Origin of the sequence: Bradyrhizobium brasilense, assembly GCF_029714345.1 — a bacterium.
Lineage (GTDB): Bacteria > Pseudomonadota > Alphaproteobacteria > Rhizobiales > Xanthobacteraceae > Bradyrhizobium > Bradyrhizobium australafricanum.
In genome coordinates, this window is the sequence record NZ_CP121669.1 from 3,042,693 (window position 1) to 3,158,035 (window position 115,343).

Genomic DNA, 115,343 nt, shown 5'->3' on the forward strand with positions numbered 1-115,343 from the left:
GCGACAAGGGCGTTCCGTTCAGGGACAAGGTTGGTTCCACGCTAACCCTGCCAGAGCGGATCACATTCCTTTGGGGGGAACGTTGCAACGACGAACGGGTTCACTTCCGCTGCAATACTTCGTGTTTCGCGTTGATCCGGAGGGAACCGCCATGAACGCTGATACAAGCCGCGATCTTTCGCAGTTGAGCCCGTTGTTCCGGACGCCGGGCACGGGACTCACGCTCGACGTGCTCGGTGTGACGCATCGCTACAAGGCGATGGCGAGCGATACCGGTCAGCAATTCTCGATCTGGGAATCGATCGTGCCGCCGGGCCGCGGGGCGCCGGCGCACACGCACACCCGTGAGGACGAAGCATTCTTTGTGTTGAGTGGCGAGGTGCTCGTTGAGGTCGAAGGCACGGACGAGCCAGTGCGTCTTGGCACCGGCGCATTTTTCTTTGCCCCACGTCATCGGCGCCACGGCTACCGCAATGTGAGCAACGATGCGGCGCGCCTGCTCGTGTTCGCGATGCCGGGCGCCGGCCTCGATCGCATGTTCGCCGCCTTCGACGAATTGGGCAAGCGGAGCGGACATAAGCCAGCTATCGAGGCCATTGCTCCAATTGCCGAGCAGTATGGTGTCGCCATTCAACCGTCGTCCGGCTAGACGGGTGAAAGCTGCCGCGATTGCCGCCCGCGGATGCTACGTGCCTTAATCAATCCAGCAGCTTGGTGTCATCCGGCGCCTGCGGCGGCGTCTTGATCGCGATCGCCTTGATGGAGCGGCCGTTCGGCTTGGTGCCGCCATGCGGCGTGCCCTTCGGGATCACGATCAGGTCGCCCGGCTTCACCGTCACCTCCTTGTCGCCGAGCCAGACCGTGCCGGTGCCTTCGAGGACGAACTGCATCTCGTTGGTGTTGGGATGCATGTGCTTCGGCACATTGCCGTCCTGGATCGAGACGGTGGCGCCGTCGGCGGAGACGAACATCTTGGAACGGAAGCCGACCTTGTTGGCGTCGCCGAGCTTGTCGCCCTCCATCTCGCCGGTGTGGATGACCTGCGCCGTGATGTTTTCGGCGGCGAGCGCCGGCCGCAGCAAATGGGTGATGCCACAGCCCGCGGCAAAGGCGGTAGCGATCGACAGCGCGGTTGCAATACGATTCATGAAGACCTCCCTTGATGTTTCCCCTGAAGTATTCTTGGTGCTTCTAGCTTTGGCGCTTCTTCTGCGTTTTCTTGTATCCGCGATGCTATGCCGCCCCCGCAGGCTTGACCAGCTGTCGGAAAGTCGCCTTCTCAAGGCCTGCCGGCTCCTCTATCTTGCCGGCCAGTCGAACGGAGGACGTCATGAACAAACTGCTTGGCAAGCTTGCCGGAATGCTGCTGGCGCTGACCCTGTCCACGGGCCTTGCCGCGGCGCAAAGCAAGATCACCATCGCGGTCGGGGGCGGCGCCTGCCTGTGCTATCTGCCCACCGTGCTGGCCAAGCAACTTGGCGAATATGACAAGGCCGGGCTTGCGGTCGAACTGGTCGACCTCAAGGGCGGCTCGGACGCGCTCAAGGCCGTGCTCGGCGGCAGCGCCGACGTCGTCTCCGGTTATTTCGACCACTGCGTCAATCTCGCGGCCAAGAAGCAGGAGCTGCAGGCCTTCGTGGTCTATGACCGCTATCCCGGCCTCGTGCTGGTGGTGTCGCCGAAGCACACCGGCGAGATCAACTCGATCAAGGATCTCGCCGGCAAGAAGGTCGGCGTCAGCGCACCGGGCTCCTCGACCGATTTCTTCTTGAAGTATCTGCTCAAGAAGAACGGCCTCGATCCGGCCGGCGCCGCCGTGATCGGCGTCGGTCTCGGCGCCACCGCGGTGGCGGCGATGGAGCAGGGCCAGATCGACGCTGCCGTGATGCTCGATCCTGCCGTTACCGTGCTGCAGGGCAGCTACAAGGACCTTAAGATCCTCAGCGACACCCGCACCCAGCACGACACGCTTGCGGTCTTCGGTGGCGAATATCCCGGCGGCGCCCTGTATTCGACCGCGGCCTGGGTCAACGGCCACGAGAAGGAGGTGCAGGCGCTGACCAATGCGATCATGGCGACGCTGGCCTGGATCCATTCGCACAGCGCCGAAGACATCATGGCCAAGATGCCGGATGAGCTCGTCGGCAAGGACAGGGCGCAGTATCTCGCCGCGCTGAAGAACACGATTCCGATGTATTCGGAAACCGGCAAGATGGACCCCAAGGGCGCGGAAGCCGTGCTCGCGGTGTTCAGCGAAGGGTCACCCGATGTCGCGAAGGCCGGCATCGACGTCACCAAGACCTACACCAACAAGTTCGTCGATCAGGCCAAGAAGACCACCGGAAGCGGAAAGTAAACGCGTACGGACATGCAGTCTCCGCTCATTTGTCGTGTCACCGCGCTCGACCTTGCCTTGCAGCGGCGCCCTTGGCTGTTCGCGGACGAACGGCGCGCCGAGATCGACGCGCATTTCGCCGAGCAGCAGCGGCTGAACCCGAACCTGTGGAACGGCCGCGTCCTGCTCGGGCGCGATCCGGTCTTCGCCGGCGAGCGGCTTAGCGCGAGCTATTTCGAGACCGATTTCGCGAGCTTCCTCGCCTGGCGCGACTGGGGTTTTCCGGACAGCGAGGTATTCAACGGTTTCGGCATGGGCGCGCTGCTCGCCAGCGACGGTGCCTTCGTGTGCGGGGTGATGGGCGAGCAGACCGCGAATGCCGGACGCATCTATTTCCCGTCAGGGACGCCCGACCTCGACGATATCAGGGGCGACACGGTGGATATCGCCGGCAGCGTGATGCGCGAACTCGAGGAGGAGACGGGACTGTTGCCGTCGGATTGCCGCGGCGACGCCGACTGGCACTGCATCTACACCGGGCCTGCGCTTGCGATGATGCAGATCCTGCGCGTCGATATGCCTGGTGACGCGCTGCAAGCGCGGATCGAGGCCAATCTCGCGCGCCAGGCAAATCCCGAGCTTGCCGGCATCCATCTGGTGCGCAGCCGCGCCGATCTCACTCCCGCAATGCCGCGCTTCGTCACCGCATTCATCGAGACGCAGCTGCCGGCCTAGGCAAAGGAATGCGCAATGACCGAGCAAGGCACCGCTGCCGCTGCGTCGACACCGGCAATCGCCGACGGCCCTAAAACGATCAAGGTCATCATTTCGGGTGGATTCGCCGCGGTCTACCGCGACGTGCTGCCTGAATTCGAGCGAAGCACGGGCATCAGGGTGCAGACCGGATCGGGCGCGTCGGAGGGCACCGGTCCGAAGACGATCAGGCACCAGCTTGCGAACGGCACCAAAGCGGACGTGGTTATCCTTTCGCGTGAGGGACTTCGAAGTCTGATCGAAGATGGCCGAATTCGTGTGGGATCGGAAGCCGGACTGGCGACGGCACCTTTGGCCGCGGCGGTTCGGGCGGGCTCTTCCAGGCCAGACATCGGCGATGATGTCGCGCTCAGACAGGCTTTGATCGACGCCGGCGAGGTGGTGGCGCCGAGCAGCACGAGCGGACAGTACGTCCGCGACAAGGTCTTCCCCAGGTTGAACTTGCCGGACACGGTCAGGCTCACCCTCGAGACACGCGGAACCGAGGCGGCCGAAGCGCTGAGAGCAGGCAAGGCAAATCTCTCGATCGGCCCGACCAGCGAACTGGTTCAGGAGAACGGCATCGAAGTTGTCGGCCTGCTGCCGCCAGATCTCCAACTGGTCCAGACCTTCACGGCCGCGATCGTCAGCGACGCACAAGCGCCGGAAGCAGCCAAGCGCCTGATCGATTTTCTTGTCTCGGACAGCGATATTTTGCTCACGGCAATCAAACGGGCCGGCATGGAACGGCCCCGCGGATAAATTGCCGCCGCCAAGCGCACGCCCGAGCGCCGCGCGTCGGCACCGTTTCGCCGAAACTTTGCGCAAGCCTGCGCGGTGCGGACGCAGCCATCGCGCTTGACATCATCGGCCGCTCCCTCTGTGATAGGGGGCGGCACGACAACAAAAAATGCAGTGCACAATCTCTGGGGAGGGATTCATGCCGGTCAGGAGGGCTGCCCGCTGGCTTGCGGGTCTATCTGTCGCGCTTGCGGCGCTTGGTGTGGCCAATGCAGCGCATGCGCAGGACAAGAAGATCAAGATCGGCGTGATCTTCGATTTGACCGGCCCGCTGGCCGGCGGCGGCTCCGAGCTGCAATACACCGGCGTCAAGATCATGCTCGACCATTACGCCAAGACCGGCGTCGAGGGTTACAAGGTCGAGGCCGTCTATGCCGACGCGCAGAGCAAGCCCGACATCGCGATCAACGAGGCCGTCCGGCTGCTCGAGCAGGAAAAGGTCGACATGGTGATGGGCTTCTTCTCCTCGGCGCAATGCGTGCCGGTGTCGGCGCGGGTCGAGCAGATGAAGAAGTTCATGTGGATCACGACCTGCATTTCCTCCGGCGTGTTCGACGGCAAGAACTACAGATACGTGTTCCGTCCGCAGGCCGCCGGCAACCAGTACGGCATGATGACGACCGACTTCATCGCGCAATACTCCATGTCCAAGTTCGGCAAGGAGCCGAAGGACCTCCGCGTCGCAATCATCCATGAGGACGGCGCCTATGGCGTCGACGTCTCCAAGGGCAATGAGGCCGGCGCCAAGAAGGCCGGCTTCAACATCGTTCTCAAGGAGGGCTATTCGGCGACCGCGCCCGATCTGTCGGCGCTGGTGACCAAGCTGAAGCGCGCCAAGCCCGACGTGATCTTCCACACCGGCTACAATCCGGACATTACCCTGCTGTTCCGCCAGGCCCGCGAGCAGGGATTGAAGTTCGGCGCCATCGTCGGCCATGGCGCGGGCTACGGCGTCTACGAGAAGCTGAAGGAAGGGCTCGGCACCGACGCCAACTATCTCTTCAACACCGACCCGATCTCGATCTGGCTTGCCAACCAGAAGAACATGGACCCCAAGCTGCCGCCGGTCATCAAGATGGTCGGCGAGGAGTTTGACCGGCTGAAGCCCGGCGTGCCGATCCGTTCCGCACACGTCGGCATCGGCGCGGCCAATGCCTATGTCTTCCTCGACGACGTCTTGCCGCGCGCGATCAAGAAGTATGGCGGCGTCGATCCGGATGCGCTGCGCAAGGCCGCGCTCGACACCGACATACCCGAGGGCGGCACCATGCTCGGCTATGGCGTGAAGTTCTATGGCGAGGGAGAGCAGTATGCCGGGCAGAACGCGCGCTCGTTCCCGGTGGTGCTGCAATATATCGACGACAAATCCTATGTGGTGTGGCCGAAGAGCCAGATGCAGCGCGAGACCGAGCTGCCGCTGCCGGCCGGCACCACCTACAGCTACAAATAGCTCGCTCGCGAAGGGAACTGCCGTGCTCGCCGTCGAAGGCCTGGTCAAGCGGTTTGGCGGCTTTCGTGCCGTCAACAACGTGTCGTTCCGCGTCGAGCAGGGCGAGATCCTCGGCCTGATCGGCCCGAACGGCTCGGGCAAGAGCACGATCTTCAACATGCTCTCGGGCACCTTGCCGCCGACCTCCGGCTCGATCCTGTTTGACGGCCACGAGATCGCGGGGCTCGCCCCGCACCGGATCATCAACCGTGGCATCGGCCGAACCTTCCAGATCCCGCGACCGTTCCATCGCCTCAGCATCTTCGAGAACGTCGTGCTCGCCGGCTTCTACGGCCAGGGCCGCCACAGCCGCGGCAAGGCCGAGGAGGCGGCCGAGCGGGCGCTCGCGATGGTCGGGCTGCCGACCGATCGTCACGCCAGCGTCGAGGGCCTGGGCGCCGCCGGGTTGAAGAAGCTCGAGCTCGCCAAGGCGCTCGCCACCGGCCCGAAGCTGTTGCTCGCGGATGAGAGCCTTGGCGGCCTTGACGAGGCCGAGATGGACCAGGCCGCCGACATGCTGCGCCGGATCCGCGACGAACTCGGCATCACCATCATCTGGGTCGAGCACATCATGGGCGTATTGATGCGCGTGGTCGATCGCGTGATGGTGCTCGATCACGGCGAGAAGATCGCCGAGGGCCTGCCGGCCGATGTCGCCGGCGACGCAAGAGTGATCGAGGTCTATCTCGGCACCGATGCGGATGCGAGCCTCGCAGCGGCGGCCGCAGCCCAGGCGCGGCGCCGGATCGGGGCGTGAGCGCATGCTGGAATTGAGATCGATCGACGCGGGCTATGGCAGCTTCCAGGCGCTGTTCGACGTCAGTCTCGACGTCAAGGCGGGCGAAGCGGTCGGCGTGATCGGCCCGAACGGCGCCGGCAAGACCACCCTGATGCGGGTGATCTCAGGGTTGATCCGCCCGATCAGGGGCACGATCGCGATGGAAGGCGTGAACGTCATCGCGACGCCCCCGCATCGCATCGTCAGCCTCGGAATCGCGCATGTGCCGGAAAATCGCCGGCTGTTTCCCCGGCTCACCGTCGCCGACAACCTGAAGATGGGCGCCTACATGCCCGGTGCCCGCGCGCATTACGCCGAGCGGTTGGAGTTCGTGTTCGAGCTGTTTCCGCGCATGAAGGAGCGCCAGCACCAGATGGCCGGCACGATGTCGGGCGGCGAGCAGCAGATGTGCGCGATCGGCCGTGCGCTGATGTCGAACCCGAAACTGCTGCTGCTCGACGAGCCGTCGGCCGGCCTCGCGCCGGTCGTGGTGCAGCAGGTGTTCGAGCTGGTCAAGCGCATCCGCTCAAGCGGGCTGACGGTCCTGATCGTCGAGCAGAACGTGCAGCAGGTGCTGCGCGTGGTCGACCGCGCCTATCTGCTGGAAGCCGGCAGCATCCGCGCCGCCGGGTCAGCGGCGGAGCTCGCGGCCAGCGACACCATCAAGCAGGCGTATTTGGGGGTGTGAGGGGGTAATGATCGTGAATCGAGCAAGCGCACTCACATATTTCCCCGTCATCCCCGGACGAACGCGTTTGCGTTCGCTCGGGAGGTGCGCGCTCTTGCGCGCCTCGAAGGATGAATCGGCCACAGACGGGCCGTGCATCCCTCGAGGCGCGCTCCGCTCGCACCTCAGGATGACGGTTGCGCTAGTTCGAGTTCGGCCAGATGACGACGCCTCGGTCTAAGGCAGAGCCACCATGCAATCCTTCCTCGACGTCTTCGACATCTACCTGCTGGAGGCCGTCATCAACGGCATCCTGCTCGGCGGCGTGCTGGCGCTGCTTGCGCTCGGGCTCAATTTGATCTTCGGTGTCATCGACGTCACCTGGATCTGCTACGCCGAGCTCGTCATGATCGGCATGTACGGCATGTACTATCTCGTGCAGTATTACGGCCTGCCATACTGGGCTGCGGCGCCGCTGGTGATCCTGCTGGTGGCGCTGCTTGGCGCCGCACTGCATTTCTTCGTGATCGCGCCGCTGCTGACCGCGCCGCCGATCAACCAGCTGCTCGCCACCGGCGGCGTGCTGTTCATCCTGCAGAGCTTTGCCACCGTCGCCTTCGGCATCGACTTCCGCAATCTCGGCATCCGCCTGCCGGTGCTCGCGCTCGGCGAGATGAATTTCAGCTACGCGCGGTTGCTGTCGTTCGCTGCCGCGCTGCTCGGCATGATCGGCGTCTATCTGTTCCTGACCCGCACCTTCACCGGCACCGCGATCCGTGCCATCGCGCAGGACCGCCAGATCATGCCGCTGATGGGCGTCGACCCCAAGCGCATCTATCTCGTCACCTCGGCGATCGGCGGCGGGCTTGCCGGCCTCGCCGCCTGCCTCCTGGTGCTGCAGTATGACGTGCATCCGTTCGTCGGCCTGTCGTTCGGGCCGATCACCTTCCTGATCTGCGTGCTCGGCGGGCTCGGCAATTTCATCGGCGGCTTCATCGCGGCCTTCGTGTTCGCCGAGATCATCTCGCTCGGCGGCCTGTTCTCCGATCTCGAATGGGGTTACGTGCTGGCCTTTGCCTTCTTCATCGTCATGATGTTCATCCGGCCCGCGGGCCTCCTGGCGAGGCGCTCGTGAACAGGCAAGCCCCCGGCTGGATCATCGCGCTGATCGCGCTCGTCGCGGTGCCCTTCGTGCATCGCGATCCCTATCATCTGCACGTGCTGGTGCTGATCCTGATCTGGTCGTTCGCCTACACCTCGTGGTCGATCATGGGGCGCTTCGGCCTGGTCTCGCTCGGCCATGGCGGCTTCATGGGCATCGGCGCCTATGTCACCGCGCTGCTGTGGAACCATCTCGGCGTGTCGCCTTGGATCGGCATTCCCGTCAGCATGGCGACCGCCGGCGTGCTCGCGCTCGTCGTCGCCTATCCCTGCTTCCGCTTCCGCATCACCGGGCATTATTTCGTGCTGGTGACGCTGGCGCTGTCGGGCATCGTGCTGCAGGTCATCACCGCGACCCGCGACTATACCGGCGGCTCGCTCGGCTACACCCCGCAGCGCGCCCCGAGCGGCAAGGGGCTGCTCGCGCTGCAATTCGACGACAAGACCACCTGGTATCTGATCGCGCTCGCGGTCTGGCTCGCCGGCCTCGTGATCTGGCGCGCGATCGATCGCAGCATGATCCGCCATGCCATGGAGGCGATCTCGGAAGACGAGGATGCCGCCGCCGCCGCGGGCGTCAACGTCACCGCCGAGAAGCTCAAGATCACCCTGATCAGCGCGCTGATGACCGCGCTGTCGGGCGCGCTCTACTGCCAGTACCAGATGTTCATCTCGCCCGACACGGTGAGCGGCATCGCGGTCTCCCTGCAGATGGTGTTCGCGGCGATCGTGGGCGGCGTCTATGTCGCGCTGGGACCGACGGTCGGCGCCGTCATCACCATCGTGCTGGCCGAGGTGTTGCGCATCTCTTTCGGCACCAAGGCGGTCGGCTGGGACAATCTGGTCTATGGCGTACTGCTGGTGTTGTTCATCATCTTCCTGCCCAAGGGCATTCTTGGTAGCGTGATCGACCGGATCAAATCGCCACGCAAGCCGTCGAGAAGCCATGAGCAACAAACCGTCCCCATCGCTCGCCGATGAACTGAAGCCTTTCGTCGCGCCGTTCCGCTTCGACGGGTCGGGCGAATTTCACCTCAAATCGTATCCGACCGCCGAGAAGGGCGGCATCGACAAGGACGCCGGCGGCAAGATCATCGAGGCCAACCGCAAGCGGCTCAACGACTTCCAGGAGAAGCTCTACGCCCAGGACCGCTGGTCGCTGCTGCTGATCTTCCAGGGCATGGATGCCGCCGGCAAGGATTCCGCGATCAAGAGCGTGTTCGAGGGCGTCAATCCGCAGGGCTGCGAGGTTTCCTCCTTCAAGCAGCCTTCGACCAGGGAGCTCGACCACGACTTCATGTGGCGCGCGATGATCGCGCTGCCGGAGCGCGGCCGCATCGGCATCTTCAACCGCTCCTATTACGAGGAGTGCCTGGTGGTGCGGGTGCATCCGGAAGTGCTCGACAAGCAGAAGATCCCGAAGAAGCTGGTGACCAAGAACATCTGGCGCGAACGCTTCGAGGACATTGCGTCGATCGAGCGCTATCTGTCGCGCAACGGCACCGTGATCCTGAAATTCTTCCTCAACGTCTCCAAGGAGGAGCAGCGCCAGCGTTTCCTCGACCGGCTCGAGGAGCCGGCCAAGAACTGGAAGTTCTCGATGGCCGACGTCGCCGAGCGCAAGCTGTGGGCCAAATATCAGGCCGCCTATCAGGACATGATCCATCACACCGCAACCAAAGAGGCGCCCTGGCACATCGTGCCCGCCGACCACAAATGGTTCGCCCGCGTCGTGATCGGCTCGACCATCGTCAACGCCCTCGACGGGCTCGACCTGAAATTCCCCGAAGTCGACAAGGCCGACTTGAGCGAATTCAAGCGCGTCCGCGCGGCGCTGGAGGCGGAAGGCAAGGGCGGGGCGGGCGAGAAGACGTCTGCAAAGAAGTAGGCGCCGCGTCCCATGTTTGTCGCATGCGGATATTCCCAGCGCGTACCGGCCGCTCGCAAGGCAATCTTAATGAATTGACGCAACATGGGGCATGGCAACCACAGATTTAGCGATAGGCAGTCACAACCCGAACGATGACGCACTGAGGGGCGTGCTATGGGCGCCTGTCCTGCTGTTCCTGGCTGGTTGCTTTGCTGCCTTCCATTGGTCCGGATTCCGGCACGTCGATGTCAATTGGGCCGGCTATGGCGGGATGGCAGCGATCTTGCTCAGCGCCTACCTCGTGACAAAGGGACTGCGAATCCAATTCGTCCAATTGTTCATAAACTGCTGGTCGCAGAATCTGGTGGTTGCGATCGCCGCGACGATGTTGACCTATGCCGCCGCGACAGTCGGCCGTCCCTTGATCGACGACCAATTGCTGCGTGCTGATCAGCTGATCGGATATGATTGGAGAGCTTATGCGGGGTTCTTCGCGGGCTCGGACACGATGGTCCGCATCGTGAGCGAATTCTATAACTCGATTTTTTATCTGCCCAATGTTGTGATCCTGGCGCTGGCCATCAAGAAGGATGTCAAGACGCTTGAGAAATTCATCCTGGCGGCGATCATATCACTGCTGCTGACGATTGGGATTTTTGCCCTGGTTCCGGCCACCACGGCGTGGACCCATCTGCATCTCAGCGATACCGAGATATCCTCGTTCCGGAATTTGCCGCTGTCGTCCGACGGCTGGATCGATGAGCTGATCCGGATTCGCGAAGGAAGCCTCAGAAGCCTGCGCAATTTCCAGGGCAAGGGACTGATCGCGTTTCCTAGCTTCCATTGCGCGGCAGCCCTGATCCTGATCTGGGCAAGCTGGAACATCCGCTTGCTGCGCATCCCGATGACGCTCGTCAATCTGGGCATGATCCTGGCAACGCCGATCGTCGGCGGTCACTACGTCGCGGACCTGATCGGCGGTCTGGTGATCACGATCGTGTCCGTGATCCTCGCTGGTTGGCTTCACACCTGGATGCTGCGGCACGTGGTTGTGGTCCGGCGAGGAGCATGGGCGATGATACCCGCGGTGCAACGAGCTGCGCCCCGGGCGGAAGTCAGGTGAGGGCGATCGCGCCCAAGCCATGCGGCAACGATAGGTCAACCCAACTGACCATCTTTACCCATTGCGGCAGCTTGCCATAATCGTCTAGAACGACGGCGCACAGCGCGTGCCGGCAACCAACCGTCAATGGTTTTGCCCGAGAATTTTGGCGCTCAACAGGGTCTGGCAATGCTGATTCGCGGCCAAATTGATGGGATTTCGGGGGAGGTGGCCCAGGCTACCGCCACGATCCCTGCCGCAGCGCCCACCCTGCTTATTGGCGGCCTTCTTCTTACCTGCCCCTGAGGGCCGGCTGGGCGTTTGCGCCTGGGCACTCAGGGGTTTGTACGAGATCACCGAACCCTGATATCGCCCAGGTAATTGCTCAAGGAGCAACATCACGGGCGCCAAGCTTAAAGGAATTTCTGACATGGCCACCGCGAACAAGTCCGACAAGGACCGCGTCATCATTTTCGACACCACCTTGCGCGACGGCGAGCAGTGCCCCGGCGCCACCATGACCTTCGAGGAGAAGCTCGAGGTCGCCGAACTCCTGGACGACATGGGCGTCGACGTCATCGAGGCCGGCTTCCCGATCACCTCGGAAGGCGATTTCCAGGCGGTCAGCGAGATCGCCCGCCGCTCCAAGAACTCGGTCATCGCGGGCCTGTCCCGTGCCCATCCGGCCGACATCGACCGCTGCGCCGAAGCCGTGAAGTTCGCCCGCCGCGGCCGCGTCCACACCGTGATCGCGACCTCGCCGCTGCATATGCGGGTGAAGTTGAACAAGACCCCCGAGGAGGTCATCGAGACCTCGGTCGCGATGGTCGCCCGCGCCCGCAACCAGATCGACGACGTCGAATGGTCGGCCGAGGACGGCACCCGCAGCGAGATGGACTATCTGTGCCGGATCGTCGAAGCGGTGATCAAGGCCGGCGCCACCACGGTGAACATCCCCGATACCGTCGGCTACACGGTGCCGGAGGAATACACCCACTTCATGCGCACGCTGATCGAGCGCGTGCCGAACTCCGACAAGGCGATCTTCTCGGTACACTGCCACAACGACCTCGGCATGGCGGTCGCGAACTCGCTGGCCGGCGTCGTCGGCGGCGCGCGGCAGGTCGAGTGCACCGTCAACGGCATCGGCGAGCGCGCCGGCAATGCCGCGCTGGAAGAGATCGTGATGGCGATCAATGTGCGGAACGACAAGTTTCCGTACTGGAACAAGATCGACACCACGCAGCTCACCCGCGCCTCGAAGGTGGTGTCCGCGGCCACTTCGTTCCCGGTGCAGTACAACAAGGCGATCGTCGGCCGTAACGCGTTCGCGCATGAGAGCGGCATCCATCAGGACGGCGTGCTGAAGGACGCCTCGACCTACGAGATCATGCGGCCCGAGATGGTCGGGTTGAAGCAGTCCTCGCTGGTGCTCGGCAAGCATTCCGGCCGCCACGCCTTCATCCACAAGCTGGAGGAGATGGGCTACAAGCTCGGCGCCAACCAGCTGGAGGATGCCTTTACGCGGATGAAGGCATTGGCCGACCGCAAGAAGGACATCTACGACGAGGACATCGAGGCGCTGGTCGACCAGGAGATGGCGGCCGCGCACGACCGCATCAAGCTGACCTCGCTGACCGTGATCGCCGGCACCCATGGCCCGCAGCGCGCGACCATGAAGCTCGACGTCGATGGCCAGATCAAGATCGAGGAGGCCGAGGGCAACGGCCCGGTCGACGCCGTCTTCAACTGCATCAAGCGCCTGGTTCCGCACGAGGCCAAGCTGGAGCTCTATCAGGTGCACGCGGTGACCGAAGGCACCGACGCGCAGGCTGAGGTCTCGGTGCGTCTGGCACATGAAGGTCGCTCGATGACCGCCCGCGCCGCCGATCCGGACACGCTGGTCGCCTCCGCAAAGGCCTATCTCGGCGCGCTGAACAAGATCGTGATGAAGCGCCAACGCGACGTCCCGGCCAAGGCTGCGGGCTGACGAGCGCGGTCGACCGACAGGTTGAAACGCGGCGCCCCGGCGCCGCGTTTTTCGTTCGGGCGTGCAGATCTAGAGCGAGAGTCCTCCGTCATTGCGAGCGTAGCGAAGCAATCCATCTCTCCGATTCCTGATACATGGATTGCTTCGTCGCTTCGCGCCTCGCAATGACGGCGGTAGTTGGCCAGATTGGAATAAAATTAGATCATTCCGGTTACCGTTGGAATCATTTACCAATATTCCGCTCCATCCCGCACTGCTTTGGAATCTTCCGCGCCATCTCCAGCGCTACGCTGCGTTCTTTCCTGGGGAACGCCGTCCATGCCGATCTCCTCCATCGTGACAGACCTTCCGCGCGCCGCCACGCCGGCGGAGACCGCGCTGACGCGCCGGGTCGACCTGACAACGCTTCGCCTGTTCGTTGCGGTCTGCGACGAGCAGAACCTCACCCGCGCCGCGCAGCGCGAGGGGATCGCGGCGTCGGCGGTGTCGAAGCGGATGAACGATTTCGAGCTGGCGTTCGGCGTCACGCTGTTCAAGCGGCTCGCCAAGGGCATGGCGCTGACGCCGGCCGGCGAGGCGCTGCTGCACCACGCCCGGGTGACGCTGCTCAATGTCGAGAAGATCGCGGTCGAGCTGTCGGAATATTCGCAAGGCGTGCGCGGCCATGTCCGCATGCTCGCCAACCTCTCAGCGATCGTGCAATACCTGCCCGAGGATCTCTCCGGCTTCTTCGCCGCGCATGAATTGCTCCGCGTCGATCTGCAGGAGCGGCCGAGCGGGCAGGTGGTGCGCGGCATCGAGGAGGGCGCGGCCGAGATCGGCATCTGCTCGGCCGAGGCCGACAGCCGCGCGCTCGAGGCCTTCCATTATCGCTACGACAATCTGGTGGTGGTGATGCGCGCCGACCATCGGCTGGCCGGCCGCGAGACATTGCTGTTCACCGAGACGCTCGATTTCGACCATATCGGCTTGCACACCGCGAGCTCGATCTATCTGCGCTCGCAATATGCGGCGACGCAAGCCGGCAAGGCGATGCGGCTGCGCATCAATGTGCCCGGCTTCGATGCGGTCTGCCGCATGGTGCAGGCCAATATGGGGCTCGGGCTGATCCCCGACCGCGCCTTCGAGGTGGTCGGCGCCGGCATGGGCCTTCGCGCGATCCCGCTGCGCGACGATTGGGGACGGCGCGAGCTGAAGATCGTGGTCCGCGACACCGCGCATCTGTCGGCAACCAGCCGCCTGATGCTGGACTATCTGCGGGCGATCGAAACGGATCGGGTCGGCTGGGTTGGCGGACGGGCCAGCTAAGCGATCAACGCGAAGCGTTTGCGCGGCGATCATGCTCGAACCATGAGCCAAAGCGCGATGACGATCCGACCCAATCTCATCGCCCTTTAGGGTCTCCCGCAACGGCGGGCGACACACGAGCCGCGGGATTTCCGGAACGTGAACACGAAGTGCGGCAATCTGTCACACGAGTGTTGCGATCGGCCCCGTATGAGGAAACCCATTCCAATTTTCAAAGAATGGGGGGTCTTCGCATGTTCAAATCAATCGCCAAATCGCAAACAACTCCGGAAACATTTCGCGGCGCGATTGTCCGGCGCCTGATCGCGGGTACGGCGCTCTCACCGGTGCTTTTTGCGGTCCATCCGGCGTTGTCCCAGACCGCGGGCAATCCGCACGAATTGCTGGTCAGCACGGCGGTCTATGTGGGCAACCCATCGACCGTCACCGTAGGCCAGACGCTGCCGACCGGCGCGACGGCTGTGGCGGACGGCCGCTATCCGGGGGTCTTCAACAACGTGGCCGTCGATTCGAACTTCGGCGTGACTGCGCCGGTGGTGATCAAGAAATTTCATCTGGAAGGCCGTCGGCTGCGCGAAATCGGCGCGCTGACCGTCCCGGCGGACGTGGCGGTGACGAGCTTCAGCTCCAAGTCTGAACTGTCGCTGCATTTGTCGCCCGACGGCAAGGCCGTGACGTTCATGGGCTACGACGCGGCGGTGAACCAACTGGATGTTTCCAACTCCAACTCGCCGAACCACGTCGACCCCACCAATCCGGACACCAGCGTGCATGCGCGCGTGGTCGCGGAGCTGGATTTCGGCGGCTCGCTGCACCGGACCAAGGTCAACGTCTATAGCGGCGACAATGGCCGCGGCGCGATCCGCGCCAACAAGGTCAATGGCACCCAGGCCGACCAGTATTTCACGGTCGGCAACGCCGGCAACGGCAGCGGCACCCAGCCGGTGCTTGTCGTCAACGACACCGGCGTTCAACTTGCGACGCCCGGTGTCGATGGTTCCGATGCCGTGGTTGGCGTGCAGCAGGGCACGCCCGGCAGCAAGAATGGCTTCCAGTTCGGCTTCTCGGTTGCCCAGTTTGGCTTTGCCGCCGACAAGTCCGGCAAGGACGATAATTTCCGCGGCCTCGCGATCTCCGACAACACGCTTTACGTGACCAAAGGCAGCGGCAGCAACGGCATCAACACGGTTTATCAGGTCGGCCAGCCGGGCGTGTTGCCGACGAGGGATACGGCCGCGTCGACGGCGTTCAGCATTCTTCCGGGTTTCCCGAACAATCCCTCGGCGAACTCCGGCGCGAACGGCTTCTATCCCTTTGGCATCTGGTTCGCCAATGCGACGACGCTTTATGTCGCCCAGGAAGGTGACGGCAATCTCGCCGACGCGGCCACGTCACCGACCGCAGGCCTTCAGAAATGGGTCTATGCCAACGGCAGCTGGAGCCTTGCCTACACGCTGCAGAAGGGCCTGAACCTCGGCACGTCCTATCATGTCAACGGCTATCCGACCGATCCGGCAACCGGCGGCCTGCGCAACATCACCGGCCGCGTCAACCGCGACGGCACCGCGACGATTTTCGCGGTGACGTCGACCGTAGGCAACTCGGTCGAGCCTGGCGCCGATCCGAATCAAGTCGTCACCACCACGGACAGAGTCGCGGCGACAACGCTTCCGGCGAACGAAGCTTTTGACGTCGTTGTGCCGCCGGCGTTCGGCATGGTCTATCGCGGCGTGTCGTTCGCTCCCGTCAATTGCGATGGCGATCACGGCCGGATGAAGGACAACGGCCGCGGCCACGACGGCGGCAACAATGCGCAGGACGACGTCTGCGGCCCGACCCGGATCGCCGCGGGGCACTGATCGCCGCGACCCAGCGGAGCCTGTGCCGGCTGCTTCCGGTCAGGCTTCGGCTGGATCAGGCCAGGCACGATCGGCTGAACCCGATCGCGCCTTCCGTATTGCACCAGCCTCACGATCTCCCTGCAGAATCTTCATGCAGCAGGGGCCTTCCGATTGCCGCTTCGCGGGTTAGGTAGTGGGTACGATTCACTGCAGCGGAGTGCCGGCGCGCATGAATCGTGACGCCATTGGCCGTCCAGTGCATGCATCCGGGACGCTACACAGGGCAGGAGTGCGATGATGGCGGACACGATTTCCGGCATTCGAATCCCGGACAGCAAGATCGCGCGGGAAGCCGCCGAGCTGGTGCGGCAACATGAGACCGAGATGTTGTTCAATCACTCGGTCCGCGTGTTTGTGTTCGGCGCGCTCAAGGGTGCCAGGCAAGGTCTGAAGTTCGACGCTGAACTGCTTTATGTTGCCGCGCTGTTTCATGATCTTGGCCTCGTCGATCATTTTCATACCGAGACCAAACGGTTTGAGGTCGACGGCGCCGATGCGGCGCGCAAATTTCTCAGGAGTCACGGCATCGCCGAGCCCAAAGCGGACCTGGTGTGGGAAGCGATCGCCTTGCACACCACGCCCGGCATCCCGCAATACATGCGGCCGGAAATCGCGCTCACCAATGCGGGCGTATTGGTCGATGCCGTCGGCGTCGGATACGATGACTATACCGCCGAGCAGCGCGACGGTGTCCTTGCCGCGTTGCCCCGCGGCGATTTCAAGAACGAGTTCATCGAGGTTCAGACCTGCTCGGCCCTGAAGAAGCCGCAGACCACGTTCGGCACGGTCAATTTCGACTTCGTCGCGGAGCGCGATCCCACATTTCACAGGCCGAATGCCTGCACCCGGATCCGCAACACGCCGTGGCCGAGCTGATCCGGGCGGCGGACATTAGAGCGTTTTCGAGCGAAGTGGACGCCGGTTCGCGTGAAGAAAACGCGTCAAAACAAGAATCCAGAGCTTCGGTTCTGATTCAATCAGAACCGAAAATGCTCTATCCGCCGTCGAGCGCGGCGAGGCGATCGGCTTCCGCGATGTCCTCGACGGTGTTGGCATTGAAGAACCGATCGAGCGGCTCGATCGGCCACTCGACCGTTGCGAGCGGATAGCGCGCGGTCCAGCGGTCGATCTTGCGCACGTCCTCGACGACCAGCGCCTGACGCAATTCGTTCCGCAGGCGCACGCTCCAGAGGCCGATGACGGGATGCGTCTGCCCGCCGGATGAAGCGACCGCGAGCTCGGCATTCTGCGCTCGACGCGCTTCTTCGAGGCGCGTGACGAGATCGCGCGGCAGAAACGGACAGTCGCCCGCGGCGCTCAGCACCCATTGCGCATCCGGCCGGTTGGCGGCGGTCCAGTCGAGCGCGGCCAGGATGCCGGCGAGGGGACCGGGATAATCGGCGACATCGTCGGCGACGACCGGAAGGCCGAACGCGGCGAAGCGCGTGGGGTCGCCATTGGCGTTGATGATCAGCCCACTGCATTGCGGAGCGAGACGGTCGATCACCCGCTGCAGAATGGTGCGGCCCGCGATCTTGCGCATCGGCTTGTCGCCGCCGCCCATTCGCCGCGCGAGGCCGCCGGCGAGCAGTACGCCCGGGATGCCGGACCCCGGAATGTCAGTCATTGTCGGTCTCGCCCTTGCGCTTGTGACGCATCGATTCCTCTTCGACATAGTCGAGGTTCTGGTCGTAGACGATCCGCTCCTCACCGGACAGCGCGATGAAGCGCTTGCCGCGGGCGCGACCGACCAGCGTCAAACCGACCTGCCGCGCCAGATCGACGCCCCACGCCGTGAATCCGGAGCGGGAGACCAGGATCGGGATCCCCATCCGCACCGTCTTGATCACCATCTCCGAGGTCAGCCGGCCGGTGGTGTAGAGAATCTTGTCGGCCGGATCGACATTGTGCCGGTAGATCCAGCCCGCGATCTTGTCGACGGCATTATGCCGGCCGACATCCTCGGTGTAGCACACCGGCGTCGCCTCCTTGCACAGCACGCAGCCGTGAATGGCGCCGGCTTCCAGATAGAGCGAGGGCATCGTGTTGATGGTGTGCGTCATCCGGTAGAGCCATGAGGTTCGCAGTTCGGCCTTCGGCAGCGCGACCTTCTCGACGGCTTCGAGCAGGTCACCGAACGCCGTGCCCTGGGCGCAGCCCGAGGTCTGGGTGCGCTTCTTCAGCTTGGCCTCGAAATTGGTGTGGTGCGCGGTACGCACCACGACGACCTCGAGATCGTCGTCATATTCGACCTCGGTGACGACGTCGTCGTATTTGAGCATGTTCTGGTTCAAGAGGTAGCCGAGCGCGAGGTATTCGGGGTAGTCGTTGATCGTCATCATCGTGACGATCTCCTGCGCGTTGAGGTACAGCGTCAGCGGCCGCTCGACCGGCACCTTGATCTCGGTCCGCGTGCCGGTCTGATCGACGCCGACCACGCGCTCCGTCAGGCGCGGATCGTCCGGATCAGGAACAATGATGGGAGCGGTGGTTTTCTCGGGCACTGCTTGACGTCCAGATGGGTTCACATGGCATCGCAGCTGGGGATATAAGCACGTTCGGAGACTGACTGGCGACTCTCCGCCGCGTCGCGGGAACTGGCATCGATCGGTCCGGCTTTGAGGATAACGCCGCAGTTCGCGATCCGGGTCGAACAAATCTTGTCGATGGCCGAGGACTGAGGGAGATCATGGCGCAGCTTTCGGACGACTGCTTCGCATTCGGCGGACCGATGATGTCGGTCGACGAAGCCGTCGCGATCATCGCCGCGCGGGTCAAGCCTGTCGGCGAGACCGAAGCCGTTGCCCTGGTGGATGCGGACGGACGCATCCTGGCCGGCGACATTGTCGCGCCGCTTGCGCTGCCGTCGTTCAAGAATTCCGCCGTCGACGGCTACGCGGTATCCGGCGCGGACCTGCCGGCGAGCGGCGAGCGCGCGTTCCCCGTTGCCGGACGGGTGCAGGCGGGCGCGTCGGCGCAGCCGGCGCAGCCCGGACAGGCGGTGCGGATCTTCACCGGCGCGCCGATGCCCGATGGCACCGACACCGTGTTCATGCAGGAAGACGTGCGGATCGACGATTCCGGGAGCGTGATCCTGCCGTCCGGCCTGAAGATTGGCGCCAATGTGCGTCCGGCCGGCGAGGACATTGCACGCGGCCATGTCGCGCTGGCGGGCGGCCGGCGGCTGCGCCCGCAGGATATCGCGGTCGCCGCCGCCTTTGGGCTCACCACGCTCGATGTGGTGCGGCGGCTTCGCGTCGGGGTGTTCTCGACCGGCGATGAACTGGCTGCGCCCGGCAGCGCGCGCACCGAAGCGCAACTGTTCGATTCCAACCGCTTCATGCTGATGGCGATGTTGCGGCGGCTCGGTTGCGAGGTCGGCGATCTCGGCATCCTGCGCGACGAGCGGGCCGAGCTTGCCGCCGCGCTCAAGCAGGTCGCGCGGCGCTACGACCTGATCCTGACCACCGGCGGGGTCTCGACCGGCGAAGAGGACCACGTCAGGGCCGGCATCGAGCAGGCGGGCTCGCTGGTGCTGTGGCGGATGGCGATCAAGCCCGGCCGCCCGGTGGCGATGGGAATCATCGACGGCACCCCGCTGATCGGCCTGCCCGGCAATCCGGTGGCGAGTTTCGTCACCTTCGTTCATGTCGTGCGGCCGACCGTGCTGGCGCTATCGGGCGCTGTGCCGTCCCCCTTGCTGCCGATGCCGGTGCGGGCGGCCTTCAGCTACAAGAAGAAGAGCGGGCGGCGCGAATATGTCCGCGTCTCGCTGCGACAGGCGGCGGACGGTGCGCTGGAAGCGACCAAGTTTCCTCGCGAAGGAGCCGGTCTGCTGTCGTCGCTGATCGAGACCGATGGACTGGTCGAACTCGGCGAGTCGGTGGTGCGGGTTGAACTTGGCGATGCCGTCGGCTTTCTCGGCTACGCCGACCTGCTGTGAGAGCTGAAACGCGGTCGGGACCGCGGAGCGCGACGAGCGCGCGATAGCAAAATCAGATCGCCCGATAGGCAAACATAAACAATGGCCTACGCGGCAACCCGACGCTGCTAGAGGCGTTCTAAAACTGCTTGCCTCTGGCATACCAGAGAATAGAGTTCGTCGAAGCAGTGCAATTCGCGCAAAGCGTGGTTCCCAAGGCGAGGCTTCATGAGTGGAGACGACGTTCACAAGGTTCGTGCGTTCGAGCATCCCGGACAGGGCAGGAAGCGAGCGAAGGCTACGCCCAAGGGACGCCAGGTCGACCCCGTGGCCGCCCACGAGATCGAGACGCTGCTCGGCGATCGTCCGAGGCGGCGCGACCTCCTGATCGAGTATCTGCATCTGATCCAGGACAAATACCATCAGATATCGGCGGCGCATCTTGCCGCACTCGCCGACGAGATGAAGCTGTCGTTCGCCGAAGTGTTCGAGACCGCCACCTTCTACGCGCATTTCGACATCGTGAAGGAAGGCGAGCCTGACATCGCGCCGCTCACCGTGCGTGTCTGCGATTCGCTGACCTGCGCGATGCTCGGCGGCGAACAGCTGTTGAAGGATCTGCAGAACCGCGCCGGCCCCGGCATCCGCGTCGTGCGCGCACCGTGCGTCGGCCGCTGCGACACCGCGCCCGCTGCCGAGGTCGGCCACAACTTCGTCGATCATGCGACCGTCACCAATGTGCTGGCGGCGGCGAAGAGCGGCGACACCCATGTGCACCTTCCGCCATATGTCGACTACGACGCCTATGTGGCGGGCGGCGGATACCGGCTGCTGGCGCGCCTGCGCTCAGGCGAGCTGCCGCGCGAAGACCTGCTGAAGGCGCTCGACGATGCGTCGCTGCGCGGCCTCGGCGGCGCCGGTTTTCCGACCGGCCGCAAGTGGCGCGCGGTGCTCGGCGAGCCCGGTCCGCGATTGATGGCGGTGAACGGCGACGAAGGCGAGCCCGGCACGTTCAAGGACCGCTATTATCTCGAGACCGATCCGCATCGCTTCCTCGAGGGCATGCTGATCGGCGCCCACGTGGTCGAGGCGCCGGAAGTCTACATCTATATCCGCGACGAGTACCCGGCCTGCCGCGACATCCTCGCCCGCGAGATCGCGAAGCTCCCGCCAGGTGGTCCGACGCTGCACCTGCGGCGCGGCGCCGGCGCCTATATCTGCGGCGAGGAATCCTCGCTGCTGGAATCGATCGAGGGCAAGCGCGGCCTGCCGCGGCACAAGCCGCCATATCCGTTCCAGGTCGGGTTGTTCGGCCTGCCGACGCTGATCAACAACATCGAGACGTTGTGGTGGGTGCGCGACATCGTCGAGAAGGGCGCCGACTGGTGGAAGAGCCACGGCCGCAACGAGCGCCATGGCCTGCGCAGCTTCTCGGTGTCGGGACGCGTCAAGAATCCCGGCGTCAAGCTCGCTCCCGCCGGCATCACGCTGCGCGAGTTGATCGACGAGTTCTGCGGCGGCATGGCCGATGGCCATACCTTGCAGGCCTATCTGCCGGGCGGTGCATCCGGCGGCATCCTGCCGGCGTCGATGGACGACATCCCGCTCGATTTCGGCACGCTGGAGAAATATGGCTGCTTCATCGGCTCCGCCGCCGTGGTCGTGCTCTCGCAGGCTGATGACGTCAGGGATGCCGCGCTGAACCTGATGAAGTTCTTCGAGGACGAGAGCTGCGGGCAATGCACGCCGTGCCGCGCCGGAACCGAGAAGGCGGCGCTGTTGATGCAGCAGCCGGTCTGGAACAAGGAACTGCTCGACCAATTGAGCCAGGCGATGCGCGATGCGTCGATCTGTGGCCTCGGTCAGGCGGCCTCCAATCCGCTGACCTCCGTGATCAAATATTTTCCGGACGGCTTTCGTCCGCAGCAAGCCGCCGAGTAGGCGAGGCCGAGCAGACGAATTTCGACGAGGATTTGAATGAGCAACAATCAGAACTCAGGCCTGACGATTCAGTTCGAGCTCGACGGCGAGCAGGTCGAAGCGCGGGCCGGCGAGACGATCTGGCAGGTCGCCAAGCGCCAGGGCACCGAGATCCCGCATCTGTGCTATTCGCCCGCGCCGGACTACCGGCCGGACGGCAACTGCCGCGCCTGCATGGTCGAAATCGAAGGCGAGCGCGTGCTGGCGGCGTCCTGCAAGCGGACGCCGACGGTCGGCATGAAGGTGAAGTCGGCCAGCCAGCGCGCCGTCGCGGCGCAGAAGATGGTGATGGAGCTGCTGGTGGCGGACCAGCCGGCGCGCGAGACCTCGCACGATCCGGACTCGAAATTCTGGCACTGGGCCGAGAAGACCGGCGTGACCGAAAGCCGCTTTCCCACCACTGAACGCTGGCATGCCGACACCAGTCATCCGGCGATGAGCGTCAATCTCGACGCCTGCATCCAGTGCGGCCTCTGCGTGCGGGCGTGCCGCGAGGTGCAGGTCAACGACGTGATCGGCATGGCCTACCGCAACCACAATGCCAAGATCGTGTTCGACTTCGACGATCCGATGGGCGAATCGACTTGCGTCGCCTGCGGCGAGTGCGTGCAGGCCTGCCCGACTGGCGCCCTGATGCCGGCGGTCATGCTCGACGACAAGCAGACCCGCGTCACCTATCCCGACAAGAAGGTGGATTCGCTCTGTCCGTATTGCGGCGTCGGCTGCCAGGTCACCTACCAGGTCAAGGACGAGAAGGTGATCTACGCGGAAGGCCGCGATGGTCCCGCCAATCACAACCGGCTCTGTGTCAAGGGCCGCTTCGGCTTCGACTACATCCATCACCCCAATCGTCTGACCAAGCCGCTGGTGCGGCTGCCCGGCGTCAAGAAGGATGCCAACGACCAGGTCGATCCGGCCAATCCCTACACCCATTTCCGCGAAGCGACATGGGAGGAGGCGCTCGATCTCGCCGCTGCGGGCTTGCGCAAGATCCGCGACGAGAAGGGCGCCAAGGCGCTCGCCGGCTTCGGCTCGGCCAAGGGCTCGAACGAGGAAGCCTATCTGTTCCAGAAGCTGGTGCGCACCGGCTTCGGCTCCAACAATGTCGATCACTGCACGCGGCTGTGTCACGCCTCGTCGGTGGCGGCGCTGTTCGAGGGACTGAGCTCCGGCGCGGTGTCGGCGCCGTTCGCGGCCGCGGCCGACGCCGAGGTGATCTGGGTGATCGGCGCCAATCCGACCGTGAACCATCCGGTCGCCGCCACCTACATCAAGAACGCCGCCAAGCGCGGCGCCAAGCTCTATGTGATGGACCCGCGCCGACAGACGCTGTCGCGCCACGCCACGCAGCACCTGCAATTCAAACCGGGCAGCGACGTCGCGATGCTGAACGCGATGATCCACACGATCATCACCGAAGGCCTGACCGACGAGCAGTACATCGCCGGCTATACCGAGGGCTATGACGAGCTGAAGGCGAAGATCCAGGAGTTCACGCCGGAGCGCATGTCCCAGATCTGCGGTATTCCGGCGGAGACGCTGCGCGAGGTCGCGCGCGCCTATGCCCGCGCCAAATCGTCGATCATCTTCTGGGGCATGGGCATCAGCCAGCACGTCCACGGCACCGACAATGCGCGCTGCCTGATCGCGCTCGCCCTGATCACTGGCCAGGTCGGCCGCCCCGGCACCGGGCTGCATCCGCTGCGCGGGCAGAACAATGTGCAGGGCGCCTCCGACGCCGGCCTGATTCCGATGTTCCTTCCGGACTACCAGCCGGTCGGCCGCGACGACATGCGCGGCGCCTTCGAAAAGCTGTGGGGACAGGAGCTCGATCCGGTGCGCGGCCTGACCGTCGTCGAGATCATGAACGCGATCCACGCCGGCGAAATCCACGGCATGTATGTCGAGGGCGAGAATCCCGCGATGTCCGATCCCGACCTGCAGCACGCGCGCGAGGCGCTCGCCAAGCTCGATCATCTCGTCGTGCAGGACCTGTTCGTCACCGAGACCGCGTTTCACGCCGACGTCATCCTGCCGGCTTCGGCGTTCGCCGAAAAGTCCGGCTCCTTCACCAACACCGACCGCCGCGTGCAGCTGGCGCGCGAGGTGATCAAGCCGCCGGGCGATGCAAGGCAGGATCTCTGGATCATCCAGGAGATCGGCAAGCGGATGGGACTGCCCTGGAACTATGCGGAGCCGGGTGAGGTCTTCACCGAGATGGCCGAGCTGATGCCGTCGCTGAAGAACATCAGCTGGGAGCGCCTGGTGCGCGAGGGCGCGGTGACCTATCCGGTCGACGATCCCGACAAGCCCGGCAACGAGATCATCTTCACCACCGGCTTCCCGACCGAAAGCGGCCGCGGCAAGATCGTGCCGGCCAAGGTGATCCCGCCTGACGAACTGCCCGACGACGAGTACCCGATGGTGCTGTCGACCGGCCGCGTGCTCGAACATTGGCACACCGGCTCGATGACGCGCCGTGCCCAGGTGCTCGACCAGATCGAACCCGAAGCGGTCGCGTTCATGACCCCGAAGGACATGCACAAGAAGGGACTCGCGCCCGGCGACTTCATCCGTCTCGAGACGCGCCGCGGCGCGGTCGAGGTCAAGGTGCGTGCCGACCGCGACGTGCCCGAGAACATGGTCTTCATGCCGTTCTGCTACGCGGAGGCGGCCGCAAACCTGTTGACCAACCCGGCGCTCGATCCGTTCGGCAAGATCCCGGAGTTCAAGTTCTGCGCGGTCCGCGCCGAGAAGATCGATATCCGGACCGCGGCGGAGTAGCGGTCCGGGGTCGAAGCGTTGAGGACGAGCCGGCCGCGCCGGCTACTCGCTCGCCCGACACGGCACCGCAAGCACCGTCGATCGACGTCCGCTCAGAGCATAGGAGCGGGGCGTCGCTGCGGCGTGGACCCATGTCGCCCTTTGCCCCAAAGCGGACCTGTTTGAGAGTCCGGAAGTTGCCATTTCCACGCGAACTCGCGTATGCATGACGTGCAGGATCGCAGTGTGAGAAATTCAGATGACGATGGAGCTGAGGGGCGCGAGAGGCGAGGGATTTGCGACGATTGCCGCTGATGGGCGCGTGCTGGATTCCTGGTTTCTTCAGCTGCGCCTGGTCGCGGAGGCCGACAAGACGGCAACGGTGCGTCTGACGAAGGACGAGGTCAGCAGATCGTTGGGCGAGTCGGCGGACGGATATGCGCGACACGACGACATTCGCAATGTCGACATCGTTCCAATCCGTACGGAAATTGGCTCCCTTGCATCTGCGCCGACGGACGTGCACGACGCGTATCTTCGACTCCATCTGCTGAGCCACCGGCTCGTCCAGCCGAATTGTCTGAACCTCGAGGGAGTTTTCGGTCTCTTACCTAACGTTGCCTGGACGACCCTCGGTCCCTGTGAGTGCTCTCGTGTACCGGACGCGCGAATGGAGGCACGAAAGCGTGCCCTCGCGTTTGAGGTGACAGGCGTGGATAAATTTCCGCGCATGACTGACTATGTGACGCCCGCAGACGTGAGAATTGCAGATGCGGATCGCGTAAGGCTCGGCGCCCACTTGGCCCCGGGCACGACCGTCATGCATGAAGGCTTTTGCAATTTTAACGCGGGTACGCTCGGTCCCTGCATGGTCGAAGGCCGGATCAGCGCCGGTGTGGTTGTTGGAAGCGGCAGCGACGTTGGTGGCGGAGCGTCGATCATGGGCACTCTGTCCGGAGGAGGGAAAGAGAGGATTACAGTTGGCGAGCGCTGCCTGATCGGAGCCAACGCCGGTATCGGCATTTCATTGGGTGACGATTGTATCGTCGAAGCGGGCTGTTATGTCACGGCAGGCGCGCGCATCCTTTTGCAAGATGGCCGAGTCCTGAAAGCCAAGGAACTCTCTGGCCAGAACGGCCTGCTGTTTCGTCGGAATTCCCAGAGCGGCGCTCTTGAGGCAACCAGACGTACGCCAAATTGGGACGGCCTCAACGCGCAACTTCACAGCTAGTCCCCGTCCGTCAGGGGACGATCACCACTCGGAATGCGATCTGTTTGGCGCGATCGCCGTTCACCACCAGTATGGCCACCGCCACGCCTCATAGAGGCGCCACGACGACTCCAGGGGCGGGGCGTATGGATCGACCCGGTCGTCTTCAGGGCGATATTGATATCGTGGAACAATATAGTAATCCCACGGAGTTGGCCTTATCACGGGCGTCGGGATAATGATCCGCCTTGGTTCATGAACGACTTGTGCCTTCCGCGCCCGGGCTTCAGCACCAGACGTCCCGAGGTTGCACAGCACGAGGGCCGCTCCGAGAGCGCACGCGACGGTCATTATCTTCATGCATCGGCCTCCTTGCCTGAGAGTGCAAAAGGACTCAAAGCAAAGCAAGCTAATTCGCGCTCAACTGGGTTGAATGACCGCTTATAGCCCATAGCTGACGATCCGGATGACCATCGCGAACGGCGGCTCTCCGAAGTGAACCGGAAGTCCCCAGGTTCGGCTTTTGACCTATTGCCGAACTGAAAGTCACTCTTTGTCCGGCCCCGCCGCCCGCCCCGGGCGCGCGGCGTAGCGGTTCGAGACGGCCAAATCGCCGTCATCGGGCTCACCGCTTTTCACCTTCGATGCTTGCTTGTCATTCGCACAGCGCCGCTCACCGCTCAGTCAGGGGCGGCCACATCCTGCGCAAAACCCCGTCCTTGATCACATAGCGGTGGAAAAGCGCGGCCGCGGAATGAAGCAGTGCCACAGTGACGATGATATTTGCGAACAATCCGTGCCACCCATTGATGCTACGCATGAATTCGTCACCGCCGAATTTCGGAAAGTGCAGAATGTTGAACAGTGGGAAACCGTGCGCAAACACATTGGTGATGCCCAGTGCGACCATGATCACTAGCAGCAGATCGAGTAGCCGGTGCATTGCCACTGCCGTTACGTGCAAGACGCCGCGGTTAATCGGCGGCAATCTACGGCCGCGTGTGGCGCGCCAGAACATTCCAAAGATCACTACGCTCGCGAACACAAAACCAAACAGGACATGCACGGACCAGATGTCGACCCGAAGCGGGCCACGCTGCAGAAGGTTAGTTGTCCTACCGATCAGAAACTGGATCGCGACGAGAATTGCGGTCGTCCAGTGCAGCGTGATCGTTGTGCGGTCATAGACTTCCGGCTGACTTCCAGATGTGTCCGTCACGTCGCGGCTCAATCCGCTTCCAGTGAGGCGTGTTTCTTCTCGAAAGCCCACACCTCCTGAAAACCAATCAACGAGCTGAACACGTTGAAGTCATAGAGCGGCTCCTGCACCGGCTTGTCTTCGGCCAGCGCGCTATAGACGTTGTTCAGAGCATAAGCGGTAGCGAGCAGGCCCGCCGTCGGATAAATAGCCATCCGGTAACCGATTTCCCTAAGTTTATCCTGGTTGAGAATGGGGGTCCGACCCCCGTGTAGTTGGTTCGAGACCAGCGGCACGTCCAAAGCTATTCCGATCTTTCGCATCTCCGCTTCCGATTCCGGACTCTCGATGAAAATAATGTCGGCCCCGGCTTCAGCATAGGCTTCGCCGCGGCGGATCGCTTCATCGAGGCCAAGTTGCGTGCGAGCGTCCGTGCGTGCGATGATTAGGAAATCTTTCGACGAGCGCGCATCGTTCCCGACGGTCAACTTGTTGACCATCTCCTTGGCAGAGATCACGTGCCGGTTCGGCGTGTGCCCGCACTTCTTGGGGCCTTGCTGATCTTCAAGCTGGATCGCTGCGGCTCCAGCCCTCTCGTAGCCGCGGACGGTATGATGAACATTCAGCAAGCCACCGTAACCGGTATCGCCATCGGCGATCAGCGGCTTGCGCACGGTTTGGGCGATAACCTGCACGCGATCTAGCATCTGCGAATAGGTCGCTAGACCGGCATCGGGCAGTCCGAGGTAAGACGCCGCGACCCCATAGCCTGTCATGTAAAGCGCGTCGGCCTTGGTGCGATCGGCGAGCTTACCGGAGACCAGATCGAAGACACCGGGACAGGTCACAAACGGCTTTTCCTCGATCAACTTTCTCAGGGTTTTGGACGTCATCGTGATCTCCTCAACTGATTTTGGATGATGAGGTGGGCTGCGATCGTCACGATTGCCCGGAGGTGGCCAGCGCAGCAGGCCTTCTGCACGGAAACATTCAACAGATTGCTCATGGCCTCTATTGCTATGCGTCAATAGCTATTTGATAGTAACAATATGAGAATTCAACGCCGGAACCGCGACATCACGCAATTGCGAAGGCAGTTGATGGACGCTTCCCGCCGGCTGCGCCATGAAGCCACCGCGGACGATCGATCCTGGGCACGGTTGCTGGTGCTGGGTGCGATCGACCGCCACGGCGAAGCGGCCACACCTTCGGTACTCGCGGCCGACGAGGGCATGCGCTCTTCAAATCTTGCTGCAACGCTGCGCTCCCTCGAAGCGCGCAATCTGATCGTGCGGACGCCGGATACCGAGGACCGGCGCAAAGTCAGGCTCCGGCTTAGTTCAGCCGGGCAGCGATTTCTCGATGACAGCCGCGCCAGCGGCGAGCGCTGGCTCACCGAAGCCATGGATGCATACCTCACAGCCAGCGAGCGCTCGGACCTGATCAAAGCCGGGGCCTTGCTCGACCGCATCACGGCTTACTCCAAAGCGGCAATGCGGCGCAGCCGAAAATCGTGAGAATTCCGTACGACTGATTTCAGTTTCAATGTCAGCAATCCGCTTATGGCTGACGATCTGAATGACCTCGAGAGCGTCGGCTCTCCGAAGGGAACCGGAAGTCCCTGGGTTCGGTCGCGATCGACGGCTTTTGACCCGATGCGGACATTGGGGCCAGTAACGAGGGTGGACCGAAGCGCGCATGTATCCGCCCATGGCTCCCAACTTCCGTCAATTTTTGATCGCCATGTCAGATGTGGAAATTCTTGTCGAAGCGTGGCGATAGGAGTCACGCGATCAATGCTTTCGTTCCAAGTGATTTGCAGGACGAGTAATGAAGAACGCAACACTGCTTGCCCTTGGTTTATTGACGGCGGGAGTTTGGTCACAAGACAGCGCGAGATGTCAGACCTCGCTTTCCCCTCCGCTTTCGCTTGCGCCGCCGCCGTCGGACGAGGGATCGGCATCTCCGGCTGCAACCAACAGCGTCTGGCCGCCGACGGCGACCGCTAAGAGTTCGGTACTGCCCCGAGCCGCCAAGGAGTCTTTGCCACGCTCCACTGCCCCACGATCTGCCACTGTCGAACACACGCCGGTAGAGTCAGGCAGCGCTTCGCCAGCACAGGTGATCGACAGGTCGCCGCCGTCGGCTGGACCGGTCCCCGATTACGATGGTTTTAGCGTCGGCATCGACGACGACACGTCAAGCCGGACGACGCGACCCGTCAGGTCACACCGGGCAAAGCAGCCCAGGCTCGATCAAGAAGCAGATCGGGTCTCTGGGCAGCAATCGGTCGATCCCGGGGACGATGACAAGCTAAAGGGCAAGCTTACGATTTGCCGCGGCTGCAAGTAGCAAGCAGGTGCCACTCCGGGCGGACATTTGAATTGGCCCGTTATTTCGTGGCGATCGGACCGCGATCGGCCGCGCGGAAGCCGGAGCCCGCACCCATGATCGATATGAGTACGCGCCCCGGTTCGGCTCTAACTCGACAAGGTCTCAGTAGTCCCAGAACACCGGCACCCAACGGAAGGCGTCACCCTCGACCGCGACATGTCCGACGGACGGGAACGGCATATGCGTGGCAACCAGCAGCTCGCGGTTCGCCGCCAGTTCCCGCAACAGACTGATCCGGGCGCGGGCCGCCTCTTCGGGATCGTGCTCGAAGCCGTTGTGCCATTCGGGGTGCTCGAACCCGACCGCGAACACGAGGTCACCGGCGAATGTCAGCCGGTCGCCGCCGGACGCCAGACGAACGACGCTGTGGCCGGGAGTGTGGCCGCCGCTGCGACGGACGACCACTCCGGGCGCCACCTCGTGCTCCTCGTCGAACAGCCGCAACTGGCTCTGGTATTCCTTCTTGAACCGCTTGGCGGTCGCACGAAGCGCGTCCGGGAAACCCGGCGGCATCGAGACGCGGGAGAAATCGGGCGCCTCCCAGAACTTGACCTCGGCAGCCGCCACATGAATCCGCAGGTCCGGACGCAGCCGCTCCTTCACGCCCTCGACGAGCAGCCCGCCAACGTGGTCCATGTGCATGTGGGTCAGGACCACGTCGGTCACGGACCCAAGATCGATGCCGGCCGCCTCCAGTCGCTTGACCGTCTGCCCGGCCTTCGGCAGGTGCAGGTCCGGGTCCGACCCCAGCCCGGCGTCGACGAGGATGGTTTTCCCGCCGCTTCGCACCACGACCACGTTCAGCGCCCAGTCGAACGCGTCCGGCGGCAGGAACATGTCGTCCAGCCAGGCCGCGCGGACGGCCGGCTCGGCATTGTGCGCCAGCATCTTGGTCGGCAGCGGCAGCACCCCGTCGCTGACGACCAGCACGTCGATCTCGCCGATCTTCAGCGCGTAGCGCGATGGCACCAACTCGTTTGGCCCCGGCTGACCGGCGTGCGAGACATTGTCGAGGTTAATGCTTGTCTCCTGAGTATTGCGGATCATCTGGTTCATCGTTGAAAACTCCTGCGTTCGATCCTGATGTTCGATCCCGGCGGGCCGCATTGTTTCCGCCCGTGGATTGGACATGGTGGTGATCTAACGGATCGGGTGGGGCGCCGCCCCAGAGCGGTTGCCGTCGCTGTAGAGCGATTGCTGCCAACGCATGCGGGCCGCCGCACGCGAGCGCTGGGGACGAAACGGGAGGCAGCAGGCAATCGCCATGCCCCCAGCCATATGCGACACTTCGGATTGGCGAAGCCGGTTCAACCCAGGACTAATATCTCCTCGTCGAGACCCCGGAATACGAACGTTCGGAGCAATTCATGGCCAAGCATCGGATCTATACAACGAGCTTCGCAAGCGTTTACCCGCTCTATGTCGCGAAAGCGGAGAAGAAGGGACGCACCAAAGCGGAGGTTGATCAGGTGATCTCCTGGTTGACCGGCTACGGTTCGAAGGAGCTGGAAGCTCAGTTGGAAAAACAAACCGACTTCGAAACGTTCTTCGCAAAGGCGCCTGAAATGAATGCTTCGCGGGCCTTGATCAAGGGCATGGTGTGCGGTGTCAGGGTTGAGGAAATCAAAGAGCCGACCATGCGGGAAATTCGTTACCTGGATAAGCTGATCGATGAGCTGGCGCGTGGAAAGGCCATGGATAAAATCCTGCGGAGGGAATGACGCCTGATCGACCGGATTCCGTTCGCTCGGCGAGGCGACACCGGACGCTGGTGCGTCGCCCGCAATGACGAAAGGACCGGGGAGGGCCGCTACCACTGAGTTGCCCGACGGCGCAAGCCTCCGCAGCAAAAATATTTCGGTTTATCAGTAGGACAACTCAGTGTATAACGCTGCCCGTCTCACCCGACACGAGGGGCGCTTCGCGGTCGTCACGAACGTGGGTCGAGATGCGGTGGACGCCGATTGCGCAGTTGACGAACGTGCATGAGGCGGACGGTGAAGTCGTGTGGTCCTGACGCCCTAGCGGCAGGTGTCTTTTCCGATTGCGCAGTGCGCGTTGCGAAGACGGTGACAACCAAGCCCAGTCTCGCCGGGGAGAGCACGAAGTAAGCCGTAGCCCATCGCGCAGGGAAAGCCGGAGTGTTTCCGGTTACACCTGTGGTCCTACCCCCGAGCTTTCTACCCATTTGCTCGGGGCCCATGGGTGCGATCGGCACCCGGCTTTCCCTGCGCCCTCTGCTTGAGGTGAGGGCGGAACAAGATGCAAAGCTCGGACGCAATGCGCCGCGAGACTGCGGAAGCATGAGCCACACGTGGTCCAACACATTCAGTGTCGTCCTGGCGAAAGCCAGGACCCATTACCCCAAATGAGATTTGTTGCGCGATGCTGGGGCCACGACCTCGTTCACAATCAAATGCGGTGGTTATGGGTCCTGGCTTTCGCCAGGACGACAACGAAGAGTCACATTTGCAAGATTTGCCGCGGCGTATGGATCTCTGCCTTCGCAGGGGCGACAGCCGGCAAGAAACACGCGCAGCATTCGCGCCCGGCGAACCCGCCATTGCCAAACCTCGCATTGACCTCATTGCCGTGGCCGGGCACAGCGTGCGGGCGGTGTCATTGAACGGTCGCAAGAGCCGAAGGGGATACCGCCGCATCGAATTTTGCAGTGCAGCAATGGTGCAATTGGCCCCTGCTAAAGGGGCAATGGCAATCGTCTTTGCTTGTCTGTAATGGTGCGACCGGATGTCTCGGGGCCGGTATTCGCGCTCCGCAATTACGCGGGAGGAAACATGCGTAAACTCATATTGGCTGCGGCGTCGATCGCGGCTTTGACCTTTGTCGGGCCTGCGGCGGCGCAGTCGCCGATCGTTCTCAAATTCAGCCACGTGGTGGCCTCGGATACGCCGAAGGGCAAGGCGGCCGACAAGTTCAAGGAACTCGCCGAGAAGTACACCGGCGGCAAGGTGAAGGTCGAGGTCTACCCGAACTCGACGCTTTACAAGGACAAGGAAGAGCTCGAGGCGCTGCAGCTCGGCGCGGTGCAGATGCTGGCGCCGTCAAACTCGAAGTTCGGCCCGATCGGCATCAAGGAATTCGAAGTCTTCGATCTGCCCTACATCCTGCCCGACCTGAAGTCGCTGCGGAAGGTAACCGACGGGCCGCTCGGCGCCCAGCTGCTCAAGAAGCTGGATTCCAAGGGGATGACCGGTCTCGCCTACTGGGACAACGGCTTCAAGCAGATGAGCGCGAACAAGAAGCTGGTCGCGCCCGCCGACTACAAGGGGCTCAAGTTCCGCATCCAGTCGTCGAAGGTGCTGGAAGCCCAGTTCCGCGCACTCGGCGCGATCCCGCAGGTGATGGCATTCTCCGACGTCTACCAGGCGCTGCAGACCGGCGTGGTCGACGGCCAGGAGAACACCTGGTCGAACATCTACACCCAGAAAATGCATGAGGTGCAGAAGTACGCCACCGTCACCAATCACGGCTACATCGGCTACGTCGTGGTCGTGAACAAGAAGTTCTGGGACGGCCTGCCGGCCGATATCCGCGAGCAGCTCTCCAAGGCGATGAAGGAAGCCACCGAGTTCGGCAACAGCCAGTCGGCCAAGGAGAACGACGACGCGCTCGCCGAGATCAAGAAGGCCGGCAAGACCGAGATCGTTGCGTTGACGCCCGAGCAGGACGAGGCGATGCGCAAGGCAATGATGCCGGTCTACAAGGACGTTGCCTCGCGCGTCGGCCAGCCGCTGATCGACGAATTCCTCAAGGAAACCGGCCGCAGCCCGATGAACTGAGGCGGATCGCCTGATCGCCGCCGAGAAGGCGGTGCGCTCCCTCTCCCGCATGCGGGGGAGGGTTGGGGTGGGGGCTCTCTCCACGAGTCATTCTCTTGGAGAGAGCCCCCACCCGTATCGCATCTTCGATGCGACGTAGCCGAAGCCTAGCTTCGGCGTTCTACAGGGACGGCCGAAGGCGGCCTACGCTCCCCCGCAAGCGGGAGAGGTGAACGAGTTTGCGGATCGATCTCTCGATCGAGAACCGTCAAGTAGTTGAATGAACGCCGCGGCCGCGTGACGTCGCGGCTTGGGTGCCGTGGCCGGTTGCCGCATCAGGCCATGACAGGGGAGATCAATGCTGCTTAAAATTCTGGACCGGCTCGAGGAAATCATCATCGCGAGCCTGATGGGGGCCGCGACGCTGCTGACCTTCGTCACGGTCGTGCACCGTTTTCTGGTCGACGTTCCCGTGCTCTATCCGTACCTGTTCGGCATCAATCTCGCCTGGTCGCAGGAACTCTGCATCTACATGTTCATCTGGATGGCGAAGTTCGGCGCCGCCTATGGCGTGCGCGCCGGCGTCCATGTCGGCGTCGACGTCCTGATCAACCGCCTCAACGATTTCTGGCGCAAGCGCACCATCACCTTCGGCCTGCTCGGCGGCGCGCTATTCACCGGGATCGTCGGCACCATGGGTGCCAAATTCGTGTTCGAATTGATGCATACCGACCAGGTCTCGCCGGATCTTGAGATCCCGAGCTGGATCGTCTACGCCTGCATCCCGCTCGGCTCCTATCTGATGTGCTTCCGCTTCCTGCAGGTGTGCTGGAATTACTGGTGGACCGACGACCTGCCGCACCATGACGCCTCCCATGTCGATGGCGTCGAGACCAGCAAGACCGCGCCCGTCGCGCTTGGAGAAGCGTGATGAGCGCCGCACTTATTTTCGGACTGCTGTTTGCCCTGATGCTGACGGGCATGCCGATCTCGATTTCGCTCGGCCTGACCGTGCTCACCTTCCTGTTCACGATGACCGAGGTGCCGATCGAGAGCGTCGGCCTGAAGCTGTTTTCGGGCCTCGACAATTTCGGCATCATGGCGATCCCGTTCTTCATCCTGGCGGGCACCTTCCTGACCCGCGGCGGCGTCGCGCGGCGCATGATCGCGTTCACCACCTCGCTGGTCGGGCATCTGCCTGGCGGCCTTGGGCTGGCCGGCGTGGCGGCCTGCGCGATGTTCGCGGCGATCTCGGGCTCAAGCGTCGCCACGGTGGTTGCGATCGGCTCGATCATGATGCCGGCGATGGTCGATCACGGCTATCCGAAGCGGTTCGGCGTCGGCGTGATCTCGACCTCGGGCGCGCTCGGCATCCTGGTGCCGCCCTCGATCATCCTGGTGCTCTACGGCGTCTCCACCAACACCTCGATCGGCGCGCTGTTCATGGCCGGCATCGTGCCGGGCGTCGTGCTCGCGCTGATGCTGGCGGCGGTGACTTTCTTCGTCGCGCAGCGCAACGGCTATCCGAAGATGCCGCGCGCGACCATCGGCCAGCAGTTCACGGCGTTCCGCGAAAGCATCTGGGGCCTGCTGCTGATCGTGATCGTGCTCGGCGGCATCTATGGCGGCATCTTCACGCCGACCGAAGCCGCAGCGGTCGCCGCGACCTACGCCTTCTTCATCACCGTATTCGTCTACAAGGAGCTGAAGCTCTCCGAGGTGCCGAAGGTGCTGTTGCAGGCGGCGAGCATGAGCTCGATGCTGCTCTACATCATCACCAACGCGGTGCTGTTCTCGTTCCTGATGACGCACGAGCAGATCCCGCAGGAGATGGCGGCCTGGATCATCGACAAGAACTTCTCGGTCTGGATGTTCCTGCTCGTCGTCAACATCATCCTGCTGCTCGCCGGCAACGTGATGGATCCGTCGTCGATCCTCTTGATCATGGCGCCGATCCTGTTTCCGCTGGCGACCAAGCTCGGCGTGCACCCGGTGCATCTCGGCATCCTGATGATCGTCAACACCGAGGTCGGGCTGTGCCACCCGCCGGTCGGGCTCAACCTCTACATCGCGAGCAGTATCGCCAAGATGGGCATCAGCGAGATCACCATCTCGGTCCTGCCATGGCTGTGCGCGATGCTGGTGTTCCTCGGCCTGATCACCTACGTGCCGGAGATCTCGCTGTGGCTGCCGCGCTTGCTCGGCATGATCTAGCGCAAACAACAGACATCCAAAGCGCGACCTCGCGCCTTGGATGTTTCTGCGGTGCAATGAAAGCGGATTACATCTTGGTAACAGAGCTCTCTCTGTCCAATCCGTAAGTTGAAGGCGCGGGCGGGCGGCATCATCTTCGAGCAACCTTCAAAGGAGGTTCGTATGAAGAAAGTTCTGCTCGCCGGCATCGCGGCGCTCACGATTGCCGGTTCGACCACGGTCTATGCCCAGCATCGTCCCTGGTTCCACGGCCATATGCGGATGAGCCCCGAGGATCGGGCCGCCTTCCTCGACGCGCGGATCGCCGCCGTCCACGCCGGGCTGAAGCTCAACGCCGATCAGGAGAAGCTGTGGCCGCCGGTCGAGGCGGCGGTGCGCGACTTCGCGAAGATGCGGCTCGATCGCGCCAACGCGCGGATGGCCGCCGAGAAGACCGATGCGGACAAGTCGCAGAAGCCGGATGATCCGGTCGCCCGCCTGCGCGAGCGCGCCGGCAACATGGCGGCGACCGCAACGTCGCTGACGAAGATCGCCGATGCCGCCGACCCGCTCTACAAGACGCTCGACGACAACCAGAAGCGGCGGCTGAGCATGCTGACCCATATGGAAGGGCGCGGCTTCGGCGCCGAAGGCTGGCGCCGCCACCGCCTCGAGCGCGGCATGGACCGCTGGGAGCGCGGCGGCCGCGGCTTCGATCACGACCGTTTCGACCGCGACGATGGCCCTGATCAGGAGCGCTCCGGCCGGCTCTGAGCGCCGTCCGCCGGCACCCTCGCCAAGTCTATGAAAGGCCGCCGGATTCCGGCGGCCTTTCGGTTGTCAGAAAGTCGGGAAAACTTGCTTGAGCTTGCTGGACATCGGGGAATCGCTTTGCTAAACGACCGCTCTCTTGCGAGGGTCATTTCCGGACAAGTTCCGGGCGCATAGCTCAGTTGGTAGAGCAGCTGACTCTTAATCAGCGGGTCCCAGGTTCGAGCCCTGGTGCGCCCACCAAGCTTTTCAATAGCTTAGGTTAACCCTCGTAGTTGTCATTCCGACAAACGGCCGCGTCTATTCCGACAAACCGGCTGCTTTTGTTCGCTCCTCGCGGCGCTTCCGGGTCCCCGAGATCAGCTGTTTACGGGTCCGCTTTGCATAGATCGGCAATTGCCGTGCAGACCTGTGGCGGCCGGCCGCGGCGACAATGTCCTTCACGACGCTGCGCAGGTAGCGGAGGTCCTTGCGCTCAGTTATCCACGGTGGCGGAGTACGCGACTTGCGGTGCGCGCGATCGCGCCTGAAGACCAGACCCGAAACGTGACCTGCTTGATGGCATCGAGTTCGGCCATCAGTTCGGGGAAAAGTGATTCGCCCCGATCATCGAAAAGCGGCCACCAGGCTTCCTCGCCGTTCTTCGGATGCACGATCTTCACGCTATTGGGCCGCTCCTTGGGGCGGTAGTACGAAATCTCAAAAGCCCCGACGACATGCTCCTCGCGCTGCAACCACTCCGTCAGCCCGTGAGACCGCCAGCTGTCGAAGGCCAGCAGAAGAACGTACTCGGCGCGCTCAACGGCCGCATTGTAGATCTCACCGAGTGCCTTCGCCTTGACGTGACACCCTTGCGCACGCGCCCAGGTTGGAGGCTCGAAGAAGTAGGCCCATCGGCCGTTGCGCAACGGCTTTCGCCTGCAATACCGAACAATCTCAGAGCGGTCTTGGGAGGCTTCATATTAGCGCCCGAAGAAAGCCTGCGCGAGCGCGACGACTTACAGGCCGACGTTCCGCTGGCCGAGGCGGTGTCCCGCCTGCAGGCGAGGGCCCCGCCGGGCACCCTTGCGGCCGAAGCATGCGACGGTCGGGGCTTCGGTGGGTGTTGCCCCAAGTAAGCGTTTCGAGCATCTGCGCGATGAGCACCGTGCCCAACCTCTCATGACCCAATTCCCTGGCATTCTCCCGCGAGCAAAATCAATCGCATCTGACGGAGCGAATGATCGGGTCAGTTTTGCGCAAAATGCGCAATGGGTCTTGAATGCTGCGCGATATGAGCATATACGGCCACCGTTTGCTCGTTTTTATAGCAAAACGCGCAAAATGATCGGAAGTGCGCGGTGTGCGGGAGGACAACAGAAATGCAGGTTCCAATTAAGCGGGCGATCGAGAGCGTGCCGGGCGGGATGATGGTGGTCCCTCTGTTGGTCGGGGCGCTTATTGCGACCTTCTTTCCCGATACCCCGAAGTTTTTTGGCTCCTTCACCGGCGCACTGTTCTCTGGCGCGCTGACAATTCTCGCCGTGTTCTACGTTTGCATGGGCGCGAGCATCGACTTCCGCGCGACCCCCTATATTGTGAAGAAGGGCGGCACCCTGCTGATCGTGAAGGTTGGCGTGGCCGTTGTCCTCGGCCTGATCTTCGGCCGCATTTTGGGAGAGACGCCGGTCGCAGCTGGCATGTTCGCGGGTGTCTCGACGCTCGCGATCGTCGCCGCCATGAACGACACCAATGGCGGTCTCTATATGGCGTTGATGGGCCAATATGGACGTCCGCGTGACGTCGGCGCCTATACCGTCATGTCGCTGGAGAGCGGTCCTTTCCTCACCATGATCACTTTGGGCGTCGCCGGCCTCTCGGCATTTCCATGGCAGACCCTCGTGGGCGCTATCCTGCCTCTGGTGGTGGGTATGATCATCGGCAATCTCGACAGAGAGATGCGCGACTTCCTGAGCCGCGCGGTGCCTGTGATGATCCCGTTCTTCGCCTTCGCGCTCGGCGCCGGCCTCGATCTGTCGAAGGTTTGGCAGGCCGGCCTGCTCGGCCTCGGCATGGGAGTGGCCGTGGTGGTTGTGACCGGCATCCCGCTGTTCCTCGCCGATCGCATCACTGGCGGGAATGGTGTCGCGGGTGTTGCGGCGGCCTCGACGGCCGGTAATGCGGCGGCCGTCCCGGCGATTGTCGCCGCGGCGAATCCAGCCTATGCGGACGCGGCGCGGCCTGCGACTATCCTCGTCGCGGCCTGCGTCGTGGTTACCGCAATCCTCGTGCCGATCGTCACCGCCTGGACAGCCCGCGTTGTTGGTCGCGACGTCGAGGAGCCTGCAGAAGAGAACAACGTGGCTTCTGCCGGCAAGATGACCCCCGCGGCGCGCTCGGTTGTCACTGAGGCAAGTCACTGAGGCAAAGTCACTGAAGCAGGTCGCTGAAGATGGCCCCTAAAGCGTTTTCGAGCGAAGTGGATACCGGCTCGCGTCAAGAAAACGCGTCAAGCCAAAGCTGGCTGATCGTCGCTGACGATCTCACCGGTGCCGCGGACTGTGCGATCGCCTTCGGCAGAAGGGGGCGTGCGGCTGCGGTGACGTGGGGTGAGGTGACCGACGCGTCGGGCTACCAGCTGCCTGTCCTGGCCTACGATGCCGCGAGTCGAGGCCTTTCGGCCGGGGCCGCTGCAGCCCGCCATGCCGATGTGCTGGCGCGCCTTTGCGAAGGCGGACGTATCCTTTTCAAGAAGATTGACTCGACGCTGCGGGGGCAACCTGCAGTGGAGACTGCCGCCGCGCTTGCGCATCTCAAGCCACGGTCGGGTCCGGCCTTTGGCGTGTTCGCGCCGGCCTTTCCGGCCACCGGCCGGACCACCATCGACGGGCGTATCCTGGTCAGAGGCCGCCCCCTCGAGGAGGCCGAGGTCTGGCACCGCGACCACACCTACCCGAATGCCGATCTTGTCGACGTTCTCGCGACCGCGGGCGTTCGCGGTGAGAAGGTCAAGCTCGCTGCCGTGCGCGGTGGCGATCTCAAAGCCACGTTCGCGAGGCTCGCCTGGGAGGGCGACGTGGTCGCGGCCTGCGACGCCGAGACTGAACACGATCTGCGTTTGATCGCGGAGGCGAGCCTGCATGCATCGCCCGCAACCTTCTTCATCGGCAGCGCCGGCCTCGCGCATGCGCTGGCCGGCCTCGAAGTCAGCCATGCCGTCGAGCCGCTGCGCATTCCGACGAGCGCATCCGGCACCCTGATCGTGGTGGGCTCGCTCGCCGGCGCATCTCGCGCCGCCGCGCGCGAGCTGGAGGCGACCGGCACCGTGGCGCATTTCCCGGTCGCGCCGGAAACGCTGCTCAACGATGGTGCCGGCCGGGCGGCGCTCGCCGCGGACGTGATGAAACGACTTGCCGGCGGCGGCGATACACTGGTTGAGATCATGATGGATGATCACCCCGACATGTCGCTCGGCCCGCAGCTCGCCAAGGGGCTCGCCGACGCTCTTGAGGCCGTCGCACCCGCGATCGGCGCCTTCGCTGCGACCGGCGGCGAAACCGCCGCGGCGATGCTGTCGCGCTTCGGTGTCAACGGTATCCGTCTTGTCGACGAAATCGAGCCGGGCGTGTCGCTCGGCCTTACTCTTGGCCGATTGTCTGTTCCGATCGCCACCAAAGCGGGCGCGTTCGGTGACGAGAACAGCCTCATCCGCATCAGCGAGCGGCTTCGCGCCGTCCGAACCAGAGGAAGTTTCATATGACTCGTCCGACCATTGCGATCACCATGGGAGATCCGGCCGGTATCGGGCCCGAGGTGATCATGAAGGCGCTGGCGCAGCCGCGGGTGCGGGCGATCTGCAATGCGCTGGTGATCGGCGACTCCAACCGTCTGCGCAAGGCCGGTCAGATCGTCGGCGTGCCGCTTGAGGTCGATGCGTTGAGCGACGCGAAGCAGGCGAATTTTGCGTCGAAGGCCGTGCAGTGCGTTGACCTGAAGCTGGTGCCGGACGATCTGCCGTTCGGCAAGGTGTCGGCGACGGCAGGTGAGGCGGCATATCGGTATATCGAGAAAGCCGTGCAGGTGGTGCAGGCAGGGCTCGCGCAGGGCATCTGCACCGCGCCGCTTTCCAAGGAAGCGCTGCATGCGGCCGGCCACAAATATCCCGGCCATACCGAGCTCCTGGCGCATCTGACCGGCACGCCGGAAGTATCGATGATGCTGGTGTCGCCGAAACTCCGCGTCATTCACGTGACCACGCATATCGGCCTGCTCGATGCGATCGAGAAGATCGAGCCCGGCCTCGTCGAGCGTGTCATCGCACGCGGGCATGACGTGCTGGTGCGCGCCGGCGTCGCCAATCCGAAGATCGGCGTCTGCGCCATCAATCCGCATGCCGGCGAGAACGGGTTGTTCGGTCGCGGCGAGGAAGCCGCGAAGATCGCGCCGGCCGTGGAAGCCTGTCAGCGCAAGGGCTGGGACGTGCACGGCCCCCTGCCTGCCGACACGCTGTTCTTCCTGGCCGGCCGCGGCGACTACGACATGGTGGTCGCGATGTATCACGATCAGGGCCATGGACCCATCAAGGTGCTGGGGCTGGAAGCCGGTGTGAACATCACTGTTGGTCTGCCGGTGATCCGCACCTCGGTCGATCACGGGACCGCCTTCGACATCGCGGGCAAGGGCATCGCCGACGAGCGCAGCCTGATCGAAGCGCTGCGGCAGGCGGTCGATCTCGCGCCGAAGAAGGCGGCTTGAGGGGGCTGCGCGGGCTCCTCAGGATGAGGAGCGAGATGCGCGTTAAGCGCTGACATTGCGCGGCCGATGCATCGTGGTATCCATCGGCCGTGCCGCGAAGCCGATACGGTCGAGCTCGGCTGACGGCAATGAATCCGGGGGCTGAGGTTCGATGTCGATGCGCAGCAAGGAGCGTCACGCTCGTCTGTTGGAAGCACTGAACGCGGGAGAGATCGATGTCGACGATCTCGCGCGGCGCTTCGACGTTTCCGCTTCCACCGTGCGGCGCGACTTGCAGCATCTTTCCAAGAACAATGCCGTGCGCCGCACCTATGGCGGCGCCATTCTCACCGCCCACGCGAACGAGACGACGCTCGAGCAGCGCCTCGCGGTTCAGGGCAAACAGAAGCAGGCGATCGCGCGCGCGGCGATCGATCTGATCGAGGATGGCGACACGCTGATTCTCGATGCCGGCTCGACGGTCGCAGCCTTCGGCCGACTGCTGCAGCATCGGCGGCTGCGCATCATCACCAACAATCTTGCGCTGCTGCCCTTCTTCGCCAAGGCTCCGAGCATAGAGCTTGTGGTGTTGGGCGGCGCGCTGCGCACCACCAGCATGAGCACCATGGGGCCGCTCGCCAATGAGGCGTTGCGGCGCATGACCGCGGACCGCGCCGTCATGAGCGCCGACGGCGTGGTGAATGGCCGTGGCCTGTGCGAAGCGGATCTTGAACAGGTCGCACTGAAGTCGCTGATGATGCAGCAGTCGAAGGAAGTCATCGTTCTCGCCGACGCCAGCAAGCTCGGCCGCGCCGAACAGATGGCCTGGGCGCCGCTGCCGCCACGCTGGACTCTGGTGACTGATGTCGGCGCATCTGAGGAGCAGTGCAAGCGTCTCGCCGATGCGGGAGCGCGCGTGATCGTTGCCGGCGTTCGCTGAGCCGGCATCGCAATTTTTCGCGTGATCGGAGAAAAATATCGACCGAGGCGGGGTTGCGGCAAGGAATCGCTGAACCGGGGCGCAATGCCGTCAACTTGAATCGCCATATGCTAGGTGGCGATCACCAAACGAGGTTCGCCATGGCGTGCAAGTCTTGGAGTGGTTCTTGGAACGGCACTTGGATCGGCTCTTGGATCAGCCGGCTTGGCGCGCCGCTCGTCGCTTTTGTTTTGACCGTCGCGCCGTTGGCTTCGCCGGTGCGCGCCGTTGAGGACGCTCGCAAGGTGAGCGTGGTGTCGTTCGGCCTTTTCGGCGATCAGGGCGTGTTTAGAAGCGAGGCGACCGGCGCAGCACAGGTCGTAGCGGGTCGTTTCGGGAGCGGCCCAGTCAACGTGCAATTCAATTCGAAGAAAGGCGGAGGTGCAACGATTGAAGGCCTGGCTAAGTCCTTGCAGGCGGCGGCCAATGGGATGGACGCCGAGAATGATGTTCTGTTCTTGATTCTCACCTCGCACGGCTCCCCCGACGGGCTTGCAATCAAAGCCGGGCGGCTTACGCAAACGCTCACGCCGTCCCATCTCGCCGCCATGCTGGCGCGGACCGGCATGCGATACAAGGTGGTGGTCATCTCTGCCTGTTATTCCGGGGTCTTTATCCCTCGTCTCGCGAACCCCGATACGTTGGTCATCACCGCGGCCGATGCCGGCCATTCATCGTTTGGCTGTCGGGACAAAGCCAAGTGGACCTACTTCGGCAACGCCTTTTTCAATGTCGCACTCCGGCAAGCCAGAAGCCTGAAGAACGCCTTTGTTGTTGCACGCTCGCTCGTCCAGCAGCGAGAACTGCGCGCTCGCTTCGAGCCGTCGAATCCCCTGATGGCAGGCGGCGCAAACGTGCAGCCGTTGCTCATTGCGCGTCCTTGAGGACCGGCCGCGTTTGCGGCCGGCGCCTATGGGTGCCGTCAACCTCGTCCATGTTGATCTGGTCACCGCATCGCGCCGCATGTCTGCTACTGGCCCTTGGCGGACTTGATTGGCGTTATGGCTGACTTCCGCTTTGCCGGAGATAGCCGACTTCACCGCCAAAGGGAGAGACTGCTTCTGTCGGTGCCTCTCCGTCGGCCGAAGGCGAGGATCGTGGATGGCACTGTCGCGTCCACTCATTTAGCAGGTGAGCTTGCCTGACGCCGTTGCGAACTTTCGTGTGAACGAAAACTGCACGTATCTGGTGCGGTTTCTGGTGCGGTTGTCGCGCTACGGGCAACGGGAACGAAGTAAGCTATTGATCTCATTGACGGGCCCGGCAGGACTCGAACCTGCAACCAGACCGTTATGAGCGGTGGGACAATCGTCGCCGCGGTTAAGTTTCCTGCCTTTTCGTCGAATTCGACCACGTTCGCCGCCCTTCGTGCGGGTTGTTATTGGCGCGAAACTGGTGCGGATTGTCTGTAGTCGAATCTTGGACCAGGACGTTGCGTTCTGTAGGTGATAACGTGAGAACGCACTCAAGCCCAGCGATCGACGGCAAGCGACCTCCATACGGCAGCGTGCCGGCAGATCGCCGCGGCCGGCCAAGGTCAGCCTCATAATGCAGGCTATGGGAAGTAATCAAAAGCGGTTCATGACAAGCCAGGCGAAACATAACGTGAGTTTCTGGGAGCGTTTAAAGACAGAGGCATCTGCTGAGTGGCGCGCCTACACCGAGCATCCCTTCACGAACGGATTGGCAGACGGCTCGCTCGCCGAACCGGCATTTCGTTATTATCTTGCTCAGGATTACTTGTTCCTCATCGAGTTCGCGCGCGCCTACGCGCTCTCGGTCTACAAATCGCCCAAGCTTGCCGACATGCGTGAAGCAGCGGCCGGTCTTTCGGCCATCCTTGATGTCGAGATGAACCTTCATGTGACACTCTGTGCCGGTTGGGGGCTGTCCCCAAGCGACCTTGAACAGACCCCTCCGGCGGCCGAGATGCTAGCCTATACTCGCTACGTGCTGGATGCTGGAATGCGCGGCGATCTGCTGGCGCTCAAGGTGGCGCTGGCCCCATGCGTGATCGGGTACGCGGAGATCGCGAAGCGGCTGGCTGCACAACCCGATGCGAACGCTGCGACGAACCCCTATCGCGTGTGGATTGCCGAGTACGCTGGCGCGCCATACCAAGAGGTCGCGGCGAAAGCGGGAGCACACTTGGAACGTCTCGCTGATCTCTACGCCACCCCGGCCCGGGAGGCAGAGCTGATTGCGATCTTCAAGGAAGCTACTCGTCTCGAGGCAGACTTCTGGGAGATGGGCTGGCGCGCGGGCCAGCGTGTCGAATAGCGCATCGGAAATTGTCAGGCTTATAACCTGAAGGTCCCACACCACGGTGCATCCCGACAACGGTGACCGGAGCATCCATCGGTCCGCCAAAAGCGGGTGTCCGACAACGAAGGTACTTCGCGGACGAGTACCGCACGGCCGATACCCCCACCTGTGAACTTCCTGATGACGCGCCAATGTTGGCTATGAACCTTCAGCTGCTGCTAGTCGACAACGGTGATGCCCGCATCAGGTGCCTGTAGCTCACGTCTTGGTTGCCTCGCTATTTGGTCGCTTGCCTTTCATCCCAACGTTGGCATCACGTACTCCGCGCCACTGCGAATACCGGTCGGCCAGCGCGTCGTAATCGTCTTCAACCTGGTATAGAACCGCACGCCTTCTGGTCCGTGCATGTGGTGATCGCCGAACAGGGAGGCTTTCCAGCCACCAAATGAATGGAAAGCCATCGGAACAGGAATCGGCACATTGATGCCGACCATCCCGACCTGGATCTGGTTGGCAAACTCGCGTGCCGCGTCGCCGTCGCGCGTAAAGATCGCGGTGCCATTGCCGAACTGGTGCGCGTTGATCAGGGCGGCGGCCTCGTCATAAGACGAGGCGCGTACGACCGTTAGGACCGGTCCGAATATCTCTTCGCGGTAGATCGTCATATCGGATGTGACGCGATCGAACAGCGTGCCGCCGGTGAAGTAGCCTTTCTCGTAACCCTGGCGGCGAAATTCACGACCATCCACCAGCAGCGTCGCACCTTCGGCGACGCCGGCATCAATGTAGCCTCGTACCTTGTCGCGATGTTGCTGGCTGACAAGCGGACCCATCTCGCTCTCCGGGTCCATGCCTGGACCGATGTTCAACGCATGAATCCGGGGTACGAGCTTTTCGATCAAGGTCTTTGCCGTCGTCTCGCCGACAGGGACCGCAACCGAAATCGCCATGCAGCGTTCGCCGGCCGAGCCGTAGGCCGCGCCCATGAGCGCGTCGACAGCCTGGTCCATGTCGGCACCCGGCATGATGATCATATGGTTCTTGGCACCGCCCAGGGCCTGGCAGCGCTTTCCGTGCAGAGTTGCAGTTTCGTGGATCGATCGTGCGACAGGTGTCGAGCCAACGAAGCTCACCGCTGCGACATCAGGATGCGTCAACAGCGCGTCGACCGCTTGTTTGTCGCCGTGAACGACGTTGAACACGCCGTCCGGCAGCCCGGCCTCTTTCAACCATTGCGCCAGGAGGATGGACGCGGAGGGAACCTTCTCGGAGGGTTTCAGGATGAATGTGTTGCCGCAGGCAAGTGCCACCGGAAACATCCACATCGGAACCATCGCCGGGAAATTGAACGGCGTGATGCCCGCGACGACCCCGAGCGGCTGGCGCAACGAATGACTGTCGACGCGCGTGCCGACGTTCTCGGTGATCTCGCCCTTCAAAAGCTGTGGCGCGCCGGTGGCAAACTCCACGACTTCCATTCCGCGCTGTACTTCGCCCTTTGCGTCGGAAAAAACTTTGCCATGCTCTGACGTGATCACAGCCGCGAGCTCATCGAGCCGTTCCTCGAGGATACGGAGGAAACGATTGAGGATGCGGGCGCGCCGCAGCGGCGGAGACTTGGCCCAGTCGGGAAAGGCGGTCCGTGCGGCCGCGACCGCCGAAGCGACCTCGTCGGCGCCGGCAAGCGGCACGGTCCCGGATTGCTCGCCTGTCGCAGGATTGTAGATCGGCGCGGCACGGCCGTGCAAAGACGTGACCGGGGCGCCATTGATGAAATGCGGAACGGGATGGGTCATTTGCGGAGTCTCCTCGATGAAACGAATGGCGGCTAGGCGATGCGGGACCGATGCGCGTCGTCGAGCACCATGCTGGCGCCCTTGCGCGCGATCATTGCGGTTGGGGTGTTGGTATTTCCCGATGTGATGGTGGGCATGATCGAGGCGTCGATGACCCGGAGCCCGTCGATGCCTCGCATGCGAAGGCGCGCGTCAAGCGGTGACAGCGGATCCGCCTCGGGCCCCATCTTGATGGTACCGACCGGATGAAAGATGGTCGTGCCAATGTCGCCGGCAGCGTGCGTGAGTGACACGTCATCGTCGGCGACGTACGGGCCGGGCAGAAATTCCTCGGGTGCGTAACGAGCGAGCGCCGGCTGGCGCATCAGCGTGCGGGTGACCCGAATGGCATCTGCCGCGACGAGCCGGTCCTCGGGCGTAGCAAGATAGTTTGGCGCGGTGTGCTGCAGAGCATGAAGGAGGTGAATAACCGAATTTGATGCGTACAGCTTTATGAGAGATGGAGGTTGGCCCTCCTGCATCGGCGTTCCAGCCGCAGATGCAAAACCACGACACTGTGGCTTCGCTTAAAAGGCGCGGTCATCAGCAAGTGTTGCAAAAGTCCCGGGTTTACGGGGCAGGTGAGTATCCAGAAGGCGAGCGAAAGCGAATCTTCCGATGACGCGTCGAAAATTATTTAGATGTCGCCAAAATCAGGGGCGCGTGCCATCCCTGAGATCAATCCGTGAGGCGCCTGGATTACTGCGCGGGTGGCGACCGGCGTTTAGGGGACGCGATCTGGATACAGGCTCTTGTAGAGAACTGCAGGAACCAGTCGTTGTGATGCCAAGGGAGAAGTTCAAGCGGCGCACACCGCGAGACGAGAGTACCGAAGCACGACACTGGGGCGGATTGGCTCGTAGTAGTGATGAAGGTGCTGTAATGGGACTGGAGCGAAGGGGCCGAGGCAAGTGGTTCCACCCGCATGCAACTGTGATGAGCAGGAGGACATGATGGGTGTAACCGAACGTAAGCAGTACAATATCGACAAGCAAACAGTGATGAAGGCCTACCGATTGGTCAAAGCCAATGCGGGCTCAGCCGGCGTGGATAAGATATCGTTGGAAGCTTTCGAGAAGAACTTGAAGGGCAACCTTTACAAGGTCTGGAATCGGATGTCTTCTGGCAGCTACTTTCCACCTGCCGTTCGGGCTGTCCCCATTCCCAAGAAGAACGGCGGACAACGCATTCTAGGCGTGCCGACAGTAGCAGATCGCGTGGCGCAGACGGTCGTCAAGCTGCAGATTGAACAAGCACTCGAGGAAATCTTCCTTCCCGATTCCTACGGCTACCGGCCCGGAAAATCCGCGCTGGACGCCGTCGGCGTCACCCGGCAACGGTGTTGGAAGATGGACTGGGTGCTGGAGTTCGACATCAAAGGCCTGTTCGACAATATCAGCCACAAGTTGCTTATGAAGGCCATCAGGAAGCATGTGCAAGACGAATGGGCTCTGCTCTACATCGAACGCTGGCTAATAGCGCCGATGCAAGGCAAAGACGGAGCGATCACCGCTCGCGACCGGGGCACACCCCAAGGCGGCGTGATCAGTCCCGTCCTTGCCAATTTGTTCTTGCATTATGCGTTCGATACATGGATGGCGCGGAACTTCCCGCGGTCACCATGGTGTCGATACGCAGACGACGGGCTCGTTCATTGCCGAACCAAGGCTGAAGCGGAGGCCATCAAGGCGGCGCTGCAAGCAAGGTTTGAGGAATGCGAACTCGAAATGCATCCCGACAAGACCAAGATCGTCTACTGCAAAGACAGCAACCGCCCGGGTAGCCATACCAGTCAGTCGTTTGACTTTCTGGGATTTACCTTTCGACCGCGCAGGGCAAGAAATCATCAGAAGAAAGAAAACTTCTGTACGTTCTCGCCAGCGGCCAGCAGGGCGGCGATGAAGTCTATGCGTATGACGATCCGGCAGCTCCGGCTCAGGCTTCGCTCGCAGACGGAAGTCGACGTAATCGCCTTGGAACTGAATCCCGTCCTTCGTGGATGGATGCAGTACTACGGCAGATATGGGCGGTCAGAAATGCACAACCTGTATCGATACGTCGACGAATCTCTTAACCGCTGGGCGCGACGCAAATACAAAGGGCTGAAGAATGGAAAAGTTAGAGCCTCCACCTGGCTCAGATTGATCCGCCGCCGCAGGCCAAAGCTGTTTGCTCATTGGGCGAGGTTGAGTTCTGCTTCGGTACTTGTTGAGAGCCGTATGACGTGAGAGCGTCACGTACGGTTCGGAGAGCGGCTCCGGGTGCAACTCCCGGGGCCGACTCACCATGCGCGGTGGGGCATTGAGGCTGCTGGACTCGATCCGGACTGTGCCCCGTGACGTCGGCCGAAGATTGCAAGCGGCGACGGTGATCGCAGGAAAGCGGTGCAGTGGTTCGCCGAACTTGTCGAGCGAGAGAGGTTGGATATGAAACTGGATATTAGCTCTCTCATGCGTGGGGCTCGATCGGGTGAAGATGCCGAGTTGTGAAGGCGCCATGGTGAGCGGGCCGCGTCGGCGGAAGATGTAGTCGAGGCCCATGAGGGCGCGGCGGCCAAGCGAATGGTACGTTTCGTTCAACGTGCGAATGCCGCTGACCTTGTAGATCGCGCGCTGCTGAAGATGATCCTGCAGGTTTCGTCCGATACCCTGACCATCAAGCGCAATGTCGACGCCCAACGGGCGGAGCCAGTCCGCTGGCCCCACGCCGGAGCGATGCAGGATCTGCACGGAGCCGAGCGCGCCGGCACACAGGATGACTTCCCGCCTGGCAGCGACATCGACGGATTGACCGTCTCGGACCAGACGCAGGCCGGTCACGCGACGGTTTTCGATACGGAGCCTGTCTACGCAGACATTGGTCTCGAGGCGGAGGTTTGGTCGGCTCAAGGCTGGCTTCAGAAAGCCTCGCGCCGAAGACCACCGTCGGCCGCGCTTCTGGTTGACGTGGAAGTAGCCTGCGCCTTCGTTGTCACCGGTGTTGAAATCCAGGCTGCGCGAAATGCCCATGTCCTCGGCGGCCGTCGCCACGGCGTCGAGAACCCGCCACGACACGCGCGGCGGCTCGATCCGCCAGCCGCCTCCCGTGCCGTGGAGGTCGCTCGCGCCTATGAAGTGATCTTCGAGATTGCGAAATTCCGGCAGCACATCATCCCAGCCCCAGCCCTCCAAGCCGAGCTGACGCCATCCGTCGTAGTCCGCCGCCTGGCCGCGCATCGAGATCATCGCATTGATCGCGGACGAGCCGCCGATCACCTTGCCGCGGGGATAGGCCAGCGCGCGTCCATTCAATCCCGGCTCCGGGTCCGTCTTGAACATCCAGTCGGCGCGTGGATTTCCGATGGCAAACAGATAGCCGACCGGAATGTGAAACCAGATCCAGTTGTCCCTCCCGCCTGCTTCGAGCAGAAGGACGCGGTTGTGCGGGTCTTCGGACAGCCGGTTTGCGACGATGCAGCCTGCGGTGCCTGCACCGACAACCACATAGTCAAAATCCCCCTCGATCCGCATCGGGCCTCTCTTCTCTCTCCGCGCAATGTTGCCGCTGGATGGCATGGCGGATTTGTGCTCTCAATGCCCGAAACTGCGACTTCCAATTGCAAAAATGCGAGAGCCCCGAATGGATTGGGATGATCTGCGAGTCTTCCTCCAGGTGACGCGGAGCGGCCGGATGTCCGAGGCCGCGAAACTGCTCGGCATCGACGACTCGACTGTCGGGCGCCGTGTCCTCCGCCTCGAACGGTCGGTCGGGATGCCGTTGGTCGAAAGGGCGGGGCGGCGGACGGCGGTGACCGAGCATGGCCGCCGGCTCGCGGACATCACGGAGGAACTGGAGTCGATCATCCTGCGCGACATCGCGGGGTTAGCCGACGCCCAATCAGTGGTGAATGGGCGCGTTCGGATTGGTGCGCCCGAAGGGCTGGGGGCCGGATATCTCGGCGGCAAGATCTTCCTGTTGTCCGCCGCGCATCCCGAGCTCGAAATCGAACTGGTCGCCTTGCCGCGGACCTATTCGTTGGCGGCACGCGAGGTCGACATCGCCATCACGCTTGACCGGCCGGTGGCGGGGCAGGTCGCGGCTCAAAAGCTGACCGACTACACGCTCGACCTCTATGGTTCGGATATCTACTTCCAGCGGATGGGCCGTCCGAGGTCACTGCAGGATCTCAGGAAGCACGTCTTCGTCGGGTACATCCCCGAGCTCCTTTTTACCCAGCAGCTCAACTTTCTTGACCTGGGTGACGGTGTGGAAGTCGTGCCGACGATCCGCACCAGCAGTGTGATCGCACAGGTCGACGCGGTGGTCAGCGGCGCGGCTATCGGCGTTCTGCCGCGTTATCTCGCTCGCGAGCGACCGGGGTTGAAGCTTCTGCTCGGGGACAAATTCCAGGCAACGCGCAGCTACTGGATGTCTGTCCACGATGATACCCGTCGACTTCGCCGCGTCCGCGTGGTGCTCGAGGCGGTCGCTGCCGCGGTTCGGTCCGACCGCAGGTCCTTCCTGCGATGAATTGGACGCCCGTCGTATTTCGTGCGGCGGCTCGCACTCGTCATGGCCGAAGTTTTTACGGTTGCTGCATTGCAACGAGTCCCGGCCTCTGACATACTTTGCATGCGGCTCGCATGGTCGAGATCGCCCTGAACGCGAACAGTGTGGTTCTCGACCTCTGCTAAGGGGGACGGGGACCATTTTTTTTGGGTGAACGCTGATGGATATGGAGACTTGGCGCGTCGGTGTCTTGTTTTCTGAGACCGGAGTGACCGGTGCGATCGAGCGCACGCAGCGGGCGGCTACGCTTCTTGCGATCGATGAAATCAATGCCGCCGGCGGAGTCTGCGGACGGCGCATCGAGCCGGTGGCTTACGATCCCGCGTCGACACCGTCCCGCTACCGCGAACTGACGGTGAAGTTGCTCGACGAGGATCGGGTGCGCGTCATCTTCGGCGGGCACATGTCGAGTACCCGAAAGGCGATGCTGCCGATCGTCGAAGCGCGGAGCGCGTTGATGTTCTATCCGACGCTCTACGAGGGCTTCGAGTATTCGCGCCACTGCATCTATACCGGCGCAGCTCCCAATCAGAATTCGGTTCAGCTGGTGGATTATCTCACCAGGAACTACGGCGGTCGCGTATTTCTGGTGGGGTCGAATTACGTCTACCCCTACGAATCGAACCGGATCATCGCGGACCTGTTTGCGGGTGCCGGAGGTCATTCGGTCGAAGAAATGTATGTGCCGCTCAATCTGACCGCCGGCCACATCGCAAAGATCCTCGACAGGGTGCGCGCCACCAGACCCGACGTGATCTACTCCACCATCGTCGGCGCCGGCATCGTGCCGTTCTACACCGCCTTCAAGGAGGCCGGATTTGACGGCCGGCTGCTTCCGATCGCCAGTCAATCGACCAGCGAGGCCGACGTCGTTCTCATGCGGGCCGATGTTGCCGAAGGCCACGTCACGGCGGCGCCATTCTTTCAGTCCGTCGATACGCCGGCGGCCCGCGCGTTCGTTGCGGCCTATCACAAGCGGGTGGGGAACGATTGGCCGGTGACGGCGCCGGCGGAAGCGGCTTACTTCTCGGTTCACCTCTTCGCGGCGGCATTGGAGCGCAGTCGTAGCGATCATCTTGAAGAACTGCTGCGGTCGCTCTGGGAAGTGGAGTATGACGCGCCGCAAGGACCGGTCCGGATCGACGGTAACACCAACCACACGCATCTATGGCCGCGCGTGGCACGCGTCGATGCCACCGGAAATTATCGCGTCGTTCACGACGCCGGCGTGAGGGTGGCACCCGACCCGTTCATGCTGGAAGTCCGCTTCCAGCACGAATCGGGGAGTGCATGGGCACTGTCCTACTGAGCGAGGCCGAACTCCATGTCTGTCGCTCTTCTCAAGGACCTTCGCGATCTCGATGTCGCCGTGATTCATCCATTCGATGCCGATGGCGAACGGCTTGTCGAGCATCTGCGCCGCATCGGGTGCATGGCGAACCTGTTGTGGCCGGTGCCGCCGTCGGTGCCGCAGGGATGCGATATCGTCTTTCTCTCGATGGAAGACGAGGCGCGCGAGGAAATCGGGCAATTGCTGAGGTCGATGCCGAATCCGCCGCCGACCATCCTCGCCATTGTGAGCTACGAGAATCCATCGATGCTGCAAATGGTGCTCGAGAGCGGGGCGTTGTCCGTGATCGAGCGACCGATCAAGCCGTTTGGCTTGCTCACCAATCTCGCCATTGCCCGCAATCTCTGGCTGCAGCGGCAACGCCTTTTGAAGGAGGCGCGCAAGTACAAGAGGAAGGTTCTCGGCGATCAGAAGATCGCGCGCGCCAAGGCGATTCTGATGGCGGCAAACAATTTGAACGAGCGGGATGCCTACGCGAAGTTGCGTCAGGAGGCGATGGCGCAGCGTCTTCCGATCGACGAGATCGCGAACGCGGTCATTAATTCCGAAACGCTCTTGCGTTAGATAAAAAACGATGCTTGTATCCGGCAACATCTGAAACAGATGTTCCTGGCGCATCCCCTCAATCCTTGAGGCCATGTTCTAGGTGTGTAGCGCGCAAGCCGCGTTACACTGCGGCGATGAAGCCCGCCCAGTCCTCTGACCGAGGATGGTGCGGGTTTTTTGTTTGCCTGCTGACAAGGCCGTCAGCCCATTCACCTCGAGATGATCGTCACGTCGACATGTTTGTTCGACCGATGGCGCTCGCCTTGATCCCGGCGGGTGCTGGCGGAAGTTCGCCGGCGCGGGACGAAGGGAGACGGATGTTTTTCCGCTTTCATCGACTTTTGGAAACAGGGGAAGTTCTATGAACGTAAGTCGCCGTCATCTTCTGAAAGCCGCCGCGCTCGGCTCGGCCAGTCTTGCCGCGCCGCAGATCGTGAGCCGTGCCTTTGCCGCCGAACCGATCAAGGTCGGCGCGCTCTATTCGCAAACAGGCAATCTGGCCGTGGCGGAGAAGCTTCTCGCCAACGGCGTCTCGATGGCCGTCGCCGAGATCAATGCCGCGGGCGGCGTGCTTGGTCGTCCCGTCGAGGTGGTCGTCGAGGACGGCGCGTCCGATCCGAAGACGTTCTCCGAAAAGGCCTCCAAGCTGATCGTCAAGGACAAGATCATGACGGTCTTTGGCTGCCACACCTCGGCGAGCCGCAAGGCTGTGCTGCCGATCTTCGAGAAGCGCGGTGCAATGCTGTTCTACCAGACCCATTACGAAGGCTTCGAGTGCTCGCGCAACGTGATCTATTCCGGCGCCGTGCCGAACCATCAGCTCGCGAACTACATCCCGTGGATCGTGAAGACCCTGGGCAAGAAGAAGTTCTTCATCGTCGGTTCGAACTACATCTACCCGCGCGAGATGGCCAAGGTCTCCAAGAAGCTGATCGAGGCCGCAGGCGCCCAATGGGTGGCCGACGAATATCTCGAGCTCGGCCATTCCGAGTGGGCGGTCATGGTGAAGAAGATCAAGGAGTCGGGTGCGGACGTGGTGCTGTCCAACGTCGTCGGCGACTCCATCATCGCATTCTACCGGGAATTCAAGAACCAGGGCATCTCGCAGGCCGAGATTCCGATTTGCGCGACGGTGACGTCGGAAATCGAGATCGCGGCCATGGGCGCGGACTATGCCGCCGGCAGCTACACCTCGTTCCCGTATTTCATGTCGCTCGACATGCCCGGCAACAAGAGCTTCATCGAGCGCTTCCGCAAGTTCGTCAACGATCCGAAGCAGGTCACCTACCATTCGTTGGAAGCCGCCTATTTCCAGGTGTTCCTGTGGAAGCAGGCGGTGGAGAAGACCAAGGATCTCAGCGCAGAGGGGATCCGGACCGGAATCGCCGGCGAGAGCTACGAGGCGCCCGGCGGCAAGGTGACGATCGATGCCGACAATCTGCATTGTTGGCTGACCCCGCGCATCGGGCAGTGGCAGGCGGACGGCCAGAGCAAGGTGGTCGATGCCTATCCGCATCCGATCAAGCCGCTTCCGTACTTCGCGTATGGCGAAACCGAATCGAACCTCTTCTGCACCTCGAAGGGGCTCGATACGTCGAAGCTCAAGATCTGAGCTCATCACTCAACCCGTGAGGCGATCGCCGCCTCACGGACCCTCGCAGCGACAGGGCTGGATTGCGGTACGCCTCATGATCGACGTTCTTTTCATCGGCCTCAGCCTGGGCTCGATTCTACTGCTGGTCGCGCTCGGTCTTGCGATCACCTACGGCGCCATGGGCGTCATCAACATGGCGCATGGCGAGATCGTGATGGCGGGGGCCTACGTGGCCGTGCTCTCCGGGATCTGGTTGAAGACCAGCTTCTATGTGGCGTTACCGCTCGCATTTCTGGCCGCTGCAGCCCTTGGCTGGATCATCGAACGTCTGGTGGTGAGCCGCCTCTACGGACGGCTTCTCGATACGCTGCTCGCGACGTGGGGAGTCTCCATGCTGATTCAGCAGGCGATCCGGCTCGAGTTCGGTTTGACGTTCCTGGGAATCCACATCGACGGACTGGGGACCGGCCTGCAGAACGTCGCAGTGCCTGCTGAACTTCAGGGGGCGGTCAACATCGCGGGCGTCGAACTCAATGCCTATCGCGGCTTCATCGTGCTCGTGACCGTGGTGCTCACGGCGCTGACCTGGTTCATCATGTATCGGACTTCGCTCGGGATGAAGGTCCGCGCGATCATCCGCAACCCGAAAATGGCGGCCGCGTGCGGCATCGACGTGAGGAAGGTCAATGCGCTGACCTTCGCTTACGGTTCGGGATTGGCCGGTGTCGCCGGCGTCATGATGTCCGGGTTCAAGGGGGTCTCGCCCGATCTCGGCTCCAGCATGGTCGTGGACGGCTTCATGGTCGTGGTCACCGGCGGGCTTGGAAGCCTCGTCGGCACGATCATGGCGTCCGGACTTCTGGGCGAGACCAATGCGCTCGTCGCCGTGGCGACCAACGACATCCTGGCGCGTGCCGTGGTGTTCGCGGCCGTAATTCTCGTCATCGTTCTAAAGCCCGAAGGGCTCTTCTCGTTCAAACGGCGCTGAGCTCCATGACTCTCGATCGCAAGCTGACACTTTGCGCCTACGCGCTGTTCATCGCCGCAATTTTCGCGGTGCCGCTGTTCGTTGACGAATTCGGACTGAACCGGATCGCCAAGTTCCTGGTCTATGGCATGCTCGGCATCGCGATCGCGCTGTCGTGGGGTTATGCCGGTATCCTCAATCTCGGGCAGGGGCTCTTCTTCGGGCTCGGCGCGTACATGCTGGCCATGTCGTTGAAGCTGGCGAGTCCGACCAGCCTGCAGCAGGGCGCGGACAAGCCGGTGCCGGACTTCATGCTCTGGAATGCGGAGCCCGGGGCGCCGACCGACCTGTGCTGCATCAACAAGGCGTCGTTTCTCTGGCTGCCGTTCCAGCACCAGAGCGTCGGGCTCATCATGGGAATTGCGCTGCCGGTGATCGTGGCGGCGCTGCTGGGCATCATTGTATTCCGCAAGCGGATTGAAGGGCCCTTTGTCTCGATCATCACGTTGGCTCTGGTGCTCCTTGTCCGGCTCGTGCTGGTGGATGCGCAGCCGGTGACGGGTGGATTTAACGGGCTTACGGACCTCGCCTCGCTCGAGATCTTCGGCTTCGAGTTCGATCCTTACAGCAAGGGCACGTACTGGCTGGTCGCGAGCATCCTGACCGTGACCCTGGTGGCGACGCGCCTGATCGTGGAGACCCGGGCCGGTCTGGTGTTGCAGGCGGCGCGGGACGACCAGCGGCGCGTTCGCTACCTCGGCTTCGATGTCTCGCTCTACCAGACGTTCTTCTTCTGCGTCGCGGCGGCGATCGCCGGGCTGGCGGGAATGCTCTACGTGATCGTCGCCCAGTTTGCCTCACCGACCTTCATGGATCTTGCGTTCTCCGTGACGATGGTCGTCTGGGCCGCCGTCGGCGGCCGCGCCTCGATCCTGGGGGCGTGTGTCGGAGCAATCCTGATCAACATGATGGAGGCCGGTATCAGCGAAACGGAGGCGCTGGTCGGAGCCTGGAAGGCGATCATCGGCCTGGTGTTCGTGCTGACCGTCCTGTTCCTGCCTCGGGGGCTCGGTGGGCTCCTGCATGACCTGATCGGGCGGTTCGGCGCGGTCGCGCGCGGCAAGCCGCGTGTCGCACATGTTCCAGCGTCCAACGCGGCCGTCACCGAAGCGAAGGAGGCATGAGAATGTCGGCGGTCGCGATCACGATCGACGGGCTTGGCGTAAACTTCGGCGGCTTCAAGGCGGTCGACAACGTTTCGCTGACGGTCGACGACGGGGAGCTTCGCGTTCTGCTCGGTGCGAACGGCGCCGGGAAAACCACGCTGATGGATCTGGTCAGCGGAAAGACACCGAGCACGGAAGGCCGCGTCTGGGTCTACGATACCGAGATCACAAACTGGCCTGAGCACCTGATCGCGCGTGCAGGTATCGGCCGGAAATTTCAGATCCCGAGCGTCTTTCGCGACCTGACCGTGAAGCAGAATCTCCAGGTCGCGAGTTGCCGACGCACCAGCGTGATGGCGAACCTCGGTTTCGGCCATCCGGCGATCGCGCGCGAGAAGGTCGACCGCGCGATCGAGCTGATCGGGCTCCGTGACCAGATCAATACTGCCGCGGCCGATCTCAGCCATGGCCAGACCCAATGGCTCGAGCTCGGAATCCTGATGGTTCAGAACCCAAAAGTGATCCTGCTGGACGAGCCGACAGCCGGCATGACGCAAGCGGAAACGATGCGAACCGCGGAGATCATCAACGGCATGAAGGGGCAGCACACGATGCTCGTGGTCGAGCACGATATGGGCTTCGTGCGCGAGATTGCGCAGCGGATCACCGTTCTTCATCTCGGTCGCGTTCTGGCCGAGGGCGGGATTTCGGAGATCGAAGCGAACCCGAAGGTCCGCGCGGCCTATCTCGGATCAAAGGGGTTGTCGTGACGCTCCAGCTTTCCAATATCGACAGTTTCTACGGCCGTAGCCACGTTCTCCACGGCTTGTCGCTTACCATTCCGGCGGGACAGGTGACGAGCGTCGTGGGCCGGAACGGCACCGGCAAGACGACGCTTTTGAAGACAATCATGGCGCTGACGGATCACGCCGACGGGCGGATCATCCTCAATGGCGAGGATCTGTCGGCCAGGCCGACGCATTTGAGGGCCGCCGCCGGGATCGCCTACGTCCCACAGGGGCGCGAGATCATCGTGGACTTCACGATACGGGAAAACATCCTGATGGGCTGCTTTGCCCGCCGCGACGGCAAGCGTGTGGTGCCGGACTTCATTGGGGAGCTGTTTCCCTATCTCATCGAGAACCTCGACCGGCGGGGCGGCTTGCTTTCCGGCGGGCAGCAGCAACAGCTCGCGATCGCCCGCGCGCTTGCAGCCGACCCGAAGGTGTTGCTGCTCGACGAGCCGAACGAGGGGATCCAACCGTCGATTGTCGAGGAGATCGAGCGCATCATCGTTCGCCTCAATCGCGAGATGGGGCTCACCGTCGTCCTCGTCGAGCAGAACATCGACTTCGTTCGCTTTGCGTCTCACAGCTTCGCGATGCTCGAGAAGGGGCAGATCGTGGCGTCTGGGCCGATCGCCACTCTCACCGACTCGCTCGTTCACGAGCACATGGCCGTCTGACGGCATCCTCCGGAGTACATCAATGACGATACCCACGAGCTACCGCGCCGCAACGGTTCAGTTCGAGCCGACCATGTATGAGAAGGAGCGCAATATCGAGCGTCTGCTCAAGCTCTGCGCTGAGGCTGCGGCCGAGGGAGCGCGCCTGATCGTCACGCCCGAGATGGGGACGACGGGGTACTGCTGGTACGATCGCGACGAGGTCAAGCCGTTCGTCGAGACCGTGCCTGGCCCGTCGACCGACCGTTTCCAGCGGATTTGCGAGCAGCATGATTGCTACATCGTGCTCGGGATGCCCGAGGTCGATCCCGCGACCGAGCTCTACTACAATACGGCCGTCCTCATCGGACCGAACGGGATCGTCGGCCGGCATCGCAAATCGCATCCCTATATCGCCGAGCCCAAATGGGCGGCGAACGGCGACGTCGCGCATCAGGTCTTCGATACCGAGCTCGGTCGGATCGGAATGCTTGTGTGCATGGATCTGCACTTTTTCGAGACCGCACGCATCGAGGCGGTCGCGGGCGCCGACGTGATCTGCCACATCTCGAACTGGCTGCAGGAGCGCACGCCTGCGCCTTACTGGATCAATCGGGCATTCGAGAACTCATGCTACGTGATCGAAGCAAACCGTTGGGGATTGGAGCGTACGGTACAGTTCTCGGGCGGTAGCTGCATCATCGAGCCGGATGGTCGCGTCGCGGTGTCGATCGATAGCGGGGACGGCATCGCTTATGCGCAGGTCGATCTGGGCAAGTCGCGCAAGCGGGAAGTGCTCGGTGAGAAGGTGTTCGAGAAACGGCGCCCGGAGCTCTACCCGGAGCTGATGACCAACAGTTTTACCTGGAATCCGGGAGACTTTTTCAAGCTCTACGGCTACCAGCCCATTCCAAAGGGGAAGCTGTCGCAGCTCGCGGTCGTGCAATTTTCGCCGGCAGACGATGTTGCTGCAAACCTGGCGACCATCGAGCATCGCGCCCGCGATCTTGTCGCAGCTGCCAAACCCGACATGATCGTGTTTCCTGAGTTGTCATTGACCGGGTTGACCGATCCGGCCGCGCGCGCCGAGGGAGTGGAGGGGCCCGCCGTCAAGGCGTTGACCAGGATCGCCATGAAGCTGCGAACGTATATCGTTGCCGGTCTTGCCGAGCGCGATGGCGATGGCATCTACAACACGGCGGTCCTTGCGGGGCCCGAGGGCCTCGCCGGGAGCTATCGCAAGATCCACCTCGGGAACGCCGATATGGGATGGGCGACGGCGGGCGACACATGGAAGGTCTTTGATCTCGCGTTGGGCCGGGTCGGCATCGCCATCGGCCACGACGCCCTCTATCCCGAGGCCATCCGCTCCCTGGCGCTTCGCGGATGCGATATCGTCGCTTGCCCGTCGGCGATCGCGGGCGTCTTCACTGGATCGCACGCGGGGACTGCCATCCCGCACAACTATCCGATCCCGAAAGGCGCCGATCCCTATCATTGGCATGCGTTCCGCACGCGCGGCGGCGAGAACAACGTCTATCTGGCGTTCGCGAACGTGTTCGATCCTCCGCGCGGCTTCCTGGGGGCGAGTGCGGTGTTTGGTCCGGACAATTTCGTCTTCCCGCGGCAGGAAACCGCGATCCTCGATCAGGAAGAGGGCGCCGTCGCCACCATCGATACGAGCAATCTCGATACGCCGTATCCGACCAATATCGTGCGACGGAAGGATCTCGTTGTGATGCGCTTGCCACATCACTACTTGCCACTTGTGACGTGGCACCAGTAGCAAAGTGGGAATGATCCTTTCGATTTCCTGCGACAGATGTCGCTTTCGCTCGATGGAAGCCCGAGATCTGTCAACATTCCTCTGCGTAAAGCTCCGCTCGCCATGCACGCTCACGTCCCAATCTCAGGCGTTAGTTGTTGAAGAACTGTTGGCACTAGACGTCTCCCTAACTGATCCAGCGCCGATAGTGCGCTGTTGCGCCCGTGCTCCAGCGTGACGTCGTGACACTCGTGCTCGAAGTGGGTGCCTTGCCGAGCGGGAACGGCGTCGCGGGCCAACGCGACGCCGTCGTCTACATCGAGGGCCGTGGCTAGAACTTAACCGTAACGCCGCCGTAGACGGTCGATTCAGTGCAGGTGTTGGTGCTCTGGCCTGTAGCGGCGATCGTGCAAACGCCGGGTGCGGCGTTATGGTCGAGGCCGAACTTGTTCTGCCAGTAGCGATAGGCGACCCATCTGCGGATCCGGCTAGTTTTTCCAAATGCCCATTGAAATCGCTGAATAATCGAGCGGATTTTGATTCCACCATTCTGAATTTGCTCAAGCTGCGCGTTGGTACTGAGAATCCAGGAGCTTACGGTAGCTTCGATTGCTCGTTTGGAAGCCAAGCATTTTCAGAAGCATCGCTCTGCCGGCAACCATGAGCTGACCTCGCATTTCGGCAGCGCAAAGACCCACGATTTCGCTGTCTCTTGATCAGCGGCTTCTTCGAGGTGTGCCCGACTGGCGAGCGACAAAAGACGCCCGCTTCGCTCACCGTCTACCCAAACGATCTGTCTCACACCGTCGGATAATTGTTGCGCTCGAGCCTGCGCGCGAACGAAAAGTGCACCTATCTGGTGCGGTCGTCGCGCTACGGGCAACGAGAACCGAGTAAGATATTGATCCTCTTGGTGGGTCCGGCAGGACTCGAACCTGCAACCAGACCGTTATGAGCGGCAGAATAGCGATCAGCTTCGTCGCCTTTGCCGCGCATTCGGTCGCTTCTGCTCGCGTTCGTTACGTTTTGATGATGTCGCTCCCGCTTTGGTCGCCAGCCAGCGATCAGTCAAAACGTCTCGGTAACCTTGCTCAGGCGAGGGGGACGATCCGGGTCAAATCCGCGCGCGCATGCCGCCTGCTCGATCATCCGGTAGGCCGGAACGAGCATGGTGATCGGGTCGGTGGCGGGGTCATCCTCGACCAACCAAGGCAGCGAGCCATGCGGTCCGCCGCAGAGATGCAGCGCGATCTTTTGCTCACGCAATTCCTCTGCCAGTGCGTCCACCGTGGCCGCCGTTTCATCCATGAGGCGCATCATGACAACTGGCGTGCGCGATGATAGCGCGGCACGTGGCCCATGCTGCAGCTCGGCGGCGCTCAGTCCGATCGAAGGCAGGCGCATGATTTCCGAAAGCTTGAGCGCGATCTCCCTCGCCGAGCCCAGGCCCAGGCCCCGAGCCGCCACAAACACAGCTGATGCCTTGACGAGATCATCGGCAATCTCCGACCAGTCGAGCGCCAGCGCGCGGTGCAGGCGCTCGGGCAGCCGGTCGAGGGCTGACCGCAGCGCACGATCTTGCGCCAGTTCGGCAACCAGTCCGGCACTGGCGGCCATCGAGCCGATCACGGTCTTCGTGGCCGCTACGGAGTGTTCTTGGCCGGCTTCGATCGGAACGACGAATTCCGCTTCGTCAGCCACCGGCGACGACGTCGCATTGACGATGGCAATCGTGCGTGCGCCCGAGGCTCGTGCCGACCTGGTCGCTGCGACGAGATCCGGGCTGCGCCCCGATTGCGAGATTACGATGAACAGCGCATCGCGGAGCATCAAAGGTGTGCGAAATGCCGTGATCACCGAGGGAGCACTTGCTGAAACGGGAAGGCGAAGCCGCGTCTCGACAAGATATCTCAAGAAAACACCGGCATGCCCGGAGCTTCCCCGACCACACACGACGCACAAAGGGGCGGAGTCAATCCCAATCCGCTGTGCGATGTCGCGCAGGGCGGGTCGGCTGCGAACAATGTTAGCGGCAACATCCGCGCTTTCCCCGATTTCGCTCGCCATCGCGGATGTCGTCACGGCTCAACCACTCCGCCTCGGCCGCGTCCCGCCGCTCCCTTTGGGAGTCGGTCACGATGCGAGTCACGATTCTTGGCAAGCTCGACAAACACTTGCCGAAGGTTGCCGTCACAGTTCTCCAGAAGGGTCTCCGCATCAACCCTGTCGACACCGAGCGCCAGAAGGACTGCAATCTTGATGTCTCCCTCGGCCTGCTCGAGCGAGCGTGCCGCGTGCGACGGATTACAGCGCGCGATTTGCGCCACCATGGCCTCGGCGCGCCGCTTCAGCTTGGCATTGGTCGGCGGCATGTTCACCATCATGCCGCGATATACCCGGCCAAGGCGCAGCATGATCCCCGAGGAGATCAGGTTGAGCACGACCTTCTGCGCGGTGCCCGCCTTCATCCGCGTGGAGCCGGCGATCAGCTCTCGGCCGGTCTCGACCAGGATCGGAAACTTTGCCAATGCCAGCAGTGCGGTGCCGGGATTGTTGGCGACACCAATCGTTACTGCATCGAAAGACCCTGCCTGCTGCAGCGCCGCGACCGTGAACGGCGTTGTGCCGCTGGCGGCTACCGCAATCACCACGTCGTGCGGCGTGAGCCGTGCGGCGCTGATCTGCGTGACTGCATCATCGACATCGTCCTCCGCGCCCTCGATGCTGGTCACGAACGCGCTGTCACCGCCGGCAATGACGAAGCGGACGCGCTCGCGGGGCCAAGCGAAGGTCGGCGTCAGCTCGGCGCCGTCCTGGACCGCCACGCGGCCTGACGTGCCAGCGCCGACATATACAATGCGTCCGCGGTCGCCCAGCACCGTCTTGGCCGCTTCGGCTGCCGCGGTGATCGCGGGAAGGGCGTGGCCGATCGCGGCGACCGCCGCAAGCTGGCCCTCCCACATCGCTTCCATCGCTGACGTCAGCGACCATGCATCAAGGTCGGTAAATCTGGGATCGACTTCTTCGGTGGCCATATCGGTGATCCAAGCACCATCAAACGCGGAACTTCGAAGCCTGTTCATGGTCAGTTTCTCTCTTGGGCGGGTCCAGCTTGCGCAGGTCGAGCCGCCCTCGGGCCACAAGCAGCGCGCCGGCCGCTGCGTCGGCGTCAGGACGCCTCAGGCGAGCGCGCAGGTCAGGCGTTAGCCAGGGTGTAATCGCATCCGCGAGCCCGCCCACCAGCGCGAGCCGGTCAATTCCTTTAGCCAGGAACAGATCAAGCAGATCGCCAATGGCATCGGCCGCGCGTTCGACAATGCGGCGGCCGACCGGATCGCCCTGATTGGCGTGCCGCATCACGGTCGGCGCGAACGCGGCGTAGTCGGTGGCCCGAGCTTCTTCAGACCACGCCACGGCCTGATAAGGATCTTGATCGAATGCGCCCAGCACCTCTGCAAGCAATGGTGTCAGCTCGCCGCGGCGATCCGCGGCCCGCAGCGCCAGTCGAACGACCTGCAGGCCAATGTCGGCGCCGCTGCCTTCGTCCGAGACCGGGAAGCCGTAACCGGCGATGCGGATCTCGCTGCCGCCAATCAGGCCGACACCCACCGAGCCCGTGCCGGCCACCACGATGGCCCCGTCCGCGCCGCTATGGGCGCCGAGACAGGCAGCTAGGCCATCGCTGATGAAGATAACGGACGCAAAGGGATGCGGGATCTCCTTGAGCGCCGCTTCCGCGCCCCGGCGACCAATGCCGGCGAGGCCAATTCCGGCGTGCATCCGCGCGAAATCCTCGCGCGTCAGTTCGGACTGTGCGGCCGCCGCTTCGGTGGCCTCCATGATGGACCGCCAGGCCCTGTCGAAGCCAATCCGGGTCGTGGCAGGCCCCGAGCTCGCTTCACCGAGTACCCTGCCGTTTTCGTCCTCGATCCGGGCGCGGCAGCGGGTTCCGCCCCCATCGATGCCGAGATAGGTGGTACCTTTTGTTTCCATGAGAAGTTAACGCAAGGATTTAGCTCCGGGTCCCTGAAGCCCGTTGTGTACATATAGGGACCTGTACAGCACGGGACTCGCCTCACGAGTCCGTGATTGCCATTCTCGGATCAGCACTTATGGGCCAAGCTGGGTCTTCCGTGGTTTTCTCGATTGCTGCGCAGCACATCTTTGACGGTGCCGACATGCGCGGGCCGGGGTTGGTCAGGATATCGCAGGGGCGGATCGAAGGCATTACCGAGGAAGCGCGCGCCTCGATCCACCTTCCCCGAGATGCGATACTTGCACCCGGATTCGTCGATGTTCAGGTGAACGGAGGCGGCGGCGTTCTTCTCAACGACCAGCCAACGGAGGCCGGCGTTCGCCGCATCGTCGAGGCGCACCGCAAGGCCGGCACCACGGGCTGTTTGCCAACCCTCATCACCGATCGAAGCGAGGTCATCGAACGATTGGCTGTAGCAGCTCAGGCGTGCCTCGAAATTCCTGGCGTGCTCGGCTTTCATCTGGAAGGTCCGGCCCTCAACAGGTCTCGCAAGGGCATTCATCCGGAAGCCGAGATACGCGTGCCCGATCGGCGCGATCTCGCCGCCATCAAAAGCTTCGGGGACCGCGGTCGCTCCATGGTGACCTTGGCCCCGGAATGCGTGCCCGCGTCCATGATCGATGAATTGATCGGCGCCGGATTGCGTATCGCGGCCGGCCACAGCGACGCCACCGCAGCCGAAATCGGGCAGGCGGTCGATCGCGGTGTCTCGGGGGTGACCCATTTGTTCAATGCCATGTCGCAGTTGAACGCCCGAGAGCCGGGCTTGGTGGGCGCCGCGCTGGGAGATGACCGGTTGTTTGCAGGGATCATCTGCGACGGCATCCACGTTGACCGCGCCGGCTTGCGTGTTGCCTTGCGCTGCAAGGGACGCGATCGATTGATGCTGGTTACCGATGCCATGCCATTGGCGGGCACGAGCGACCGGAAATTCCTGCTAAAGGGAAGGGAGATCACGTTGCATGACAATCGCCTGACTGACCGGGATGGCACGCTCGCGGGCGCTCACCTCACCATGATCGAGGCGGTGCGCAACGCTGTTGCGCTTATCGGAATCTCCCTTGTCGATGCTCTTATCATGGCTTCCCGGACGCCCGCGGCATTTCTGGGCCTTGGGTCCGAGCTTGGACGGATCGCGCCCGGATACCGCGCGGATCTTGTCGCCTTTAATCCGAACTTTGAGGTCGTCGGTACATGGATAGGCGGTGTTGGTTCGATGGGCGAGGCGAACAAGGCTTCCGAGCGAGGTTAGATGCGCAACCAGCCCATCGTCGTGCAGAAATATGGTGGTGCCTGCCTTGAAACACCGGCGAAGATTCGCGCGGTTGCGCGCAGTCTCGCCGACCTGCACGGCCGTGCGAAAGGCACCTCTGACCGGGAAAAATGCGCCTTGTCCCTTCATCCTTCCAAGTAAGCTGTTGCAATCGCAGCAAATGCGAACGCCCTCCGAGCGCACCATAATTCCAAAGCGGGGACACGACGTCGCTCTTGGCTTCACACTGGCCAAGCATCCAGGCTTGAGAACTGGTGAGAAATTGCGCGAAGTCATTTGCCATGAGGCGCGCGTTGCGCTGGTTAGTCAATGTTGCTGACGGTAATTCCCCGGAATTGCTGGCGCGCCAAACCCGGTCTGGGATGCCTCATTCAACGCATCCGGTTCTTGTCAAGTCAACGTCCGCCCCTGCACTCGCATCGAACATATTTGGAGATGATCATGCGTAGCATAGCCTTGATGATTGCATTCGTGATCTCGTTTACCGCACCGGCGTTAGCTCAAAAAGCCGAGATCGAGGCCATCAATGCGAAATGGATTGAATTGTTCAACAAGGGCGACTTCTCGGGAGTTGCGTCACTCTACAGCACGGATGCGACCGCATTCCCGCCAGGTACTGCGATGGTTCACGGCCGATCAGCCATCGAGGCAATGTGGAAAAGCATGGCGGAACAAGTTGGCGATCCGAAGCTCGCAACCCTTGACGTTAAGCCCCTTGGCCCATCCGCGGCGCGCGAGATTGGTACGTTCGCCCTCAAGACCAAAGGACCGACACCGAAGGATGTGACTGGAAAGTATGTCGTGGTTTGGGAGAAGGTCGGCGATGATTGGAAGCTGACCACCGACATCTGGAACGAGGGCAACTAGGCATCTCTGTTCATTGCTGTGCTTTGCGCCAAACGCGGCTTTATGTTGAGTTGGCTGTTGCACGGTCGAAGGCGCGCGCGATCGGGGCCCCATGGCATCGCTTGGCAGCGCCCAGCTTTCGCCGGAGCCAATGTGTTAAACTGGCTGAGATGTCTCGCGATCGGTGCTTCCATTTGCAGATGTGCCTTCGCAGGTCTCTGCAATGTGCTACCCTTATCCCTATTGGCCATAGGTATACCATGACAGGTATTGCAGAGTGGCTGGCATCGATCGGTTTGGGAGAGTACGCCGATCGTTTCGCAGAGAACGCTATCGACCTCTCGGTCGTCGGCGATCTCACGGAGCAGGACCTCAAGGACCTCGGCGTCCTGCTTGGGCACCGGCGCAAGATGCTGCGCGCGATTGCGGCACTTGAGGATGATGTCGCTGCATCGGACCAAGCGGCTGCCAAACCAGCGCCGCGAGACGGCGCCGAGCGGCGCCAAATCACGGTCATGTTTTGCGATCTGGTGGGCTCGTCCGCACTTTCGGCCCGGCTGGACCCGGAGGACTTGCGCTCGATAATCGGCGACTATCACGCCTGCATCGCTGAGGTTATCGCCCGGAGTGAGGGCGTTATCGCGCGCTACATGGGGGATGGCGTGCTTGCCTATTTCGGCTACCCCCTGGCGCACGAGGACGATGCCGAGCAGGCGACACGTGCGGGGCTGTCACTGGTCGATGCCGTGGCCAACCTTCAGACAGATATCGGCACCAAGCTGCAGGTTCGCGTTGGCATCGCTACCGGTATGGTCGTCGTGGGCGATCTGATCGGCGAAGGCGCCGCCAAGGAGCAGGCGGTGATCGGTGAGACACCGAATCTGGCTGCTCGTCTGCAGCAGTTCGCCGAGCCCGGTACGGTGCTAATCTCCGAGAGTACGCGCCAGCTCACCGAAGGATATTTCGAATACTGCGATCTTGGCTCGATCGCGCTGAAAGGATGGGCGGAGCCAATACCTGCCTGGCAGGTGCTCGGGACGACTGGAGTCGAAAGCCGCTTTGAGGCTCAGCACAGGACTCGATTGACGCCCTTGATCGGGCGAGACGAGGAGATCGAGCTGCTGTTGCGGCGCTGGCAGCACGCCTCTTCGGGCGAAGGTTGCGTAGTGGTTCTAACTGGAGAGCCAGGTATCGGTAAGTCGCACATCGCGCTGGCGCTTCAAGAGCGGCTCCAAGCCGAACCACACATTACGGTCCGCCATTTCTGCTCGGCGCACCATACCAACAGTGCGTTGTATCCGTTCATCGACAATCTCGAACGTGCTGCCCGGTTCGAAAGAGGCGAAGCGCCGACGGACAAGTTTGCCAAGCTTGAAGCTCTGCTGTTGCGGTCTGGCGCCGACGCAGATCGTGTGGTGCCGGCTCTAGCAAACCTTCTGTCGCTGCCGGTCAGTGACCGCTACCAGCTGCCCGAGCTCAGTCCGCAGAAACGCAAGGAGATGACGTTGGCGGCATTCTCGGCTCAGCTCGAAGCGTTGGCGGCGCGGCAGCCAGTGTTCATCATCTTTGAGGATGCCCATTGGTCGGACCCGACTTCGATGGAGCTGCTCACGATTACACTGGAAAAGGTACCACGACTCCGAGTGCTGCTGCTCATCACCGCGAGACCAGAGTTCACGCCGCCCTGGCCTGGTCATGCACATGTGACGACCGTCTCGCTTACACGGCTGAACCGGCGCAACGGGGCGGCCTTGATCGAGCGCGTCACGGCAGGCAAGACGCTCCCGGAGGAGGTCTTGGACCAAATCCTCGCTCGCACCGACGGCGTGCCCCTGTTCGTCGAGGAACTGACCAAGGCGGTGCTCGAAACCGGCTTGCTGCAGGAGCGAGACGACCACTACGTGGTCAGCGGTCCGCTACCCTCGATGGCGATTCCAACGACATTGAACGCATCACTGATGGCTAGGCTCGACCGATTGGCCCCCGTGAAGGAAGTTGCTCAGATTGGCGCAGTTGTGGGGCGCGAGTTCTCGTACGAACTGCTGAGCGTGGTCGCCAAGCTGCCAAGGCAACGGCTTGAGGAGGCGCTTGCCCAGTTGGTTCAGGCGGAGTTGATATTCTGCCGAGGCGAGATACCCCGGGCGGTCTACACCTTCAAGCATGCGCTCGTGCGGGACGCTGCCGAAGCGGGACTTCTGAAGAGCCGACGCGCAGCGCTGCATGCCGCCGTCGCCAACGCTTTCGAGCAACGATTCCCGGAAATTGTGGAGTCTCAACCCGAGACTCTCGCACTCCACCTTACCGAGGCGGGATTGTTCGAAAAGGCGGGAGAATATTGGCTCCAGGCAGGCAAGAAAGCGGCCATGCGCTCCGCCAACCTCGAAGCGATCGCACACTTGCGCAAAGGCATTGAGGTCTCGGCCCATTTGGCCGACGGTGCGCTTAAAGACCGGCTGGAGCTCGATTTCCAGTACGCGCTCGGGCCCTGCCTCATTGCCACCCAGGGGCCGGCCTCGCCCCAGGCGGTGGCGACCTTTGCGCGAGCGCGCGAACTGTGCCAGCGGCTCGGAGATCCCCCCGAGCGACTACAAATCATGTTTTGGTTGACCACCGCGAGCGTCATTCGCGGCGAGTTGCCGGTCGCCGAGGAAATGATCTCGGTGTTGCTCGATCTTGCGGAGGGTCGGGGCGATCGACCAACGTTGCTCAACGCGATGCGTGGGCAAGGGATGATACGCCTTTTCATGGGAAATCTCGTAGGTGCCCAGGAGGTGATCGAACGGGCCTTCGAAGCGTTCGAAGCGAGCAGCGAGCATGACAGATTGGCGGCGCGTGCTGCCGGCCAGGATGCGGGTGTGGCCGACCTGGCTCTGATGTCATGGGCGCTCTGGCTGCAGGGCCGTGCTGATACGGCACTCGCGCGTGTAAATGCCGCCCTTCAGCGTGCCGACGTCATCAGTCATCCGCATTCGCAGGCCTATGGATGCTATTATGCATCCATTCTCCACGCTCTTCGGGGTGACTTCCGAAAGGCACACCGCTATGCCGATCGTTGTCTCGCCTTGTCCGAAGAACTCGGATTCCGGCAGTGGCGAGGATTGGCTCGCGCCATCCGGGGGATAAGCGCCACCTTCCTTGATCCTTCGTCCGCTGCGCTCGAGGAAATCCGCACGGCGATGAACGAATATCGCGGCGCGGGCTATCAGCTTGGCATCACAGCACTGTATGTGCTCCTGAGTGCCGCTTTGTTGTCGAGCCATCAAAGCGAAGCCGCGCTCGAACTGATTGAGCAGGGTCTCGCTACAACCGGCCGCAATAGCGAACGGATATTTGAGGCCGAGCTCTATCGATTGAAGGCGCGCGTATTGCTCGTCCGCGATGCACCGGAGGCCAGCACCGATGCACGATCACTGCTCGATCACGCATTGACAACTGCAAAAAGCCAACGCGCCAAGGCCCTTGAACTTCGAGTAGCAGTAGACCTCGCCAACTTGTGGATCGATCAGGGCAGAACCAGCGAAGCGCTCGACCAGCTCGTGCCCATCTACGGCTGGTTCGTCGAGGGTCTTGAAACGCAGGATCTGAAGCAGGCAAAGGCAGTACTCAACCGACTGCAGTAATTCCGCCTCGACTGCGGATATTGGAGCTTGGCTCAGCAGGCCGGCCTCAAGGCTGCTTTACCTTGCCGTTACGCAGCCCGCCTTCGACATTCGTGATATGCCTCCTTAACCTCTCGCCATCCCGCCTCATCGCTTTCCGCAGGATTCTCATTTATGAAATGTGGCCCGTCATGCGGCGGACGTTTTCCGTGTTCGTAGTATGCCTTGATTGCTTGTTCAGCAGCGATCCTTCCCAACTTTCTCCCGCTGTCCAGGTTGCTGTGGTTCCATTTGAAACTGATGTGCCCCGGCACATGAATCTCGACGATTGTGCCCTTCCACGGATGCTCTCCGGATTTTGGCTTGTCGTACCGCACGTGGTATTTGAAGAGCTTGACATCATCTTCGCCAACGGTCGCTGCGAACAATTGGCAGAGATTTGCCAGGGCATCGTGAAGGTTTTCCGGTTTGCGGACTTGCTTTGAATCGACGATCCTGCTCACCCATATCTCGTCCAGCTCATCGCCTGGCTTATGGTGCTCCTGGAGCAAGCTCTCGAAGTTGACCGTATCGACCAGTGCTCCTTCGCAGTAGGTAACTCCGTCGATCTCTACGGTTTCTTCCACGAAGGGAAGGGCTGAACACGCACATAAGCTGGATGCGCTGATAGGCACTTTGTACTCTTTCCCGTCGACCTTCTTGTTCTCATCGACCTTCTTGGGCATTGGACGGTTGGAAAACAACGCGAGTTTATGCTCATCGAGATTCCAGGCGTTGTGGAATATGAATGGCTTTTCGGGTCTTCCCAGCGCGTCGAAATTTATGCTCTTCATAAACTGGCTGTGTGGATAGTTAATCCTGGAGAGGCCGGTGACTTGGGACAGATACATCATTGACGTGAGGTAACGAACGAAAGGATTTGGTGCCAGCACCTGATTAAGAACCCATCTGTTTACGTCTCCCTCATCCGGGCTCGTGAACTTCTTCCCGCAGTCCGTGTCGGGCTGTTGAGCGAACCAGAGCGACATGGATTCCCTGAAGGCATTCGCGACCCTGTTTGGGTCCCACAAATCCTTATAGGTATTGGGATCTGCGACGAAGTTGGTCAGAGCCTTGCCGATGCTTTCCCAATCCGGGCCGAACACCGTGTTTATGGGAAAGCGCCTATAGCTTTCGTCGTCTCGAAACACGCCATTCTTGAAGAATTGATGGGTCTGTTTCGCCCTGTCTTTATTGTCAACGTTGTCAAACTGATTGTAGACGATCCCAACCCAGGCGCCGATGCAGGACAATGCCCACACGTCAAAGGTTATACCTGCGTTGGCAAGAGCTTCCAGAACTCCAATGTGCAGCCCTGCCGCCGGACCACCACCGCCGAGCGTAATCGCCCTCTTCACCATTGGTTCCTCCATCAAATTTTTGCATGGCTTATTCTCTGATCAAGCTTCTGAACCGCGTAAAACTAAAAGACTGGTCGTTTGCTGGGTCCGCGGGCTTTCGGCCGCACCGAATGCCGTTGAATCCAACTCGACAACTCATCGATCGCAGCGTTGCGAAACACGATACGTGCGACGGAACGGTGGACGTCGAGGTTCGGCGCCTTCTCGAGCCTGCTGATCGCGCTGGGCGCACGCCGGCCAAGAACTCGAGCAAGCGTATCGCGGTCTGGCCCGCCCATTTGTGAACCAATTCACGGAAGATATTTATCGCTGATGTTAGTGGGGGAGATGTTGTCCAATTGTGGCTTCCGCTTCTGGCCCATCGCGACATATTGCGCTGCCGCACGAACTTGGTCGCTATAGGAGCAAAGCGGACGTAGTCACCAGTCACATGAGGCCGTCGGATTTATAGGCCACTCTATACGATGGGCAGGCCGAATGTGCCGCATGGCAGGCTCAATCTCTTCAGACAGACGGGTCTTCTTTGGCCCAGGGGCCGCGCGGAGGATAAAGCACGTCCAGCCTGTCGCAGACCTTGGCCAGACTGTTCCCGGTGATTCCGAATTCCTCGGCCGGCCGGATCCATTCACCAACATCAGCGCCAAGGCGTGGCGAGATCCCCCCTAACCTTCGCAGATCAGCCGCCTTCGCTTCTGGCAGATGCCCAGCTCGATACGTGTATAGGCCTGACGAACAAAATAAGCCGGGATTTCGAGAGGAAATCCCTGCCTAGACTAGAGCAACGTGACACCTGAAGTGCGTCGCCAAGGCAAATGGCGATCCAAGCGCCGTCGGCGAGCTTGCAGCGATGCTGATTTGACAATAGCAGAACAAGATCTTGCCGATGGAGAAACGTCAATTCTGTGTCCTGGTTTCGGACAGCAGCCAGTCGCGGAATGCAGCAATCTCCGGCCTGCCAACGTCGGTTTCGCGGCCGACGAGGTGGTAACTGTCGGCGGTTCGTACCACCAGCGGATGGATCGCCAATAGTCGTCCCGCTTTGAGATCGTCCTGGACCAGTTCCAGATGCGCCACCGCGATGCCGAGCCCGTCGATCGCCGCTTGATAGGCTAGCGAGGAATTGCCGAACGACAGTCCTTCGCGAAAGCTCCCGGGTGTGACGTCCGCCGCCTCAAACCAGATCCGCCAATCGTGCGGGCGCTTCATTGAATGAAGTAACGTGCGGTCGAGCAGCTCTCGTGAATCGTGCACGGGTGGATGCTTGTTGAATTCGGCGGGGCTACAAACCGGCAGCAGCTCGATCGGAAACAGCGTGTCGTAACGCACGCCGGGCTTTGGAATGGCGGGAGTCTGAATGGTGAAGTCCACCTCGCCAGCGCTCACATCGACGAGATCGTTGGCGATCGTGACCTGCACATTGATGCTTGGGTAAAGGGTATGGAAGCGCGCGAGCCGCTTGACCAGCCATTTCATCGCCACCGTGGGAAACAGCCGTATCCGCACCACGCGATTCTGCTTGTCCCGGCGGCTGACCTGGGTCGCGAGTTCGATGCGATCAAAGGCTTCGGCAATGGCCTGCGCGTACTGTTCGCCCTGCGTCGTCAGCTTGACGTCGCGTTGATTGCGGACGAACAGGCGCAGGCCAAGGAAGGCTTCGAGTTGGGCGACATGCCGGCTGACGGCGCCCTGCGAGACGTTGAGTATTTTGGCGGCGTGGGTGAAGTTCTCGGAGCGGGAGGCGACCTCGAAGGCGCGAAGTGCATTCAGCGGGGGCAATTTTCGGGCCATCAGCGCCTCCCACTGAGGGCTGATCGCGTCCGCGCCGCATTCTCTGTGTTGCTCTGAAGATAAGTCATCGTCGTGATGAGTAAATTAGCATACTCGGCCCAAAGCATTCCGCCTATTTTGCCCGCATAAGCGGCGCTGAACGCCGCTACTTGCGGGAGAAACGCTTTCTATGACCACCCCCGTTAACGCCGCGGGCCGGCTTGACCGGCTCCCGATGGGCGCATTCCAGTGGCGGATTCTCAGCCTGATCGGCCTCGGGATGTTCTTCGACGGTTTCGACAACCAGATGGCCGCCGGCGTGTTGGGCGCCCTCGTTAAGGAGGGCTGGTCGAACATGGAGACCAATGCCCACTACATTTCCATCACCTTTGCCGGCCTCGCCATTGGCGCGCTGATGACGGGGTTGGTCGGTGACCGGTTCGGCCGGCGTTTTGCCTATCAGTTCAATCTTCTGATTTTCGGCAGCATGTGCCTGCTCTCGATGCTCGCGCCCTCGATGACTTGGCTGATGGCGATGCGTTTCTTCATGGGGGTAGGGATCGGCGCAGAATATGTCTGCGGTTACGGCATGGTCAGCGAGTTTGTGCCGCCGCAACGGCGCGGATGGGCGCTTGGCCTGATCAGCGTGGTGTCGATGGCATCGACATTCGCCGTGAATTTTACCGGACTATTCGTCATTCCGGCACTGGGATGGCGGCCGATGTATCTGATCGGCGGTTGCGGCGCATTATGGGTCTGGTTCCTGCGCCGCAAGCTTCCGGAGTCGCCGCGCTGGCTCGAAGCGCGCGGCCGTTATGAAGAAGCCGAAAAGATCATGCAGGATATCGAAGCTGAGGCCTCGAAGGCGGGGCCGCTCCCGCCGGTGACATCAGTGGCCGCGCCTGCGCCGGCCTGGGTACCGATCTCCATCCTGTTCTCGCGCGGCGTCGTCACCCGCACCTTGCTCGCGATGGCGGTTTGCATCACCTGCCTGGTCGGTTCCTACAGCTTCTCCTATTGGGTGCCGACCTTCTTCGTCAAACAGGGGCTGAGTGTCACGAAGTCGCTCAGCTTTGCGACCGTCATGGCGCTGGGCAGTTCGCTCGGGCCGCTGGTCGGCATGCTGACCTCCGACTGGATTGGACGCCGTCGCGGCACCATGTTTGCGGCCTTATGGTGTGGCGTGTTCGCGCTGGCGTATTCGCAGCAGACCGACCCCACCTGGGTGCTGATCTTTGGCTTCCTGTTGCAGGGCGGCATGAGCCTGATGATCGGCTTCGGTCTCGGCGGCTACACGCCGGAGTTGTTTGCAACCGAATATCGCTTCCGCGGCTCTGGCATCGCCCAAATGACGGGGCGGATTGCTGTCATCGCATCGCCCTACATGGTTGTGTCGCTCTATGACAATTATGGTCTCCCATCAGTGCTCTACGCCATTGCGTCGCTTTATCTGCTGTTAGCGCTTGGTATTCTCTTGTTCGGTATCGAAACCAACCAGCGCTCCCTGGAATCGATCGCGCCAGCGCGCGATGGCGAAGCGGCGGTGACAACATCGCGCTCCGCTGAAAGCGCGGCCTGATCTGGTCGCAATCCCGACATCCACACCAGAGCTCACGAAAAAGGAACTGCACATGGATCAAACGCTGCTCATCTTGGGCGATACCAACATCCAGAACCGCGAAGATCCTTTCAGCGCATTCGTCAATGTGCGTGACATGCTGACATCGGCCGATGTCTTGTTCGGACAGCTGGAAGGCCCGCTTGCCGAGCCCTCGATCGATCCCGCGCGGCCCGATATCCCGCACAAGAAGGGTTGGCGCCATTCGGGCGCCAAGGTAGGTCCGGCGCTCAAGAAGGCGGGCTATGTCGGCGTGAGCTGCGCCAGCAACGTCGCCTATCCCGCGAGCGCCGCCGTCGCCAGCGTCAAGGCGCTGGATTCGGCGGGGATCCTCCACTGTGGCGTTGGCGAAACGCTGGCCGAGGCCAGGAAGCCGGTAATCATCGAGAAGAACGGGGTTCGTTTCGGCTTCTTGAGCTACACATCGGTGTTCTGGCCGAGCAATCACGCCGCGTCAGCCAACAGCTCCGGATGCGCCACCATCAAGGCCCACGCCGCCTATGAGCCGGGCCCGCGCGCGCTGGAAATGCCGGGTGCTGAGCCGATCACGCATACATTCGCAGACGCCGACGAACTCGAGGCCATGCGGGACGATGTCCGCGCTCTGCGGACCAAGGTCGACCTTGTGATCCTTTCATGCCATTGGGGCGTGTCGTCCAAAGAGGAGCCAGTCGCATATCAGCGCGAAATAGCCCGAGCCGCCATCGACGTGGGGGCAGACATGGTGTTCGGCCACCATCCGCATGTGGTCCAGGCCGGCGAAATCTATCAGGGTAAGCCGATCTTCTACAGCCTTGGCAACTTTGCGTTCGACTGGGACGTTATGCGCGGCCGTCATCTCGATGGTCTGGCGCTGCGGTGCTTGATCGCGGGGAAGAAGATCACCGAAATTGAATTACTACCGGTCCGTCGCAACGAGCACAACGATATCTGCGTACATAGTGCAGACACCGGCGCGGGCAAGGACATTCTCGGCCGTTTCGAGCAGCTGAGCAGGAAACTCGGAGACTCAATCGTCTTGTCGAGGGCTACTCACCTGCGGCTTGAGGGTATGTAAGGTCAACGCGGCTGCTGAATCCCCCAAGCCGTTGTTTTGCCGAGCGATATCCAATCAGGGGAGCAAGAGGCCTCGCTCCTGACTGCGAGGAAAGCGCCTGCCGCCTGTCAAACATTCTCCTTGGGCGGAAAAGCCCTGGATCTTCCATGTACCACCGTATCGCACTCACCATGCGATGCTCGTCGCCTTTGTGAACTTGCGCGCGAACGAAAAAGAAGCACGTATCTGTGCGGTCGCCGCGCTGGGGGACAACGAGTATCCAGTAAGATGTTGATCTTCTTGCACTCAAACCTGCAACCAGAACGTATGAGTGGCCGAACGAGGGTCGTTGACCTTTCGTTTCAGGGGCGAAGTCGCACTGACGGTCTCATGCTCCGAACACCGGCTCCTTACCGGTGAAGGCCCTGAGTATATTCGCCGTTAGGCGCGAAAGACCGTTGTCGCAGCCGTTCCAGGCCAGGGCGCCGGCATAGGCGATGGAGCCGACCGAAAACACCCAGCCGCCTCCATCGATCGGAAACAGGACCATGTCCGATCTCACCACGTCAGGCCGCTGTGCGCCTCCCTGATCAGGGAGCGAAAGAGTGAGATCCTCGATGACGAGCTGATATTCGTTGCCAAGCCCGGTCGAAGTCCCGAGCACATAGGCATGCTCGGGACTTCCGAGCGTAACGTCGTACCTGTCGACCTCGTCTCCCACCGCTCCACCCAGCACATAGCCGTAATCGCCGACGATTTCCTCAGTGATGCCGTCGAACAATTTCGCGGCGGGCGAATTGTAGCTCGCCTCCAGACGCCGATAGCCGCAGCCCTTCGACCATCCCTCCGATGCGAAGCCCACGCCCAGCATCTTGTTCGGGGCGCGGCCGCGCGTGCGCCAGATGCCGCCGGCTTCAGTCGTCGCAACATGGGTCCGTTCGCCATAGGGGGCATCCCAGCAGCGCGTGCCGCTGTTGTCGCGGCGCACCTCGATGATCCAGGGCTTTGCACCGAGCCGGCTCGTTACCCAGTAGAAGCCGTTGCCGCCAAGATACATGACCCGTCCGCCGTCATGCAGGTATCCGTCGAGGATATCGAGGCCGGTTCGTGTCCAGTATTCCGGGTGCGAGCCCGTGACGATCGCCGCGTACCGGTCGGCCAGGTTGCGGCCGCCACGTTCGAAATCCTCGTCGGTTGCGACATGATATTCGATGCCGAGGTGCTCAAGCCATTCGACGATGTACATGTCGACGGGAAAGTGACGGTACGAGCCCGTTAGCCAATTCGGAAAACCAGGGCGGACGTTGAACAGCGGCCGTCTGCGGCCCGAATAGCGAACCGGCGTTCCGTCGGCATGGGTATCGTAGCAGGAGCGGCCCGGCTCCGGATGTGAGAACAGGTACTGTTCGTCCTCGGGCACCACCTTGTCATGAGGCATCACCGATGAGAAATCGAGCGAAGCCAGGTGGTCGTTCGCATAGGCCAGATAGGTGTTGGTCGGCACCAGGAACAGCACGGGTGCCGAGGTGCCCAGGACCGGTCTGACAAACAGCGGAAAATGATTGCGGCGTCCGCCGGCCTCGAGCCGAACTGCGTAGACTCCGCTTTGAAGGTCCTCCGGCAGGCGGAATTCGAGATTATACCTCCAGCCGGCATCCACCATGTCGTCGTCGTGGAATTGCAGCGCACAGTACTGCTCGGGAACTTCGACGAAGGAGTCGCTTCGCCCGTCCCAGTTGCGTCCGGTCACACCGCGCTCGACGCCGTTGACAAGGTGCCCCTGTTCGCCTCCAGCGTCCGGCTCAATCGTCTCCGACGCGAAGTCCCTGCCGAGTTTCCATGCTGCCCATGCCGGCTGCGTGGGAGTCTTCCCCGCGTGCCATGCGGCGATCATCTCGGCGGATGGCTTCGCGAGGTGCAGCGTTGGCGAGTCGATCTTGCCATTATATGGCTCCAGCGGCGACCCGGACCGGCCGATGCCGGCCGCCGCGAGCAGGAGCGTCGCCGCATTTGCCGTCGCGCCGGTTGCTGCGCGGAGCGTGCGTTGTGCCCCAACCTTGGCATCAAGACGCCTCAGGTCGATGCAGACCTCGCCGTCGCCGATGGTAGTCACGATCGAATACCAGTGTTTGGCGATGATCGCATCCGGCAAGACCGCGAGCGTTGCGCTGCCCATTCGAAGCGCAAGACCGCCTGAGATGATGACGAGCGCGACGTCGCCAATCGACCAGATGGCCTGGGGCGCGCTCCGCTCGGGGACGGTCGGCCATGCCCAGCAATGGACGCTGATCGCCGCATCGTTGATCGGTGAGGGAAGCGGAAATTCGGCGTGCGAGCCGACCACCGTGGATTGCACGCCGCCGGAAACGGTGCGGTCGAGCACCGACGAGAAATCGACCACCTTGCCCTCGATCGCTTCGTCGCGCCCGGGACCCGAGACCAGTCGCACGAGGCTTGCGCGGACGGTGGCGTGCGGCGTACTGATCGCGAGCCGGACGACATCGCCGGGCTCGCAGGACCACTCCTCGAAATAAGCCTGGATATCCATCTGACGCCGCCCACGCTCGCTGGTTAAGTCCGCTTCGGACGCGCAATGTCCGAGCGCGCGCCCATCATTCGCGGATCAAAGCCGGCGGGGAAACATCTGTTGCGGCATTCTGGAGTCCGGGAGCAACAACACTGGAGAAGCGGACAGGCGCGCCGCGGCTGGTCCCGAAAGTCCGCGTCACAATCCGCGCAGGAACCGGTCGCCGAGCGCGACCGTTCCGTCGGTGTAGCCCGTACCCAGGCGTCGTGCGGTTTCGGTGTCCGAATGCGAAGCGAGCCAGGCCGTCAGCAGCATGCGCCTGAGCATCACGAACGCAGGCAGCATGGCCTCGTCGTCGCGCGAGACCGGTGCGACGGTCCGGTATCCCGCAAGCCACGACTGCTGGAGCAGGTCCATCACCGGCTCGTGCTCGATGAAGCTGACGGCCGCGGCGAAGTCATAGAAGAACCACGAGAAGCCGCAATCGTCGAAGTCGATGACGCCGAGCCGGTCGCCTTCGACGAGCAGGTTGGCGAGGCGGAGGTCGGCGTGAACGAGGCCAAACCGCTGCTCGCCCCGTCCGTAAGCCTCGACGCGCCGTTCAAGTTCGTCGGCGACCCTCTGCAGCAGCCTGCGGCCATCGTCGCGCAGGCCAAGACCGGCGCGCCAGTCACCCCATAGTGGCCGGCGGCCCAGCATGGCATCGAAATCCCAGACCTTGCGCTGGAACGTTGATGGCATTGTCCATCGGCGGCTGTGCGCGTGAAGCCGCGCGCTGGTCGCGCCGAGCTTGCCGAACCAGGTGGCCAGATCGTCCGAGGCGTCCGGCTCCTTGCCGCTGAGGAATTCGAATGCAACGACGTGTCGTGTCGCGCCACTCAGGGGAATGGGGCATAACAGGTGTCCCTCCCGATCGGCGACCGGGCGCGGCGTGAGCACCACGTTGTCTGCGATCACGGCGTCGATCCAGGCGAGCTCGGACGCAATCTCGTCAGGTGAGTGATAGCCGGGCCGCTGCACGCGCAACACGAGTTTTTGCCGAGCGGCCGAATCTTGCGCGAGAAAGGTGGTGTTCTCGGAATGGCTGAGAAAGGCGAGCGTCGATTGCGATGATAGTCCCCAGCGCGGCAGGCTCGCGGCAAGAGAGGCCTGCATGCTCTCGATGAGACCGGGAGTCATCATCGCGGCCAACCGACCGTCTCGGGGTGCGCGAGGTCAAGAAGGCTCGCGATGATGCGATCGGGAACGACGTCCGCCACCGCATTGAAAGGGACGTCGCTGGCGAGCAGGATCGACCGCATGCCGGCCGCCTTTCCTGCTGCGATATCGGTGCCGATCTGGTCGCCGACCATGACGGTCTCATGCCGGGCGGTGCCGAGATGCGCCAGCGCCTGTTCGATCAGGAACGGTTGCGGCTTGCCTAGCACGATCGGCTTCGTACTGGGAACGGCTGCTGCAACCGCGGCCGTGATCACGCCGACGCAGGGATCGTAGCCGTCATGAACCGGCGTCAGGACATCGGGATTGGTGGCGATGACGGTTGCGCCGGCGAGTGCGGCCCTGACCGCGGTGCGCAGCTTGGCGTAGTCGAGCGTGGCATCGAATCCGAGCACGACGATCTTGGGCTCGACGTCGGTCAGGTGATAGCCACTGTCCTCGATCGCCTCGAGCAGTGGTCGTTCGCCGATCGCAAACACGGGCGTGGTGCGCGGCCAGCGCCGTTCGAGCAGGGACGTGACCGCCGAAATCGTCGTGAAGACCTGTGAGGGCTCGGCCGGAATGCCGATGCGGCTCAGCTTGGCGGCAAATTGCGCGGCGGATTTCGTCGAATTGTTGGTGACGAACGCGTAGGGCAGGCCCCGCTCGCTCCATCCGCGAAATGCCTTGACGGAGTCTTCGATCGGAGTGTCGCCGCGATAGGCGACGCCGTCGAGATCCGAGATGACGCCGCGAATGGGATGGTCGGCCGGAGCAATGCGCTGTTCCAATGCTGAGATTCCGTTCAGTTCCGCGAGCGTGATCATATGGTTGCCTGCATGGCGTTGCTGCTCTGTGCATCCATGATTTGTGTGCTGCACATTGGAAAGGCGACCTTGCCTTGCCGGTGTGCGCCATGCTTCCGGGAGCGGAAAATCTCCGTGCGCGACTGCGGCGCCCCGGGAGTGTCAGCAACGGAATCGTGGAGCAGCAGGAATCGGGCGATTGCGCCCTTTGGTCTAGGCTTTGCAGGCGTGAAAGCCACGATTTGTGCAAGACGATCGAAACGGCTGAGTGCCTTGCGGCCTCGAGAGCAGTTTCAGCGTTGCCGAAATCATCGAGGGATTACCATATGATCAACCGCAGAGACTTGATGTTAGGGGGACTGGCCGGGGCCGCGGCGTTCGGCTTCGGGCGGGTCAATCCCGACTTTCTTGTGAATTCCGCCTTTGCCGCCGAAGGCAAGACACTGCGCTTTCTCGGCGCGGAAGCGCTGACCGGCAACTGGGACCCAACCACCCATACCAATCTCGGCCAGCTCATCGTCGAGGGCTTCGTGTTCGGCTATCTGACGCGGGCGCCGATGCGCCCGGAGAAGCCGGACGAGCTGATCTTCGAGCTGGCTGAATCGATGAAGCCCATCGACACCTATACGATGGAGGTGAAACTCAGGAAGGGCGTCAAATTTCATGACGGGACCCCGTTCACAGCGGCCGACGTCAAGGCGACCTATGAATATGGCTGCCAACCCGATCGTCCGGCGCAGTGGTACCCCGGTCTCGTCACCGTCGACGTCGTCGACGACTACACCTGCCACATCAACACCAAGGCGCAGGGTTATCCGGCGACGCTCTACTACTACCTGTCGTCCTTCCTGCCGATCATGTCGGCCAAGGACGTTGCCAACAAGGCACAGCTCTCGGCGCGCATGAACGGCACGGGCCCCTACAAATATGTCGAGCAGAAAGGTGACACCACCGTTCTCGCCGCCAATCCCGACTTCTTCCTCGGCGCAGCGAAGATCCCGGGTGTCGAGTATCACTTCGTCGGTGACACCACGACGCGCACGCTGTCGCTGTTGAACGGCGAGGCCGACATCATCGAGCGGCTCGAGCAGGAGCAGGTCGAGACCATCTCGAAGGATGCCCGCTTCAGCATCCACAAGGCGGTTTCGGTCGAGAACAAATACCTGTTCTTCCGCTGCTCGAAGAAGCCGTTCGACGATCCGCGCATTCGCCTCGCCGCATGCTACTCGATCGACCGCAAGCAGGTGCTCGACGTGCTCGGCGTCTCCGGCATCTATTCCAAGGCGCACATCTCGCCGGTCAAGTTCGGCTATGCCGAGGTGGCCGACTATCCTGAATTCGATCCGGAAAAGGCGCAGAAGCTGCTCGCGGAGGCCGGTTTCCCCAAAGGCCAGGGCCTGCCCGAGCTCACCTATTACACGTCGGTCGGCTTCTATCCGAAGACGAAGGAATATGCCGAGTTGATTACCGGCATGCTCCAGGAGCAGGGGTTCAAGGTCAATCTGCAGACGCTCGAAGTCGCGGCGTGGGGTAATTTGCTTTACGACAAGCCCGGCGGCGGTGAGGGCAACATGATCGACTGCGGCTGGTGCACCGGCTCGCCCGAGCCGGATCTCGTCCTGCGCACCCACTTCCATTCCTCCTCCAAGCGCATCACCGGCATCGTCGACAAGGACATCGACGCGGTGCTGGACAAGGAGCGCAACGCCACGACAATCGAGGAGCGAAAGAAGATCCTGCAGACCGAGACGCTGCCGACCATCGCCAAGAAGGCCCCGGCGCTCGCGTTGTTCACCTCGGTCTTCATCCATGCCTACAGCAAGAAGCTGGATGGTCTGTACATCTATCCGAACGGCATGCAGGACATGACCAAGGCAACATTGGCATGATGATTGCTCGGCAGGCCGGGTACGCCCGGCCTGCCGGTTCGCGAACGCAGGCCGGACTGGTCGGGTCTGGTCCTCATGAATTGCAAGGGTAGCTCTTCTCGATGTTGATCCTGGAATTCCTGGTCAAGCGGATCGCGCAGGGCATCCTGATCGTCTTCATCACGTCGTTGATCATCTTCACGCTGCTGCGCGTGGTGCCGGGCGATCCCGTGCGCCTGATCGTCGGCGGCATGGCGCCGGCCGACGTGGTCGAGAAGGTCGCGACCAAGATGGGGCTGCGCGACCCCATCATCGTGCAATATGGTCGGTACATGCGCGGGCTGGTACAGGGCGATCTCGGGCAATCCTATTTGCGGCCGCGCAGCGGCATGATCGCGACCGGCGGGCAGTATGTTGACCCGACCAAGTCGGATATGGCGCCGGTGATCGATCTCATCCTCGAACGCCTGCCGTTCACGCTGCAACTGGGCGGAATGGCGCTCGTGTTCGCGCTGCTGCTGTCGTTTCCGATCGGCATCGCGGGCGGGCTGCACCAGCATCGCTGGCAGAATGCGTTGGCGTTCGGAATGCAGTCGCTGTTCGTCTCGATTCCGAATTTCTGGCTCGCGATCGTTCTGATCCTGTTTCTGTCGGTGAAGCTGAAGCTGCTGCCGGCGCTCGGTTACCAGGGATTTTCCTATGTCATCCTGCCGGCCTTCGTGCTCGCGGTGGAGATCGCCCCCTTCATCATCCGCACGCTGACGACCTCGCTCGGCGAGGTCATGCAAGCGCCGTTCATCGACGAGGCGCGGGTGCGCGGCCTGTCTCGCCGCCGCATCGTCTATTCGCACGCCCTGCGCAACGCGGCAGTGCCGCTAGTCAACCTGCTCGGGATCCAGCTTTCGACGCTGATCGGCGGCGTTCTCGTGATCGAATACATTTTCGACTATCCTGGCCTCGGCAATCTGACCGTGGTCTCTGTCGTCGGGCGCGACTTTCCGGTCATCCAGGGCATCGCCATCACAACCAGCGCCGTCTTTGTCTTCATCAATATCATCGTGGATTTGGTCGCCTATCTGGTCGATCCCCGCGTGGAGATCTGAGCATGACGGCCACCACGATCATCGCCGAGGAGCCCGCCTTGCCGGCGGCCCCAATCCGTTCCGTCAACCGCCGCATCATGGCCGCGGCCTGGCGCATGCCGAGCTTCAAGATCGGTTTCTTCATCTTCATGGCGCTGGTGCTGGCCTCGGCCATCTATCCCGAGGTGTCCTCGATCAGTGCGACCAAGATGGTGGTGAAGGACAAGTTCATGTCGCCGGTCTTTCTCGGCGACAAATGGACCTGGGATCATCCGCTGGGTACGGATCAGCTCGGCCGCGACATGCTGATGCGCAGCCTGATCGGCCTGCGCTATTCGCTGCTGGTCGGCGTCGTCACGGTCCTGCTCATCTTTGTCATCGGCTGCGGCCTTGGCCTGTTCGCCGGCTTCAAGGGCAAATGGTGGGACACCGTCATCATGCGGATCACCGATGCCCAATTGTCGATTCCGATGATCATCCTGGCGATCACCATTCTCGGCGTGTCGCGGCCGACGGTGCCGACCATCATAATCGTGCTGGCGCTGTCCGGCTGGCCGCTCTACGCGCGCGTGGCGCGCAGCGCCGCGGTCACCGAGCGCGGCAAGGAATATGTCCGCGGTCTGCGCGTGCTCGGCGCCGGGGACTGGCGGATCCTGTTTCTGTTCGCCGCGCCGAACATCCTGCCGCCGATCGCATTCGTCGCCGTGCTCGACGTCGCACGCATGATGATCTTCGAAGCGATCCTCGGCTTCCTGGGGCTTGGCGTCCAGCCGCCGACGCCGAGCTTCGGCAGTATCATCGCCGACTCTCGCAAATACCTGATCAATGCCTGGTGGATCGCGACCACGCCGGGCGTGTTCCTGGCTATCGCGCTTACCTCGATCAACCTGATGGGGTCGGCGCTCGAGAAGGCGCGCAACCGCATCTATGGGGGTCTCTGAGATGGATCTCTCGCTCATTCTGGAGGTCGACGACCTCACGGTCGGTGCTTCGGCGCCGGGCGCCGCACCGATCCTCGATCACATCTCCTTCCGCCTCAACACGTCGGAGATCTTTGGCATCTACGGCGAAAGCGGCGCCGGCAAGACCGTGCTCAGCCGCGCATTGGCGAACTGGCTGCCGGAAAGTCTGGCGTATCGCTCCGGACGGGTCACGTTCGCCGGTCACGACATTCTCGGCGCCGGGGCGCGCGAGGTGCGGATCGGCCGCGACATCGCCTATATCGGCTCCAAGCCGCAAAGCTCGCTCGATCCGACGATACCGGTCGGGACCCAGATCGCGGAAAAGCTGCACAGCGTCAGGCCCGAATGGAATCCGCGCGAATGCCGCGAGCGGGTCGTGCAGCTCCTCGGCGAGGTCCGGATTCCATCGCCGAAAGAGCGCTATTGGGACTACCCGGCAAAATTTTCCGGCGGCATGATGCAGCGCGCGATGATCGTGGACGCGATCTGCGCCGAGCCCGCCGTCCTGATCGCCGACAACATTACCCAGCCGCTCGATGTCACCATCGCGGCACAGATCGTGGCGCTGCTCCACGACCTGTGCCTCCGCCACAGGATGGCGACAATCTATCTGTCGTCTTCCTTGCCCACGCTCGGCCAGTTCGGCGACCGCACGGCCGTGCTCCATCAGGGCCGGTTCGTCGAGCAGCAAGCGTTTGCCGGCCTGCTCGCCTCGCCACAGACCGACTACACGCGCAAGGCCATTGCCAGTGTGCCGCGCATGTGGGCGACCACCGAGGGCCCGCTGGCCCGCCGCAAGGCGCAAGACGAAGTGCCGCTGATGAAGGTGGAGCACGTTGTTCGGACCTATCGCGCGCGCAAGCGGGGGACGTTCAATACCTACAGCAACGTGCAAGCGGTGCGCGGCGTAACGCTCGACATCATGCCGCGCGAGAATTTCGGCATCGTCGGGGAATCCGGCTGCGGCAAGTCGACCCTCACGCGCCTGCTGGCCTGGCTGGAGGTTCCCGACAACGGCAGCATCGTCCTCAACGGCACGTCGCTCGGGGCGTTGTCGCCGCGCGAGCTGATCCGCACCCGCAGCGAATTCCAGCTGCTGCTGCAGGATCCGTACAACGCGCTGCCGCCGCGCACCACCGTCGGCCGCATGATCGAGGAGAGCCTGCTGATCCGCGGCAATGTCGCCCGCGCGGACCTGCGCAGCCGGGTCATCGCAGCGATGGCCGAGGTCGGTCTTGCCGCCGAGCTCTATGACCAGCTCCCGAACACGCTCTCCACCGGAGAGCGCCAGCGCATCTCGATCGCGCGTGCCCTGATCCTCGATCCCAAGCTGTTGATCCTCGACGAAACCTTGTCCGCGCTGGATCAACGCGAGCAGTCAAGGCTGATCGACCTGTTCTCGAAGCTGCAGGAGAAGAACGACCTCACCTATGTCTTCATCTCCCATGATCTCGCAATGGTGCGCAGGGTCTGCACGCGCATTGCCGTGATGTATCTCGGTGAGATGGTCGAGATCGCCGACAACCGTGAGCTGTTCTTCGATCCCCAGCATCCCTACACCAAGGCATTGCTCTCGGCCGCCCCGACGCTGGAGGAGAAGCCGTTCAACCCGGCGGACTTCTTGCTGGAGGGCGAGCCGCCGAGCCCGATCGATATCCCGGCGGGATGCAGCTTTGCCTCGCGCTGCCCGAAGGCGTTCGACCGCTGCCGGCTGGAGACGCCGAAGCTGGTCGAACACGCGCCGGGGCGCTTCGCCGCCTGCCACCTTCTCGACGGCGAGCCGGCGCAGGCCGCGGCCTGAGCGCTCAGGGTCGTGGCTTGAACGGCCAGTCCATCGCGAACGAGCGCATGTCCTCCAGCGCCTTGGTCACCTGCAGCACGCCGAGATCGTCGAAGCGGTGCCCGGTCACTTGGACGCCGATCGGCAGATGGCGGGAATCGAATGCCATGCAGACGGTGGAGGCGGGCTGGCAGGTCTGGTTGAACATGGCGGTGAACAGCGTGTGCGCGAGCGGCATCTCACGCGACACGCCGGGCTCCTCGGCTGGGAAATTCACCACCGGCAGCGTCGGGGCGATGACATAGTCCCAGCCCTCGAAGGCCGCGAGCAGCGCCGCCTTCATCTTGGCGATCTGGCCCAGCGCCCGGTAGAGGTCGGCGCCCGAATGTTTCGCCCCGCCAAGGCACCATGCGCGAACGTAGGGATTGATGTCGCGTGCGGTGTCGCCATGCGGCGGCAGCGATGCATATTCGAGATAGCCGCGCACCTGGAGGAACAGGTCGATCGGCGCATAGGCGTCGTCGGTGAGGGGAGAGGTGAACGGCTCGACGATCGCGCCGGCGCCGGCGAGCAGCTTGCCGGCCGCATCGACCGCGCTGCGAACCGTAGCTTCGGCCTTCATGCCGAAGCCCATGTCGGTGAGGACGCCGATCTTCAGTCCCTTCACGTCGCGCTTCAGATGCTCGTGATAGCGCACGCCATCGGCGGGCAGGCTCCAGGTATCGCGCTCGTCCTGCCGCGTCAGCACGGTCAGCAGGCGCGCGATATCATCCACGCTGCGACCCATCGGGCCTGCCATGCGCATGGTGTCGGCCGGCAAATGCGGCACACGGCCATGGGTCGGCTTCAGTCCGGCCAGTCCGCAATGGGCGGCCGGAAGGCGGACCGAGCCCGCGATATCCGTGCCGACGGAAACATAGCCGGCGCCAGCGGCGACGGAGGCGCCTGCGCCGGCCGACGAGCCGCCGGTATTCCAGGCGAGCCCCCAGGGGTTGCGGGTAACGCCGTGCAGCGAGCTGATGCCCGACGCCATCAGGCCGCAATCCGGCATCGTGGTCTTGGCAAAGATCACCGCGCCGGCCTCGCGGAGCGCGATCGCCGGCGGCGAATCGTAGTTGGACGGCGGCAGGGCACGGTTGGCGCCGATGCCGTGAAAATAGGGCCAGCCGATCATGGCGACGCTGTCCTTGACCGTCATGGGGACGCCGTCGAGCGGACCCAGCGCGGTTCCCGCCTTCCATCGCGCTTCCGAGCCTTGCGCGCTTGCGATGGCTTGCTCCGGACGGAAGCAGAACAGCGCATTGATCGCGGGATTGACCGCCTCGGCATGGCCGAGCACGGTTCGCAACACCTCCACCGGCGACAATGCGCGCGATGCGTAGGCCTCCGTCAGCCCCGCAAGGCTCATCCCGATCAGTTCCGCAGCAGACATCTTGGCCTCGACAAATGGCGTTCTGGATCAGTGTCCGGATAGCGAAAGTCGCCCCTGTCGGGGTAGTGCCGCTGCCGTAAGGGCATGATTTGGTGGAGTGCGAGGCATCCCTTTTGCAGCTGTCTTGATCGAATTTGTCATCAAACCGGGAGGCCCGCGACAGGCGGGCCGAACGACACCCGCGAGAGATCAGAAGTCGTCATGAGCCAATCTGGAACGCAAATCGCCACGGTCCGGAACTACATTGCCGGGCTCCCGGGATGGGGGACGGGCGATATCGTGATCGAGCCCGCCATTCCGGTCCTCGCCTCGCCAAGCTGGCGCGGGGTCGACGGCGCTCCCTGGCGCGCCACCAGGAACGGAAGCGGCGAGAGCATCTTCATCAAGAACATGGATGTGGATGCCAAGCTCTACATCGACGTTGCCTGCGCGTTCGAAGCGGCCCGGCGCGCATCCGATCTCGGTATCGGTCCCAAGGTGCTTGCGGCGGATCCGGACGCGGGACTTCTGGTCATGGAAGATCTCAACCGTGGCTGGCGGGTCGGCACGCTGGAGCGGATGCTGGAGCCGAAGATCGTCGACGCGGTCATCGCGGCGCGGCGCCTGTTCCAGGCAGGGGCGCCTCTGCCGCGGCGCATGGGAGTCTTCGACGAGATCGAGCATTTCTACGAGGCGGCAAAGGCCGCGAAGGCGCAACTGCCGTCTGATGCGGAATGGCTGGTCAAGGAGCTGCGTTTTGCGGCCGATGCCTTGAGGAAACTCGACATCAAACCGGTGCCAATCCATGGCGATGGCAATGTCTCGAACATTCTGATCAGCGACACCGGCGAGGTTCGCCTGATCGATTGGGATCGCGCCACGACGGCCGACCCGCTGGAGGACCTCGGCAGCTTCCTCGTCGAAGCCTTCGCGCAGGAGCCGGAGGCGCGCGACGCCTTCAGCCGCAACGCCGGCGGATTCGACGAGCGCGCATTCAGCCGCGCCCGCATCTACGGCATGGCGGATGATCTGCGCTGGGGCCTGATCGGCGCCGTGCTCGCCGCGCGGTCGGCGCGCAACACCTTTGAGTTTTACAAGTTCGCCAGCTGGCGCTTCGTACGTTGCCGCATGACGGTCCGGGAGCCGCGCTTTGGCGAGATGCTTCGGAGGATCGCATGACTGTCCGCAGGAAGCTCGGCGAGGGAGCGACAGTCCACGAGCGCAATATCGAGGCAGCGATCGCCCGCGTGCCGCAATGGCACGGCAAGGGGGCGGCCTATACCCCGCTGGTCGGCGGCCTCATGAATCAGAACTGGCTGGTCGAGATATCCGGCGATGGACGGCGTTACTTCATCAAGGTGCCCGGCGAGGGCTCGGAGATGTTCATCGATCGCGTGACCGCCAACGAGGCTGCGCGCAATGCCCACGCCATGGGCGTTGCGCCCGAGGTGATCTTTTTCGACGCCACGGACGGGCTCGAGATCAGCGAGTTCCTCGAAGGCTATCGCGCCTGCACCAATGCCGATTTCGGCGATGCCGCCATCCAGGCCGACGTTCTCGACCTTTACCGCCGCCTGCATGCCGGCCCGAAGCTCGGCCAGACCAAGACCATCTTCGACATGATCGAGGAACATATCGAGCAGGGCAGGGAGCTCGGCGCGCATTTCCCGCAGGACATGCCCTGGCTGATGCATCGCTACAATCAGGCCAAGTCGGCGTTCCTGGCGTCGGGTCTCGATCTCGTGCCGTGCTTCAATGATCCGATGCCGGGCAATTTCCTGATCTCGGCGGAATCAGGCGCCCCCAAGCCGATGAAGCTGATCGACTATGAGTTCGCTTCCAACAACGAGCGTAGCTATGAGCTCGGCGTCCTGTTCGCCGAGATGTTCTTCGACGAGCATCTGACGGAGGCCCTGATCGAGCAATATCTGGGCGAGATGCGGCCGCAGATGGTCGCGCGCGTGATACTCAACCGGGCGCTCGCCGACCTGAAATGGGCGTCATGGGCGGTCGTGAACCGGAAGCTCAAGGACTGGGATTTCGACTATCAGAAGTACGGCGTCTGGAAATACATGCGTGCCCGCGACGTGATGTACGATCCCCGCTGGGATGGCTGGTTGCGGCTCGTCTGAGCCGCGCGACAGGAGGGCTTCCGCAGTTATTGATTGAGGATCGCGAGCGCCTGCTCGAGCAGGCTGTCGTTCGCGGCCGCGATGATCCGGCCATCGGATTCCGGCGACAGCGGCCGCCCCTGCCAGTCGCGGACGATGCCGCCTGCGCCCTCGACCACCGGAATCAGCGGCATGAAGTCGAACGACTTGAGGGAGGTTTCGACCACGAGATCGCAGTGGCCGGATGCGAGCAGGCCATATTGGTAGCAGTCGCCGCCAAATCGCCGGAACATGGCCTTCTGGCTGAGCGCATCGTAGCGGGCCCAGTCGCTCGGCGTGAAGAAGTCCGGCGATGACGTGTAGATCTGCGCGTCTTCCAGTCGCGTGGTGCGGCTCACCCTTGCCAGCTTGCCGTTGAAGGTGGTGCCTTGCCGGGTGCCGTACCACCGCTCGGCCAGCGCGGGCATATCGATCATGCCGGCGGTGATCGATCCATCTCTCTCGTCGGCGAGCGCGACGAGCGTGCCGAACAGCGGCATGCCGGAGATAAAGCTCTTCGTTCCGTCGATCGGATCGAGATACCACGTGTAGCGGTCCCCGGCCGTCGATCCCATCTCCTCGCCGAGGATGCCGTGATCGGGGAAGCGCGAACCGATCAGCTGCCGTAGCTCCATTTCGATCGCACGATCGGCGATCGTGACCGGCGTCAGGTCCTGCTTGCGCTCGAAATCGACGCGGGAACGGAAGTGCGTCACGGCGATCCGTCCGGCCACGTCGGCAAGCTCATTGAAGAACGAAGCGAGCTCGCTTGCGGATAATCTGTCTTGAATGTCGTCCAATGGTCGCTCCGGGCGGGAGGCGCGCCGACGTCGCGGGACGCACGACGCCTTGCCTTGGGATGGGGCGTTACGCGGTCTCGTGGACCGACTGCTTGTCGATCTCCCAATAGGGGGAGTCGAATCCGTTGCGCCGCGCCACTCGGGCGGCAGGGCTCCTCGGCTGCGGCGAGCGCACGCCAGCGGCCGGCTGCGGCGCCGACACGGGCGCCTGGCGAACGTCGCGCGGCGCCACCTTGAAGTGCCGGCTGAAGCAGCGGGAGAAATGCGACACGTTCTTGAAGCCGACTTCGTAGGCGACCTCCGAGACGGTCCGCCGGCCCTTCGGATCGGCGACTAGGATTTCATACGCCCGCTGCAGCCGCTTGGTCTGGACGAACTGGCTGACCGTGGTCTCGTTGTCGTTGAACAGGCTGTACAAATAACTGAGCGAGATGCGGCTCGACGCCGCGATCTTCTTCGGCGACAACGACTGGTCACCGAGATGGCTCTCGATGAAGTCGACGATCCGGCGGCGCAGGTGATAGCGCGCGTTGCGCACATCGGTTGCGGCGCCGCGATCCTCCGATCCGATGGTCAGCGCGACGAAGCTGATCATTTCGGTCGCGAGCGCCTGGGGGTTCGGCGGCGGTGAGGCGACGAACAGTTCGGCCACGCTGCGGATCATGCCCGCCAGCAGGTGTGTCATCTGTTCGTTTGGCTTGAAGCGGCGACTGATGTGATCTTCAACCGAGACGAGCCGGCCGCGCAGCTCGGCGGCCGGAATCCGCAACATCAGGAAGCGCGCGGTCTTGTCAGACGACAATTCGTAGAAGGCGAGCTCGCTGAGCAGGACATATTCGCCGGGACGTGCGATCCCGATGCGGCTGTCCTGGCTGAATGCGACGCATCCTGTCTGCGGAAACACCAGCACATAGGCGGCATCGTGGATGCAGGCAACGCGTTCCCAGTTGCGGGCAAAGGCGTGGTCCGGCCCGACGAGTTCGAGATCGAGGCGTCCGATCCGGGTCCGCCAATCCTGCGTGGGACCGGGGCCCTTGTCGTTGCCAGCATGAAGGCCGGTGTGTTCCTCGCGGGAAGCAACAGATGTCAGGCGTGCCATGGCTGGGCCTTTCTCAGGGTTGCGCAACGATGATCTCCGTTCCGGCTTCACGGAGAGCGGTTGCCAGAGCTCCCTCTGGCTGCCGATCGGTAACCAGGCGATCGATATCGGTCCAATGTGCGAAGACGGTGAGCGCACGCTGGTCGAATTTGCCGTGATCGGCCACCAGGATGGCTTCTGCGGCGCGCTTGGCCATCGCGCCATAGATGGCGCCGGCCTCATCGTCGGCATCATTCGCGCCGCGCGCGCTGATGCCGGTCGCGCTCACGATGGCGCGGTTGGCTTCATAGCTGTTGATGTTCGCGATCGTCTGCGTGCCGAACACATAACCTTCGGTGGGGTGATAGCGGCCGGGACAGCAGAGCACGCGGATCGACGGATTGACGGCTAGCGCGGCCGCAATGGCGTAATCATGGGTGATCACGGTGATGTCGTGCGCGCGTGAGGCCAGCCGTCGCGCGATGTGAAACGTGGTCGCGCCGGCGCCGAGCATCAACACCTCGTTCGGCAGGATCAGGTCGGCGATCACCGCGGCCATCGCCTCGCGCTCGGCGATCATGATCGCCTTGCGATCGGTCAGCGCCGGCTCGAGCGCGAAGGGACGGGACGCTCCGCCATAGGTGCGGTTGATGAGCTTCTGCTCCTGAAGCTCCATCAGATCGCGCCGGATGGTCTCGCCGGAGACGCCGAGCACGGCGGCGAGCTCGGAAGCCCGCAGCGTCGGCGCGGCGGTGAGTTGCGAGATGATGTGCTTGTGGCGCGCGAGCTTCGAGAGGCGGTCGCCGTCGGCCTTTCGTGGCCGCTTGTCGGCCGCAGCAGGGGCGTCACTCGTCATTCCGCTGTCTCTCCGGCTGCAAACCTCTCCAGCGTCCGTGCCATGATCGTTCCCCAACTGATGTTGTGAGTCCACATCAATTGTGTGGCATATTCCTCATTTTTTGGGCGCCGTGCTGCCTATGGAATTCGCAAAGGAATCATGGCGATCGCATAAGACACTGAAACATATGAAGTATGGCTTTGGAATGCGGAGCGCATGTCTGACGTTCTGGTGTCTCTTGCCTGCAATCTGCTTTTCAGTTGTGGGGATTCGCACATAGATCCAAGGTCTCGGTGGAACGGCTGGGGAATGATCGCCGCAGGGGACGGCTTTGGTCCACGCAGGCCGCGGGCCAAAGGGAAGGCAGGCGATGCAGCAGGAGAAAGGGATTCTGGCGTTGAACGCCTTCGATCAGAGCCGGGTGTCGTCAATCGACCCAGCGCTCGGCGAGGCGGTGCAACGACGCCTGCGTTCGTTCGGAAAAGCCTCGGTGCTGTTCTATCAGGAGCCGATCAGGATGGCGCGCGCCGAAGGCGTCTATATGTTCGACGTCGATGGCCGGCGCTATCTCGATCTCTACAACAACGTCCCGTCGGTCGGGCATTCGCATCCGCGCGTTGTCGAGGCGATAAGCCGCCAGGCCGGCCTGCTCAGCACGCACACACGCTATCTCAACGACGTCGTCGATGGCTATGCGGAGCGTCTCCTGGCGACGTTTCCGCGCGGGATCGATCATCTGGTCCTGACTTGCACCGGCAGCGAGGCGAATGACCTTGCGCTACGGGTCGCGAAGGTGGCAACCGGGCGGACGGGCTTCATTGTCACGGAGACCGCCTATCACGGCAATAGCGCCGCAGTGACCGATGTCTCGCCGTCCTCGCGTCCCGGTCAGCCGCTGCCGCCCCACGTGCGGGCAGTTCCCGCACCCGAGATGTATCGCAATCCGGTCGGCGATCCCGGCCAGCGCTTTGCCGACAGCGTTGCCGCAGCGATCACCGATCTCGAGCGAAGCGGCTTCGGCTTTGCTGCGCTGCTGGTGGACACGATCTTTTCGAGCGATGGCATCTATGCCGACCCTGCCGGCTTCCTGGCCCCCACCGTGAAGCACGTGCACGAACGTCAGGGACTGTTCATCGCCGACGAGGTGCAGCCAGGCTTCGGACGAACCGGGGCGGCGATGTGGGGCTTCGCGCGCCATGGCGTCGTCCCCGACATCGTCACGATGGGCAAGCCCATGGGCAACGGCTTTCCGATGGGAGGCGTCGCCATGCGCGCCGCGCTGCTCGATCGCTTTGCCGCGGAGGTGAAGTACTTCAACACCTTCGGCGGCAACCCGGTGGCCGCGGCCGCAGGCCTTGCCGTGCTCGACGTCATCGAGGACGAGGGCTTGATGCAGAATGCGCGCGAGGTCAGCCGTCACCTGATGGATGGATTGCGCGAGATCGGCAATCGCCACATGACCATCGGAGACGTTCGTGGTGCCGGCCTGTTCATCGGGCTCGAGCTGGTGCGCGACCGCGACAGCAAGGAGCCCGCGCCGGAGCTCGCTAGCCCGCTGATCAATCGCCTGCGCCGGCGCGGCATCCTGATCGGTGCTGCCGGTCCGTTCGGCAGCACGCTCAAGATTCGTCCGCCGCTGTGCTTCGGCAAGGACCACGCCGACATGTTCATCACCGCGTGCGACGAGGAGTTGCGCGAGGTGGCCGCGTCGTGACGCGATCGCCCATAGCCCGCGATGCCACAGAAGCCGAAGATTTGAAGATCATGGATGCAAGAAGCGTACGAACTACCGCCGAGGCGAAGGCCCTTGTCGAGGAGCGGGGCCTCTCCCACGTCAAGCTCGGCATCGTCGATCTCGACGGCGTCATTCGCGGAAAATATCTCGCGCGCGACAAGTTCGTCGGCGCGCTGGAGGCCGGCTTCAGCTTCTGTGACATCGTGTTCGGCTGGGACTCCAACGACCAGATGTACGACAATTGTGCATTCACCGGCTGGCATACGGCCTTTCCCGACGCGACCGCGCGCATCGATCCTTCGACCTGCCGCAATGTGCCGACGGAAGAGAACATGCTGCTCTTCCTCGGTGAATTCGAGGGCGCCGCGGCGGGGGTGTGTCCGCGCCGGCTGCTGCGGCGCGTCATTGACCGCGCCGAGGGCATGGGATTCTCGCCGTCCGTGGCCGCGGAGTTCGAGTTCTTCGTGTTCGACGAGACGCCGCACAGCGTGCGCGAGAAGGGCTTTCGCGGCTTGAGGAATCTCACGCCGGGCTGGTTCGGCTATTCCATGCTGCGCGCCTCCGTCGAGTCCGAATTTCATCGCTCGCTGCTCAAGCTCTGCAACGAGATGGACATGCCGGTCGAAGGCCTGCACACCGAGACCGGACCCGGCGTGCTGGAGGCCGCGATCCAATACACCGATGCGCTCGCGGCCGCCGACCGCGCCGTGCTGTTCAAGACCTTCTCCAAGGTCTGGGCCGAGCGTCAGGGCAAGATGCTCACCTTCATGGCCAAATGGTCGAACGCCTATCCCGGACAATCCGGGCATCTGCATCTGTCGCTGCGCGACCGAGACGGCAAGCCGGTGTTTCACCAGGGCGGCAGGCCCGGCGACATGTCCGACACCATGCGCTGGTTCGTCGGCGGCCAGCAGGCGCTGCTTCCGGAGCTGCTCGCGATGGTGGCCTCGACCGTGAACAGCTACTCGCGCCTGATCCCCGGCTTCTGGGCACCGACCGACGCGACCTGGGGAATCGAGAACCGGACCTGCGCGTTGCGCGTCATTCCCGGCAAGCCGGCCAGCCAGCGCGTCGAGTACCGCGTCGCTGCCGCCGACATCAATCCGTATCTGGCGATCGCGGCCGCGCTCGGATCGGGCCTCTGGGGAATCGAGCACAGGATCGAACCGGACAAGCCGATCATCGGCAACGCCTATGAGCGCAAGCATCCGCCCGAGCGCGCGTTTCCGCGCACGTTGTCGGAGGCGGCCGACCGGCTGGTCGCCTCGCAGGCGGCGCGCAATCTGTTTGGCGACGTCTTCGTCGATCACTACGCGATGACGCGGCAGTGGGAGGAGCGCGAGTTCCGCAAGGCCATCACCGACTGGGAGCTCGCTCGCTACTTCGAGATCATTTGAGACGGATCCTCCCTTCCAAAAACGAGTGACATCACGTGAACGATATCGTCTGCATTTCGCCGGTCGACGGCAGCGAGGTTGCCCGGCGGCCCGTCGCAACGGGTGCCGAGGTCGCCGCGGCTCTCGCGCAAGCACGGAAAGCGCAGCAGGAATGGTCGAACATATCGCTCGCCGAGCGCAAGGCGATGATGCTCGCCTTCCTGCACGAGATGCGGGCGCAGAACGACGAGGTCGTTCCGGAACTCGCGATGCAGATGGGCCGGCCGGTGCGCTATGGCGGCGAACTGCGCAGCCTGGAGGAGCGCGTCCGCGTGCTGGTCGAGCTCAGCGATGAAGCGCTGGCGCCGATCGTGCCGACCGGGCAGCCCGGCTTCCGTCGCATGATCAAGCGCGTTCCTGCCGGCATCGTGCTGGTAATCGCGCCCTGGAACTATCCCTATCTCACCGCGGCCAACACCATCGTGCCGGCGCTGCTGGCCGGCAACGCCGTGATCCTGAAGCATGCCGCGCAGACCCTGCTGGTCGGTGAGCGCTTCCAGGCGGCACTGGACCGGGTCGGCCTGCCCAAGGGGGTGTTCAGGACGCTCACGCTCGACCATGTCATGACCAGTGAGCTGATCTCATCGCGCTCGGTCGACCATGTGAACTTCACCGGTTCGGTCGCCGGCGGCCGGGCCGTCGAGCGAGCGGCGGCCGGGACATTCATCAGCCTCGGGCTAGAGCTCGGCGGCAAGGATCCGGCCTATGTGCGGCCGGATGCCGATTTCGATTTCGCGGTCGAGCAGCTCGTGGACGGCGCCTTCTACAACTCCGGCCAATGCTGCTGCGGCATCGAGCGGATTTACGTGCATGAGCGGATCTATGACTCCTTTGTAGACGCCTTTGCCGGCCTGACCGCGCGCTACCGGCTCGGCAACCCGCTGTCGCAGGACACGACGCTCGGCCCGATGGCGGCGACACGCTTTGCCGATACCGTCCGCGCCCACATCGGCGAGGCCGTCGCAAAAGGCGCGCAGCCTCTGATCGATCCGGCCCGGTTCCCGGCGGACAAGATCGGTACGGCCTATCTGATGCCTCAGGTCCTGGTCGGCGTCGATCACTCCATGCAGGTGATGATGGAGGAGAGCTTCGGGCCTGCGGTCGGCCTCATGAAGGTCTCCTCCGATCAGGAGGCGGTTGGCCTAATGAACGACAGCCCCTATGGCCTGACTGCATCGGTCTGGACCGAGGACGCCGCCGCAGCCGAACGTATCGGTGACGGCATCGCAACGGGCACCGTATTCATGAACCGCTGCGATTATGTCGATCCCGCCCTGGCGTGGACCGGCCTCAAGGACACCGGACGTGGTGTCGGCATGTCGCGCTTCGGCTTCGAGGCGCTGACCCGCCCAAGATCCTTCCACCTTCGCATCGAGCATTGAGGGCCGCACATGGACGTTCAGATCACCGGCGCCTGGAATTTTCCGACGCGCGTCGTTACCGGCGCGGGCCGCATCGCCGAGCTTCCCGAGGCGTGCCAGACCAACGGCCTCACGAGGCCATTGCTGGTCACCGATCACGGGCTTGCCAAGACCGATCTCATCGCCAGCATCGTCGACCGTGTGCGCGAGGCGGGCATTCCGCTCGCCGTGTTTTCCGACGTGAAGACCAATCCGACCGAAACCAACCTGACGGCTGGCGTCGAAGCCTTCAAGGCCGGCGGTCATGACGGCGTGATTGCGGTGGGCGGAGGTTCGGCGCTGGACGTCGGCAAATGCGTGGCGTTCATGGTGGCGCAGTCGCGCCCGGTCTGGGATTTCGAGGACGTCGGCGATTGGTGGACGCGCGCCAACACCAAGGGCATCGCGCCGATCATTGCGGTGCCGACGACCGCAGGCACGGGGTCCGAGGTCGGCCGCGCCGGTGTGATCACTCGTGAGGATACCCATGAGAAGAAGATCATCTTCCATCCCATGATGATGCCCAGGATCGCAATCGAGGATCCCGAGCTCGCGGTCGGTCTCTCGCCGTTTCTCACCATGGCAACCGGCATGGATGCGCTGTCGCACTGCTTCGAGGCCTACTGCGTCAAGGCATTTCACCCGCTTGCCGACGGCATCGCGCTGGAGGGGATGAAGATCGTCGATAACTATCTGCCGCGCGCGGTCGAGAACGGTCGCGACCTCGAAGCGCGCGCCTACATGTTCGCCGCGGCCTCGATGGGAGCCACCGCGTTCCAGAAGGGGTTGGGCGCGATCCACTCGATATCCCATCCGGTCGGCGCCCGATACGATACCCATCACGGGCTGACCAATGGTGTGGTCTTCCCTTATGTCCTGGTCTGCAACAAGGCTGCGATCGCCGACAAGATTCCGCACATTGCCCGCGCGCTCAACCTGCCGAGCCAAGACTTCGATGCCGTGCTGTCCTGGCTGCTGGCCTTCCGCAAGAAGCTCGGCGTGCCGCATACGCTCGCCGAACTCGGGGTGAAGGAGACCGACGCCGGAACGATCGCGGCCGATGCGGTCAAGGATCCGACGGCGGGTGCCAATCCGCGGCCGTTGACCGAGCCGGAGTTCAAGCAGTTGACGCTGGCCGCCATTCGAGGCGATCTTGGAAGCTGAGCCGTGCTGAGGCTGCTCGTTCTCGAGGGCAACACGCTGGCCGGCCGGCGACGAATCGCCGAGACGGCGGGCGCAATGCCTGCGGAGAGCTATGCGGCGGTCCTGCGGTCGCTTGCACCTCGCGTCGTCGTCGACATCGCGACACCGGCGGATGCGAGCTTCGCGCTGCCGCAACCGCTCGACGCTTACCACGGCATCGCGATCACGGGATCGGCCCTCAATATCTACCAGCGAGAGGTCGAAGCGCTGCGGCAGATCGACCTCGTGCGCGAGATCTTCGTTCGCGGAGTGCCAATGTTCGGCTCGTGCTGGGGCCTGCAGCTCGCCACGGTCGCAGCGGGCGGCGAGGTCGGTCTCAACCCGGCGGGACGCGAGGTCGGATTCGCGCGAAGGATCATGCTGACGGCTGAAGGCCGCGCTCATCCCATGCATGCTGGCCGTGCGGCGGTGTTCGACGCGCCGGCCATCCACAGCGATATTGTCACCCGCCTTCCGCAGTCCGCAACCGTCACCGCCTGGAATACCATGTGCGAGGTTCAGGCGGCGGAGATCCGTTTCGGTCGCGGGCTATTCTGGGGCGTGCAGTATCATCCCGAATATCGCCTGCACGACGTCGTCGCCGTCATCCGGCGCTACGGACAGCTCCTGGTTGACGAGGGTTTCTTTGCCGATCTGGACGCGCTCGCGCGTTATGTCGCCGACCTCTCGGCGCTCGAGGCGGACGAACGGCGTGGCGATCTCGCCTGGAAATTCGCACTTCACCGCGACATTCTGAGCCATGATTGCCGGCAGACCGAGCTGAGGAACTGGATCGCATCGCTGGAGCAGACATGACCGCATTGCATGACCTCATCGCGCGCTTTGCCAGGATCGGTGCGACCGACGACGGTGGCGTGTGCCGGCTGGCTGGAACGGCGCGCGACAAGGAGGCGAGGGATCTCTTCTTGCACGAGATCGCCGATCGCGGCCTTGTTCCGAGGATCGACGCGATCGGCAATCTATTTGGCGTGGCGATGCTGGCGCCGGCGTCCACGGACGTCGTCATGACCGGCTCGCACCTCGATTCCCAGCCGACGGGAGGGCGATATGACGGGGTCTTCGGCGTGCTCGCCGGGATCCTCGCGGTCGAGGCCGTCAGGGAGCGTTGCCGTGCCAATCCCGGCGCCGCGCGACGCAACCTCGCCGTCGTGAACTGGACCAATGAGGAGGGTGCCCGCTTCCAGCCCAGCCTGACCGGCAGCTCGGTTTTCGCCGGCGCCCTGAGCCTGAAGGATGCATATGCGTGCAGCGACGCAGAGGGCGTCACCCTGGGCGAGGCGCTGTCCGCGATCGGCTATTGCGGGACGACGCCGCTCGAACACAATCCGGTGCGCTATGTCGAGTTGCATGTGGAGCAGGGCGATCGCCTGGAGCAGGCGGCTGGCGACATTGCCGCAGTGTCCGGCGCGTGGATGACGCGCAAGATATCGGTGATGTTCGAAGGCGACTACTCGCACACCGGACCGATGCCGATGGCGCTCCGCCGCGACGCACTGCGCGCAGCGGCCCGGGCTATCGAGGCGCTGTACCAGGAGGTCGCGAGGGAGACTGCGGGCGCCCATGCCTCCACGGGGCGCATCAGCGTTTATCCCAACTCGCCGAATGTCGTGGCGGGCCGTGTTCGGGTCTGGTTCGAGATCCGGCATGAGGCCGAAGCCGTGGTCTCGGCGATCAGCGATCGCTTTCTGAAGCGAATCGCGCGTGAGTCGGGCGAGATCGGCGTTGGTATCTCGATCGCTGCCGACGAGAGGCGAGCGGGGACCGTGCTTGATCCCGGCGGCGTGGCACTGGTTCTTTCTGTCGCCGCGGATCTCGGCTTCAAGGCCATGACGTTCAAGACCATCACCGGCCACGACGCGCTGGCCATCCAGAAATCTGTTCCGTCCTCGCTGATCTTCGTCCCGAGCGAGGGCGGGCTCAGCCACAATCCGCGCGAGTTCACGGCGCCCGCGGCCCTCGACAAGGGCTACGCGGTGCTGACCGAAGTGCTGTGGAGAATGGTTACCGCGAGGGCGTGAGGCATTTCGGGTGGATGATGCCAAATGGGCGATGAAGGGACATCATCCGACAAGTAATTGATTTGCTGGTGGATCCGGCGGGACTCGAATCTGCAACCAGACCGTATGAGCGACGATCGCGTTCGAAGCTCGTCTGCCGCTTATCAAAGTAGACCGTTAGCTGATTTCCGCTTCTGGCCCAAAGCCGAACTTTGCAGAAGGTTGCAATGTCCGCCTTCGGGAGGAAAGTCGACCAAGGCGAAGCAGACCGCCGAGGTCGGCTTGGACCCATATGACGGACCTCGTGCGCATTGAGCCCAGTTACGGAACCAGTATCGCAATCGATAAACTTCGATTTGCTCTGCAAGCCTTTCTTTTGAACGAGCCGATAAACGCTTCGGGCACGAAGGATTATTTCGGGATGATGTTGAGCAGGAATTCGGCGATGGTCTGCTCTTTGGCTTTGCCGGCGTAGACTGCAACGGCCGGCCACGGCGATGCCACAGAAGAAGCCACAGCCGCGGCGGGCGGATAACGGTAGTCATCCCTTGATGATGAGGCGCCCCAGGAACGCATTGCAGGCCCGCTCGGCTTCAGCGAACGAACTGAAGGGAGACCCGGATACGTGAGCCGCTGGCATATTCAGAAAGTCGGGGCGATATGATGCAACAAAGCCCGGCTCTCCATGCAATCCAGGTCCACTCCGGCTCTCGTTGCTGATGACGAATGAATAGTCGTCGCTGCTTGCGATCCATATCTCCAGTTCAGTATCGACTCGGCGGAAGTGCAGGGCCATCTCACCCTCACAAACTTTGGTCCTCCGTGATCATCCACATGGGACGCTTAGTCTGCTTTTGTGCGGTTGGCCGCTTCTGCCTCCCGCGCCAGCCGTTCGGCCTTTAGGCGCTCTCGATTATCATGGACCGCTTTTTGCGCTTTGGCGTAATCCGTCATAGCATCCTTCGGCCTGACAGTTTTGAATGCCTTGTTTGCTTCGCGTTCCGCAGCCGTCGGCGCCCGTCGGTCTCGCTCTTTAATCATTGTTGACCTCCCATTTGGGCTGACTAATTCAACGCGCGAAGCAAGCTTTCGATCCTATTATGGGGCAATGATCTTGAGGCTGTGATCATTTTAGATTTCTGTCGCGGCGTACCTTGTGAAACCGCTCCGGCCTTTTGATGAGCTTGCGCTTGCGGCTGGCCTGATCGTCTTGGCTGGCTGTACTGTCGGTCACCTTGTGGATTGCGTCGCCTGCCAATTCGCGGGCGCGCTCCCTGGGGCTGTGCCGTTCAGCGCGCAGCGCCGTGGGCGATACAGTTAGCTCGAACTCGATGAGCCGGCGGACGTCCTCAGAGCGGCCCGGAGTATCGTCCTGCTTTGCCGCCCAGGCATCGACGACGGCCCGTAGGTCGGCTGACAGGCGAATTACGACTCTCCAGCTTGTGCATCGTCGCGGGATGTCGAGACAGGTGATGGCGCGACAATCGCGGCGCGCCCAGCATGGCATGAAATCACCCGGAGTTTGGCAGGATATCACCTTGCCGGATGCGGTCCGGATTCTAATGCTCCGAGCCTGGAGAGGAGACACCCCGAGCCTTGAATCTCTGCGGCGCAACGCACGCGGATGGGCACGGCGATCAGCAAAATGTCTCCGAGGGAGGAATCGGATGCCGCAACTGTTGCCGGACCGCACGCGAGAAATCCTTGCCGACGCCGCGTTCAGGGAACTGGTCTCGGGACGCGCGCGGCTGCGATGGGGTCTGTCCATCCTGACGCTGGTCATGTTCTTCGGCTTCATCGCGCTGATCTCGACCGCGAAAGCCGCGCTCGGCGCGAGTTTCGCCGGCAGCGCGATGCCGCTCGGCTTCGCGCTCGCCCTTCTCATGGTTGCGGCGATCATCGCCTTCACCGCCTTCTATGTTCAGCGCTCGAACACGCGCTTCGACGAACTCGCGCGCAGAGTCAATCGGGAGCTCGGCCGATGATCGCCAGATGGCTGCTGATCGCACTTTGTGTGGTGTTTCCATTCGCGGCGATGGCCCAGGGCGCGCCAGCCGCGGCGGCGCGTGGGCCCGACTGGATCGCGATCGGAATGTTCCTGATTATCGTCGCCGTCACGCTCGTCATCACCTGGCGCTCGGCCGGCAGCACCGGATCGAAGGCGGGCTTCTACACCGCCGGACACGCGATCACGCCGGTGCAGAACGGTCTGGCGACCGCTGGCGATTTCCTGTCGGCGGCCGCATTTCTCGGCATATCCGCGCTGGTCTACGCCAACGGCTTCGACGGCTTCATTTACGCGCTCGGCTTTCTCACGGGATGGCCGATAGTGCTGTTCCTGATGTCGGAGCGCATGCGCAATCTGGGCAGCTACACCTTCGCGGATGCCGCCGCGTTTCGCCTGCAGCGGACGCCGGTCCGGCTCGTCGCCGCGACCGGAAGTCTCGTCGTTGTGCTGTTCTACCTGATCGCGCAGCTGATCGGCGCGGGCAAGGTGATCCAGCTGCTCTTCGGCATCAACTACATCTTCGCCGTGCTCGGCGTCGGCGTGCTGATGATCCTTTATGTGATCGTGGGCGGCATGCAGGCGACCACTTGGGTTCAGATCACCAAGGCGGTGCTGCTGCTGTGCGGCGGAACGCTGCTCGCGCTGGCTGCCCTGTGGCATTTCGAGTTCAGCCTCGGACGGCTGCTGGAGGCCGCAAGCCACGTCCATCCCAAGGGAGCCGCTATTCTGGTCCCCGGCGGACTGTTCGCCGAACCGGTGTCCGCCATCTCGCTCGGCCTCGCGCTGGTGTTCGGCACCGCCGGCCTGCCGCATATCCTTATGCGGTTCTTCACGGTGAAGGACGCCGCCGCGGCCCGCAAATCGGTGTTCTATGCGACGGCCTGCGTCGCGTATTTCTGCTGGATCATTCCGGTGCTGGGCTTTGCCGCCGCAGCGATCCTTATGACGGATCCGAGCTATTTCAATGTCGCGGCATCCGGGCAGTTCAACAAGATCGCCGATCTGGTCGGCGGGCCGAACATGGCGTCGATCCATCTCGCCCACGCGATGGGCGGTCCGCTGCTGCTCGGATTCATCTCCGCGGTGGCATTCGCGACCATCCTTGCCGTCGTCGCCGGCCTGACGCTCGCCGGCGCCTCCGCCGTCAGTCATGACATCTACGGCCAGGTGCTGGCCGGCGGCAAGGCATCCGAAGCGCGCGAACTGCTGGTCTCGAAGGTCTCGGCTGTGGCCATCGGCGTCGTTGCGGTTCTGCTGGCCTACGCCTTCGAGAACCAGAACGTGGCGTTCATGGCCGGACTTGCGTTGTCGGTGGCCGCGAGCTGCAATTTTCCGGTGCTGGCGATGGCGATGTTTTGGCGTGGCACCACGACGCGCGGCGCCGTCGCCGGCGGTCTCGCGGGCCTCGTCGCGTCGGTCGTGCTGGTCGTGCTGAGCAAGACGGTCTGGGTCGCCGTCCTCGGCTTTCCGACGGCGCTGTTCCCCTACGACAATCCGGCTCTGGTCTCGATGCCGCTCGCCTTCCTGTTCGTCTGGCTCTTCTCGGTAACGGATCGCAGCGAGCGCGCTGCGCGCGAACGCGAGGCGTTTGCGGCGCAGTTCATCCAATCCGAGATCGGAACGGTTTTGGCCAGCGAACGCCCGGCTCTCGCAGCCGCGGCCTCGTGACAATGGACGGCACGGATCGAGGAACCTGGAAGACAGCATGACCAACGCAGTTCAACTCGACGAGACCCACGACCCGGCACGGCGGAGTTTTGTCGAGACGGCAAACGGCGGCGCGACCGACTTCCCGATCCAGAATCTGCCGCTTGGCATCTTCAGCACCGCGGCCGATACGCAGCCGCGGATCGGCACCGCGATCGGAGATTTCGTCTTCGACCTGAAGCGAGCGCTCGGTTCCGATGAGCACCTCGCGGCGCCGATCCGCCAGGCACTCCAGCAAGGCACGCTCAATGCGCTGTTCGCGCTCGGACCTATGGCGATGCGGAAGCTGCGCCGCCGCGCCGCCGATCTGCTGGGGCAGGGCAGCGCGGCCAATGACACCAGGCGCCGCGCCTCCGAATTGCTGACGTCGATCGCGGATGCGACGCTGCATCTGCCCACACGCATCTCGAACTACACGGACTTCTACGCCGGCATCTATCATGCGCGGGCGGCGGGCGCGCTGCTGACGCCGGAAAATCCGCTTCCCGCGAACTACAAATGGGTGCCCATCGCCTATCACGGCCGTGCCTCGTCGGTGCAAGTGGGGCGCGGGATGGTGCGACGGCCACTCGGGCAACGCCCGCCCACGGTGGCGGGCGCAGCGCCGGGCTTTGGCCCGTGCGAACGGCTGGATTTCGAGCTCGAGATGGGCTTCTACCTCGCTGCCGGCAACCGGCTCGGCAATCCCGTCCCGATCGCCGAAGCATCGCAGCAGATCGTCGGCTATTCGCTGCTGAACGACTGGTCGGCGCGCGACATCCAGCGCTGGGAGATGTTTCCGCTCGGACCGTTCCTCAGCAAGAGTTTTGCCACCTCGGTGTCACCGTGGGTCGTCACGTCGGATGCGCTGGCGCCGTTCCGTGTCCCGGCGCCGGCGCGGCCGGACGGCGATCCGCGTCCGCTCGACTATCTGTTCGACGCGGCCGATCAATCGCACGGCGGACTCGATGTCCACCTCGAGGTCCTGCTCTCGACCGCGCAGATGCGCGCCGCGAACCAGCCCGCTGCGGCGATTCTCACATCCAATGCCAAATACCTGTATTGGACCCCGGCGCAGATGATCGCGCATCACAGCATCAACGGCTGCAATCTGCTGCCGGGCGACCTGATCGGCACTGGCACCATTTCGGGGCCTAGCCCGGCGCAGCTTTCGAGCATGCTCGAGTTCACCGCCGCCGGATCACGGCCGGCCGTGCTTCCGAGCGGCGAGCGCCGCGGCTTCCTCGAGGACGGCGACGAGGTTACCTTCCGCGGCCGCTGCAGCCTGGAAGGTTTTGCGAGCATCGGCTTCGGCTCATGCGTCGGCAGGATCGGGCCGGCGGACGCCGTCATTGCCGGAAACAACCATGCCTGATGGCGGGAGGGTGATATGGAGTGTCAATCGCTGCTAACCTACGCACAGCTCCAGAACGCAGCGCTCGATCCAGACGACTTCCGCTTCGGACAGCTCCTGACATTGGCGGTCGGGTTATCGCTGTTGCTGGTCACGCGTCTGGCGACGCTGCTGGCCGCTGCGCTGTAGGGTGACGGAAGTCCGACGGCGAGCGGTTGGTCCACTTCTTGAACGCCTTGCGGAAGCTGGTAGCGTCGGCAAAGCCGACACGCTCGGCGACCTGATCGATTGCCAGATGGGTGTTCTCGAGCAACTCCGTCGCAATCGACTGCCGCATCCCGTCGACGATCGACTGGAACGACTGCCCGTCCACCGCCAGCCTGCGGTGGAACGTTCGCAGCGACAGCCCGAGCTTGGATGCGATCTCCGGCGCGCCCGCAAATCGGCTGGGGCTGTTGAGGCAGGCGGCTCTGATCCGCCTTACTAGCTCGGATTCGCCGGGATGCTCGGTCAAGACGACGTCACAGAGCTGCTGGCAGATCTTCGCGGTGATCGGGTTTGCATTGGGGCAGGGCAGATCGAGCACCTTGGCATCGAAATGCCATTCCATGCGATCGGCGCCGAAGTCGATCGGGCAGTTGAACATCCGCTCGTAGTTGCGCCAGTGCACGGGTGCGGCAAACGGAAAGATCATCCTCTTGCTCGGGAACGGCGACTCGAGGATGCGGCTGAACACCGCGGTCATCGAGCTGCGCCAGAATTCCGCGGCGAACGGCAGCAGCTCGCCGAGCGGGTCGAGCCCATGGCTGCGAAGGATCGCGGTCGTCCCGTGCTCGATCCGGAAGCTGATCTGCCTTACTGCCGGCCCGGCCATGGTGATGTGATCGAGCGAGAACATCAGCGCTTCGCCGAATGTCCGGCTCGACACCAGCGCATAGCCGTAAATGCCGTAATCGCTGATGCGCTGCCGAGCGCCTGCGAGCAACCCTATATCGGAGCGCTTCGCCAGCCGCATCGCGTTGCGGTAGATCGCCAGCCGCTGGCGGTGCGAGATGCGAGCGTGGGGATCCTCGAGCTGGGAAGCATCGAGACCGGTCCGTGCAAACAGCTCCCGAACCGACACGCCCTGCGCCGCCAGCTCGGCGGCCAGCGCGCCGAGTCCGAGCAGGCTCTGCGTCGGCGCATCGGGGTCGCTCGAGATCGGCATCACGATCTTGATCGGCTTCATGGCACTTCCTCCACGTCCGGCTGGCACAGATTGACAGGCCGACGAACGGCTCTTCCGGCCGTTTGGCAATTTTCGACATCATAATTGGCAGAGCTTGACGTTGTCACGTTTGTTATGACGGACGACATTCAAATCATCAGAACAGCGGGATCTGCGCCGGGCAGGCTCGCAGCGAGGAGACGTCTGACCGCCGTGACGCTGCGTCGAAAGCGCTGCCGGCCGGCTTTTGTATCGAGCGGAGGGAACCTGATGACGACAGTACTTCACGAGATGGACGGCAAGGTCGGCGTGGTGACGCTGGCGAAGCCGCCGCACAATTTGCTCGACGACCAGCTCATCAACGATGTGGTCGGCGCCTACCACGCTGTGGTTGCGGCCGGCTGCCGCGCCATCCTGCTGCGTAGCTCGATGCGGCACTTCTGCGCCGGCGCGGAGATGGCGTCCTGGGGAACCGGCACCAAGCTGCACACCGATCAGGCGGGCCTCGAAAAGATCTGGCGTAGTCTCGAGGATGTACCGATTCCCACGGTTGCCGCCGTCAATGGCGGCGTGCTTGGCGGCGGGCTTGAGCTCACGCTGACCTGCGACATGATTATCGCAGCGAACACCGCGTTCCTCGGCCAGGTCGAGGTTGCGGTCGGGTTGCTGCCGCTGCTCGGCGGCACGCAGCGCATCGCGCAACGCGCCGGCATCGCGCGGGCCAAGGAGATCGCGATGCTCGGCCGCCGTCACACTCCCGAGGCGTTCGAACGCTGGGGCATCATCAACCTCGTCGTCCCGGAAGCCGAATTGGGCGCTTCATCGATGACCATGGCCCGACAGCTCGCCGCCGGCCCGACCAAGGTCATCGCGGGCATCAAGATGCAGGCGAACCTGCAGGCGCGCGGCGGCGTCGCCGCTGCCGACGCGCGACAGGTCGAGATCAACGACATGATCTGGAAGGCCAGGGATCGCCAGCGCGGCGCCGACGCCTTCTTCGCGTCGGGCCCGGCAACAGCTGTCTTCGAGGGAGACTGACGATGTCGGCTGCGCCTCTTCAGGGATTGCGGGTGGTCGATTTCACTCGCGTGTTGGCCGGTCCGCATTGCACCAAGGCGCTGCGTGACCTCGGCGCCGAGGTCACCAAGATCGAGCCGCCGTCCGGCGACATTGGCCGCGCCGGACTGCCTTACGTCGGTGGTATGGGTCTCTATTTCGTGCAGCAGAACGCCGGCAAGCGGAATCTCAGCATCGATCTGAACTATGTTGAGGGACGCGAGATAGTCACCCGCCTGTGTAGGGGGGCCGACGTCATCGTCGAGAATTTCCGTCCCGGCACCTTGGCGCGGTTCGGCTTCAGCTACGACGACGTCCGTGCCTTCAACCCCGGCATCATCTATGTCTCGCTGAGCGGCTACGGGCAGTCGACCTCCTGGCGCAACCGGCCGGCCTTTGCGCCTACGGTGCAGGCCGAGACCGGCCTGACCTCGATCGTGCAGGACCATTTCGGTGCGGCATTGTCGGAGCCACGCGGCGATTCGTGCAGCCATGCCGATGTCTATACCGGGCTGCAGGGCGTGATCGCTGTGCTCGCCGCGCTCCAGCATCGCAACCGCACCGGCGAGGGACAGCACGTCGACGTGTCGATGGCTGCGACGATGCTGTCGGTCAACGAGCGCGCCGGCGCGATGATGTCGGGGATCGACACCGACGGCGAGCCTATCGCGCTGTCGGCTAATGAGTCGCACATCTTCGAGATGTCCGACGGCACTCGCCTGACGATCGCCGCCAGCCCGATCTATTCGCCGATGTTCACGCGCTACTGCGCGATGATGCGGCGAAGCGATTTGCTGGCCGATGCCCGCTACGCCACCGCCAGCCTGCGCCGGCAGAACCTCGCGCCGTTGCTCGCCGAAATCCGCGCCTGGATTACGACGTTCGAGAATCTCGAGCAGTTGCAGGCGCAAGTCAGTGAAGCCGGGCTCGCGGTTGGGCGCGTGCGCACCGTCAACGAGTTCGTGGAGACTGATTGGGCCAAGGAGTGGAATGCCGTGGTCGAGGTCGATGACCGGGCCGGCGGATTGGTCCGAATGCCGGGCAATCCCTGGATCTTCAGTCGCTCGGAACTGCCGTCGCCCGGCATGCCGGCCTATCAGGGCGAGCACAATGAAGACGTCCTTGGCCAGCTCGACTTTGCGCCCGAAAGGATCAAGGATCTGCAGCACCGCAACATCCTGCTCAGCCGGCGATAGGCGGAGCTTGTCCGGGCATGGCAAAAAGATCGCTTCAATTGGATGGAGGAGGAATCCGACGACATCAAGCGATCCGCTCCGACCTTCTCGGCACTTTCCGCGACGGACATTTCGCGACGCGAGCCTCCCCAGGCCGGCACCTAACTGGTTCCAACCCTCTCGCAGTGGAATTGCGGGCGAAAGGAGGCCTTTGACGGGGTATCAGGAGGCGACCTCGCGAGTTTGCCTGCCCGTAGGTAGAAAAGAGGGCTTCGAGAATAGTGGGCTTAGCGATGCAGCGGACCAGTGCCTCGAATTCCCGACGCCTTATCGTCAGTTGGTCCGGGCTCGCTCGAAATTTGCCTTGCCCCATTCCGACAAGAGGAAATCAAACTGGAGGTTCAATGCACGCTCTACGAGCGATTTGTCGGAATGGCCGTTGATTTTGCTAACAAATCATACGCCTCTTAATCAGCGGGTCTCGGGTTCGAGCCCTGGTGCGCCCACCAAGCTTTCATAGCTTAAGTCCGCCCTCGTAACGGTCATCCCGGCCGGTCGCGTCTGTTCCGGCAACCGCTATCGCCTGCTTCCTCACGCCGCTTCCTGATCTCTGCTCTCACGCTTGCGCGTGCGCTTCGCAGCGGCACGCAAATTGTCGGGGCATGTCCGCTATCGCGCGCGGAATTTCGATCGCCGTTTGAATTTGACGAAGTTCATCACGACAGCGCTGACAGGAGTTGGGGTGAAGGTGCGGGCTGCGCGGGGCGCCCTGCGGCGAGGGCGGTTGACAGGGGAGAGCGCCCACTTTAATCACCTGACTAATTAATCAATTAATTAAAGCCCGAAACCCTAGGGAAAGAATCCGCCTGATGCTGGCCGGCCAGAGACATCCGAAGCTGCTTGCCCCGCGCGGCCGCGGCTTCACTTGGCTGGAAGACCAGGTGTTGGTGCATTCCGTGCGCAGCGGCCTCGAACAGGCTGAGAATGACCTTGCCGAGCCCGCCGCACGCTTTGCCGAGCGCAACGTCAGTGTGATCACCGCGGGCAGACCGAACGCCGGAGCGACCGGCCATCGCGTCAAACCGTCGATCCCGGAAAAATCTGTGCAGCACCGCTGCGATCGCCCACGCGGTGCGCGCCGCGGACCCCTGCCGCCAAATCTCGCACATCAGTTCGGGCGCGCGAGCGTTGCGCGCCCGGCCGTGATGTCGCGGATCGGCGTCTGCCGCCCGAAGCAGAGTGGGCTTCGTTCACCCGTATGGAAAATGAGGAGTGAGGCGTAAACGATGGGACGTCGATCTGAGGTACTGATGGCGCAAGAGACCGCCGGCACGGACAACCGGCGCGTGATCCAGGTGGTGTCGCGCGCATTCGACATCGTGCGTTGCTTCGAAGGTCGAAGCATACGCCTGGGAAATCGCGAAATCGCCGATCGCTGCGGTCTTCCGCGATCGACGGTCTCGCGTCTCACCTTGACGCTTACCCAGATCGGGCAGCTGATCTATCTGCCGCAAGAGCAGAAATATGCTCTCGGTCCCCACGCCGCTGCGCCCGGCGCGCCGTTGTTTGCGCAGGGTTGCGACAAGCCTGTCTGCGCCGACGAGCAGCAACTCCGGCAGGTGCCGCGCTTCGGGTACTTCGAAGATCAGCGCAACTCGATTGCCGAGCCGCTTGCGGTGACGCCACACCGTTGACGCCTCGCGGAGACGGTTGGGACTATCGGTACGAGCGCAAGCTAACGAAACATCCGAAGCAAAGGGAAACGCATGTCTGAAGCATACATCATTGACGCTGTTCGCACGCCGCGGGGCATCGGCAAGCCGGGCAAGGGGGCGCTGTCGCACCTGCATCCGCAGCATCTGGCCGCGACGGTGCTCGGCGCGCTCAAGGAGCGCAACAAGCTCGATACGTCGACCGTCGATGACATCATCTGGTCGACATCGACTCAGGAAGGCAAGCAGGGCGGCGATCTCGGACGCATGTCCGCGCTCGCGGCAGGCTACGATATCAACGCCAGCGGCACCACGCTGGATCGTTTCTGCGGCGGCGGCATCACCTCGGTGAACCTCGCGGCAGCGTCCGTGATGTCGGGGATGGAAGATTGCGTCATCGCCGGCGGCACCGAGATGATGAGCTACCAACAGACCCTGGCAGCCGAGCGCTCCAAGGCCGGGCAGCCGGCGCGGATGATGGGTTCGGGCAATCCGGCGCTCGACGAGATTCACCCGCAGTCGCACCAGGGCGTGTGCGGCGACGCCATCGCGACGCGCGAGGGGATCAGCCGCGAGGCCTGCGATGCACTGGCGCTGACGAGCCAGCGGCGCGCCAAGCGGGCGATCGATGAAGGCCGCTTCGCCAAGTCGGTGATCCCCGTCCTCAACGACGACGGCAGCGTTGCCCTCAATCGCGAAGAATTCCCGCGCCCGGAAACCACTGCCGAAGGACTGGCTTCGCTGAAGCCGAGCTTCGAGCAGCTTGCCGATTTCGACCTCGGTAACGGCGTGACCTTCAAGAAGCAGATCCAGCGCCGCTATCCTAACCTCGAGTGGAAGGGCGTGCATCATGCCGGCAACAGCTCGGGCGTGGTGGACGGCGCCGCCGCGGTGCTGATCACGTCGAAGGAATATGCCGAGAAGCACGGCCTCAAGCCGCGCGGCCGCGTCGTGGCCTATGCCAACCAGGGTGACGATCCGACCCTGATGCTCAACGCGCCGGTTCCGGCGGCCAAGAAGGTACTCGCCAAGGCCGGCCTGACCAAGAACGACATCGACGTCTGGGAGATCAACGAGGCTTTCGCGGTCGTTGCCGAGAAATTCATCCGCGACCTCGAGCTGGACCGCGAGAAGGTCAACATCAATGGCGGCTCGATCGCGCTCGGCCATCCGATCGGCGCGACCGGATCGATCCTGATCGGCACGGCGCTCGACGAGCTCGAGCGCAGCGGCGGACGCTATGGCTTGGTCACCATGTGTGCCGCCGGCGGCATGGCACCGGCCATCATCATCGAACGCATGTGATCGCGAAAGGATATTGCCATGAAACTCGATTCATCGGTCGCCGCCGTCGTCACCGGCGGGGCTTCCGGCCTTGGTGCTGCCACCTCGCGCGCGCTGGCTGCGCAAGGCGTGAAAGTCGCGATCTTCGACTTCAACGAAGAGAAGGGTGAAGCCATCGCCAAGGAAATCGGCGGTGTGTTCTGCAAGGTCGATGTCACCTCGGACGAGCAAGTCGATGCGGGCTTCGCCAAGGCCCGCGCCGCGCATGGCCAGGAGCGCATCCTGGTGAACTGCGCGGGCACCGGCAACGCGGTGAAGACCGCGGGCCGCGACAAGAAAACCGGCGAGCCCACCCACTTCCCGATCGACGCCTTCAACCGCATCATCCAGATCAACCTCGTCGGCACCTTCCGTTGCATCGCCAAGTCGGCGCAGGGCATGCTGTCGCTGGCTCCGCTGGAGCACGGTGAGCGCGGTGCGGTCGTCAACACAGCCTCGGTCGCGGCCGAAGACGGCCAGATGGGGCAGGCGGCCTATTCGGCCTCGAAGGCCGGCGTCGTCGGCATGACCCTGCCGATCGCGCGCGACCTGATGGCCGAAGGCATCCGCGTCAACACCATCTTGCCGGGCATCTTCAACACCCCGCTGCTGCAGGGCGCCCCGGAGAACGTCAAGGCCGCGCTCAGCGCGTCGGTGCCGTTCCCGAAGCGTCTCGGCATGCCGGAGGAATATGCGCATCTGGCGCTGACCATGATCACCAACGGCTACTTCAACGGTGAAGACGTCCGTCTCGACGGCGCCATCCGCATGGCCCCGCGCTAAGCGACCGCGCACGGCAACAGGAGACGAGAGCGATGTCCGAAGAAACTCCGGTCCTCACTGAAGTCCGCGGACCGATACTGATCATCACCCTGAACCGGCCGGAAGCCAAGAACGCGGCCAATCTCGCCCTCTCCAAGGGCGTGGCCGCGGCGATCGACCGGCTCGACGCCGACGATTCCTTGAGCGTCGGCATCATCACCGGCGCCGGCGGCACATTCTGCTCGGGCATGGACCTCAAGGGGTTCCTGAAAGGCGAGCGGCCGTCGATCCCCGGCCGCGGCTTCGCCGGCCTCACCGAGGCGCCGCCGAAGAAGCCGCTGATCGCGGCTGTCGACGGGTATGCGCTCGCCGGCGGGATGGAGATCGCGCTGTCGTGCGACATGATCGTCGCCAACCGCAACGCCAAGTTCGGGATCCCCGAGGTGAAGCGCGGGCTGGCTGCCGCGGCCGGCGGGCTAATCCGCATGCCGCGGCAGATGCCGTTCCGTGTGGCGATGGAGTTCGCATTGACGGGCGAGTTCTTCGGCGCCGAGCGCGCCTATCAACTCGGCATCATCAATCGCGTGACCGACGGCCCGGCGCTCGACGCCGCGCTTGAGCTCGCGGCAGCGATCGGCGCCAACGGCCCGCTCGCCGTCAAGGCATCCAAGCAGGTGATCGTCGAATCACGGCTCTGGCGGGAAGATGAGATGTGGAAGAGGCAGCAGGAGATCGTCGGTCCTGTCTTCGTATCCGAGGATGCCCGCGAAGGCGCGGCTGCCTTTGCCGAAAAGCGAGCGCCGAACTGGAAGGGCAAGTAGCGCATCGCCTGTTTCGATGACGGAGCGTCGGTTTTGATTGCAGCAGAACCGGCGCTCCAATTTTTTGTACCGGTGACTCGGCGCACGCCGGCGGTTTCCATGACAGCGCTATTGGGTGAATGATGCGCAGCTTTACCGAAGACCAGGTCATCTTCCGCGACTCCTACCGCAAGTTTCTCGCCAGCGAGATTGCGCCCCATATGGAGGAATGGCGGGAGGCCGGCATCGTCGACCGCAGCGCGTTCAAGAAGGCCGGCGACCTCGGCTTCCTGATGATCTGGCCCGAGGAAAAATATGGCGGAATGGGCGACGAGGACTTCCGCTATGAGCAGATCATCATCGAGGAGACCGCGCGCTCGGGCTGCAAGGGCTGGTTCAACACGCTGCACAGCCGACTGGTCGGTTCTTACTTCAAACGCTTCGGCACCGAGGAGCAGCGCGACCGGTTCCTGCCGAAATGCGTTAGCGGCAAGACCATCCTGGCGATCGCGATGACCGAGCCCGGCGCGGGCTCGGACCTCGCCGGCATGCGGACGACGGCGGAAGACAAGGGCGATCATTTCCTGCTCAATGGCTCGAAGACCTATATTTCCAACGGCATCAATTCCGACGTGGTGATCGTCGCGGCCAAGCTCGCGGGCGCCGAGAAGAAGCATGCCATGGTGCTTCTGATCGTCGAGCGCGGCATGGAAGGTTTTGAGCGCGGCCGCAATCTCAAGAAGATGGGCATGCCGGCGCAGGACACTGCCGAACTGTTCTTCAACAATGTGAAGGTGCCCAAGGCCAACGTGCTGGGAGAACCCGGCAGGGGCTTCTACTATCTGATGGAAGGCCTTGCCGAGGAGCGGCTGATCTCCGCGGTCGGATCGATCGCCAACGGCCGCAAGGCGTTCGACATCACGCGCGCCTACGTGATGGACCGCAAATTGTTCGGCCGGCCGCTCGCCGAACAGCAGAACACCCAGTTCCGCATGGCGGAGATGGATGCCGAAATCGATCTCGTGCAGGTCTATGTCGATCACTGCGTGGCCGAACACAATGCCGGACGCCTGACCAGCAACATGGGCGCCAAGGCCAAGATGATGTCGTCGGAGGTCGAGTGGAAGATGCTCGATCTTGGCGTCCAGTTGCACGGCGGCGCAGGTTACATGGATGAATATCCGATCAGTCGCATGTTTACCGACGCGCGCGTCAATCGAATACTGGCAGGAAGCTCCGAAGTGATGCGGCTGATCATCGGCCGCGATGTTTTCTCAGAGCACTACAAGAGCATTCTGGACTAGCCGGTCACCATGACCGGCTATCTGCCTCCGCTCCGCATCAGCCGCGGGCCTGCCGCAGTGGTTCGCGCGCATGCTCCTTCGAGCGCAGCAATGCATCGACGAAGATCGGCTCCCAGGAGCGGATGTGAGTGCGCAGCAGGGTGGTCAGCGCCTCGGTCTCGCCGGCGAGCGCGAGCTCGATCAACCGGTAGTGCTCAGGCACTGACGCTTGCTGCCGCTCGTGGCCGGCGCGGGAGCTGATGCCGTAGAGCCGCATCTTGTCGCGCAGGCCCATCACCGTGTCGGTCAGCAGGTCGTTGCCGGCGGCCGCGATGAACTCGCGATGATAGTTGCGGTCGGCTTCCAGATAGAGCTGGACGTCGTCGGTCTCCACGGCCCTGGCGATCTGGTCGGCCCAGCCGCGTACGATTGTTAGATCCTTCGGTGGATTGGCGGCGACCAGCACGGCGGCGTGCAGCTCGAGCACTTCGCGCATGTCGAACAGATTGCGCAGTTCAGTCAGCGTCGGCTCCACCACCTTGAAGCCGCGGTTGCGCATCGGCTCGACCAGGCCGCCGCGGCTGAGCTCAAGCAGCGCTTCGCGCACCGGCGTCGAGGAGACGCCGAGGCTCGCCGCGAGACTCGGCACCGAATACATCGTGCCCGGAAGGCTCTGCCCGGAAATGATCTCGGCCCGCACCCGCTGCAGCACCTGTTCTCGCAAATTCTGGTCCATCGGTGGTCGTGGCCGCCTCTCGCTGGGAACTCCGATTCGTCGCTGATTATTACTTAGCCTTGACGCCGCCGGTAGCGTATGACGTAAATGTGTAACGCATTACAAGAATGCGTCACAAGGGGCGATCGGATAGTGAGACGGCGGTGAAACAGCGGCTACCCGGCTATTGCACGCTTTGTCGCTCGCGCTGCGGTGCCGTCACCGTGGTCGAGGATGGGCGTCTTGTCGGTATAGAGGTATTGAATAACCACCCGACCGGTGGCGCCCTATGCGCCAAGGGTCGCGCGGCCCCCGAGATCGTTGCCAGCCCGCGCCGGCTGACCGTCCCGCTCAAGCGGACCCAGCCGCGCGGTGCCGCCGATCCGGGCTGGGTCGAGGTGTCGTGGGATGAGGCGTTGACCGAGATCGCCGAGAAGCTCGGCACGATCCGCGCCGAGAGCGGCGCCGAAGCGGTGGCGTTCGGCGTCACCACGCCGAGCGGTACGCCGATGGTCGACAGTTTCGAGTGGGTCGAGCGCTTCATCCGCGGCTTCGGCAGCCCGAACCTGATCTATGCGGTCGAGATCTGTGGCTGGCACAAGGACTATGCGCACGCGCTGACCTTCGGCCGCGGCATCGGCTTTCCCGATTACGACAATGCCGATGCGATTATCCTGTGGGGCCACAATCCCGCGCGAACCTGGCTCGCCCAGGCAACGCGGATCGCCGATGCGCGGCGGCGCGGCGCCAAGGTCGTGGTGGTCGATCCCAAGCCGAACGGCTCGGGGCAGCAGGCCGATCTGTGGCTGCGCATCCGTCCGGGCGCCGATGGCGCGCTCGCGATGGGGGCGATCCGTCACCTCGTCGCAACCGACAGCT

Annotated in this window: 95 protein-coding genes, 1 tRNA gene and 3 pseudogenes (1 of these 99 only partly in view); 72 read left to right on the forward strand and 27 right to left on the reverse strand. The window is 62.9% G+C overall.

Annotation, left to right across the window (positions count from 1 at the left end):
• Positions 1-151 precede the first annotated feature (151 nt).
• Positions 152-649: a cupin domain-containing protein gene (locus QA635_RS14040; protein ID WP_283069744.1), complete on the forward strand. Its 498-nt coding sequence runs from the start codon at positions 152-154 to the stop codon at positions 647-649.
• 49 nt (positions 650-698) lie between these two features.
• On the opposite strand, the gene QA635_RS14045 is transcribed toward QA635_RS14040, so the two are convergent.
• Positions 699-1,148 (reverse strand): cupin domain-containing protein, encoded by a 450-nt coding sequence (locus QA635_RS14045; RefSeq protein WP_283069745.1) that lies wholly within the window; start codon positions 1,146-1,148, stop codon positions 699-701.
• 182 nt (positions 1,149-1,330) lie between these two features.
• Here QA635_RS14045 and QA635_RS14050 point away from each other — a divergent pair, with 182 nt between their 5' ends.
• The 14 genes from QA635_RS14050 (at position 1,331) to QA635_RS14115 (ending at position 17,031) form a co-directional block, all read left to right on the forward strand.
• Positions 1,331-2,356 (forward strand): ABC transporter substrate-binding protein, encoded by a 1,026-nt coding sequence (locus QA635_RS14050; RefSeq protein ID WP_283069747.1) that lies wholly within the window; start codon positions 1,331-1,333, stop codon positions 2,354-2,356.
• Positions 2,357-2,368: 12 nt separating this feature from the next.
• The gene (locus QA635_RS14055) at positions 2,369-3,070 is read left to right on the forward strand and encodes an NUDIX hydrolase (RefSeq protein WP_283069748.1); all 702 of its coding nucleotides are present in this window, start codon (positions 2,369-2,371) and stop codon (positions 3,068-3,070) included.
• A gap of 15 nt (positions 3,071-3,085) precedes the next feature.
• Complete coding sequence (locus QA635_RS14060; protein WP_283069749.1) at positions 3,086-3,850, forward strand: substrate-binding domain-containing protein; 765 nt, start codon at positions 3,086-3,088, stop codon at positions 3,848-3,850.
• A gap of 178 nt (positions 3,851-4,028) precedes the next feature.
• Positions 4,029-5,339: an ABC transporter substrate-binding protein gene (locus QA635_RS14065; protein ID WP_283069751.1), complete on the forward strand. Its 1,311-nt coding sequence runs from the start codon at positions 4,029-4,031 to the stop codon at positions 5,337-5,339.
• A 22-nt stretch (positions 5,340-5,361) separates the two neighbouring features.
• Positions 5,362-6,135, forward strand: a complete 774-nt coding sequence (locus tag QA635_RS14070; RefSeq protein ID WP_050385458.1) for an ABC transporter ATP-binding protein — start codon at positions 5,362-5,364, stop codon at positions 6,133-6,135.
• 4 nt (positions 6,136-6,139) lie between these two features.
• Entirely contained in the window at positions 6,140-6,844 is a 705-nt protein-coding gene (locus QA635_RS14075) for an ABC transporter ATP-binding protein (protein ID WP_057015112.1), read from the forward strand.
• A gap of 232 nt (positions 6,845-7,076) precedes the next feature.
• Positions 7,077-7,958, forward strand: a complete 882-nt coding sequence (locus QA635_RS14080; RefSeq protein WP_283069752.1) for a branched-chain amino acid ABC transporter permease — start codon at positions 7,077-7,079, stop codon at positions 7,956-7,958.
• A complete protein-coding gene (locus QA635_RS14085) occupies positions 7,955-8,965 on the forward strand; it encodes a branched-chain amino acid ABC transporter permease (protein WP_283069754.1) in 1,011 nt (336 codons plus the stop codon). The genes QA635_RS14080 and QA635_RS14085 overlap by 4 nt, the downstream gene beginning before the upstream one ends.
• Positions 8,931-9,872: a polyphosphate kinase 2 family protein gene (locus QA635_RS14090; protein WP_057015076.1), complete on the forward strand. Its 942-nt coding sequence runs from the start codon at positions 8,931-8,933 to the stop codon at positions 9,870-9,872. The genes QA635_RS14085 and QA635_RS14090 overlap by 35 nt, the downstream gene beginning before the upstream one ends.
• Before the next feature lie 91 nt (positions 9,873-9,963).
• Complete coding sequence (locus tag QA635_RS14095; RefSeq protein WP_283069757.1) at positions 9,964-10,977, forward strand: phosphatase PAP2 family protein; 1,014 nt, start codon at positions 9,964-9,966, stop codon at positions 10,975-10,977.
• 409 nt (positions 10,978-11,386) lie between these two features.
• The gene (locus QA635_RS14100) at positions 11,387-12,946 is read left to right on the forward strand and encodes a 2-isopropylmalate synthase (RefSeq protein WP_283069758.1); all 1,560 of its coding nucleotides are present in this window, start codon (positions 11,387-11,389) and stop codon (positions 12,944-12,946) included.
• A 318-nt stretch (positions 12,947-13,264) separates the two neighbouring features.
• Entirely contained in the window at positions 13,265-14,254 is a 990-nt protein-coding gene (locus QA635_RS14105) for a LysR family transcriptional regulator (protein WP_283069762.1), read from the forward strand.
• Between the two features lie 233 nt (positions 14,255-14,487).
• Positions 14,488-16,113: a hypothetical protein gene (locus QA635_RS14110; RefSeq protein ID WP_283069763.1), complete on the forward strand. Its 1,626-nt coding sequence runs from the start codon at positions 14,488-14,490 to the stop codon at positions 16,111-16,113.
• Between the two features lie 279 nt (positions 16,114-16,392).
• Positions 16,393-17,031 (forward strand): HD domain-containing protein, encoded by a 639-nt coding sequence (locus QA635_RS14115; RefSeq protein WP_283071630.1) that lies wholly within the window; start codon positions 16,393-16,395, stop codon positions 17,029-17,031.
• A 118-nt stretch (positions 17,032-17,149) separates the two neighbouring features.
• Here QA635_RS14115 and mobA read toward each other — a convergent pair whose 3' ends face one another.
• Both mobA and QA635_RS14125 read right to left on the reverse strand, forming a co-directional pair.
• Positions 17,150-17,782, reverse strand: a complete 633-nt coding sequence (gene mobA / locus QA635_RS14120) for a molybdenum cofactor guanylyltransferase MobA (RefSeq protein WP_283069764.1) — start codon at positions 17,780-17,782, stop codon at positions 17,150-17,152.
• A complete protein-coding gene (locus QA635_RS14125; RefSeq protein ID WP_283069765.1) occupies positions 17,775-18,659 on the reverse strand; it encodes a formate dehydrogenase accessory sulfurtransferase FdhD in 885 nt (294 codons plus the stop codon). The genes mobA and QA635_RS14125 overlap by 8 nt, the downstream gene beginning before the upstream one ends.
• A 185-nt stretch (positions 18,660-18,844) precedes the next feature.
• Here QA635_RS14125 and QA635_RS14130 point away from each other — a divergent pair, with 185 nt between their 5' ends.
• The 4 genes from QA635_RS14130 (at position 18,845) to dapD (ending at position 26,051) form a co-directional block, all read left to right on the forward strand.
• Entirely contained in the window at positions 18,845-20,098 is a 1,254-nt protein-coding gene (locus tag QA635_RS14130) for a molybdopterin molybdotransferase MoeA (RefSeq protein ID WP_283069767.1), read from the forward strand.
• A gap of 207 nt (positions 20,099-20,305) precedes the next feature.
• The gene (locus tag QA635_RS14135) at positions 20,306-22,018 is read left to right on the forward strand and encodes an NADH-ubiquinone oxidoreductase-F iron-sulfur binding region domain-containing protein (protein ID WP_283069769.1); all 1,713 of its coding nucleotides are present in this window, start codon (positions 20,306-20,308) and stop codon (positions 22,016-22,018) included.
• 36 nt (positions 22,019-22,054) lie between these two features.
• Positions 22,055-24,841 (forward strand): formate dehydrogenase subunit alpha, encoded by a 2,787-nt coding sequence (gene fdhF / locus QA635_RS14140; RefSeq protein ID WP_425249153.1) that lies wholly within the window; start codon positions 22,055-22,057, stop codon positions 24,839-24,841.
• Positions 24,842-25,079: 238 nt separating this feature from the next.
• Complete coding sequence (gene dapD, locus QA635_RS14145) at positions 25,080-26,051, forward strand: 2,3,4,5-tetrahydropyridine-2,6-dicarboxylate N-succinyltransferase (protein WP_283069770.1); 972 nt, start codon at positions 25,080-25,082, stop codon at positions 26,049-26,051.
• 652 nt (positions 26,052-26,703) lie between these two features.
• Here the strand turns inward: dapD and QA635_RS14150 are convergent.
• Entirely contained in the window at positions 26,704-27,261 is a 558-nt protein-coding gene (locus QA635_RS14150; RefSeq protein WP_283069772.1) for a cytochrome b, read from the reverse strand.
• Positions 27,258-28,121 (reverse strand): isocitrate lyase/PEP mutase family protein, encoded by an 864-nt coding sequence (locus QA635_RS14155; RefSeq protein ID WP_283069773.1) that lies wholly within the window; start codon positions 28,119-28,121, stop codon positions 27,258-27,260. The genes QA635_RS14150 and QA635_RS14155 overlap by 4 nt, the downstream gene beginning before the upstream one ends.
• 156 nt (positions 28,122-28,277) lie before the next feature.
• Here QA635_RS14155 and QA635_RS14160 point away from each other — a divergent pair, with 156 nt between their 5' ends.
• The gene (locus tag QA635_RS14160) at positions 28,278-28,745 is read left to right on the forward strand and encodes a MarR family winged helix-turn-helix transcriptional regulator (RefSeq protein ID WP_283069775.1); all 468 of its coding nucleotides are present in this window, start codon (positions 28,278-28,280) and stop codon (positions 28,743-28,745) included.
• A gap of 979 nt (positions 28,746-29,724) precedes the next feature.
• On the opposite strand, the gene QA635_RS14165 is transcribed toward QA635_RS14160, so the two are convergent.
• Positions 29,725-30,678, reverse strand: coding sequence for an MBL fold metallo-hydrolase (locus QA635_RS14165; RefSeq protein WP_283071634.1), 954 nt, complete (start codon positions 30,676-30,678; stop codon positions 29,725-29,727).
• A 311-nt stretch (positions 30,679-30,989) separates the two neighbouring features.
• On the opposite strand from QA635_RS14165, the gene QA635_RS14170 reads away from it, so the two are divergent.
• The 6 genes from QA635_RS14170 to QA635_RS14195 all read left to right on the forward strand — a co-directional run bounded on the left by QA635_RS14170 (position 30,990) and on the right by QA635_RS14195 (position 36,608).
• Positions 30,990-31,343 carry a DUF2200 domain-containing protein gene (locus QA635_RS14170; RefSeq protein ID WP_283069776.1) on the forward strand — a complete coding sequence of 118 codons (354 nt, stop codon included), beginning with the start codon at positions 30,990-30,992 and terminating at the stop codon, positions 31,341-31,343.
• A gap of 1,074 nt (positions 31,344-32,417) precedes the next feature.
• A complete protein-coding gene (locus QA635_RS14175; protein WP_028342401.1) occupies positions 32,418-33,422 on the forward strand; it encodes a TRAP transporter substrate-binding protein in 1,005 nt (334 codons plus the stop codon).
• A 337-nt stretch (positions 33,423-33,759) separates the two neighbouring features.
• Positions 33,760-34,332, forward strand: a complete 573-nt coding sequence (locus tag QA635_RS14180; protein ID WP_057020631.1) for a TRAP transporter small permease — start codon at positions 33,760-33,762, stop codon at positions 34,330-34,332.
• Positions 34,332-35,615 (forward strand): TRAP transporter large permease, encoded by a 1,284-nt coding sequence (locus QA635_RS14185; protein ID WP_092090549.1) that lies wholly within the window; start codon positions 34,332-34,334, stop codon positions 35,613-35,615. Before QA635_RS14180 ends, QA635_RS14185 begins: the two co-directional genes overlap by 1 nt.
• 162 nt (positions 35,616-35,777) lie before the next feature.
• Entirely contained in the window at positions 35,778-36,368 is a 591-nt protein-coding gene (locus QA635_RS14190; RefSeq protein WP_283069780.1) for a Spy/CpxP family protein refolding chaperone, read from the forward strand.
• Between the two features lie 164 nt (positions 36,369-36,532).
• Positions 36,533-36,608: transfer RNA gene (locus QA635_RS14195), tRNA-Lys, on the forward strand.
• Positions 36,609-36,844: 236 nt separating this feature from the next.
• Here the strand turns inward: QA635_RS14195 and QA635_RS14200 are convergent.
• Positions 36,845-37,273, reverse strand: a complete 429-nt coding sequence (locus QA635_RS14200) for a hypothetical protein (protein ID WP_283069781.1) — start codon at positions 37,271-37,273, stop codon at positions 36,845-36,847.
• 453 nt (positions 37,274-37,726) lie between these two features.
• Between QA635_RS14200 and QA635_RS14205 the strand changes: the two genes are divergently transcribed.
• The 6 genes from QA635_RS14205 to tenA all read left to right on the forward strand — a co-directional run bounded on the left by QA635_RS14205 (position 37,727) and on the right by tenA (position 44,337).
• On the forward strand, positions 37,727-38,767 hold the full coding sequence (locus QA635_RS14205) for a 2-keto-3-deoxygluconate permease (RefSeq protein WP_092090551.1): 1,041 nt from the start codon (positions 37,727-37,729) through the stop codon (positions 38,765-38,767).
• 29 nt (positions 38,768-38,796) lie between these two features.
• Positions 38,797-40,104: a four-carbon acid sugar kinase family protein gene (locus QA635_RS14210; RefSeq protein ID WP_283069782.1), complete on the forward strand. Its 1,308-nt coding sequence runs from the start codon at positions 38,797-38,799 to the stop codon at positions 40,102-40,104.
• Positions 40,101-41,099, forward strand: a complete 999-nt coding sequence (pdxA, locus tag QA635_RS14215) for a 4-hydroxythreonine-4-phosphate dehydrogenase PdxA (RefSeq protein WP_283069784.1) — start codon at positions 40,101-40,103, stop codon at positions 41,097-41,099. The genes QA635_RS14210 and pdxA overlap by 4 nt, the downstream gene beginning before the upstream one ends.
• A 151-nt stretch (positions 41,100-41,250) precedes the next feature.
• A complete protein-coding gene (locus tag QA635_RS14220; RefSeq protein ID WP_076834264.1) occupies positions 41,251-42,018 on the forward strand; it encodes a DeoR/GlpR family DNA-binding transcription regulator in 768 nt (255 codons plus the stop codon).
• Between the two features lie 140 nt (positions 42,019-42,158).
• The gene (locus tag QA635_RS14225; protein ID WP_283069786.1) at positions 42,159-42,941 is read left to right on the forward strand and encodes a C13 family peptidase; all 783 of its coding nucleotides are present in this window, start codon (positions 42,159-42,161) and stop codon (positions 42,939-42,941) included.
• A gap of 721 nt (positions 42,942-43,662) precedes the next feature.
• On the forward strand, positions 43,663-44,337 hold the full coding sequence (tenA, locus tag QA635_RS14230) for a thiaminase II (protein WP_092083090.1): 675 nt from the start codon (positions 43,663-43,665) through the stop codon (positions 44,335-44,337).
• A 281-nt stretch (positions 44,338-44,618) separates the two neighbouring features.
• On the opposite strand, the gene QA635_RS14235 is transcribed toward tenA, so the two are convergent.
• On the reverse strand, positions 44,619-46,118 hold the full coding sequence (locus tag QA635_RS14235; protein WP_283069787.1) for a CoA-acylating methylmalonate-semialdehyde dehydrogenase: 1,500 nt from the start codon (positions 46,116-46,118) through the stop codon (positions 44,619-44,621).
• A gap of 32 nt (positions 46,119-46,150) precedes the next feature.
• Positions 46,151-46,555 (reverse strand): annotated as a pseudogene (locus QA635_RS14240) (GMC oxidoreductase); the annotation flags it as partial.
• A 552-nt stretch (positions 46,556-47,107) separates the two neighbouring features.
• Here QA635_RS14240 and ltrA point away from each other — a divergent pair.
• The gene (gene ltrA / locus QA635_RS14245; RefSeq protein ID WP_283063957.1) at positions 47,108-48,385 is read left to right on the forward strand and encodes a group II intron reverse transcriptase/maturase; all 1,278 of its coding nucleotides are present in this window, start codon (positions 47,108-47,110) and stop codon (positions 48,383-48,385) included.
• Between the two features lie 63 nt (positions 48,386-48,448).
• On the opposite strand, the pseudogene QA635_RS14250 reads toward ltrA, so the two are convergent.
• Positions 48,449-49,666: pseudogene (locus QA635_RS14250) on the reverse strand (GMC family oxidoreductase); the annotation flags it as partial.
• Between the two features lie 160 nt (positions 49,667-49,826).
• Here QA635_RS14250 and QA635_RS14255 point away from each other — a divergent pair.
• The 9 genes from QA635_RS14255 to QA635_RS14295 all read left to right on the forward strand — a co-directional run bounded on the left by QA635_RS14255 (position 49,827) and on the right by QA635_RS14295 (position 59,559).
• Complete coding sequence (locus tag QA635_RS14255; RefSeq protein WP_283069788.1) at positions 49,827-50,666, forward strand: LysR family transcriptional regulator; 840 nt, start codon at positions 49,827-49,829, stop codon at positions 50,664-50,666.
• A gap of 196 nt (positions 50,667-50,862) precedes the next feature.
• Positions 50,863-52,014, forward strand: a complete 1,152-nt coding sequence (locus QA635_RS14260) for a transporter substrate-binding domain-containing protein (protein ID WP_225159640.1) — start codon at positions 50,863-50,865, stop codon at positions 52,012-52,014.
• A gap of 15 nt (positions 52,015-52,029) precedes the next feature.
• Positions 52,030-52,620 (forward strand): ANTAR domain-containing response regulator, encoded by a 591-nt coding sequence (locus tag QA635_RS14265; RefSeq protein ID WP_283069789.1) that lies wholly within the window; start codon positions 52,030-52,032, stop codon positions 52,618-52,620.
• Between the two features lie 343 nt (positions 52,621-52,963).
• Entirely contained in the window at positions 52,964-54,214 is a 1,251-nt protein-coding gene (locus QA635_RS14270) for a transporter substrate-binding domain-containing protein (protein WP_283069790.1), read from the forward strand.
• Between the two features lie 76 nt (positions 54,215-54,290).
• Entirely contained in the window at positions 54,291-55,184 is an 894-nt protein-coding gene (gene urtB / locus QA635_RS14275; RefSeq protein ID WP_253607646.1) for an urea ABC transporter permease subunit UrtB, read from the forward strand.
• Positions 55,185-55,189: 5 nt separating this feature from the next.
• Positions 55,190-56,347, forward strand: a complete 1,158-nt coding sequence (urtC, locus tag QA635_RS14280) for an urea ABC transporter permease subunit UrtC (protein ID WP_283069793.1) — start codon at positions 55,190-55,192, stop codon at positions 56,345-56,347.
• A gap of 2 nt (positions 56,348-56,349) precedes the next feature.
• On the forward strand, positions 56,350-57,099 hold the full coding sequence (urtD, locus tag QA635_RS14285) for an urea ABC transporter ATP-binding protein UrtD (RefSeq protein ID WP_283069794.1): 750 nt from the start codon (positions 56,350-56,352) through the stop codon (positions 57,097-57,099).
• Positions 57,096-57,794, forward strand: coding sequence for an urea ABC transporter ATP-binding subunit UrtE (urtE, locus tag QA635_RS14290; protein WP_283069795.1), 699 nt, complete (start codon positions 57,096-57,098; stop codon positions 57,792-57,794). Before urtD ends, urtE begins: the two co-directional genes overlap by 4 nt.
• A 22-nt stretch (positions 57,795-57,816) precedes the next feature.
• Complete coding sequence (locus QA635_RS14295; protein ID WP_283069796.1) at positions 57,817-59,559, forward strand: nitrilase-related carbon-nitrogen hydrolase; 1,743 nt, start codon at positions 57,817-57,819, stop codon at positions 59,557-59,559.
• Positions 59,560-59,869: 310 nt separating this feature from the next.
• Here the strand turns inward: QA635_RS14295 and QA635_RS14300 are convergent, their stop codons facing one another.
• From QA635_RS14300 to QA635_RS14315, 4 genes are all read right to left on the reverse strand, one after another.
• Positions 59,870-60,166 carry a hypothetical protein gene (locus QA635_RS14300; protein ID WP_283072213.1) on the reverse strand — a complete coding sequence of 99 codons (297 nt, stop codon included), beginning with the start codon at positions 60,164-60,166 and terminating at the stop codon, positions 59,870-59,872.
• 440 nt (positions 60,167-60,606) lie between these two features.
• Positions 60,607-61,605 (reverse strand): SIS domain-containing protein, encoded by a 999-nt coding sequence (locus tag QA635_RS14305; RefSeq protein WP_283069797.1) that lies wholly within the window; start codon positions 61,603-61,605, stop codon positions 60,607-60,609.
• Between the two features lie 11 nt (positions 61,606-61,616).
• A complete protein-coding gene (locus QA635_RS14310; RefSeq protein WP_283069798.1) occupies positions 61,617-62,573 on the reverse strand; it encodes an N-acetylmuramic acid 6-phosphate etherase in 957 nt (318 codons plus the stop codon).
• Positions 62,574-62,592: 19 nt separating this feature from the next.
• Positions 62,593-63,531: a glucosamine kinase nucleotide-binding domain-containing protein gene (locus tag QA635_RS14315; RefSeq protein ID WP_076834256.1), complete on the reverse strand. Its 939-nt coding sequence runs from the start codon at positions 63,529-63,531 to the stop codon at positions 62,593-62,595.
• A gap of 119 nt (positions 63,532-63,650) precedes the next feature.
• Here QA635_RS14315 and nagA point away from each other — a divergent pair, with 119 nt between their 5' ends.
• The 4 genes from nagA to QA635_RS14335 all read left to right on the forward strand — a co-directional run bounded on the left by nagA (position 63,651) and on the right by QA635_RS14335 (position 69,313).
• Complete coding sequence (gene nagA, locus QA635_RS14320; RefSeq protein WP_425249186.1) at positions 63,651-64,826, forward strand: N-acetylglucosamine-6-phosphate deacetylase; 1,176 nt, start codon at positions 63,651-63,653, stop codon at positions 64,824-64,826.
• Positions 64,827-64,988, forward strand: coding sequence for a hypothetical protein (locus QA635_RS14325; protein ID WP_283069801.1), 162 nt, complete (start codon positions 64,827-64,829; stop codon positions 64,986-64,988).
• A 300-nt stretch (positions 64,989-65,288) separates the two neighbouring features.
• Positions 65,289-65,714: a YybH family protein gene (locus QA635_RS14330; protein WP_092083088.1), complete on the forward strand. Its 426-nt coding sequence runs from the start codon at positions 65,289-65,291 to the stop codon at positions 65,712-65,714.
• Positions 65,715-65,953: 239 nt separating this feature from the next.
• Complete coding sequence (locus QA635_RS14335; RefSeq protein ID WP_283069804.1) at positions 65,954-69,313, forward strand: AAA family ATPase; 3,360 nt, start codon at positions 65,954-65,956, stop codon at positions 69,311-69,313.
• 68 nt (positions 69,314-69,381) lie between these two features.
• Here QA635_RS14335 and QA635_RS14340 read toward each other — a convergent pair whose 3' ends face one another.
• Complete coding sequence (locus tag QA635_RS14340) at positions 69,382-70,692, reverse strand: patatin-like phospholipase family protein (protein WP_283069806.1); 1,311 nt, start codon at positions 70,690-70,692, stop codon at positions 69,382-69,384.
• Between the two features lie 894 nt (positions 70,693-71,586).
• Positions 71,587-72,480: a LysR substrate-binding domain-containing protein gene (locus QA635_RS14345; protein ID WP_283069808.1), complete on the reverse strand. Its 894-nt coding sequence runs from the start codon at positions 72,478-72,480 to the stop codon at positions 71,587-71,589.
• Between the two features lie 286 nt (positions 72,481-72,766).
• On the opposite strand from QA635_RS14345, the gene QA635_RS14350 reads away from it, so the two are divergent.
• Both QA635_RS14350 and QA635_RS14355 read left to right on the forward strand, forming a co-directional pair.
• On the forward strand, positions 72,767-74,038 hold the full coding sequence (locus QA635_RS14350; RefSeq protein ID WP_283069809.1) for an MFS transporter: 1,272 nt from the start codon (positions 72,767-72,769) through the stop codon (positions 74,036-74,038).
• A gap of 52 nt (positions 74,039-74,090) precedes the next feature.
• Complete coding sequence (locus tag QA635_RS14355) at positions 74,091-75,134, forward strand: CapA family protein (protein WP_283069811.1); 1,044 nt, start codon at positions 74,091-74,093, stop codon at positions 75,132-75,134.
• A 367-nt stretch (positions 75,135-75,501) separates the two neighbouring features.
• On the opposite strand, the gene QA635_RS14360 is transcribed toward QA635_RS14355, so the two are convergent.
• The 3 genes from QA635_RS14360 to QA635_RS14370 form a co-directional block, all read right to left on the reverse strand.
• Positions 75,502-77,661 (reverse strand): N,N-dimethylformamidase beta subunit family domain-containing protein, encoded by a 2,160-nt coding sequence (locus QA635_RS14360; protein ID WP_283069812.1) that lies wholly within the window; start codon positions 77,659-77,661, stop codon positions 75,502-75,504.
• A 177-nt stretch (positions 77,662-77,838) separates the two neighbouring features.
• Positions 77,839-78,822, reverse strand: coding sequence for a phosphotransferase enzyme family protein (locus QA635_RS14365; protein WP_283071637.1), 984 nt, complete (start codon positions 78,820-78,822; stop codon positions 77,839-77,841).
• Positions 78,819-79,628: an HAD-IIA family hydrolase gene (locus tag QA635_RS14370; protein WP_283069813.1), complete on the reverse strand. Its 810-nt coding sequence runs from the start codon at positions 79,626-79,628 to the stop codon at positions 78,819-78,821. The genes QA635_RS14365 and QA635_RS14370 overlap by 4 nt, the downstream gene beginning before the upstream one ends.
• 341 nt (positions 79,629-79,969) lie before the next feature.
• Here QA635_RS14370 and QA635_RS14375 point away from each other — a divergent pair, with 341 nt between their 5' ends.
• The 4 genes from QA635_RS14375 (at position 79,970) to QA635_RS14390 (ending at position 85,356) form a co-directional block, all read left to right on the forward strand.
• Positions 79,970-81,532 (forward strand): ABC transporter substrate-binding protein, encoded by a 1,563-nt coding sequence (locus tag QA635_RS14375; protein WP_283069814.1) that lies wholly within the window; start codon positions 79,970-79,972, stop codon positions 81,530-81,532.
• A 101-nt stretch (positions 81,533-81,633) separates the two neighbouring features.
• The gene (locus QA635_RS14380) at positions 81,634-82,614 is read left to right on the forward strand and encodes an ABC transporter permease (RefSeq protein ID WP_092083050.1); all 981 of its coding nucleotides are present in this window, start codon (positions 81,634-81,636) and stop codon (positions 82,612-82,614) included.
• Positions 82,615-82,616: 2 nt separating this feature from the next.
• Positions 82,617-83,534 carry an ABC transporter permease gene (locus QA635_RS14385; RefSeq protein ID WP_283069818.1) on the forward strand — a complete coding sequence of 306 codons (918 nt, stop codon included), beginning with the start codon at positions 82,617-82,619 and terminating at the stop codon, positions 83,532-83,534.
• A 1-nt stretch (position 83,535) separates the two neighbouring features.
• A complete protein-coding gene (locus QA635_RS14390) occupies positions 83,536-85,356 on the forward strand; it encodes an ABC transporter ATP-binding protein (RefSeq protein ID WP_283069819.1) in 1,821 nt (606 codons plus the stop codon).
• Between the two features lie 4 nt (positions 85,357-85,360).
• Here the strand turns inward: QA635_RS14390 and QA635_RS14395 are convergent, their stop codons facing one another.
• Positions 85,361-86,767 carry an amidase gene (locus QA635_RS14395; protein ID WP_283069821.1) on the reverse strand — a complete coding sequence of 469 codons (1,407 nt, stop codon included), beginning with the start codon at positions 86,765-86,767 and terminating at the stop codon, positions 85,361-85,363.
• 201 nt (positions 86,768-86,968) lie between these two features.
• Between QA635_RS14395 and QA635_RS14400 the strand changes: the two genes are divergently transcribed.
• Together QA635_RS14400 and QA635_RS14405 are read left to right on the forward strand one after the other, a co-directional pair.
• A complete protein-coding gene (locus tag QA635_RS14400) occupies positions 86,969-87,925 on the forward strand; it encodes a phosphotransferase family protein (RefSeq protein ID WP_063790183.1) in 957 nt (318 codons plus the stop codon).
• Positions 87,922-88,878 (forward strand): choline/ethanolamine kinase family protein, encoded by a 957-nt coding sequence (locus tag QA635_RS14405; RefSeq protein WP_283069822.1) that lies wholly within the window; start codon positions 87,922-87,924, stop codon positions 88,876-88,878. Before QA635_RS14400 ends, QA635_RS14405 begins: the two co-directional genes overlap by 4 nt.
• Positions 88,879-88,904: 26 nt before the next feature.
• Here QA635_RS14405 and QA635_RS14410 read toward each other — a convergent pair whose 3' ends face one another.
• The 3 genes from QA635_RS14410 to QA635_RS14420 all read right to left on the reverse strand — a co-directional run bounded on the left by QA635_RS14410 (position 88,905) and on the right by QA635_RS14420 (position 91,630).
• A complete protein-coding gene (locus tag QA635_RS14410) occupies positions 88,905-89,696 on the reverse strand; it encodes an inositol monophosphatase family protein (RefSeq protein WP_076834239.1) in 792 nt (263 codons plus the stop codon).
• A 67-nt stretch (positions 89,697-89,763) separates the two neighbouring features.
• Entirely contained in the window at positions 89,764-90,795 is a 1,032-nt protein-coding gene (locus QA635_RS14415) for a helix-turn-helix domain-containing protein (RefSeq protein ID WP_057020606.1), read from the reverse strand.
• 13 nt (positions 90,796-90,808) lie between these two features.
• Positions 90,809-91,630, reverse strand: a complete 822-nt coding sequence (locus tag QA635_RS14420; RefSeq protein WP_092083044.1) for a DeoR/GlpR family DNA-binding transcription regulator — start codon at positions 91,628-91,630, stop codon at positions 90,809-90,811.
• A gap of 352 nt (positions 91,631-91,982) precedes the next feature.
• On the opposite strand from QA635_RS14420, the gene QA635_RS14425 reads away from it, so the two are divergent.
• Genes QA635_RS14425 through QA635_RS14450 form a run of 6 tightly spaced genes read left to right on the forward strand, consistent with a single transcriptional unit; the run spans position 91,983 to position 99,404 of the window.
• Positions 91,983-93,326, forward strand: coding sequence for an aspartate aminotransferase family protein (locus tag QA635_RS14425; RefSeq protein WP_283069824.1), 1,344 nt, complete (start codon positions 91,983-91,985; stop codon positions 93,324-93,326).
• 50 nt (positions 93,327-93,376) lie between these two features.
• A complete protein-coding gene (locus QA635_RS14430; protein WP_283069825.1) occupies positions 93,377-94,744 on the forward strand; it encodes a glutamine synthetase family protein in 1,368 nt (455 codons plus the stop codon).
• 35 nt (positions 94,745-94,779) lie between these two features.
• Positions 94,780-96,165 carry an aldehyde dehydrogenase family protein gene (locus tag QA635_RS14435; RefSeq protein WP_283069826.1) on the forward strand — a complete coding sequence of 462 codons (1,386 nt, stop codon included), beginning with the start codon at positions 94,780-94,782 and terminating at the stop codon, positions 96,163-96,165.
• A gap of 9 nt (positions 96,166-96,174) precedes the next feature.
• Positions 96,175-97,347: an iron-containing alcohol dehydrogenase gene (locus QA635_RS14440; RefSeq protein ID WP_168856093.1), complete on the forward strand. Its 1,173-nt coding sequence runs from the start codon at positions 96,175-96,177 to the stop codon at positions 97,345-97,347.
• A gap of 3 nt (positions 97,348-97,350) precedes the next feature.
• Positions 97,351-98,181 (forward strand): type 1 glutamine amidotransferase, encoded by an 831-nt coding sequence (locus tag QA635_RS14445; RefSeq protein WP_283069828.1) that lies wholly within the window; start codon positions 97,351-97,353, stop codon positions 98,179-98,181.
• Complete coding sequence (locus QA635_RS14450) at positions 98,178-99,404, forward strand: Zn-dependent hydrolase (protein ID WP_283069830.1); 1,227 nt, start codon at positions 98,178-98,180, stop codon at positions 99,402-99,404. The genes QA635_RS14445 and QA635_RS14450 overlap by 4 nt, the downstream gene beginning before the upstream one ends.
• Before the next feature lie 390 nt (positions 99,405-99,794).
• Here the strand turns inward: QA635_RS14450 and QA635_RS14455 are convergent, their stop codons facing one another.
• Positions 99,795-99,959 carry a hypothetical protein gene (locus tag QA635_RS14455; protein WP_283069832.1) on the reverse strand — a complete coding sequence of 55 codons (165 nt, stop codon included), beginning with the start codon at positions 99,957-99,959 and terminating at the stop codon, positions 99,795-99,797.
• A 267-nt stretch (positions 99,960-100,226) separates the two neighbouring features.
• A complete protein-coding gene (locus QA635_RS14460) occupies positions 100,227-100,424 on the reverse strand; it encodes a hypothetical protein (protein ID WP_076834229.1) in 198 nt (65 codons plus the stop codon).
• 626 nt (positions 100,425-101,050) lie between these two features.
• Here QA635_RS14460 and QA635_RS14465 point away from each other — a divergent pair.
• The 3 genes from QA635_RS14465 to fahA are packed head-to-tail and all read left to right on the forward strand — an operon-like array spanning position 101,051 to position 104,452.
• Positions 101,051-101,368 (forward strand): DUF485 domain-containing protein, encoded by a 318-nt coding sequence (locus tag QA635_RS14465; RefSeq protein WP_283069834.1) that lies wholly within the window; start codon positions 101,051-101,053, stop codon positions 101,366-101,368.
• On the forward strand, positions 101,365-103,059 hold the full coding sequence (gene actP / locus QA635_RS14470; protein ID WP_425249154.1) for a cation/acetate symporter ActP: 1,695 nt from the start codon (positions 101,365-101,367) through the stop codon (positions 103,057-103,059). The genes QA635_RS14465 and actP overlap by 4 nt, the downstream gene beginning before the upstream one ends.
• A gap of 37 nt (positions 103,060-103,096) precedes the next feature.
• Positions 103,097-104,452 (forward strand): fumarylacetoacetase, encoded by a 1,356-nt coding sequence (gene fahA, locus QA635_RS14475; protein WP_283069835.1) that lies wholly within the window; start codon positions 103,097-103,099, stop codon positions 104,450-104,452.
• Positions 104,453-104,582: 130 nt separating this feature from the next.
• Here fahA and QA635_RS14480 read toward each other — a convergent pair whose 3' ends face one another.
• Positions 104,583-105,659 carry an AraC family transcriptional regulator gene (locus tag QA635_RS14480; RefSeq protein ID WP_283069837.1) on the reverse strand — a complete coding sequence of 359 codons (1,077 nt, stop codon included), beginning with the start codon at positions 105,657-105,659 and terminating at the stop codon, positions 104,583-104,585.
• Between the two features lie 249 nt (positions 105,660-105,908).
• Here QA635_RS14480 and QA635_RS14485 point away from each other — a divergent pair, with 249 nt between their 5' ends.
• From QA635_RS14485 to QA635_RS14520, 8 genes and pseudogenes are all read left to right on the forward strand, one after another.
• On the forward strand, positions 105,909-106,676 hold the full coding sequence (locus tag QA635_RS14485) for an enoyl-CoA hydratase/isomerase family protein (RefSeq protein WP_283069839.1): 768 nt from the start codon (positions 105,909-105,911) through the stop codon (positions 106,674-106,676).
• 2 nt (positions 106,677-106,678) lie between these two features.
• Positions 106,679-107,890 (forward strand): CaiB/BaiF CoA transferase family protein, encoded by a 1,212-nt coding sequence (locus QA635_RS14490; protein ID WP_076834220.1) that lies wholly within the window; start codon positions 106,679-106,681, stop codon positions 107,888-107,890.
• An 848-nt stretch (positions 107,891-108,738) separates the two neighbouring features.
• Positions 108,739-109,152, forward strand: a complete 414-nt coding sequence (locus QA635_RS14495; protein WP_283069842.1) for a hypothetical protein — start codon at positions 108,739-108,741, stop codon at positions 109,150-109,152.
• A 3-nt stretch (positions 109,153-109,155) separates the two neighbouring features.
• A pseudogene (locus QA635_RS14500) lies at positions 109,156-109,419 on the forward strand (helix-turn-helix domain-containing protein); the annotation flags it as partial.
• A gap of 216 nt (positions 109,420-109,635) precedes the next feature.
• Positions 109,636-110,886: an acetyl-CoA C-acetyltransferase gene (locus tag QA635_RS14505; protein ID WP_283069844.1), complete on the forward strand. Its 1,251-nt coding sequence runs from the start codon at positions 109,636-109,638 to the stop codon at positions 110,884-110,886.
• A gap of 18 nt (positions 110,887-110,904) precedes the next feature.
• On the forward strand, positions 110,905-111,687 hold the full coding sequence (locus QA635_RS14510) for an SDR family NAD(P)-dependent oxidoreductase (protein ID WP_028336964.1): 783 nt from the start codon (positions 110,905-110,907) through the stop codon (positions 111,685-111,687).
• A gap of 32 nt (positions 111,688-111,719) precedes the next feature.
• The gene (locus tag QA635_RS14515) at positions 111,720-112,487 is read left to right on the forward strand and encodes a crotonase/enoyl-CoA hydratase family protein (RefSeq protein WP_283069847.1); all 768 of its coding nucleotides are present in this window, start codon (positions 111,720-111,722) and stop codon (positions 112,485-112,487) included.
• Positions 112,488-112,606: 119 nt separating this feature from the next.
• Positions 112,607-113,770, forward strand: coding sequence for an acyl-CoA dehydrogenase family protein (locus tag QA635_RS14520; RefSeq protein ID WP_283069849.1), 1,164 nt, complete (start codon positions 112,607-112,609; stop codon positions 113,768-113,770).
• A gap of 37 nt (positions 113,771-113,807) precedes the next feature.
• Here the strand turns inward: QA635_RS14520 and QA635_RS14525 are convergent, their stop codons facing one another.
• On the reverse strand, positions 113,808-114,485 hold the full coding sequence (locus tag QA635_RS14525; RefSeq protein ID WP_229193290.1) for a GntR family transcriptional regulator: 678 nt from the start codon (positions 114,483-114,485) through the stop codon (positions 113,808-113,810).
• A 143-nt stretch (positions 114,486-114,628) separates the two neighbouring features.
• On the opposite strand from QA635_RS14525, the gene QA635_RS14530 reads away from it, so the two are divergent.
• Positions 114,629-115,343, forward strand: partial view of a molybdopterin-dependent oxidoreductase gene (locus QA635_RS14530; protein WP_283069851.1) — the 5' portion only. 2,687 nt of this gene lie beyond the right edge of the window; the window shows 715 of its 3,402 coding nt (coding positions 1-715); its start codon is at positions 114,629-114,631; its stop codon lies off the right edge, out of view.

Bases quoted from the DNA above. Each gene is read 5' to 3' on its own strand.
- QA635_RS14040 (WP_283069744.1), top strand. From the start codon at position 152: ATGAACGCTGATACAAGCCGCGATCTTTCGCAGTTGAGCCCGTTGTTC.
- QA635_RS14045 (WP_283069745.1), bottom strand. From the start codon at position 1,148: ATGAATCGTATTGCAACCGCGCTGTCGATCGCTACCGCCTTTGCCGCG.
- QA635_RS14050 (WP_283069747.1), top strand. From the start codon at position 1,331: ATGAACAAACTGCTTGGCAAGCTTGCCGGAATGCTGCTGGCGCTGACC.
- QA635_RS14055 (WP_283069748.1), top strand. From the start codon at position 2,369: ATGCAGTCTCCGCTCATTTGTCGTGTCACCGCGCTCGACCTTGCCTTG.
- QA635_RS14060 (WP_283069749.1), top strand. From the start codon at position 3,086: ATGACCGAGCAAGGCACCGCTGCCGCTGCGTCGACACCGGCAATCGCC.
- QA635_RS14065 (WP_283069751.1), top strand. From the start codon at position 4,029: ATGCCGGTCAGGAGGGCTGCCCGCTGGCTTGCGGGTCTATCTGTCGCG.
- QA635_RS14075 (WP_057015112.1), top strand. From the start codon at position 6,140: ATGCTGGAATTGAGATCGATCGACGCGGGCTATGGCAGCTTCCAGGCG.
- QA635_RS14080 (WP_283069752.1), top strand. From the start codon at position 7,077: ATGCAATCCTTCCTCGACGTCTTCGACATCTACCTGCTGGAGGCCGTC.
- QA635_RS14090 (WP_057015076.1), top strand. From the start codon at position 8,931: ATGAGCAACAAACCGTCCCCATCGCTCGCCGATGAACTGAAGCCTTTC.
- QA635_RS14095 (WP_283069757.1), top strand. From the start codon at position 9,964: ATGGCAACCACAGATTTAGCGATAGGCAGTCACAACCCGAACGATGAC.
- QA635_RS14100 (WP_283069758.1), top strand. From the start codon at position 11,387: ATGGCCACCGCGAACAAGTCCGACAAGGACCGCGTCATCATTTTCGAC.
- QA635_RS14105 (WP_283069762.1), top strand. From the start codon at position 13,265: ATGCCGATCTCCTCCATCGTGACAGACCTTCCGCGCGCCGCCACGCCG.
- QA635_RS14110 (WP_283069763.1), top strand. From the start codon at position 14,488: ATGTTCAAATCAATCGCCAAATCGCAAACAACTCCGGAAACATTTCGC.
- QA635_RS14115 (WP_283071630.1), top strand. From the start codon at position 16,393: ATGGCGGACACGATTTCCGGCATTCGAATCCCGGACAGCAAGATCGCG.
- mobA (WP_283069764.1), bottom strand. From the start codon at position 17,782: ATGACTGACATTCCGGGGTCCGGCATCCCGGGCGTACTGCTCGCCGGC.
- QA635_RS14130 (WP_283069767.1), top strand. From the start codon at position 18,845: ATGGCGCAGCTTTCGGACGACTGCTTCGCATTCGGCGGACCGATGATG.
- QA635_RS14135 (WP_283069769.1), top strand. From the start codon at position 20,306: ATGAGTGGAGACGACGTTCACAAGGTTCGTGCGTTCGAGCATCCCGGA.
- fdhF (WP_425249153.1), top strand. From the start codon at position 22,055: ATGAGCAACAATCAGAACTCAGGCCTGACGATTCAGTTCGAGCTCGAC.
- dapD (WP_283069770.1), top strand. From the start codon at position 25,080: ATGACGATGGAGCTGAGGGGCGCGAGAGGCGAGGGATTTGCGACGATT.
- QA635_RS14155 (WP_283069773.1), bottom strand. From the start codon at position 28,121: ATGACGTCCAAAACCCTGAGAAAGTTGATCGAGGAAAAGCCGTTTGTG.
- QA635_RS14160 (WP_283069775.1), top strand. From the start codon at position 28,278: ATGAGAATTCAACGCCGGAACCGCGACATCACGCAATTGCGAAGGCAG.
- QA635_RS14165 (WP_283071634.1), bottom strand. From the start codon at position 30,678: ATGAACCAGATGATCCGCAATACTCAGGAGACAAGCATTAACCTCGAC.
- QA635_RS14170 (WP_283069776.1), top strand. From the start codon at position 30,990: ATGGCCAAGCATCGGATCTATACAACGAGCTTCGCAAGCGTTTACCCG.
- QA635_RS14175 (WP_028342401.1), top strand. From the start codon at position 32,418: ATGCGTAAACTCATATTGGCTGCGGCGTCGATCGCGGCTTTGACCTTT.
- QA635_RS14180 (WP_057020631.1), top strand. From the start codon at position 33,760: ATGCTGCTTAAAATTCTGGACCGGCTCGAGGAAATCATCATCGCGAGC.
- QA635_RS14185 (WP_092090549.1), top strand. From the start codon at position 34,332: ATGAGCGCCGCACTTATTTTCGGACTGCTGTTTGCCCTGATGCTGACG.
- QA635_RS14190 (WP_283069780.1), top strand. From the start codon at position 35,778: ATGAAGAAAGTTCTGCTCGCCGGCATCGCGGCGCTCACGATTGCCGGT.
- QA635_RS14205 (WP_092090551.1), top strand. From the start codon at position 37,727: ATGCAGGTTCCAATTAAGCGGGCGATCGAGAGCGTGCCGGGCGGGATG.
- QA635_RS14210 (WP_283069782.1), top strand. From the start codon at position 38,797: ATGGCCCCTAAAGCGTTTTCGAGCGAAGTGGATACCGGCTCGCGTCAA.
- pdxA (WP_283069784.1), top strand. From the start codon at position 40,101: ATGACTCGTCCGACCATTGCGATCACCATGGGAGATCCGGCCGGTATC.
- QA635_RS14220 (WP_076834264.1), top strand. From the start codon at position 41,251: ATGTCGATGCGCAGCAAGGAGCGTCACGCTCGTCTGTTGGAAGCACTG.
- QA635_RS14225 (WP_283069786.1), top strand. From the start codon at position 42,159: ATGGCGTGCAAGTCTTGGAGTGGTTCTTGGAACGGCACTTGGATCGGC.
- QA635_RS14235 (WP_283069787.1), bottom strand. From the start codon at position 46,118: ATGACCCATCCCGTTCCGCATTTCATCAATGGCGCCCCGGTCACGTCT.
- ltrA (WP_283063957.1), top strand. From the start codon at position 47,108: ATGATGGGTGTAACCGAACGTAAGCAGTACAATATCGACAAGCAAACA.
- QA635_RS14255 (WP_283069788.1), top strand. From the start codon at position 49,827: ATGTCCGAGGCCGCGAAACTGCTCGGCATCGACGACTCGACTGTCGGG.
- QA635_RS14265 (WP_283069789.1), top strand. From the start codon at position 52,030: ATGTCTGTCGCTCTTCTCAAGGACCTTCGCGATCTCGATGTCGCCGTG.
- QA635_RS14270 (WP_283069790.1), top strand. From the start codon at position 52,964: ATGAACGTAAGTCGCCGTCATCTTCTGAAAGCCGCCGCGCTCGGCTCG.
- urtB (WP_253607646.1), top strand. From the start codon at position 54,291: ATGATCGACGTTCTTTTCATCGGCCTCAGCCTGGGCTCGATTCTACTG.
- urtC (WP_283069793.1), top strand. From the start codon at position 55,190: ATGACTCTCGATCGCAAGCTGACACTTTGCGCCTACGCGCTGTTCATC.
- urtD (WP_283069794.1), top strand. From the start codon at position 56,350: ATGTCGGCGGTCGCGATCACGATCGACGGGCTTGGCGTAAACTTCGGC.
- QA635_RS14295 (WP_283069796.1), top strand. From the start codon at position 57,817: ATGACGATACCCACGAGCTACCGCGCCGCAACGGTTCAGTTCGAGCCG.
- QA635_RS14305 (WP_283069797.1), bottom strand. From the start codon at position 61,605: ATGGCGAGCGAAATCGGGGAAAGCGCGGATGTTGCCGCTAACATTGTT.
- QA635_RS14310 (WP_283069798.1), bottom strand. From the start codon at position 62,573: ATGGCCACCGAAGAAGTCGATCCCAGATTTACCGACCTTGATGCATGG.
- QA635_RS14315 (WP_076834256.1), bottom strand. From the start codon at position 63,531: ATGGAAACAAAAGGTACCACCTATCTCGGCATCGATGGGGGCGGAACC.
- nagA (WP_425249186.1), top strand. From the start codon at position 63,651: ATGGGCCAAGCTGGGTCTTCCGTGGTTTTCTCGATTGCTGCGCAGCAC.
- QA635_RS14325 (WP_283069801.1), top strand. From the start codon at position 64,827: ATGCGCAACCAGCCCATCGTCGTGCAGAAATATGGTGGTGCCTGCCTT.
- QA635_RS14330 (WP_092083088.1), top strand. From the start codon at position 65,289: ATGCGTAGCATAGCCTTGATGATTGCATTCGTGATCTCGTTTACCGCA.
- QA635_RS14335 (WP_283069804.1), top strand. From the start codon at position 65,954: ATGACAGGTATTGCAGAGTGGCTGGCATCGATCGGTTTGGGAGAGTAC.
- QA635_RS14340 (WP_283069806.1), bottom strand. From the start codon at position 70,692: ATGGTGAAGAGGGCGATTACGCTCGGCGGTGGTGGTCCGGCGGCAGGG.
- QA635_RS14345 (WP_283069808.1), bottom strand. From the start codon at position 72,480: ATGGCCCGAAAATTGCCCCCGCTGAATGCACTTCGCGCCTTCGAGGTC.
- QA635_RS14350 (WP_283069809.1), top strand. From the start codon at position 72,767: ATGGCCGCCGGCGTGTTGGGCGCCCTCGTTAAGGAGGGCTGGTCGAAC.
- QA635_RS14355 (WP_283069811.1), top strand. From the start codon at position 74,091: ATGGATCAAACGCTGCTCATCTTGGGCGATACCAACATCCAGAACCGC.
- QA635_RS14360 (WP_283069812.1), bottom strand. From the start codon at position 77,661: ATGGATATCCAGGCTTATTTCGAGGAGTGGTCCTGCGAGCCCGGCGAT.
- QA635_RS14365 (WP_283071637.1), bottom strand. From the start codon at position 78,822: ATGATGACTCCCGGTCTCATCGAGAGCATGCAGGCCTCTCTTGCCGCG.
- QA635_RS14375 (WP_283069814.1), top strand. From the start codon at position 79,970: ATGATCAACCGCAGAGACTTGATGTTAGGGGGACTGGCCGGGGCCGCG.
- QA635_RS14380 (WP_092083050.1), top strand. From the start codon at position 81,634: ATGTTGATCCTGGAATTCCTGGTCAAGCGGATCGCGCAGGGCATCCTG.
- QA635_RS14385 (WP_283069818.1), top strand. From the start codon at position 82,617: ATGACGGCCACCACGATCATCGCCGAGGAGCCCGCCTTGCCGGCGGCC.
- QA635_RS14390 (WP_283069819.1), top strand. From the start codon at position 83,536: ATGGATCTCTCGCTCATTCTGGAGGTCGACGACCTCACGGTCGGTGCT.
- QA635_RS14395 (WP_283069821.1), bottom strand. From the start codon at position 86,767: ATGTCTGCTGCGGAACTGATCGGGATGAGCCTTGCGGGGCTGACGGAG.
- QA635_RS14400 (WP_063790183.1), top strand. From the start codon at position 86,969: ATGAGCCAATCTGGAACGCAAATCGCCACGGTCCGGAACTACATTGCC.
- QA635_RS14405 (WP_283069822.1), top strand. From the start codon at position 87,922: ATGACTGTCCGCAGGAAGCTCGGCGAGGGAGCGACAGTCCACGAGCGC.
- QA635_RS14415 (WP_057020606.1), bottom strand. From the start codon at position 90,795: ATGGCACGCCTGACATCTGTTGCTTCCCGCGAGGAACACACCGGCCTT.
- QA635_RS14420 (WP_092083044.1), bottom strand. From the start codon at position 91,630: ATGACGAGTGACGCCCCTGCTGCGGCCGACAAGCGGCCACGAAAGGCC.
- QA635_RS14425 (WP_283069824.1), top strand. From the start codon at position 91,983: ATGCAGCAGGAGAAAGGGATTCTGGCGTTGAACGCCTTCGATCAGAGC.
- QA635_RS14430 (WP_283069825.1), top strand. From the start codon at position 93,377: ATGGATGCAAGAAGCGTACGAACTACCGCCGAGGCGAAGGCCCTTGTC.
- QA635_RS14440 (WP_168856093.1), top strand. From the start codon at position 96,175: ATGGACGTTCAGATCACCGGCGCCTGGAATTTTCCGACGCGCGTCGTT.
- QA635_RS14450 (WP_283069830.1), top strand. From the start codon at position 98,178: ATGACCGCATTGCATGACCTCATCGCGCGCTTTGCCAGGATCGGTGCG.
- QA635_RS14455 (WP_283069832.1), bottom strand. From the start codon at position 99,959: ATGCGTTCCTGGGGCGCCTCATCATCAAGGGATGACTACCGTTATCCG.
- QA635_RS14460 (WP_076834229.1), bottom strand. From the start codon at position 100,424: ATGATTAAAGAGCGAGACCGACGGGCGCCGACGGCTGCGGAACGCGAA.
- QA635_RS14465 (WP_283069834.1), top strand. From the start codon at position 101,051: ATGCCGCAACTGTTGCCGGACCGCACGCGAGAAATCCTTGCCGACGCC.
- actP (WP_425249154.1), top strand. From the start codon at position 101,365: ATGATCGCCAGATGGCTGCTGATCGCACTTTGTGTGGTGTTTCCATTC.
- fahA (WP_283069835.1), top strand. From the start codon at position 103,097: ATGACCAACGCAGTTCAACTCGACGAGACCCACGACCCGGCACGGCGG.
- QA635_RS14480 (WP_283069837.1), bottom strand. From the start codon at position 105,659: ATGAAGCCGATCAAGATCGTGATGCCGATCTCGAGCGACCCCGATGCG.
- QA635_RS14485 (WP_283069839.1), top strand. From the start codon at position 105,909: ATGACGACAGTACTTCACGAGATGGACGGCAAGGTCGGCGTGGTGACG.
- QA635_RS14490 (WP_076834220.1), top strand. From the start codon at position 106,679: ATGTCGGCTGCGCCTCTTCAGGGATTGCGGGTGGTCGATTTCACTCGC.
- QA635_RS14495 (WP_283069842.1), top strand. From the start codon at position 108,739: ATGCTGGCCGGCCAGAGACATCCGAAGCTGCTTGCCCCGCGCGGCCGC.
- QA635_RS14505 (WP_283069844.1), top strand. From the start codon at position 109,636: ATGTCTGAAGCATACATCATTGACGCTGTTCGCACGCCGCGGGGCATC.
- QA635_RS14510 (WP_028336964.1), top strand. From the start codon at position 110,905: ATGAAACTCGATTCATCGGTCGCCGCCGTCGTCACCGGCGGGGCTTCC.
- QA635_RS14515 (WP_283069847.1), top strand. From the start codon at position 111,720: ATGTCCGAAGAAACTCCGGTCCTCACTGAAGTCCGCGGACCGATACTG.
- QA635_RS14520 (WP_283069849.1), top strand. From the start codon at position 112,607: ATGATGCGCAGCTTTACCGAAGACCAGGTCATCTTCCGCGACTCCTAC.
- QA635_RS14525 (WP_229193290.1), bottom strand. From the start codon at position 114,485: ATGGACCAGAATTTGCGAGAACAGGTGCTGCAGCGGGTGCGGGCCGAG.